This is a genomic window from Oerskovia jenensis, from assembly GCF_016907235.1.
In the GTDB taxonomy this organism is placed as follows: Bacteria; Actinomycetota; Actinomycetes; order Actinomycetales; family Cellulomonadaceae; genus Oerskovia; species Oerskovia jenensis.
In genome coordinates this window covers 3,029,024-3,142,451 of the sequence record NZ_JAFBBO010000001.1, presented here as the reverse complement: position 1 = coordinate 3,142,451, position 113,428 = coordinate 3,029,024, and the positions used below count along the sequence as shown (strand labels likewise).

Annotated in this window: 105 protein-coding genes, 3 tRNA genes, 1 other RNA gene, 2 pseudogenes and 1 riboswitch (2 of these 112 cut by a window edge); of the genes and pseudogenes, 51 read left to right on the top strand and 60 right to left on the bottom strand. The window is 72.6% G+C overall.

Features of this window, described 5'->3' with window-relative positions:
• Positions 1–193 carry the 3' portion of an alpha/beta fold hydrolase gene (locus tag JOD49_RS14190; protein WP_205307742.1) on the top strand. The gene continues 740 nt to the left of window position 1, outside the view, so 193 of the gene's 933 nt are visible here — the last part of the coding sequence; the start codon falls outside the window, past its left edge; it ends in the stop codon at positions 191–193.
• A gap of 42 nt (positions 194–235) precedes the next feature.
• Here the strand turns inward: JOD49_RS14190 and nth are convergent, their stop codons facing one another.
• Complete coding sequence (gene nth, locus JOD49_RS14185; protein ID WP_307822553.1) at positions 236–967, bottom strand: endonuclease III; 732 nt, start codon at positions 965–967, stop codon at positions 236–238.
• A 195-nt stretch (positions 968–1,162) separates the two neighbouring features.
• On the opposite strand from nth, the gene JOD49_RS14180 reads away from it, so the two are divergent.
• The gene (locus JOD49_RS14180; RefSeq protein ID WP_030143997.1) at positions 1,163–1,840 is read left to right on the top strand and encodes a Crp/Fnr family transcriptional regulator; all 678 of its coding nucleotides are present in this window, start codon (positions 1,163–1,165) and stop codon (positions 1,838–1,840) included.
• Positions 1,841–1,918: 78 nt separating this feature from the next.
• On the opposite strand, the gene JOD49_RS14175 is transcribed toward JOD49_RS14180, so the two are convergent.
• Positions 1,919–2,416: a RidA family protein gene (locus tag JOD49_RS14175; protein WP_205307740.1), complete on the bottom strand. Its 498-nt coding sequence runs from the start codon at positions 2,414–2,416 to the stop codon at positions 1,919–1,921.
• Positions 2,416–2,580: a Sp36 family protein gene (gene sp36 / locus JOD49_RS14170; protein ID WP_021481786.1), complete on the bottom strand. Its 165-nt coding sequence runs from the start codon at positions 2,578–2,580 to the stop codon at positions 2,416–2,418. The genes JOD49_RS14175 and sp36 overlap by 1 nt, the downstream gene beginning before the upstream one ends.
• A gap of 142 nt (positions 2,581–2,722) precedes the next feature.
• Here sp36 and JOD49_RS14165 point away from each other — a divergent pair, with 142 nt between their 5' ends.
• The 4 genes from JOD49_RS14165 (at position 2,723) to JOD49_RS14150 (ending at position 7,621) form a co-directional block, all read left to right on the top strand.
• Complete coding sequence (locus JOD49_RS14165) at positions 2,723–5,038, top strand: transglycosylase domain-containing protein (protein ID WP_205307739.1); 2,316 nt, start codon at positions 2,723–2,725, stop codon at positions 5,036–5,038.
• A gap of 11 nt (positions 5,039–5,049) precedes the next feature.
• Positions 5,050–5,994, top strand: a complete 945-nt coding sequence (locus tag JOD49_RS14160) for a metallophosphoesterase (protein ID WP_205307738.1) — start codon at positions 5,050–5,052, stop codon at positions 5,992–5,994.
• A 123-nt stretch (positions 5,995–6,117) separates the two neighbouring features.
• Positions 6,118–6,194, top strand: a tRNA-Pro gene (locus JOD49_RS14155).
• Positions 6,195–6,382: 188 nt separating this feature from the next.
• The gene (locus tag JOD49_RS14150) at positions 6,383–7,621 is read left to right on the top strand and encodes an NAD(P)/FAD-dependent oxidoreductase (protein ID WP_205307737.1); all 1,239 of its coding nucleotides are present in this window, start codon (positions 6,383–6,385) and stop codon (positions 7,619–7,621) included.
• 72 nt (positions 7,622–7,693) lie between these two features.
• Here JOD49_RS14150 and JOD49_RS14145 read toward each other — a convergent pair whose 3' ends face one another.
• From JOD49_RS14145 to JOD49_RS14130, 4 genes and pseudogenes are all read right to left on the bottom strand, one after another.
• Positions 7,694–8,875 (bottom strand): bifunctional 2-methylcitrate synthase/citrate synthase, encoded by a 1,182-nt coding sequence (locus JOD49_RS14145; protein WP_205307736.1) that lies wholly within the window; start codon positions 8,873–8,875, stop codon positions 7,694–7,696.
• Between the two features lie 102 nt (positions 8,876–8,977).
• Entirely contained in the window at positions 8,978–9,883 is a 906-nt protein-coding gene (gene prpB, locus JOD49_RS14140; RefSeq protein WP_205307735.1) for a methylisocitrate lyase, read from the bottom strand.
• Between the two features lie 251 nt (positions 9,884–10,134).
• Positions 10,135–11,649: pseudogene (locus JOD49_RS14135) on the bottom strand (MmgE/PrpD family protein); the annotation flags it as partial.
• A gap of 125 nt (positions 11,650–11,774) precedes the next feature.
• Positions 11,775–12,485 carry a GntR family transcriptional regulator gene (locus JOD49_RS14130; protein ID WP_205307734.1) on the bottom strand — a complete coding sequence of 237 codons (711 nt, stop codon included), beginning with the start codon at positions 12,483–12,485 and terminating at the stop codon, positions 11,775–11,777.
• A gap of 227 nt (positions 12,486–12,712) precedes the next feature.
• Here JOD49_RS14130 and JOD49_RS14125 point away from each other — a divergent pair, with 227 nt between their 5' ends.
• Genes JOD49_RS14125 through JOD49_RS14105 form a run of 5 tightly spaced genes read left to right on the top strand, consistent with a single transcriptional unit; the run spans position 12,713 to position 17,729 of the window.
• Positions 12,713–13,243, top strand: coding sequence for a hypothetical protein (locus JOD49_RS14125; protein WP_205307733.1), 531 nt, complete (start codon positions 12,713–12,715; stop codon positions 13,241–13,243).
• A 5-nt stretch (positions 13,244–13,248) separates the two neighbouring features.
• The gene (locus JOD49_RS14120; protein ID WP_205307732.1) at positions 13,249–14,388 is read left to right on the top strand and encodes a DUF4331 family protein; all 1,140 of its coding nucleotides are present in this window, start codon (positions 13,249–13,251) and stop codon (positions 14,386–14,388) included.
• A 2-nt stretch (positions 14,389–14,390) separates the two neighbouring features.
• Positions 14,391–15,761, top strand: coding sequence for a Dyp-type peroxidase (locus tag JOD49_RS14115; RefSeq protein ID WP_205307731.1), 1,371 nt, complete (start codon positions 14,391–14,393; stop codon positions 15,759–15,761).
• Positions 15,758–16,624 (top strand): enoyl-CoA hydratase/isomerase family protein, encoded by an 867-nt coding sequence (locus tag JOD49_RS14110; RefSeq protein WP_205307730.1) that lies wholly within the window; start codon positions 15,758–15,760, stop codon positions 16,622–16,624. Before JOD49_RS14115 ends, JOD49_RS14110 begins: the two co-directional genes overlap by 4 nt.
• Positions 16,625–16,649: 25 nt before the next feature.
• Entirely contained in the window at positions 16,650–17,729 is a 1,080-nt protein-coding gene (locus JOD49_RS14105; RefSeq protein WP_205307729.1) for a sulfite oxidase, read from the top strand.
• 45 nt (positions 17,730–17,774) lie between these two features.
• Here JOD49_RS14105 and JOD49_RS14100 read toward each other — a convergent pair whose 3' ends face one another.
• From JOD49_RS14100 to JOD49_RS14085, 4 genes are all read right to left on the bottom strand, one after another.
• Positions 17,775–18,479: a DUF2625 family protein gene (locus tag JOD49_RS14100; protein WP_205307728.1), complete on the bottom strand. Its 705-nt coding sequence runs from the start codon at positions 18,477–18,479 to the stop codon at positions 17,775–17,777.
• 157 nt (positions 18,480–18,636) lie between these two features.
• Positions 18,637–19,509, bottom strand: a complete 873-nt coding sequence (locus JOD49_RS14095) for a formate/nitrite transporter family protein (RefSeq protein WP_205307727.1) — start codon at positions 19,507–19,509, stop codon at positions 18,637–18,639.
• A gap of 80 nt (positions 19,510–19,589) precedes the next feature.
• Positions 19,590–21,761, bottom strand: coding sequence for a LamG-like jellyroll fold domain-containing protein (locus JOD49_RS14090; protein ID WP_205307726.1), 2,172 nt, complete (start codon positions 21,759–21,761; stop codon positions 19,590–19,592).
• Positions 21,762–21,947: 186 nt separating this feature from the next.
• Positions 21,948–23,975 (bottom strand): cytochrome c biogenesis protein DipZ, encoded by a 2,028-nt coding sequence (locus JOD49_RS14085; RefSeq protein WP_205307725.1) that lies wholly within the window; start codon positions 23,973–23,975, stop codon positions 21,948–21,950.
• 139 nt (positions 23,976–24,114) lie between these two features.
• On the opposite strand from JOD49_RS14085, the gene JOD49_RS14080 reads away from it, so the two are divergent.
• Entirely contained in the window at positions 24,115–24,789 is a 675-nt protein-coding gene (locus tag JOD49_RS14080) for a fasciclin domain-containing protein (RefSeq protein ID WP_205307724.1), read from the top strand.
• Positions 24,790–24,977: 188 nt separating this feature from the next.
• On the opposite strand, the gene JOD49_RS14075 is transcribed toward JOD49_RS14080, so the two are convergent.
• The 3 genes from JOD49_RS14075 to sigK all read right to left on the bottom strand — a co-directional run bounded on the left by JOD49_RS14075 (position 24,978) and on the right by sigK (position 28,060).
• Entirely contained in the window at positions 24,978–26,465 is a 1,488-nt protein-coding gene (locus JOD49_RS14075) for a hypothetical protein (protein ID WP_205307723.1), read from the bottom strand.
• A 193-nt stretch (positions 26,466–26,658) separates the two neighbouring features.
• Positions 26,659–27,492, bottom strand: a complete 834-nt coding sequence (locus JOD49_RS14070) for an anti-sigma factor (RefSeq protein WP_205307722.1) — start codon at positions 27,490–27,492, stop codon at positions 26,659–26,661.
• Positions 27,485–28,060: an ECF RNA polymerase sigma factor SigK gene (gene sigK, locus JOD49_RS14065; protein WP_205307721.1), complete on the bottom strand. Its 576-nt coding sequence runs from the start codon at positions 28,058–28,060 to the stop codon at positions 27,485–27,487. Before sigK ends, JOD49_RS14070 begins: the two co-directional genes overlap by 8 nt.
• A gap of 155 nt (positions 28,061–28,215) precedes the next feature.
• On the opposite strand from sigK, the gene JOD49_RS20580 reads away from it, so the two are divergent.
• Positions 28,216–29,631: a DUF4232 domain-containing protein gene (locus JOD49_RS20580; RefSeq protein ID WP_205307720.1), complete on the top strand. Its 1,416-nt coding sequence runs from the start codon at positions 28,216–28,218 to the stop codon at positions 29,629–29,631.
• A gap of 69 nt (positions 29,632–29,700) precedes the next feature.
• Here the strand turns inward: JOD49_RS20580 and JOD49_RS14055 are convergent, their stop codons facing one another.
• A complete protein-coding gene (locus JOD49_RS14055) occupies positions 29,701–30,801 on the bottom strand; it encodes a 3-deoxy-7-phosphoheptulonate synthase (protein WP_205309001.1) in 1,101 nt (366 codons plus the stop codon).
• 464 nt (positions 30,802–31,265) lie between these two features.
• Here JOD49_RS14055 and JOD49_RS14050 point away from each other — a divergent pair, with 464 nt between their 5' ends.
• The gene (locus JOD49_RS14050) at positions 31,266–31,763 is read left to right on the top strand and encodes an NUDIX hydrolase (RefSeq protein WP_205307719.1); all 498 of its coding nucleotides are present in this window, start codon (positions 31,266–31,268) and stop codon (positions 31,761–31,763) included.
• A 7-nt stretch (positions 31,764–31,770) separates the two neighbouring features.
• Here JOD49_RS14050 and JOD49_RS14045 read toward each other — a convergent pair whose 3' ends face one another.
• The 10 genes from JOD49_RS14045 to JOD49_RS14000 form a co-directional block, all read right to left on the bottom strand.
• Positions 31,771–32,634 carry an ABC transporter permease gene (locus JOD49_RS14045; protein ID WP_205307718.1) on the bottom strand — a complete coding sequence of 288 codons (864 nt, stop codon included), beginning with the start codon at positions 32,632–32,634 and terminating at the stop codon, positions 31,771–31,773.
• The gene (locus JOD49_RS14040) at positions 32,631–33,683 is read right to left on the bottom strand and encodes an ABC transporter ATP-binding protein (RefSeq protein ID WP_205307717.1); all 1,053 of its coding nucleotides are present in this window, start codon (positions 33,681–33,683) and stop codon (positions 32,631–32,633) included. The genes JOD49_RS14045 and JOD49_RS14040 overlap by 4 nt, the downstream gene beginning before the upstream one ends.
• Before the next feature lie 167 nt (positions 33,684–33,850).
• Complete coding sequence (locus JOD49_RS14035) at positions 33,851–34,648, bottom strand: hypothetical protein (RefSeq protein ID WP_205307716.1); 798 nt, start codon at positions 34,646–34,648, stop codon at positions 33,851–33,853.
• Positions 34,645–35,550 (bottom strand): ATP-binding cassette domain-containing protein, encoded by a 906-nt coding sequence (locus JOD49_RS14030; protein WP_205307715.1) that lies wholly within the window; start codon positions 35,548–35,550, stop codon positions 34,645–34,647. Before JOD49_RS14030 ends, JOD49_RS14035 begins: the two co-directional genes overlap by 4 nt.
• Positions 35,547–35,933, bottom strand: a complete 387-nt coding sequence (locus JOD49_RS14025) for a GntR family transcriptional regulator (RefSeq protein WP_205307714.1) — start codon at positions 35,931–35,933, stop codon at positions 35,547–35,549. Before JOD49_RS14025 ends, JOD49_RS14030 begins: the two co-directional genes overlap by 4 nt.
• Before the next feature lie 273 nt (positions 35,934–36,206).
• Positions 36,207–37,286: an aspartate-semialdehyde dehydrogenase gene (locus JOD49_RS14020; RefSeq protein WP_205307713.1), complete on the bottom strand. Its 1,080-nt coding sequence runs from the start codon at positions 37,284–37,286 to the stop codon at positions 36,207–36,209.
• 14 nt (positions 37,287–37,300) lie between these two features.
• Positions 37,301–38,620, bottom strand: a complete 1,320-nt coding sequence (locus JOD49_RS14015; RefSeq protein ID WP_205307712.1) for an aspartate kinase — start codon at positions 38,618–38,620, stop codon at positions 37,301–37,303.
• A gap of 244 nt (positions 38,621–38,864) precedes the next feature.
• Positions 38,865–39,230 carry a hypothetical protein gene (locus tag JOD49_RS14010; RefSeq protein ID WP_205307711.1) on the bottom strand — a complete coding sequence of 122 codons (366 nt, stop codon included), beginning with the start codon at positions 39,228–39,230 and terminating at the stop codon, positions 38,865–38,867.
• A gap of 182 nt (positions 39,231–39,412) precedes the next feature.
• Positions 39,413–40,261 carry an HAD family hydrolase gene (locus JOD49_RS14005; protein ID WP_307822551.1) on the bottom strand — a complete coding sequence of 283 codons (849 nt, stop codon included), beginning with the start codon at positions 40,259–40,261 and terminating at the stop codon, positions 39,413–39,415.
• The gene (locus JOD49_RS14000; RefSeq protein ID WP_205308999.1) at positions 40,258–41,055 is read right to left on the bottom strand and encodes a TSUP family transporter; all 798 of its coding nucleotides are present in this window, start codon (positions 41,053–41,055) and stop codon (positions 40,258–40,260) included. The genes JOD49_RS14005 and JOD49_RS14000 overlap by 4 nt, the downstream gene beginning before the upstream one ends.
• A gap of 462 nt (positions 41,056–41,517) precedes the next feature.
• Here JOD49_RS14000 and JOD49_RS13995 point away from each other — a divergent pair.
• Both JOD49_RS13995 and JOD49_RS13990 read left to right on the top strand, forming a co-directional pair.
• Positions 41,518–42,360, top strand: a pseudogene (locus tag JOD49_RS13995) (ABC transporter ATP-binding protein); the annotation flags it as partial.
• Positions 42,357–43,499, top strand: coding sequence for an ABC transporter permease (locus JOD49_RS13990; RefSeq protein WP_205307709.1), 1,143 nt, complete (start codon positions 42,357–42,359; stop codon positions 43,497–43,499). The pseudogene JOD49_RS13995 and the gene JOD49_RS13990, both read left to right, overlap by 4 nt.
• A gap of 69 nt (positions 43,500–43,568) precedes the next feature.
• Here JOD49_RS13990 and JOD49_RS13985 read toward each other — a convergent pair whose 3' ends face one another.
• The 9 genes from JOD49_RS13985 to ffs form a co-directional block, all read right to left on the bottom strand.
• Positions 43,569–44,102, bottom strand: a complete 534-nt coding sequence (locus JOD49_RS13985) for a hypothetical protein (protein ID WP_205307708.1) — start codon at positions 44,100–44,102, stop codon at positions 43,569–43,571.
• Between the two features lie 59 nt (positions 44,103–44,161).
• A complete protein-coding gene (locus JOD49_RS13980) occupies positions 44,162–44,737 on the bottom strand; it encodes a DUF5063 domain-containing protein (protein ID WP_205307707.1) in 576 nt (191 codons plus the stop codon).
• On the bottom strand, positions 44,730–45,329 hold the full coding sequence (gene recR, locus JOD49_RS13975; protein ID WP_205307706.1) for a recombination mediator RecR: 600 nt from the start codon (positions 45,327–45,329) through the stop codon (positions 44,730–44,732). The genes JOD49_RS13980 and recR overlap by 8 nt, the downstream gene beginning before the upstream one ends.
• Before the next feature lie 77 nt (positions 45,330–45,406).
• Positions 45,407–45,808: a VOC family protein gene (locus JOD49_RS13970; RefSeq protein ID WP_205307705.1), complete on the bottom strand. Its 402-nt coding sequence runs from the start codon at positions 45,806–45,808 to the stop codon at positions 45,407–45,409.
• 1 nt (position 45,809) lies between these two features.
• Complete coding sequence (locus JOD49_RS13965) at positions 45,810–48,668, bottom strand: DNA polymerase III subunit gamma and tau (RefSeq protein ID WP_205307704.1); 2,859 nt, start codon at positions 48,666–48,668, stop codon at positions 45,810–45,812.
• A 136-nt stretch (positions 48,669–48,804) separates the two neighbouring features.
• Positions 48,805–49,467: a methionine ABC transporter permease gene (locus JOD49_RS13960; protein WP_205307703.1), complete on the bottom strand. Its 663-nt coding sequence runs from the start codon at positions 49,465–49,467 to the stop codon at positions 48,805–48,807.
• A complete protein-coding gene (locus JOD49_RS13955) occupies positions 49,464–50,726 on the bottom strand; it encodes a methionine ABC transporter ATP-binding protein (RefSeq protein WP_307822550.1) in 1,263 nt (420 codons plus the stop codon). Before JOD49_RS13955 ends, JOD49_RS13960 begins: the two co-directional genes overlap by 4 nt.
• A 191-nt stretch (positions 50,727–50,917) precedes the next feature.
• Positions 50,918–51,814 carry a MetQ/NlpA family ABC transporter substrate-binding protein gene (locus tag JOD49_RS13950; protein WP_205307702.1) on the bottom strand — a complete coding sequence of 299 codons (897 nt, stop codon included), beginning with the start codon at positions 51,812–51,814 and terminating at the stop codon, positions 50,918–50,920.
• 613 nt (positions 51,815–52,427) lie between these two features.
• Positions 52,428–52,524, bottom strand: an RNA gene (ffs, locus tag JOD49_RS13945) — signal recognition particle sRNA small type.
• A 196-nt stretch (positions 52,525–52,720) separates the two neighbouring features.
• On the opposite strand from ffs, the gene JOD49_RS13940 reads away from it, so the two are divergent.
• Positions 52,721–52,806: transfer RNA gene (locus JOD49_RS13940), tRNA-Ser, on the top strand.
• 130 nt (positions 52,807–52,936) lie between these two features.
• Here JOD49_RS13940 and JOD49_RS13935 read toward each other — a convergent pair.
• Positions 52,937–53,407: a hypothetical protein gene (locus JOD49_RS13935; protein ID WP_205307701.1), complete on the bottom strand. Its 471-nt coding sequence runs from the start codon at positions 53,405–53,407 to the stop codon at positions 52,937–52,939.
• A 180-nt stretch (positions 53,408–53,587) separates the two neighbouring features.
• On the opposite strand from JOD49_RS13935, the gene JOD49_RS13930 reads away from it, so the two are divergent.
• Positions 53,588–54,130 carry a GNAT family N-acetyltransferase gene (locus tag JOD49_RS13930; RefSeq protein ID WP_307822549.1) on the top strand — a complete coding sequence of 181 codons (543 nt, stop codon included), beginning with the start codon at positions 53,588–53,590 and terminating at the stop codon, positions 54,128–54,130.
• A gap of 31 nt (positions 54,131–54,161) precedes the next feature.
• On the opposite strand, the gene JOD49_RS13925 is transcribed toward JOD49_RS13930, so the two are convergent.
• Complete coding sequence (locus tag JOD49_RS13925) at positions 54,162–54,350, bottom strand: PspC domain-containing protein (protein ID WP_205307699.1); 189 nt, start codon at positions 54,348–54,350, stop codon at positions 54,162–54,164.
• Positions 54,351–54,538: 188 nt separating this feature from the next.
• Between JOD49_RS13925 and JOD49_RS13920 the strand changes: the two genes are divergently transcribed.
• The 6 genes from JOD49_RS13920 to JOD49_RS13895 all read left to right on the top strand — a co-directional run bounded on the left by JOD49_RS13920 (position 54,539) and on the right by JOD49_RS13895 (position 59,865).
• Entirely contained in the window at positions 54,539–55,243 is a 705-nt protein-coding gene (locus JOD49_RS13920) for a TetR/AcrR family transcriptional regulator (RefSeq protein WP_205307698.1), read from the top strand.
• 126 nt (positions 55,244–55,369) lie between these two features.
• Positions 55,370–56,341 carry an ABC transporter ATP-binding protein gene (locus JOD49_RS13915; protein WP_205307697.1) on the top strand — a complete coding sequence of 324 codons (972 nt, stop codon included), beginning with the start codon at positions 55,370–55,372 and terminating at the stop codon, positions 56,339–56,341.
• Complete coding sequence (locus JOD49_RS13910) at positions 56,338–58,008, top strand: ABC transporter permease (RefSeq protein WP_205307696.1); 1,671 nt, start codon at positions 56,338–56,340, stop codon at positions 58,006–58,008. Before JOD49_RS13915 ends, JOD49_RS13910 begins: the two co-directional genes overlap by 4 nt.
• Before the next feature lie 116 nt (positions 58,009–58,124).
• Positions 58,125–58,436 carry a type II toxin-antitoxin system VapB family antitoxin gene (locus JOD49_RS13905; protein ID WP_205307695.1) on the top strand — a complete coding sequence of 104 codons (312 nt, stop codon included), beginning with the start codon at positions 58,125–58,127 and terminating at the stop codon, positions 58,434–58,436.
• Positions 58,437–58,445: 9 nt separating this feature from the next.
• Complete coding sequence (locus tag JOD49_RS20255; protein ID WP_205307694.1) at positions 58,446–59,150, top strand: LytR C-terminal domain-containing protein; 705 nt, start codon at positions 58,446–58,448, stop codon at positions 59,148–59,150.
• Positions 59,151–59,256: 106 nt separating this feature from the next.
• Positions 59,257–59,865 (top strand): GNAT family N-acetyltransferase, encoded by a 609-nt coding sequence (locus JOD49_RS13895; RefSeq protein ID WP_205307693.1) that lies wholly within the window; start codon positions 59,257–59,259, stop codon positions 59,863–59,865.
• A 124-nt stretch (positions 59,866–59,989) separates the two neighbouring features.
• Here the strand turns inward: JOD49_RS13895 and JOD49_RS13890 are convergent, their stop codons facing one another.
• The 3 genes from JOD49_RS13890 to JOD49_RS13880 all read right to left on the bottom strand — a co-directional run bounded on the left by JOD49_RS13890 (position 59,990) and on the right by JOD49_RS13880 (position 63,110).
• Complete coding sequence (locus JOD49_RS13890) at positions 59,990–61,303, bottom strand: uracil-xanthine permease family protein (protein WP_205307692.1); 1,314 nt, start codon at positions 61,301–61,303, stop codon at positions 59,990–59,992.
• Between the two features lie 217 nt (positions 61,304–61,520).
• Complete coding sequence (locus JOD49_RS13885; RefSeq protein ID WP_205308997.1) at positions 61,521–62,444, bottom strand: LLM class F420-dependent oxidoreductase; 924 nt, start codon at positions 62,442–62,444, stop codon at positions 61,521–61,523.
• A 75-nt stretch (positions 62,445–62,519) separates the two neighbouring features.
• Positions 62,520–63,110, bottom strand: a complete 591-nt coding sequence (locus JOD49_RS13880; protein WP_205307691.1) for a hypothetical protein — start codon at positions 63,108–63,110, stop codon at positions 62,520–62,522.
• Between the two features lie 104 nt (positions 63,111–63,214).
• Between JOD49_RS13880 and JOD49_RS13875 the strand changes: the two genes are divergently transcribed.
• Entirely contained in the window at positions 63,215–64,102 is an 888-nt protein-coding gene (locus JOD49_RS13875) for an LLM class flavin-dependent oxidoreductase (RefSeq protein ID WP_205307690.1), read from the top strand.
• A gap of 151 nt (positions 64,103–64,253) precedes the next feature.
• Here the strand turns inward: JOD49_RS13875 and JOD49_RS13870 are convergent, their stop codons facing one another.
• Positions 64,254–66,215 carry an ABC transporter ATP-binding protein gene (locus JOD49_RS13870; protein ID WP_307822548.1) on the bottom strand — a complete coding sequence of 654 codons (1,962 nt, stop codon included), beginning with the start codon at positions 66,213–66,215 and terminating at the stop codon, positions 64,254–64,256.
• A 55-nt stretch (positions 66,216–66,270) separates the two neighbouring features.
• On the opposite strand from JOD49_RS13870, the gene JOD49_RS13865 reads away from it, so the two are divergent.
• The 3 genes from JOD49_RS13865 (at position 66,271) to JOD49_RS13855 (ending at position 67,603) form a co-directional block, all read left to right on the top strand.
• Positions 66,271–66,954 carry a TetR/AcrR family transcriptional regulator gene (locus JOD49_RS13865; RefSeq protein ID WP_205307689.1) on the top strand — a complete coding sequence of 228 codons (684 nt, stop codon included), beginning with the start codon at positions 66,271–66,273 and terminating at the stop codon, positions 66,952–66,954.
• Entirely contained in the window at positions 66,951–67,139 is a 189-nt protein-coding gene (locus tag JOD49_RS13860) for a hypothetical protein (protein WP_205307688.1), read from the top strand. The genes JOD49_RS13865 and JOD49_RS13860 overlap by 4 nt, the downstream gene beginning before the upstream one ends.
• 191 nt (positions 67,140–67,330) lie before the next feature.
• A complete protein-coding gene (locus tag JOD49_RS13855) occupies positions 67,331–67,603 on the top strand; it encodes a hypothetical protein (RefSeq protein WP_205307687.1) in 273 nt (90 codons plus the stop codon).
• A gap of 66 nt (positions 67,604–67,669) precedes the next feature.
• Here the strand turns inward: JOD49_RS13855 and JOD49_RS13850 are convergent, their stop codons facing one another.
• The gene (locus tag JOD49_RS13850) at positions 67,670–70,303 is read right to left on the bottom strand and encodes a polynucleotide kinase-phosphatase (protein WP_205307686.1); all 2,634 of its coding nucleotides are present in this window, start codon (positions 70,301–70,303) and stop codon (positions 67,670–67,672) included.
• A complete protein-coding gene (locus JOD49_RS13845) occupies positions 70,300–71,868 on the bottom strand; it encodes a 3' terminal RNA ribose 2'-O-methyltransferase Hen1 (protein ID WP_205307685.1) in 1,569 nt (522 codons plus the stop codon). The genes JOD49_RS13850 and JOD49_RS13845 overlap by 4 nt, the downstream gene beginning before the upstream one ends.
• A gap of 114 nt (positions 71,869–71,982) precedes the next feature.
• Here JOD49_RS13845 and JOD49_RS13840 point away from each other — a divergent pair, with 114 nt between their 5' ends.
• From JOD49_RS13840 to JOD49_RS13815, 6 genes are all read left to right on the top strand, one after another.
• Positions 71,983–72,333 (top strand): hypothetical protein, encoded by a 351-nt coding sequence (locus JOD49_RS13840; RefSeq protein ID WP_205307684.1) that lies wholly within the window; start codon positions 71,983–71,985, stop codon positions 72,331–72,333.
• A 111-nt stretch (positions 72,334–72,444) separates the two neighbouring features.
• The gene (locus JOD49_RS13835) at positions 72,445–73,176 is read left to right on the top strand and encodes a class I SAM-dependent methyltransferase (RefSeq protein ID WP_205307683.1); all 732 of its coding nucleotides are present in this window, start codon (positions 72,445–72,447) and stop codon (positions 73,174–73,176) included.
• Between the two features lie 91 nt (positions 73,177–73,267).
• A complete protein-coding gene (locus JOD49_RS13830; RefSeq protein WP_205307682.1) occupies positions 73,268–73,573 on the top strand; it encodes a hypothetical protein in 306 nt (101 codons plus the stop codon).
• Positions 73,574–73,654: 81 nt separating this feature from the next.
• Complete coding sequence (locus JOD49_RS13825) at positions 73,655–74,206, top strand: GNAT family N-acetyltransferase (RefSeq protein ID WP_205307681.1); 552 nt, start codon at positions 73,655–73,657, stop codon at positions 74,204–74,206.
• A gap of 39 nt (positions 74,207–74,245) precedes the next feature.
• Complete coding sequence (locus JOD49_RS13820; RefSeq protein ID WP_205307680.1) at positions 74,246–74,893, top strand: DUF1684 domain-containing protein; 648 nt, start codon at positions 74,246–74,248, stop codon at positions 74,891–74,893.
• 65 nt (positions 74,894–74,958) lie between these two features.
• Entirely contained in the window at positions 74,959–75,564 is a 606-nt protein-coding gene (locus JOD49_RS13815; RefSeq protein ID WP_205307679.1) for a hypothetical protein, read from the top strand.
• Between the two features lie 47 nt (positions 75,565–75,611).
• Here JOD49_RS13815 and JOD49_RS13810 read toward each other — a convergent pair whose 3' ends face one another.
• The gene (locus JOD49_RS13810; protein WP_205307678.1) at positions 75,612–76,205 is read right to left on the bottom strand and encodes a hypothetical protein; all 594 of its coding nucleotides are present in this window, start codon (positions 76,203–76,205) and stop codon (positions 75,612–75,614) included.
• A gap of 168 nt (positions 76,206–76,373) precedes the next feature.
• Here JOD49_RS13810 and JOD49_RS13805 point away from each other — a divergent pair, with 168 nt between their 5' ends.
• From JOD49_RS13805 to JOD49_RS13795, 3 genes are all read left to right on the top strand, one after another.
• A complete protein-coding gene (locus JOD49_RS13805) occupies positions 76,374–77,153 on the top strand; it encodes a TetR/AcrR family transcriptional regulator (RefSeq protein ID WP_205307677.1) in 780 nt (259 codons plus the stop codon).
• 118 nt (positions 77,154–77,271) lie between these two features.
• Positions 77,272–77,397: riboswitch (FMN riboswitch) on the top strand.
• A 163-nt stretch (positions 77,398–77,560) separates the two neighbouring features.
• Positions 77,561–78,280, top strand: a complete 720-nt coding sequence (pnuC, locus tag JOD49_RS13800) for a nicotinamide riboside transporter PnuC (RefSeq protein ID WP_205307676.1) — start codon at positions 77,561–77,563, stop codon at positions 78,278–78,280.
• A 161-nt stretch (positions 78,281–78,441) separates the two neighbouring features.
• Positions 78,442–78,864: a VOC family protein gene (locus JOD49_RS13795; RefSeq protein ID WP_191789674.1), complete on the top strand. Its 423-nt coding sequence runs from the start codon at positions 78,442–78,444 to the stop codon at positions 78,862–78,864.
• Positions 78,865–78,871: 7 nt separating this feature from the next.
• Here the strand turns inward: JOD49_RS13795 and JOD49_RS20800 are convergent, their stop codons facing one another.
• The 3 genes from JOD49_RS20800 to JOD49_RS13780 are packed head-to-tail and all read right to left on the bottom strand — an operon-like array spanning position 78,872 to position 80,939.
• A complete protein-coding gene (locus JOD49_RS20800; protein ID WP_307822547.1) occupies positions 78,872–79,408 on the bottom strand; it encodes a methylated-DNA--[protein]-cysteine S-methyltransferase in 537 nt (178 codons plus the stop codon).
• Positions 79,405–79,878, bottom strand: coding sequence for a flavin reductase family protein (locus tag JOD49_RS13785; protein ID WP_205307675.1), 474 nt, complete (start codon positions 79,876–79,878; stop codon positions 79,405–79,407). The genes JOD49_RS20800 and JOD49_RS13785 overlap by 4 nt, the downstream gene beginning before the upstream one ends.
• Before the next feature lie 32 nt (positions 79,879–79,910).
• Complete coding sequence (locus tag JOD49_RS13780) at positions 79,911–80,939, bottom strand: TIGR03571 family LLM class oxidoreductase (RefSeq protein ID WP_239526405.1); 1,029 nt, start codon at positions 80,937–80,939, stop codon at positions 79,911–79,913.
• Positions 80,940–81,019: 80 nt separating this feature from the next.
• On the opposite strand from JOD49_RS13780, the gene JOD49_RS13775 reads away from it, so the two are divergent.
• The 4 genes from JOD49_RS13775 to JOD49_RS13760 all read left to right on the top strand — a co-directional run bounded on the left by JOD49_RS13775 (position 81,020) and on the right by JOD49_RS13760 (position 85,916).
• Positions 81,020–81,634 (top strand): TetR/AcrR family transcriptional regulator, encoded by a 615-nt coding sequence (locus JOD49_RS13775; RefSeq protein WP_205307673.1) that lies wholly within the window; start codon positions 81,020–81,022, stop codon positions 81,632–81,634.
• An 89-nt stretch (positions 81,635–81,723) separates the two neighbouring features.
• Positions 81,724–82,968 (top strand): acyl-CoA dehydrogenase family protein, encoded by a 1,245-nt coding sequence (locus JOD49_RS13770; protein WP_205308994.1) that lies wholly within the window; start codon positions 81,724–81,726, stop codon positions 82,966–82,968.
• Between the two features lie 155 nt (positions 82,969–83,123).
• Positions 83,124–84,314, top strand: coding sequence for an acetyl-CoA C-acyltransferase (locus JOD49_RS13765; RefSeq protein WP_205307672.1), 1,191 nt, complete (start codon positions 83,124–83,126; stop codon positions 84,312–84,314).
• 165 nt (positions 84,315–84,479) lie between these two features.
• Positions 84,480–85,916, top strand: coding sequence for a hypothetical protein (locus tag JOD49_RS13760; RefSeq protein WP_307822546.1), 1,437 nt, complete (start codon positions 84,480–84,482; stop codon positions 85,914–85,916).
• A 21-nt stretch (positions 85,917–85,937) separates the two neighbouring features.
• On the opposite strand, the gene JOD49_RS13755 is transcribed toward JOD49_RS13760, so the two are convergent.
• Entirely contained in the window at positions 85,938–86,702 is a 765-nt protein-coding gene (locus tag JOD49_RS13755; protein ID WP_307822545.1) for a response regulator, read from the bottom strand.
• Positions 86,699–87,556: a sensor histidine kinase gene (locus JOD49_RS13750; RefSeq protein ID WP_205307671.1), complete on the bottom strand. Its 858-nt coding sequence runs from the start codon at positions 87,554–87,556 to the stop codon at positions 86,699–86,701. Before JOD49_RS13750 ends, JOD49_RS13755 begins: the two co-directional genes overlap by 4 nt.
• Before the next feature lie 131 nt (positions 87,557–87,687).
• Here JOD49_RS13750 and JOD49_RS13745 point away from each other — a divergent pair, with 131 nt between their 5' ends.
• From JOD49_RS13745 to aztD, 4 genes are all read left to right on the top strand, one after another.
• Positions 87,688–88,401, top strand: coding sequence for an ABC transporter ATP-binding protein (locus JOD49_RS13745; RefSeq protein WP_205307670.1), 714 nt, complete (start codon positions 87,688–87,690; stop codon positions 88,399–88,401).
• Positions 88,398–89,186: an ABC transporter permease gene (locus JOD49_RS13740; RefSeq protein WP_205307669.1), complete on the top strand. Its 789-nt coding sequence runs from the start codon at positions 88,398–88,400 to the stop codon at positions 89,184–89,186. Before JOD49_RS13745 ends, JOD49_RS13740 begins: the two co-directional genes overlap by 4 nt.
• Positions 89,187–89,206: 20 nt before the next feature.
• Positions 89,207–89,932, top strand: a complete 726-nt coding sequence (locus tag JOD49_RS13735; protein WP_205307668.1) for a hypothetical protein — start codon at positions 89,207–89,209, stop codon at positions 89,930–89,932.
• Positions 89,933–90,107: 175 nt separating this feature from the next.
• Positions 90,108–91,382, top strand: a complete 1,275-nt coding sequence (aztD, locus tag JOD49_RS13730) for a zinc metallochaperone AztD (protein ID WP_205307667.1) — start codon at positions 90,108–90,110, stop codon at positions 91,380–91,382.
• Positions 91,383–91,486: 104 nt separating this feature from the next.
• Here the strand turns inward: aztD and JOD49_RS13725 are convergent, their stop codons facing one another.
• The 5 genes from JOD49_RS13725 to JOD49_RS13705 form a co-directional block, all read right to left on the bottom strand.
• A complete protein-coding gene (locus JOD49_RS13725) occupies positions 91,487–91,954 on the bottom strand; it encodes an NUDIX hydrolase (protein WP_307822544.1) in 468 nt (155 codons plus the stop codon).
• A 3-nt stretch (positions 91,955–91,957) separates the two neighbouring features.
• Positions 91,958–92,926 carry a polysaccharide deacetylase family protein gene (locus tag JOD49_RS13720; RefSeq protein WP_205307666.1) on the bottom strand — a complete coding sequence of 323 codons (969 nt, stop codon included), beginning with the start codon at positions 92,924–92,926 and terminating at the stop codon, positions 91,958–91,960.
• Between the two features lie 330 nt (positions 92,927–93,256).
• Positions 93,257–94,153 (bottom strand): signal peptidase I, encoded by an 897-nt coding sequence (lepB, locus tag JOD49_RS13715; protein WP_307822543.1) that lies wholly within the window; start codon positions 94,151–94,153, stop codon positions 93,257–93,259.
• 144 nt (positions 94,154–94,297) lie between these two features.
• The gene (locus tag JOD49_RS13710; RefSeq protein ID WP_205307665.1) at positions 94,298–95,596 is read right to left on the bottom strand and encodes an AAA family ATPase; all 1,299 of its coding nucleotides are present in this window, start codon (positions 95,594–95,596) and stop codon (positions 94,298–94,300) included.
• Between the two features lie 272 nt (positions 95,597–95,868).
• Positions 95,869–95,955, bottom strand: a tRNA-Ser gene (locus JOD49_RS13705).
• Between the two features lie 238 nt (positions 95,956–96,193).
• On the opposite strand from JOD49_RS13705, the gene JOD49_RS13700 reads away from it, so the two are divergent.
• From JOD49_RS13700 to JOD49_RS13690, 3 genes are read left to right on the top strand one after another with little or no spacing between them, the layout of a single operon-like run.
• The gene (locus tag JOD49_RS13700; RefSeq protein WP_205307664.1) at positions 96,194–96,838 is read left to right on the top strand and encodes a DUF4956 domain-containing protein; all 645 of its coding nucleotides are present in this window, start codon (positions 96,194–96,196) and stop codon (positions 96,836–96,838) included.
• The gene (locus JOD49_RS13695) at positions 96,835–97,692 is read left to right on the top strand and encodes a polyphosphate polymerase domain-containing protein (RefSeq protein WP_307822542.1); all 858 of its coding nucleotides are present in this window, start codon (positions 96,835–96,837) and stop codon (positions 97,690–97,692) included. Before JOD49_RS13700 ends, JOD49_RS13695 begins: the two co-directional genes overlap by 4 nt.
• The gene (locus JOD49_RS13690; protein WP_205307663.1) at positions 97,692–99,809 is read left to right on the top strand and encodes a carbohydrate-binding domain-containing protein; all 2,118 of its coding nucleotides are present in this window, start codon (positions 97,692–97,694) and stop codon (positions 99,807–99,809) included. The genes JOD49_RS13695 and JOD49_RS13690 overlap by 1 nt, the downstream gene beginning before the upstream one ends.
• A 99-nt stretch (positions 99,810–99,908) precedes the next feature.
• Here the strand turns inward: JOD49_RS13690 and JOD49_RS13685 are convergent, their stop codons facing one another.
• Positions 99,909–101,609 (bottom strand): glycosyl hydrolase family 18 protein, encoded by a 1,701-nt coding sequence (locus JOD49_RS13685; protein WP_205307662.1) that lies wholly within the window; start codon positions 101,607–101,609, stop codon positions 99,909–99,911.
• Positions 101,610–101,910: 301 nt separating this feature from the next.
• Here JOD49_RS13685 and JOD49_RS13680 point away from each other — a divergent pair, with 301 nt between their 5' ends.
• Positions 101,911–102,762, top strand: coding sequence for an NAD-dependent protein deacetylase (locus JOD49_RS13680; RefSeq protein WP_307822541.1), 852 nt, complete (start codon positions 101,911–101,913; stop codon positions 102,760–102,762).
• A gap of 30 nt (positions 102,763–102,792) precedes the next feature.
• Here JOD49_RS13680 and JOD49_RS13675 read toward each other — a convergent pair whose 3' ends face one another.
• Together JOD49_RS13675 and JOD49_RS13670 are read right to left on the bottom strand one after the other, a co-directional pair.
• Positions 102,793–103,638, bottom strand: a complete 846-nt coding sequence (locus tag JOD49_RS13675; protein WP_307822540.1) for an EamA family transporter — start codon at positions 103,636–103,638, stop codon at positions 102,793–102,795.
• Positions 103,635–105,857: an alpha-galactosidase gene (locus tag JOD49_RS13670; protein WP_205307661.1), complete on the bottom strand. Its 2,223-nt coding sequence runs from the start codon at positions 105,855–105,857 to the stop codon at positions 103,635–103,637. Before JOD49_RS13670 ends, JOD49_RS13675 begins: the two co-directional genes overlap by 4 nt.
• Before the next feature lie 93 nt (positions 105,858–105,950).
• Here JOD49_RS13670 and JOD49_RS13665 point away from each other — a divergent pair, with 93 nt between their 5' ends.
• Complete coding sequence (locus tag JOD49_RS13665; RefSeq protein WP_205307660.1) at positions 105,951–107,003, top strand: LacI family DNA-binding transcriptional regulator; 1,053 nt, start codon at positions 105,951–105,953, stop codon at positions 107,001–107,003.
• A gap of 14 nt (positions 107,004–107,017) precedes the next feature.
• Here JOD49_RS13665 and JOD49_RS13660 read toward each other — a convergent pair whose 3' ends face one another.
• From JOD49_RS13660 to JOD49_RS13645, 4 genes are all read right to left on the bottom strand, one after another.
• Positions 107,018–108,796: a glycoside hydrolase family 35 protein gene (locus JOD49_RS13660; RefSeq protein ID WP_205307659.1), complete on the bottom strand. Its 1,779-nt coding sequence runs from the start codon at positions 108,794–108,796 to the stop codon at positions 107,018–107,020.
• 78 nt (positions 108,797–108,874) lie between these two features.
• The gene (locus JOD49_RS13655) at positions 108,875–110,203 is read right to left on the bottom strand and encodes an extracellular solute-binding protein (protein ID WP_205307658.1); all 1,329 of its coding nucleotides are present in this window, start codon (positions 110,201–110,203) and stop codon (positions 108,875–108,877) included.
• 53 nt (positions 110,204–110,256) lie between these two features.
• The gene (locus JOD49_RS13650) at positions 110,257–111,201 is read right to left on the bottom strand and encodes a carbohydrate ABC transporter permease (RefSeq protein ID WP_205307657.1); all 945 of its coding nucleotides are present in this window, start codon (positions 111,199–111,201) and stop codon (positions 110,257–110,259) included.
• On the bottom strand, positions 111,198–112,214 hold the full coding sequence (locus JOD49_RS13645; protein WP_372441308.1) for a carbohydrate ABC transporter permease: 1,017 nt from the start codon (positions 112,212–112,214) through the stop codon (positions 111,198–111,200). The genes JOD49_RS13650 and JOD49_RS13645 overlap by 4 nt, the downstream gene beginning before the upstream one ends.
• 259 nt (positions 112,215–112,473) lie before the next feature.
• Here JOD49_RS13645 and JOD49_RS13640 point away from each other — a divergent pair, with 259 nt between their 5' ends.
• Positions 112,474–113,428, top strand: partial view of a DUF5054 domain-containing protein gene (locus JOD49_RS13640; RefSeq protein ID WP_205307656.1) — the 5' portion only. It continues 1,127 nt past the right edge of the window; 955 of the gene's 2,082 nt are visible here — the first part of the coding sequence; the start codon lies at positions 112,474–112,476; its stop codon lies beyond the right edge, outside the window.

Here is a 113,428-nt window from a genome sequence, read left to right as displayed (position 1 = left end):
GATCCCGACGCTCCAGGTCCACGGCGGCGCCGACGCGTTCCTGCGTCGCGAGCTCACCGACGCGGACTCGGCGGCCGTCTCGCGCTCGTTGCGCTTCGAGGTCCTCGACGGGGTGGGCCACTTCCTCCCCGAGGAGGCGCCCGACGACGTCACGCGCCTCCTGCTGGACTGGTTGCCCACCACGAAGGGCTGAGCGGGCACCGGCGGCGGTCCTCCGTCGAGGTGGCCCCGCGCGTCAGTCCGTCTTGACCATGCCCGCAGCGACCGCCGGGTCCGTCTCGCCGACCCCGAACGACGGGCACAGGTGCGCGATGGTGCAGGCGCCGCACGCGGGCTTGCGCGCGAAGCAGACCCGGCGACCGTGGAAGATCAGGCGGTGCGAGAGCAGGGTCCACTCGCGCTTCTCGATGAGCTCCCCGACCTCCGTCTCGACCTTGACCGGGTCCTCCTCGGTGGTCCATCCGAGCCGGCGCACGAGGCGTCCGACGTGGGTGTCGACCGTCAGGCCGGGGACGCCGAACGCGTCCCCCAGGACGACGTTCGCCGTCTTGCGACCGACGCCCGGCAGTGTCACCAGGTCGTCGAGCCTGCGGGGGACCTCGCCGCCGTAGCGCTCGACGAGCGCCTGCCCGATCCCGATCACCGACTGCGCCTTGGCCCGGAAGAAGCCCGTGGGCCGCAGGATGTCCTCGAGGTCCTCGCGGTCCGCGGCCGCGTAGGCCGCAGCGTCCGGGTAGCGGGCGAAGAGCTCCGGAGTGGTCAGGTTGACGCGCTTGTCCGTGGTCTGCGCCGACAGAACCGTCGCGATCAACAGCTCGAGCGGCGTGGTGAAGTCCAGCTCGCAGCGCGCGTCCGGGTAGGTCAGCGCCAGCTCACGGTTGGTGCGCCGCGCCCGCCGGACCAGGGCGAGGCGTGACTCGACGTGCGGGGCTGGTGCAGGACTCGAGGTACCGCCCGAAGTGGTCACGTCCGGCAGCCTACTCGGCCCCACCCACACACCTCTCCCACGCAATCCTTGCAGGGCGAGCAGAACCCGTGGCGGCCCGAGTTGCGCGCATGAGGCAGACTTGTGGGAGGAATCACGAGTACCGGTTCGCTCGAACTCCGCCGATGCAGACGGGCTCATGCCGGGAAAGCCCGCTCAACACTCGAAGGACATCGCGTGGACGACGACGTAGTGCTCTCCGCCCCCCTCTTCGCCACCATGGACCGCGAAGAGACCCGGACGCTGTTCGACTCGATGCAGCAGATCGAGCTCACCCGTGGAGACGTGCTCTTCCGCGAGGGTGAGCCCGGCGACAGGCTGTACGTGATCGCGCAGGGCAAGATCAAGCTCGGCCGCCGCTCGAACGACGGCCGCGAGAACCTCCTGTCCATCCTCGGACCGGGTGAGATGTTCGGCGAGCTCTCGCTCTTCGACCCGGGGCCCCGCACGGCCACGGCCAGCTCGGTGTCCGACGCCCTGCTCTACGAGCTGCGGCACGAGCAGCTCATCGAGTGGATCGAGAAGCACCCCAGCGTCGCGAAGCACCTGCTCAACGCGTTGGCCCGCCGCCTGCGGCGGACCAACGAGACGCTCGCGGACCTCGTGTTCTCGGACGTCCCCGGCCGCGTCGCCAAGGCGCTCCTCGACCTGTCGACCCGCTTCGGCGAGGAGACCGACGAGGGCGTGCGCGTCGCGCACGACCTCACGCAGGAGGAGCTCGCCCAGCTCGTCGGCGCCTCGCGCGAGACGGTCAACAAGGCCCTCGCCGACTTCGCCACCCGCGGGTGGGTCCGGCGCGAGGGCCGCGCGGTCGTGCTGCTCGACGTGGACCGGCTCGAACGCCGCGCGCGCTGAGCGCGCCCCACTGATCGGACAGAGGCCGGTCGCGCGACCTGAGGTCGCGCGACCGGCCTCTCTGCGTCGTCGGGGCGGTCAGGCCGCTCGGGCGTCCGACGGTTCGCCGAGCTCGACGACGAGCTCCACCTCGACCGGGGCGTCGAGCGGGAGCACCGCGACGCCCACCGCGCTGCGTGCGTGGACGCCCGCCTCGCCGAAGATCTCGCCCAGGACCGTGCTGGCGCCGTTGATCACGGCCGGCTGACCCGTGAACGACGGGTCGCTCGCCACGAACCCGACGACCTTGACGATCCGGGAGACCTGGTCGAGGTCCCCCACGATCGCCTTGACGGCAGCGAGCGCGTTGAGCGCGCACGTCCGGGCGTACCCGGCCGCGTCGCTCGGCGCGACGAGGCCCTCGCCGTCCCCGACCTTGCCGGTCGCCGGCAGGGACCCGGCCTCGAACGGGAGCTGGCCCGAGGTGTACACGTACCGGCCCGTGCGCACCGCGGGGACGTACGCGGCGACGGGCGCCGCGACGTCGGGCAGGGTGATGCCCAGCTCGGCGAGCCGGGCGTCGACGACCCCGGGCACTACTTCTCGCCGGTCGGGCGCTTGAGGTAGGCCACGAGACCGTTCCCGTCCGGGCCCGTGACGACCTGGACGAGCTCCCAGCCGTCCGAGCCCCACTGGTCGAGGACTGCCTTGGTGTTGTGGATGATGAGGGGGATGGTCGCGTACTCCCAGGTGGTTGCCATGCGCCGAGCGTAGTCGCCAACCGACCCGCGCACAGGTCGCGCGGGCTCCCCAGACCGGCCCTCGAACGCTCACAGAACCCGCACACCGGCAGGGGGTGGAATCCCCGGAGGAGCGGGGGCGGCCTCCCGTAGGCTTGCGCCTATGGCTTCCCCTGCGCGTCCCCGTCGACAAGTCAACGCCTATCAGCTCATCGCCCTGCTGCTGGCGTTCGTCCTGGTCTCCGGCGTCGGCGGCGTGCTCGGCGCGGGCCTGCTGATCCCCCTCGCGGCGGGGGCCAGCCAGGCCACCGACAGCAGCGTCCAGATCTTCGAAGAGCTGCCCGACGAGCTCGAGCCAGGCCCCCTGGCGGAGCAGTCGCGCGTCTACGCGAACGACGGGACCACCCTGCTCGCGACCTTCTACCAGGAGAACCGCATCGTGGTCCCCCTGGGCGAGGTCTCGGACCACATGAAGAACGCCGTGGTCGCGACCGAGGACAAGCGCTTCTACGAGCACGGCGGGATCGACCCCGAGGGCACCCTGCGCGCTGCGTTCAACAACGCCTCGGGCGGCGCGAAGCAGGGCGGTTCCAGCCTGACGCAGCAGTACGTCAAGAACGTGCTCATCGAACAGGCCGTGCGCGCCGAGGACCCGATCGCCGTCGAGGCGGTCAAGGAGAGCAGCATCGAGCGCAAGGCCCGCGAGGCCAAGCTCGCGATCTCGCTCGAGCAGCGCATGACCAAGGACGAGATCCTCGAGGGATACCTCAACATCGCGCAGTTCGGCATCCGCGTCTACGGTGTCGAGACCGCCGCACGCCACTACTTCAACACGCACGCCGCCGACCTGAGCGTGGTCCAGGCCGCGACCATCGCCGGCGTGACGAACGCCCCGAGCGCGTACGACCCGGTCTCCAACCCGGTCGCCTCCGAGAAGCGGCGCAACCTCGTGCTCGGTCGCATGCTCGAGCAGGGGTACATCACGCAGCAGGAGCACGACGAGGCCGTCGCGACCCCCCTGTCCGCGACCCTCAACGTCCAGCCCGTGTCCGTGGGCTGCCAGGCCGCGAACGGCGCGGCCTTCTTCTGCGACTACGTCACCAAGGTCATCACCTCGAACCCGATCTTCGGCGAGACGCCCAAGGACCGCCAGGGCCTGCTCTACCGCGGTGGCCTCGACATCACCACGACGCTCGACCCCCGGATGCAGACCGCCGCCGAGACCGAGGTCACCTCGGCGATCCCCGCCTCCGACCCCAGCGGCATCGAGAACGCCCTCGTGACCGTCGAGCCCGGCACGGGCAAGATCCTCGCGATGGCCCAGAACCGGCCCTACGACGCATCGCTCGAGGCCGCCCCCGGGACCACGGCCCAGAACTACAGCGCGGACCAGGCGCACGGCTCGTCCCGCGGCTTCTCCCCCGGCTCGACGTGGAAGCCCTTCCTGCTCGCCGAGTGGCTGCGGGCCGGGCACACGCTCAACGAGTCGGTCAACGCGAACCGGCGCGAGTGGAACGTCGGGCGCGACTTCACGTCGTCGTGCACCAAGCTCAACGTCGGCGAGAAGTGGAACCCCAACAACTCCGACGGTCAGGGCAAGGGCAGCATGACGGCCTTGGCCGCGACGACCAACTCGGTCAACACCGCGTACGCCGACATGGCGAGCAAGCTCGACCTCTGCTCGGTGGCCAGCACCGCGAAGTCCGTCGGGTTCGCCCCCTCGCTCACGAAGGACAAGGGCGAGGTGGAGGTCCGCCCCTCCATGATCATCGGTACCCAGAACTCCTCGCCGCTGCAGATGGCGGCGGCGTTCGCGACCTTCGCGAGCGGCGGCACCTACTGCGAGCCCATCGCCATCACGCGCATCGTCGACCCGACCGGCAAGGAGCTCGAGGTGCCGTCGGCCAACTGCAACCCGGCCGCCCTCGACCCGGCGGTGGCGAACACCGTGACCTACGCCCTCAAGAACGTCATGACGGATGGATCGGGCAAGAGGTCGCAGCTCGAGGGACGCGAGAGCGCCGGGAAGACGGGCACCGCACAGCTCAACACCCACAACTGGTTCGTCGGCTACACGCCCCAGCTCGCGACGGCGGTCTGGATCGGGAACGCCGAGTCGGACGTCCAGATGCGCAGCAACGGCCGTGGCCGGTTCACCATCAACGGCGTGAGCAGGCAGTGGTGGTTCGGCTCCGACCTCGCGGCCCCCATGTGGAAGAACTACATGACCACGGCCCTCGAGGGCATGCCCGTGGCCACCTTCCCCGAGCCCGACCCCAAGATGCTCGGCCAGGTCCAGGCTCCCCCGACCAGCACTCCGACGACCCCGCCCGGCGGCAGCGGCGACGGCAACAACGGCGGCGGCAACGGTGGTGGCAACGGCGAGAACGGCGGCGGCAACGGCGGTGGGCCCGGCAACGGGAACGGCAACGGGAACGGCGGCGGCGAGACCGGCACGCCCGGCGGGGAGCAGGACTGACCGGGGCCCGCGTGCACCCCGCACTCGTCGGCGTCGGCGCCCTCGCCGCCGCCGGAGCGGGGGCGCTCGCCTACGCCCACCTCGAGACCAAGCTCTTCACGCTGCGTGAGGTCACCGTCCCGGTGCTCCCTCGCGGAGCGGCGGACGTGCGCGTCCTGCACTTCTCGGACCTGCATCTGACGCCCACGCAGGAGCGCAAGATCGAGTGGATCCGGTCCCTCGCCGCACTGCGCCCCGACCTCGTGGTCGACACGGGCGACAACCTGGCGCACCGGGACTCGCTGGAGCCGCTCCTGTACGCCCTCGAGCCGCTCCTGAGCAGCGCCCCCGGGGCGTTCGTCATGGGGTCCAACGACTACTTCGCCCCCTCGCCCAAGAACCCGGCCCGGTACCTGCTGCCCGACGCCCGGATCGCCCGCGCGGCCCTCCCGCCGAGGCTGCCGGCGGACAAGCTGGCTGCGGCGTTCAGCGCCGCGGGGTGGATCGACCTCACCAACCGACGAGACGCGATCGACGTCGCAGGAGTGCACATCGATCTCGTGGGCGTCGACGACCCGCACCTGGACCGGGACGTCTTCCCTGCCGCACCCGAGCGGGCGGCGGCGGGCGCCGAGACGGACGCCTCGCCGTCGGGCCTGCGGATGGGGGTGGTGCACGCGCCCTACACGCGTGTGCTCGACCAGATGCACGACGACGGCGCCGACGTGATCCTCGCCGGCCACACGCACGGCGGGCAGCTCTGCGTCCCGTTCTACGGGGCGCTCGTGACCAACTGCGACCTGGACCGCGGGCGGGCCAAGGGCCTGCACGGATGGCCGGGAGCGCGTCCGGACACCCCGGGCGGCGAGGGCTCGACGTGGCTCAACGTCTCGGCCGGGGCGGGCACCTCGCCCTACGCCCCGTTCCGGTTCGCGTGCCGCCCGGAGGCGACGATCGTGACCCTCACGGCACCGTGAGCACGCGCTGAGGGGCCGGTTTCGTCGCAGGGGCAAACGTCGGCTATTCTAGGCAGGCTCCAGCGCGCAGGTTTGGCGGGACCTCTCGAGGACCCTCCGCAGATCCGGCGCAACGAGAGCAATCGGGGTGTGGCGCAGCTTGGTAGCGCGCGTCGTTCGGGACGACGAGGTCGCAGGTTCGAATCCTGTCACCCCGACCAGCACGAAGGCCCGGAGTCCACTGGACTCCGGGCCTTCGTCGTTCCCCCTCGGGCACCGCACCATCGCGGGGAGGGGCCCCCGCACCGAGGACGACCGTGCGCACCGTCGAGAGTGACCGCCCTATGCGGGTCCTCCCTTCCGGTGTCACGATGAGGGTCCTGCACCCCCAGCGTCGGAGGTCGTCGTCATGGCCGAGGAGCCGATCGTCATCGTCGGAGGAGGTCTCGCGGCCGCGAAGGCCGCCGAGTCCCTGCGGACCGAGGGGTACGACGGTGAGCTCGTGGTCGTCTCGAGCGAGCCGCACCGGCCTTACGAACGGCCACCGCTGTCCAAGGACTACCTGCGGGGCGAGGCCGAGCGCGACGTCCTGTTCCCCCTGCCCGAGGAGTGGTACGCCGATCATCACGTGGATCTGCGGACCGCGACGCGGGCCGCGGCGATCGACGTCGCCGGCCACGCCCTGACCCTGATCGACGGCAGCGTCCTGCCCTACACGCGGCTGCTCCTCGCGACCGGCTCGACGCCGCGCTCGTTCGCGGTGCCCGGCGCCGACCTCCAGGGCGTGCACTACCTGCGCACGATCGAGCACGCCGACCTGCTCGCCGCGACGCTCGAGGCCTCGGCCCGCGAGGGGGCGGGGCGGCTCGCGGTCGTGGGCGACGGCTGGATCGGGATGGAGGTCGCGGCGTCCGCACGGAGCCTCGGGCTGGACGTGACGGTCGTCGGGCGCGGCGTCCACCCCCTCGGGCGGGTGCTGGGCCCCCTGCTGGGCGAGATGTACGGCAAGGTCCACGCCGACCACGACGTGCACCTGCACCGCAACGCGCAGGTCGTGGGCATCACGGGCAGCGAGGGGCGGGTCACGGGTCTCGACGTCGCCGACGGGACGCACGTGGCCGCCGACGTCGTCGTGGTCGGTGTGGGCGTGACGCCCAACGTCGGCTTCGCGGAGGCCGCGGGGATCGACCTGCGCGACGCCCGCCTGGGCGGTGGGCTGGCCGTGGACGCGACGCTCGCGACCTCGGCACCCGATGTCTGGGCGGCAGGCGACATCGCGAGCGTTCCCTCGCCGCGCTACGGTCGCCCGCTGCGGGTCGAGCACTGGGCCGTGGCCCTGGAGACCGGGCCGCACGCGGCGCGCGCCATGCTGGGCTCGCGCGAGCCCTACGACAAGCTGCCCTACTTCTTCTCCGACCAGTACGACGTGGGCATGGAGTACCTGGGGTTCGTCGAGGACCCGGCACGGACCGAGGTCGTCGTGAGCGGGTCCCTCGAGAGCCACGAGCTCGTCGCGTTCTGGGTGTCGGAGGACCGGGTGCAGGCGGGCATGACGGTCAACACCTGGGAGCAGATGGAACGGGTCGAGGAGATCGTCCGGTCCGCCGGGCCGGTCGACCGGGACGCCCTGGAGGCGTTCCGGGGCTGACCGGGGCTGACCGGGCCGCGCCTGACCGGCCCGGCAGGGCCCGGGACCGGCCCGGCCGGCCACGCTCCGCCCCTACGGCACCTCGCGCTGCGCCTGCCCCACGTACTGGCTGAGGGGGCGGATGAGGGCGTTCGCGGACCGCTGCTCGACGACGTGCGCGGTCCAGCCCACGACGCGCGCCGCGACGAACAGGGGCGTGAACGTCGGGGTGTCGAAGCCCATGAGGTGGTAGGCGGGGCCGGTCGGGTAGTCGAGGTTCGGCAGGATGCCCTTGCGCTCGGTCATGGCCGCTTCGAGCGCGTCGTACAGGTCGTCGAGCGCGGTCGCCTCGTCGGTCCCGAGGTGCGCGACGAGGTCGTCGAGCGTCTTCTTCATGGTCGGGACGCGCGAGTCGCCGTGCTTGTAGACGCGGTGGCCGAAGCCCATGATCTTGCGCTTGTCGACCAGCGCCTCGTCGAGCCAGGCCGCTGCCCGGTCGGCCGTCCCGATCTCCGCGAAGGTCGCCATGACGGCCTCGTTCGCGCCGCCGTGCAGAGCCCCCTTGAGGGCGCCGATCGCGCCCGTGACGGCCGAGTGCAGGTCGGACAGCGTCGAGGTGATGACGCGGGCCGTGAACGTCGAGGCGTTGAACGAGTGCTCGGCGTACAGGATCATCGAGACCTCGAAGGCCCGCACGACGCACTCGTCGGGCACCTCGCCGAAGGTCATGTGGAGGAAGTTCTCGGCGTAGCCCAGGTCCTCGTCGGGGTCGACGATCTGCTGACCACGGCGTCGGCGCTGGTCGAGGGCGACCACGGCGGGCAGCATGGCCCACAGCCGCAGGGCCTTGGCATGCTCCGCCTCGGGCGACGAGTCCTCGGCCGTGGGGTCGTGCGCGCCGATGACCGAGACCGCGGTGCGGCACACGTCCATGGGATGGCAGGTCGTGGGGAGCTCGAGGATCGCGTTGCGCACGGCGCCGGGCAGCGCGCGGTGGGCACGCTCGACCGCGGTCTGCTCGGCGAGCTGCTCGGGGGTCGGCAGCTCGCCGTGCCACAGGAGGTAGGCGACCTCCTCGAAGCTCTTGCGCGCGGCGAGCTCCTGCACGGGGTAGCCCCGGTAGAGCAGCGAGTTCGTGTCCGGGTTGACCTTGGAGACCGACGTCGTGTCGACGACGACGCCCGCGAGGCCCTTGCGGATCTCGGGCGCGGGGGCCGGGGTCGCGGCTCCCGAGGTGGTCGCGGGCGTCCCGACGCTGGGGGTGCTGGTGGTCATGTGCTCACTCCTTCGTGATGCGGGGTCGTGCTTGCTGCAGTACCGGGTTGTCAGAACCAGCGAGGGCTGGGGCCCTCGCTGGTTCTGACAACCCCGGTCGTCCTACGGCCGGTACGTGAAGATCTCGGTGTCGAACTGGTTGTAGCCGGCGTAGTCCACCAGCTCGTACAGCCGCGCGCGCGTCTGCATCTCGCCGACCACCCCGTCCTGCGTACCGGTCTCCCGGATCACGTCCAGCGTGCGCTCCGCGGCCCCCATCGCGCTACGCAGGAGGGTCACGGGATAGATGACGATCTGCACGCCGACGTCCGCGAGCGCCTCTCGCGTGAACAGCTCGGACTTGCCGAACTCGGTCATGTTGGCGAGCACGGGCACGTCGACCGCAGCGGCCACGGCCTCGAACTCGGCGAGGTCGCGCATGGCCTCGGGGAAGATCGCGTCGGCGCCCGCGTCGACGAGCGCCTTCGCACGGTCGATCGCGGTCGCCAGCCCCGCAGCGCCGTCGAGGCTCGCCCGGACGTCGGTGCGCGCCATGACGAGGAAGTTCGGGTCGCGCCGGGCGTCGACCGCGGCGCGGATGCGCTTGGTCGCGGTCTCGAGGTCGACGGTCGCCTTGCCGTCGAGGTGGCCGCACCGCTTGGGGTTGACCTGGTCCTCGATGTGGCAGCCCGCGACGCCCGCGTCCTCGAGCGTCTGGACGGTGCGCGCGACGTTCATGGGCTCGCCGAAGCCCGTGTCTGCGTCGACGATCGCGGGCAGGTTCGTCATGCGCGCGATCTGCCCCGCGCGGGTCGCGACCTCGGTGAGGGTCGTGAGCCCGATGTCCGGCAGCCCGAGGTCCGCCGAGATCACGGCCCCCGAGACGTACACGCCGTCGAAGCCCTTGTCCTCGATCAGGCGCGCAGAGAGCGGGTTGAACGCACCGGGGAGCTGGAGCAGCTCGCCGGCCGCGAGCCGGGCGCGCAGCGCGGCACGCTTGTCCGACGGCGTCACGTGCGAGTACAGCATCAGTTGCCTCCTGCGGGGGTCGGGTCGGCGGGACCAGCGGACCCGGCGGGTCCGGTCGCGCCCGGTGCGTCGTCGGCGCCGGGGACGTCGCGCATGGTCCAGCCTGCGGAGCCCTCCCCCGGGCCCGTGCCGGAAGGCGCCCCGGCGTCCGGCCTGCCAGGGCTCGCACCACCCGGGGTGCCGGCAGGGTCGGGGTGAGCGGCGCCGTCGGGCTCGCTGCCTGCCTCGTCCTGAGCAGGGCGGCCCAGCTCGAAGATGCCCGTGGGCACCGGGACCGTGTCCAGCAGCCCGGGCCGCGCGACGATCGAGAGCTCGCGCACCTCGGCGGGCGTGAGCGACGGGAGGCGCTGCGCGAGGTCGAGGAAGCGCTCGATCTCGGCGGGTTCGAGCACGCCGTCCGCGAGCAGCCGGAACTTGGCCACGTACTGCGCACGGGCGAAGGGGCGCGCGCCGAGCGGGTGCGCGTCGGCGACCGCGATCTCACGGACGATGCGCCCGCCGTCGGCCAGCTCGATCTCGACGCGACCGCCGAACGCCTTCTCGGCAGGGTCGACCGAGTGGTAGCGGCGCGTCCACCCGGGGTCCTCGGCCGTGGTGACCTTGCCCCACAGCGCGACCGTGTCGGGGCGGCCCGCACGTTCGGGCGTGTAGGAGTCGACGTGGTGCCACCCGCCGTCCTGGAGCGCGACCGCGAAGATGTACGGGATGGAGTGGTCGAGCGTCTCGCGCGAGGCCGTCGGGTCGTACTTCTGCGGGTCGTTCGCGCCCGACCCGATCACGTAGTGCGTGTGGTGGCTCGTGTGGATCACGATGCTCGCGATGTTGTCGGGATCGACGAGCCAGGGGTGCTCGGCGTGCAGCGCGCGCGCCAGGTCGATGAGCGCCTGCGACTGGTACTCCGCCGAGTGCTCCTTGGTGTACGTGTCGAGGATCGCGGTCTTGGGCTCGCCCGGCGACGGCAGCACGACGTCGTAGCGTCCCTCGGGGCCGTCGAGCAGCCACGCGATCACGCCGTCCTCGCCCTCGTAGATCGGCTCGGGCGAGGTCTGCCCGCGCATCGCGCGGTCCACGGCCTCGACCGCGACCTTGCCCGCGAGGGCGGGCGCGTACGCCTTCCACGTGGAGATCTGCCCCTTGCGGGACTGCCGCGTCGCGGTCGTGGTGTGCAGGGCCTGGCCGATCGCCTGGAAGATCGTCGTGGTGTCGAGCCCGAGCAGGGTCCCGATCCCGGCCGCGGCCGACGGGCCCAGGTGCGCGACGTGGTCGATCTTGTGCGCGTGCAGGCTGATGGCCCGGACCAGGTCCACCTGGATCTCGTAGCCCGTCGCGATGCCGCGTACGAGCGCCGCGCCGTCGCAGCCGGCGTGCTGGGCGACCGCGAGGATCGGCGGGATGTTGTCCCCGGGGTGCGAGTACTCGGCCGCGAGGAACGTGTCGTGGTAGTCGAGCTCGCGGACCGCGACGCCGTTGGCCCAGGCGGCCCACTCGGGGCTCGTGCGGGTCGCGAGCGGGGTCCCGAAGACCGTCGCCCCGGGCTCGTACGGGTGCGCGAGGGCCTGCCCCCGCGCCGCGACGGCCGGGGCTCGCGTGAGGCTCGCGGCCGCGACGGCCGCGTTGTCGATCACGCGGTTGACGATCATGTCGACGACCTCGCCCGGCACCTCGACCGGGTCGGTCGCGAGCTCGGCGAGCTTCCAGGCGAGCTGGTCGGTGCGGGCGAGGTTCTCCGCGGAGCGGTGGGTCCGCAGGTGGTGGGTCGTGGGCATCGGTGCCTCCGGTGGTCGGGTGCGGTACGTCGGGGGTGCGTCGGGGTGCTTCGGGTCCGACGGCGTCGCGTGGGCCGAGCGGGCCGGTTGCGGTCGGTGGGGGCCGGGTGAGGTGCGCAGCGTCGTCAGCCGTGCGGCGGGCGCTCCTGCTCGCCGAGTGCCTTGGCGGCCATGGCGCCGCTGCGTTCGATGTGCTCGCGCATGGCGCGCTCGGCCGCGTCCGGGTCTCCGCTCGCGATGGCGGACGCGACCTCACGGTGCTCGTCGACGTGGTCGGTCGTCCCGACGCGCTCGCGCGCGGACAGCGAACGGTAGCGGTCGACGTGACCGCGGATCTGGCGCAGCAGCTCGGAGCACCACCGGTTGTCGGCGAGGGCCTCGATCTCGCCGTGGAACTGGGCGCCGATGCGCAGCACCTCGTCCTCGTGGTCGCGCACGGCGTCCATGAGGTCGACGAGGCGGGAGAGCCGAGCGACGTCGGCAGGCCGTGCACGTTCGCACGCGTCCCGGGCGAGCAGTCCTTCGAGGCGCGCCCGGACGTCGTACACGCGGTGCAGGTCGGTGACCGCGAGGGGCGCGACGCGCACTCCCCCGGTCGGCTGCTCGACCACGAGGGCCTCGGCCTGGAGGAGTCTGAGGGCTTCGCGGACGGGGGTGCGGCTCACGCCCAGCTGGGCCGAGAGGACGGGTTCGGTGAGCCGGGCGTCGGCCGAGAGGGTGCCGTCGATGATGCGCTGGCGCAGGAGGTCGTAGACCGCGCGAGCCCCGGACTGGCGGCGGACGGCCGCAAGGGGTTCGTCGCGGGGCGGGGACGACGTCGTCGGGGCGCTGACCATGCGACCATCGTGCCACACGGTCTGCGTACTTGTATACAACTTGTGGCACCCGCCGGGCGACGCAGCCCGAGCGCGCACGAGATCCCCACGGCTGATGCCGCCGTGAACCCGCTCCACACCGCGTCGCCGGCGCCCGCGCGCCCCAGGTCGCCTCACCCCATCTGCGTGATGTGGACCCCAGGAAGTCGTGGGACGCTGAAGAAGTCTCAGCGAAGGAGGATCTCGAGGTGACCGCAACCACTGGCCGCAGCGTCGGACCCACGAGTGAGTTCAGCCTGTTCTTCCACGTCAGGCCCGGCCAGAGCGAGCCGCTCCGGGCAGCGCTCGAGGACCTGCAACAGACCCCGGGGTATCGTCCCGGCGACTACGGCATGGCGATCACGACGATTCACGAGGCACGATTCGTGCTCTTCGACGACGACACGCGGCTCGCCTTCATCACGAGCTTCGACGGTCCCTGGGACGCCTACATGGACGACTTCTTCAACTCCGGCCCGACGCTCGCGCTCTTCGACCTCATCTTCAGGCACACCGAGGGTTACGACGGCCTGCCGGACCTCGCCACCGAGAAGGCGTTCGTCCTCGGGGCGCAGGAGCGTGCCGCCGCCTACGCACGCAACTACCCCGGCACGGTGAAGGAGATCCTGAAGGCGCAGCGCGTGAACGCGGCCTTCCAGAAGGTGCTCGATCACCCCGACGCCGCGGCCGCCCTGCAGCATCCGGCGCTCCAGCCGCTCCTCGACGAGGCCGGAGACTGACACCGGTGTCGGATCACATCTCCGGCCCGCGGGCGTTGGCCAACTCGATCGCCGACATCACCGACGTCTTCGCGTTCCCGAGCCCCGACCGGCCGCAGCACCTCGTTCTCGTGATGAACACCCTGCCGTTCGCCAAGATCTCCGACGCCCTCTCCGAAGGCCTGATCTACCGGTTCCGGGTGCGGCCCCTCACGGCAGCTGCGCCCGGCGACCACGCCCCGTTCTCCGCCGGCCCGGAGCACGGCGCCGAGGAGTTCGTGTTCGACTGCGTCTTCTCTCCGCCGACCAGCGCCGACGGCCAGCCGTTCGAGCAGGAGGGCACCTGCACCACCCCCTCCGGCGAGACCGTGTCGTTCCGCGTCAACGACGAGGACGGCGGTTCCGCGCACGGCGTGCGGGTCTTCGCCGGTGCGCGCTGGGACCCGTTCATCCTCGATGCCCCCGCGGCCCTGAAGACCGTCGCGATCGGCGAGCTCGCCTTCGCGGATCGCGGCTCGATCTACATGGACGGCAAGAACGTCCTGGGACTGGTCGTCGAGATCGACCCTGCGCTGCTGGGCGGCGCCACGTTGGTCGGCGTCGTCGCCGAGACACTGACGCGCGGCGTCTTCAACGTCCGGATCGAGCGCGTCGGGCGACCCGAGGTGAAGAACCTGATGCTCGGGCCGATGCAGTTCGATCGGATCAACCAGGACCTCGAGATCCGCGACCTCTACAACATGGAGGACGCGTTCCACATCCAGCACGGCTACGAGGGCGCCTACCGGGCGCGGCTCGACGCCAACCTCGCGTTCTGGGACAGCCTCGACGGCAAGACCGACTGGCCGACGGTCGACGGCGTCCATCCGCTGACCGAGCTCGTGCTTGCGGACTACCTGGTCGTCGATCTCTCCAAGCCCTACCAGGAGAAGGGTTCGTTCCTCGAGATCGAGCTCGCCTCCCGCAGGGGACGAGCCCACGCGACCTGCGGGGGGCGCACGATCAACGACGACGTGATGGACGTGTTCTTCACGACGCTGATCAACGCCGGCAACGGACCGATCATCCGCGACGGGGTGGACGGCTCGTCCCGGCCGGCCTCGCAGACCTTCCCGTACCTCTCGGCTCCCAACCCCCGTCCGCCAGAGAAGCCGGAGCACCACTGAGCATGGCTGAGACGGGGAGCGTCAGGCTCGAGCTCGATGACATCCAGAGTGGCGCCCTGCACGAGCGCCCCTCCCCCTATGTCGGCGCCTACCTGATGCTGCGCATCGACGACCGCGCCGACGGCCGTGAGCTCGTCCGGCGGCTGACAGCCCTCGTGAGCTCGGGGACGCAGTCGCTCGATCCCGCCCACGACGCCTGGTTCACCGTCGCGTTCACCTACCACGGGCTGAAGGCGCTCGGAGTTCCTCAGGACTCCCTCGACAGCTTCACGCCGGAGTTCCGGGAAGGGATGGCCGCGCGGGCGGAGCACCTGGGAGACGTCGGCGAGAGCAGTCCTGAGAACTGGGAGAAGCCGCTCGGCACTCCCGACGTCCACATCGCCATCGCGGTCCTCTCCCCCGACGTCGCCCGTCTCGAGGCCGTCACCGAGAAGGCTCGCCTCGCCCACCAGGAGCTGGCGGGCATCTCGGTCGTCTGGCGACAGGACTGCTACCAGCTCCCGACCGGGCGCACCTCGTTCGGCTTCAAGGACGGCATCGGCCAGCCGTCCGTCGAGGGCAGCGGCAGGGCGCCGTCGAACCCGCTCGAACCGCCGCTCAAGGCCGGCGAGATCATCCTCGGCTACCCCGACGAGACCGGCGCGCTGCCGCCGATGCCGAGCCCCGACATCCTGGGCCGCAACGGCACCTACGTCGTCTTCCGGAAGCTGCACACCAAGGTGGCGGCCTACCGCCAGTACCTCCGCGCGCGAGCGGCGAACCGTGAAGAGGAGGCGCTGCTCGGCGCGAAGATGGTCGGACGCTGGCAGAGCGGAGCCCCGCTGGCCGTGACGCCCGACGTCGACGACTCCGAGCTCGGCAGCGATCCGCAGCGGAACAACGCCTACCTCTACGGCGACGACCCTCGTGGCTTCAAGTGCCCGGTCGGCGCCCACGCACGCCGCGCCAACCCCCGCGACGCGCTGGCCGGCGACGGCAGCACGGACGTGCGCCTGCACCGCATGATCCGGCGCGGTACGAGCTACGGCCCGATGCTCCCCGACGGCGAGCTCGAGGACGACGGAGCGGACCGCGGCATCATCTTCGTGTTCGCCGGCGCCCACATCAAGCGGCAGTTCGAGTTCGTCAAGACCCAGTGGCTCAACGACGGGATCTTCATCGGTGCCCCTGGCGAGGCGGACCCGATCGTCGGCTCCCCCCACCACACGAACACCTTCACGATCCCCCGGCGACCGATCCGACGCCGCCTGCAGGAGCTTCCGCCGTTCGTGATCACGCGTGGGGGCGAGTACTGCTTCGCCCCGAGCCTCTCGGCCATGCGTTGGCTGGCGGAGCTTGCGCCGTCCGTCTCGACCGAGGAGAGCACGCCATGAGCACGACCCCCGAGGGCACCGACCGCTGGAAGGCGCTCGATTTCGCCCCGCCGGACGCAGACGCCCCCGAACCCGAGTCCTCCGTCCTCGTCGAGTACCAGCACGACGACCAGATCGCCGTGGTCACGCTCAACCGGCCGCACGCCGACAACGCGATCACGACCGAGATGGGTGCTCGACTGACCGAGATCGTCGAGACGATCGCCGTGCGCACCGCCGTACGCGTCGTCGTGCTCACGGGTGCCGGTAGGCGCGCGTTCTCCGTCGGCAGCGACCTCCGACAGCGCAGGAGCATGACGAAGGAGGACTGGCTTCGCCAGCGCCAGGCCTTCGATCGAACGCTGTACACCGTGCGGCAGCTGCGCAAGCCGCTCTTCGCCGCCGTGAACGGCATCGCCTATGGCGGCGGGTGCGAGCTCGCCCAGAGCTGCGACTTCATCATCGCCTCCGAGAACGCCACGTTCGGGCAGCCGGAGGCGATGCTCGGCCTCTCGGCCGGTGGCGGTTCCCCGGTGTTCCTGCCACGCCTGCTCGGACCGGGCAGAGCATTGCAGATGCTCATGACCGGCGACCCGATCTCCGCGGCCGAAGCCCACCGGCTCGGCATGGTCAACGAGGTCCACGACCAGGACGACCTGGCGGCCGCGGCCGCTCGGATCGCGGAGAAGATCGCCGGCAACTCCCCGACGGCGGTCCAGGCCGTCAAGCGGGCCGTACAGCTCGGTGAGGGGCAGCCCGTGGAGCAGGCCGTCGCCATCATGATGGAGGCGCACTGGCGCTCGGCCGTGCACCCCGACCGCATCGAGGGCATCGGAGCCTTCAACGAGGGCCGGGACCCGGTCTTCCGCGACGCCGACTACTGAACCCGGCCTACGAGGAGGCAGAGCCATGACGATTCCGGACGAGGTCATCCGTGCGCGCGCCGCGCTGCAGATGATCAACCCAGCCCCGTACAACGCGGAGGCGCCGCCCGCAGCGCTCACCGAGGAGATCACCCCGACCGAGCTCCACTACGTGCGCAGCAACTTCCCGCTGCCCGAGCACGACGGCACGCTCGAGATCGGCGGCGCGGTGGAGCACCCGCTGACCCTCACGCTCGAGGACCTCCGTGCCTTCCCTGCGCACGAACGCGCGGTCACGCTCGAGTGCGCCGGCAACGGACGCCTCGAGATGCGTCCGCTGCCCACCGGTGAGCCATGGGGCGACTACGCCGTCTCGACCGCCCGCTGGAAGGGCGCTCTGCTGCACGAGGTGCTGGCACAGGCGCGGCCGCACGTCGACGGCGTCGACGTGCGGTTCGAGGGCGCCGATCACGGCGCGTACCACCTGGCCGCGGTGCTCGCCGAGACGGACACCGAGGACATGCACTTCGTCCGCTCCCTGCCGCTGGACCACGTCGCCGATCCGGCTTCCGAGATCCTCATCGCGTACGAGATGAACGGCAAGCCCCTCGGCCAGGACCACGGTGCGCCGTTCCGGATCGTCGTGCCGCACTGGTACGCCGTGGCGTCGGTCAAGTGGCTCCAGCGCATCGACGTCTTGACCGAGCCGTACGTCGGCGAGTTCCAGACGGGGCACTACATCTACGAGTGGGCCGATCGGGCCCCGGAGCCCGTCGACCTCATGCGCGTCAGGGCGCGCGTCACCGCTCCCGCTGCTGGCTCGACCGTGCCCGCGGGCACCGTCGAGGTGCGCGGGAAGGCCTGGTCGGGGACCGGCCCCGTCGCACGTGTCGACGTGAGCCTCACGGGTGCCGGCGAGTGGCGCGAGGCCCACCTCGCTCCGCCGACGGGCCCGTACCACTGGCAGGAGTGGTCGTTCGACTGGGAGGACGCCGCAGTCGGGCGCCACACGCTCCGCGTGAGGGCGACCGATGCAGCGGGGAACGTGCAACCGGACGTGCCACCGTGGAACCGGCTCGGCTACGGCAACAACGCCATCGAGGTCGTCTACGTCGACGTGGTCTGACCAGGCCGCGCGACGTGCCTGCCGCAACGGTGGCGTCCACTGCCGTCAGCGAAAGCCGGGGTCCGTCTCTCCCTCGGTTGCCGCGTCGGCGAAGGGAGTCATCCGTTCTCCCAGCTCCTGGTGCCAAGCGGCGAGGCCGTCGAGCGGGACCGGGCTGCGCTTGGTCGATCCGCGCCCCTGGTCCGACCACAACGGCGGGTAGACGCTGAGACCCTGGCTTGGCGGGAGCGCTTCCAGGTCGTCGACCCAACCTGGCCAGCGCAGGTCGGCCACGTACTCGGCCAGCCCGCCGCTCACGGCCCACTCCGCGAAGGCCCCGAGCCCGAAGCCCAGAACGTGCCACTCGAGCGTGTCGGGCGCGAAGTAGTGCACATCCCCGAGCGGGCCGGGCAGGCCGCCACCGTTGACCGCGAACGTCCCGCCGAGCACGTCGAACGCGACGACGAGCCTCTGCGGCGCGACGCTTCCCTCGGCCGGGTCGCCGAGCCCGTTGATCGTGGCGAGGTCCGGGAGCCCGTACGCGCCCCCGCCGAGAAGTCGGAGCCACCCGTGGTCGACCAGCACGCCGCCCGTGTGGAGCGCAAGGGCTCCCAGGGTCGAGCGTGTCGTGATCTGGAGGCGGTAGAGGACCTCGGGGGCCCACTCAGGAGGGGCAAGGACCTCGACACCCGGCCGTTGGAACATCCGGGCGAGCGTTGGCCAGGCAGGTTCGGCGACCTGCGTGAGATCCGCGACCGTCTTGATGCCCATGATCGGGGATCATGCCACGTCGAGCAGTGAATTCCGACACTTCCCGGCGGATCCGTTACCTGATCCGCCCCATGTGTGCATCTTTTCCCGACTTTCCCGGCGTGCAAACCCCGGAATTCCGCCGAAAACCACCCGCGGGACGGTCCGACTGGCGAGACTAGCGCTCGGCGTTCCCGGCTGGAGCGACCACTGCTCCGACGTCCATCCGGCGCGCGGCCCCATCGTCGACGGCCGCCTCGACGCCGTGGGTCCCGGCGCGCTGCCGCCCCGAGACCACCGCGTAGCCCAGCCCCACCACGACCGCTCCGCCCACCAGGTTGCCCAGCCCGACGAACAGCAGGTTGCGCCCGAACTCGCCCCACGTGGTCAGGGCCTCGGGGCTGAAGAGGCCGATGCTGAACGTCGTCATGTTCGCGACGACGTGCTCGAACCCCGAGGAGATGAACGCGAAGATCGCCCAGAAGATGATGATCGCCTTGCCCGCCTCCGAGCGCAGGCGTCCGCACGCCCAGATCGCGGCGCACACCAGGATGTTGCACAGGACGCCGCGGAAGAAGAGCTGGCTGCCCGTCTCGTGGCCCTTGCCCGCGAGCATCGACGCGATCATCTCGCCCGCGGCCGCGTTGGTGTGCAGGATGCCGGACTGCACGACCATCCAGCCGAACAGCATGGAGCCGAGCAGGTTCCCGCCGAAGCAGAAGAGCAACGTCCCGACGGCGGAGCGCACCGGGATCGTCCGGGTCACCGCTCCCTGGGTCAGGATCATCATGGCGGACGTGCTGAGCTCGGCCCCCGCGAACACGACGAGCGTCAGGGCGACCGCGAAGACCCCGCCCGCCACGAGCCGTTCCGCAGGCGCCCCGGCCGCGAGGAAGGGTCCGGCCGTGGTGACCATGAGGACGACGCCGACGCCGATGTACGCGCCCGCGAGCATCGCGGCCACGAGGTACCGCCACGGGTGCCGGGTGCCCGCCACCTTGGTGCGAGCCGCACGGGACTGCTCGGTCAGGTTCTCGGAGAGGCTCAGCACCCTCTCATGATGCCCCCCTTCCATCTAAGCGATGGAAGGGGGGTCGTCAGGTGGAACGCGGGGTCTCAGCCCGTGCCCCGTCAGGACCCCGAGCAGGCACGCACGAGGTCTGAGCCGGTCGGTACGCCTTCCTTCACCTGAGCCTGGTCGAGCGTGCCGACGAAGCCGTCCACCACGGCGCCGTCACGCTGACCGGCGCCGAGCCGCAGGCTCCCGGTGGCGGACCAGGTCGCGTCGAACGGCACCGTGGCCGCGAGCGTCGGCTCGCCGAACGCGGGGTTGTCGGCCGTCCCCACCTCGCAGACGTACAGGCTCACCGTGCCCGCCGTGGCGTCGTGCACGCCCACGACGTGGGACCAGCTGCCCGCCTGGACCGGCGACTGCGCCCGCGCCGTCGCGCTCGTGGCACCGGCCTGGTCGGCACCGGCCATCGAGAAGGCCCAGCACGTCCCGGACGGCGTCTGGCAGTCGGCGCCCTGCTGCAGGCCGAGCGTGAAGCCGCTCACGACAGTGCCGTCCTGGCTCACCGCGACGGCCGTCCTGTCCGCGACGTCGGGCCGCAGGAACGCGGACACCCAGAAGGATCCGTCGGTCGCGACGACTGGGCCGGCGGACGTGGCCGCGTCGGTGGGCGCGTCGAAGCGCAGCCCGTGGTCGCTCGGGTCGCCCCCGAACTCCGAGAAGATGCCCCCCGTCCAGAGGTCCTCCCCCGAGAGCGCGAGGTCGTTCCCGCGGCCGGAGCCGTCGGCCGTCACGAGCCCGCTGCCCTCGTCGAGGCGCCATGCGCCGATGACCGAGCCCGCGGGCGCCGCGCCCACCGTGAACCGGTAGGTCCGCACCGGGCTCGTGGCCCCCGCGGCGTCCACCGACTGGACCATCAGGAAGTGCGAACCCGCCGTGGACGGAGTGAAGCTCACCTGCTCGCCCGGCGCGGCGGCGCGGTGCATCCCGTCGGAGTCGAACGAGTACCGGTACGACACGACCCCGCTCGACCCGCCGTCCCCGAAGACGAACGCCCCGGCGAGCCCGACGCGACCCGAGACGGTGTCCTCGCGGTACACCGCGGGCATCCCCTCGACGGGCGTGACCGTGGGGGCGACCGTCGGCGGGACGAGGTCGACCAGCAGCTCGCAGGACACGGGGGCGCTCGGACGACCCGCGACGTCGACCGCCGTGACGCTCCACGAGTACGCCTGGCCGTCGGCCAGCAGACCGCCGGGCACGGTGAGCGAGTGCGTGGAGCCGCTCGGCATCGGGAGCCCCACCGGGGACTCCCAGACGAGAGCGCCGTCGGCGAGGCCGTGCACCGCGAAGCGCGCGCTCGTGCTCGTCCCGTCGGGGTCGCTGACCTGCGCCCTCAGCTGCGGGGTCGCCGACCTGACCGTGGGCCGCTCGGCCCCTGTCACGCACTGCGTGTCGGGCGCGGTCGTCCAGGCCGCGTCCACCTGCGGAGCACGGTCGATCACGATCGACAGCGTCGCGTCGGCGCTGAAGCGTGCCGTCCCGCACGTGGTGCACTTCTCGTCGACCGCAGCCAGGCCCAGCCCGACCGTCGTCCGCCCCTCGGCCACGACGGCGCGCACCGCGGTCGTGACGTCGAACCGCTTCCAGCGCTCGCCCGCGCAGACGAGCTCGGGGGAGCCGAGCGGGCGCCCGAGGAGCGCACCCCAACGGTGCGCCGAACCCGACCACGACGTCCGGCGGTCGACGGCGGGCGCGACGTACGCACCCACCGCCCCGGCCCCGCACTTCGACGACCGGGTGCTGTAGGCCGAGAAGGTCGCCGAGACGACGTCGGCCTCGCCGAGACCGTCCAGAGCGCTGAGCCCTCCGAACTCCCAGGCGATGCGCTGGGTGTCCTTGCGCGCACAGGCCGGTCGTTCCTCCGTGGTGCACGGGCCCACGCGGCGGTCGCCCGTGAACCCGTACCCCGCCGCGCTGTGCTTCTTGCCCGCGCGGATCACGGTCCACTCGGTCGGCGCGCCGGACGCGGCGATCGAGCGCTCCAGGCGGAAGGTCCCGTCCGGAGCCGCGAACAACGCGTCCGTCGCCGTGCGGGCGTCGAGGACCTCGACGTCCTGGCCGCAGGTCGCGGCGAGCGCCGCGGCCACGGCCTCACCGGCCACCGCGACACGACACTCGTCGACCGCGGCCGACGCGGGCGCGGGTGCGGCCGACGCGTGCGGAGCCATCAGCAGCACGAGGGTTGTCGCCAGTCCGGCGACCGCTCGGGCGCTCCGGGAAAGTCTCATACCAGGATTCCTCTTCACCACCAGGGCGCACCTGCGGGTGCGCGACGCTACCTACACCCCCATTGGGCAGGCCCCAGCACAGCTCACAGCGAACTCTCAGCCGGTCGTGGTGACAGGAGAGTACACCCGTTCCACAACTGGCGGTCCACCGCATTCTCGGGCGCCGCGTGGCCCTCCGGGCACGGCCTACCCGAACGTGAACGTGAAGACCTGCATCCCCGCGGGCACCTCGAGCTCGACCGTTCCCTCGCTCGGCCCCTCCCCCTCCAGCACGGGGTAGAGGGTCGGGTTCCCCGAGACGTCGATCTCGCGCCGTTCGACGACCGTCCCCGCCTCGTCCCGGACCGTGGCGGTCACCGTGCCCTCGCCGCCCAGGACGCTGAACACGTCGGTGCCGCGGTACGCCAGGCGCACGCGGGCGTCGTCGGACACCGCGGTGGCACCCTGGAAGTCGACGTCCCACGTCCCTCCGAGCGAGAACGTGTCGGGCGCCTGGTCCTCGGTCAGCGTGAACGCCTGCTCACCCGCGGCGTAGCGCGGCTCGCCCGCGTAGTTGCCGACCTTGCCCACCGAGAGGTACGTCTCGGGGGTCGTCGACCCGTCGGGCGTCCCGTCCTCGACCGACGTCGCGCCGGGCAGGCTCACGCCCGGGTTCGCGTCCGCGAGGAGCTCGCGGATCAGCCCCTCGGTGTCCTCGTAGCCACCCTCGCCGAACCGGATGTGCCGCACGGTCCCCTCCGCGTCGATCAGGTACTGCGCGGGCCAGTAGCGGTTCCGGTACGCGGTCCACGTCGCGTAGGAGTTGTCCTGCGCGACCGGGTACGTCACGCCCAGGTCCTCGGCCCCCGCGACGACGTTGCGCGTCTCGCGCTCGAACGCGAACTCGGGCGTGTGCACCCCGATGACCTCGAAGCCCTCGCCCACGTCCTTGTACTGCTCGTACCAGGCGTCGACGTGCGGGATCGCGCGCTGGCAGTTGATGCAGGAGTAGGCCCAGAAGTCGACCAGGACCACCTTGCCGCGCAGGTCGTCGAGCACGAGCGGCTGGTCGCCTGGTGTGTTGAACCAGGTGTCGATCCCCCGCAGCGCGGGCGCCGGACCGCAGTCCTCGAGCTCGGAGGCGCCGTTCGAGCAGTTCGACAGCTCACGGTTCTCGTCGGTCACGATCCCGCCGAGGTCGAGCGCCTCGCGCACCGTCCCGGACGCGTCGACGCGCTCCTGGAGGCTGCCCGTGTAGTCGGGCAGCGCGCGCTGGAGGTACGCGGGCAGGTTGAACGCGAGCCCGACGGCGAGCGCGATCATGACCACGCCGCCTGCCACGCGGATGCCCCGGGTGTGACGCTGGAACGCCTTGACCCGCTCGGCCACGCGACGTCCCGCGAGCGCGAAGACCAGCAGCGGGATCGCGGCCCCGACCGCGAACGACACCGTGAGCGCGACCGTCTCCGGCCCGATGTTCCCCGTCGCGCCCGCGACCGTGATGGCCGCGAGGACCGGCCCCGCGCACGGCACGTACAGGACACCGAGGCCCAGGCCCAGCACGAACGCCCCGCGGTCCTGGCTGCGCGCCCCGCGACGTGAACCCAGCGCCGCGATCTTCTGGAACGGCCGCTCGAGCACCTCTTCGAACCGGGGCACGATCATGCCCACCCCGATGACCGCGAGCAGCGTCAGCCCCACCCAGCGCAACAGGTCCTGCGGCAGGCCGAGCGCCCCGAGGAGCAACGAGCCGAGCAGCGTGAAGACGCTGAAGCTCACGACGAGCCCGGCGATCACGAGGTAGGGCCGCCACGAGCGGCGTGCGCCCCGGCTGCCGTCGCCGTCGTGCCCCGTCCCCGCCCGACGGCGCCGCTCACCGCCCGCGGACGGCGTCCCGTCCTGGGTGGACGGGTCGGACGTGGCACCCGGCGCCGCGTCGCCGGACGGGCGGACCGCCGTGACGACCTGGCCGCGCGCACCGACCTGGACCGCGCCGGGGACGCCGGCGAACAGCGAGGCCGTCGGGGTGCCCGACCCGGCCCCCGCCGAGGGCGACGGGTCCGCGGTGGACGCTGCGCCGTCGGGCACGGGGACGGGCGAGGGCGCAGCGGCCACGGTGCCGCGGGCGCCCTGCACGCCGCCCGCGAAGAAGATCACGGGGAGCATCGGGAGGATGCACGGCGAGATGCCGGTGATGAGGCCACCGATCAGGCCGATGAGCACGAGGGTTTCCATGGCCGGGGTTCGGCGCGACGGCCCCGGCGGATGGGTCGCGGATCTCCTCGGACGTCCGACCCATCCACGCCGCCCCCCGCTCCGAACCTCCTGCGAGACGTCCCGCACCTGACGGGGCGACGACAACGAGGAGAGACCGATGAACGTTCGAACCCGTTCGTACGCCGTGGCCGGCGTCGCCGCCCTGGCGATCCTGGGCCTGACCGCCTGCAGCTCCGACTCGGACTCCGGCTCCGGGAGCGACTCGTCGAGCGCGTCGGAGATGACGACGCCTTCCGACGACATGTCGCAGGAGGCCATGACCCCCGAGGTCGACCCCGCGGCGAACCTCGTCGGCCCCGGCTGTGCGGCCTACGCCGAGCAGGTCCCCGACGGCGCAGGCTCCGTGACCGGCATGTCGACCGACCCGGTCGCCGTCGCCGCCTCCAACAACCCGCTGCTCACGACCCTCACCGCCGCGGTGAGCGGGCAGCTCAACCCCGACGTGAACCTGGTCGACACGCTCAACGGCGGCGAGTTCACGGTGTTCGCGCCGGTCGACGACGCGTTCGCCAAGATCGACCCGGCGACCATCGAGAGCCTCAAGACCGACTCCGACACGCTGACCAAGATCCTCACGTACCACGTGGTGCCCGGCCAGCTCACCCCGGACCAGGTCGTCGGTGAGCACGAGACCGTCGAGGGCGGGACCGTGACCGTCACGGGCTCGGGCGACGACCTCATGGTCAACGACGCCACGGTGATCTGCGGTGGCGTCATGACGCAGAACGCCACGGTCTACCTCGTCGACACGGTCCTCATGCCGACCATGTGACCACCGACGCCGGCCGCCGCGGTTGTCCCCGTGCCGCGGCGGTCGGCCCTCAGCGGTCTGCGGGCCGACCACGGGGACGACGAGCGAGGAGCCGGCTGCACCGGACGGGATGCCCGGGCGGCCGGCTCCTCTCGTGCGCTGCCCCGGCCGTCACGGCCGGGGCGGCACACCTCTCGGCGCGGTGAGGCTCAGGAGTGCGCCCGACGACGCGCCCAGACGATGCCCGCCCCGCCACCGACGAGCAGCACGGCCAGGAAGGCGGCCGCACCGGCCGTGGCCCCGGTCGCTGCGAGCGACGGCCCGCCCGGCGCCGTCGCACTCACCGGGGTCGCCGGGGTCGCCGGACCGTCGAGGGGACCGGTCGCGGCGAGGATGCGGGGGTTCGCGCACGACGCCGTCGCCGCGGGATAGCTCACGGTCGTCGAGTAGCCCGGGTTGACCTCGAACAGGACCTCGACACCCGCACGCGTCCACGCGTAGTTGCCGTCGGTCTCGGTGTACGAGCCGTCCGCCTGACGCTCCCAGCCCGGCCAGGCGCGGGGCTCGCCCGCGGAGGCGCCCGGCCACAGGAGCCTGCCGTCGAGCGGCAGACCCTCGACCGTGTAGTCCTCGCCGTCGCCCGGGTGCAGGAACGTGATGCTCAGGGGACGGTCGCTGTCCGCGACGTAGCCCTCGGGCAGGAAGACCTCGTAGCCGAGGTAGGGCGTGTCGGCCTCGCAGACCGCGCCGATCTCGCCCGGGGTCAGGGCGCAGTCGGCGGCGTCCTGGTCGATCGTGAACGTCGCGGACGTGCCGTCCGCGGCGAGCGCGTACCCCTCGGTCGCGGTGAGCGCGTACCCGGCGGCCGGGCGCGCGACGATCGTGTCGCCCACGTGCTCGTAGGTGATCTCCGCGGTGCTCTGCGGGGCGTCGACCGTGCGTCCGGCCGGCGTGCACACGTCACCGACGGTCGGCGCGACCGGGGACACGGGCTTCGCCGGCGTCTCGGGCGCGGGCTTCGACGGGCGCGGCGGGTTCGGCTCCTCGTCGCACGCCGGCACCGTGATCAGGTCGCCGAGGTCGTGGTGCTTCGAGTCGATCAGCGCACCCCCCAGGGCCGACGTCGGCGGGGTGATGGTCCCGGGCCAGACGAACGTGCCGTTCTGCCTGACCCTGTCCTGCTGGACGGCCCAGCCGTCACCGCAGACCTCGGTGGGCAGGTCGGTCGGGAAGGTCGTGTACCACTCGGTCCCCGGCTTGTGGTGGACGAGCGTCTGCGGCCCGGAGTTGCCCCAGGACGCTGGCTTCGTGGGGTCGTTCTTCTTGTAGACGTAGAGGCCGGTCTCCTTGTCGGGCTTCGAGGTGCCGGCGCACGCATCGGTCGTGCCGTCGTCGCTGAAGTCGAACCGCTTGCCGTCCGAGGCCTTGACGGCGAGCTCCCAGGAGTGACCGACCGAGGTGTCGGGGAACGCGTAGGAGGTCGACCAGGAACGCTTGAAGGACTCGTCCTTCACGACCTTTCCGTCGACCTTCACGACGACCGAGTTGGCACCGTCGGAGTACTGGGTGAGCTTGACCTCGAGGCCGGTGCAGGTCGCGGTGACGCGGGGGGTGTGGGCGGAGGCGGGGGCCGCGGTGGCGACCAGTCCGCCGAGTGCGAGCAGCGCGGCAGCGCCGCTCGCCAAGAGCTTCTTCACGGGTGGTGGATTCCTTCCGGGGTGATGTCGGAGCGCCTTCGCACGACGACACAAGGTGGGAACGTGTCGTATTGCATCACCAATACCCAGAGTTTTACAAACCCTGGCGTATATCCGGGATCGGACCAAGGAATTACCCGAGAGCGGGTATTTCTGAGCCCTTTACGGGTCGATTTCTATCCGAGGTCGAGTATCAGGTCTCGAGCACGACCAGCGGGTCGCTCGTGGGCTGCGGAGAACCCCCAGCAGGCTCGAGCGTCACCGCGACGCCGGCGCTCCCCGCCGCCTCGACGAGCAGCGCGGCCGACCCGTCGTGAGCGTCGAAGACTCCGGCCGAGACCATCTCCTCGCCCTCGACGAGCCAGAGCTGGTAGTCCTCGGCCGACCCCGCCCTCGGCAGGTCCGTGACCGAGAACAGCACGCGGTCCCCCGAGACGAGCGCGCTCGCGTCGCCACCCCCGACCATCTCCCCCCGGACGATCTCCGCAGCCGGGTCGGCCAGCATCGAGGCGACCGCGTCGGCCTGGGTCTGGAGCCGGACCTGCTCCTGACGAGCCTGGACCGCGAGCGTCGTCGGGACCGCGACGGCCACGACCGCCGCGGCGGCTGCCGCGACGACGGCCCAGCGTCGGCGGCGCGTCGACCGGGGGCGCACTCCCCCGCCAGAGCCCGAGCCTGCCGGGGGCGTCGTCCCCGCGGCACCCTCGCTGCCCCACGGCGCCGCGACCTGCGGCACCGTGGCCAGGCTGCCCAGCACCCGCTCACGCAGGGCGGCAGGCGGGTCCGCGTCCACCGTGAACGCCGCGACCACCGCGCGGTGCTCGTCGAGCTCACGGCGCGCGTCCGGGTCGGCAGCGAGCAACCGCTCCACGGCACGCCGGTCCAGGTCGTCGACCGCGTCGAGCGCGTAGGCCGCCAGCAGGTCGCGCGGACCGTCGGACCCGCCCGGGCCGTCTGGCGCGCCCGGGCCGTCTGGCGTACCCGGGCCCTGGGCGCCGGGCATCGGCCGTCCGGTCTCGTCAGCCACGGTTCACCCCCAGGCAGTCCCGCAGGCGCACGAGGCCGTCACGGATCCTCGACTTCACGGTCGGTACGGCCGCCCCCAGCTCCACGGCCACCTCCCGGTACGTCAGCCCACCGAAGTACGCCCGCACGACGGCGTCGCGCTGGGTCCCGGTCAGGCTCCCCAGGCACTGCCGCACCGCGGCCGACTCGAGCAGCTGCTCGACCTCCTCCGCCACGACGTCGTGCCCGCCCCCGGCGAACCTGCCGTCGACGTCCTTCTGGTCCCGGACCCGGCGCGACTGCTCGGACCGCACCCGGTCCACCGCCCGTCGTCGGGCCATCGTGACCACCCACGTACGAGCCGAACCCCTGGAGGCGTCGAAGCGCACCGCTGTCTGCCACACCTCGATCATCACCTCCTGGGTCACCTCCGCCGCATGGTCGTTGTCGCGCAGCACCGCGAGCGCCGTGCCGAAGACGGCCGGGGCCAACGCGTCGTACACCGGCGCGAACGCGTCCGGGTCACCCCCGGCGCACGCGGCGAGCGCGGCATCGAGAGCATCGGGCTCGCTCGTCCTCACAGGTGGCACCCGCCCAGTCTGCCCCAGGGCTGCCGACGCGGCGCACCGGCGGACCACCCGCGGTGCGTGGCCTCCCGCGACGACCGAGGCACCTGTGGTTCGTCGCCGACGGGCCCGCGGATGGGTCCGGCCGGGCGCCACCCGGGAACCGCTACCCTCGCGGGGTGACCGAGACCCACCGAAGCCCCCGGATCCAGCCCGTCTACCTGCTGGTGGCCGGACTCTTCGTCGTGCTGGTCGCCCTCGCCGTCTGGGCCGTGGGCCGTCCCGGCAACGCCGCCACCACCCCCGTCCCGCTCTCCGACACCGAGGCCGTCGCCGCGCTCGAGAAGAAGGTCGGGGAGCTTGACGGCGTCGAGTCGGTCGAGATCGAGAAGACCGAGACGGACGAGCCCGGATTCGACGTCCCCGTCCTGCGGCTCGTCATGACGGTCGACCTCGAGAGCCTCACCGGCCCCCAGGCCTCGCAGGACACCGCGGACGAGGCGCGCGCCGCTCTCCTCGAGGCGGGGATCCGAGGCTTCCACGAGACCTGGGTCGTCGACGAGGTCCCCGGCACCGGCTCGACGCTGCGCGTCGGGATGGACGGCACCGGGATGTACTCGGTCGCGGCCGGCGTCGGGTTCCTCGACGCCGGGGCCACCTCGGTCCTCGCCGACGCGACGACCACGGCAGTGACCGTGCGCACCCCCGAGGACCTCCTGACGATCGCCGAGGCCACCCAGGGCCTCGGGCACGGGATCGTCTCCCTCTCGACCGACGACTCCCGTGCCCGGTACTTCGGCGGCCACTACCTCACGCCCCCGCCCCTGCCGGCCGTCGCCCTGCTCACCGAGGCCGCCGCGCGCGACGAGGTCACCGAGGTCTCGTACGAGGCCGGCCCGGCGATCGAGGACGGCTCCGTGGGAGACGACGACGCCCCTCTCCTGACGGTCCGCGTCGACGGGGACCCCGCACCCACGGCTGCCTGGCTGCGCGCCTCGGGCCAGGCCGAGCTCCTCGGACGCCCGATCCAGTTCGTGGTCGACGGCGAGGGGACGTCGGAGACGGGCTGGGTGAGCGACCTCGAACCGGCCGGACCCGACCCGGCTCTCGCGGGACAGGACGCCGCGGACGCGGCCGCAGCGGCCGCGGACGGGATCCCTGCCTGCACCGGCCCGGACCTCACCCCGGAGCTCGTCGGGTTCGACGCCGCCATGGGGTCACGCTTCGCGATCCTCCGTGCGACGAACGGCTCGGGCGCACCGTGCGCTGTCGACGGTCGCCCCGAGCTGAGCTTCCTGCGCGCCTCGGGCACGGAACCCGAGGTCACGCTCGAGCCGTACCTGGACGGCGGCAGCTCCGTCCGGCTCGTCGTCCCCCCCGGGCAGGCCGTCGAGTCCCTGGTCCGGTGGGGCGCGATGTCCACGGCCAACGACCCGGACGTGACCACGAGCTTCCTCGTCAAGACCGTGGTCGGCGCCGACGCCGTCCGTCTGCCCGTGACCTCCCACCTGGGCGGAGAGGGCGGCGTCGACATCCTCGGCGGGGCGACCGTGGAGGTCGGCTCCTGGACCACCCCGAGCAGCACGACCCCCTGACCCCGTCCCAGGACGACGACGGCCGCTCTCCCCGTGGGGAGGGCGGCCGTCGTCCTGGAACGAGAGGGCTCAGAGCGCCCGGCGCGCCCGCACCGACTCGGCGAGCTCGCCGAGGAGCTCGGCCGTCGTGTCCCAGTCGATGCACTTGTCCGTCACGGACTGCCCGTACACGAGCCCGCTCGGAGCCGGCGCCTGGGCACCCGCCACGAGGAAGCTCTCCATCATGAGGCCCGTGATACCGGCCTCGCCCTCGGCGATGCGGGCCGCGACCTCGCGCACGACCTCGGCCTGGCGCACGTGGTCCTTGCCCGAGTTGCCGTGGCTCGCGTCGATGACCAGGCCGTGCTCGACGGCCCCGCCCAGGCCCGAGGCGGCGGCCACGCGCAGGGCGGACGCGACGTCGTCGGGGCTGTAGTTGGGGCCGCTGCGGCCACCGCGCAGGATGATGTGGCAGTCCGGGTTGCCCGCGGTCTCCACTGCGGCCGCGCGGCCCGCGCCGTCCGTGCCGAAGAACGTGTGCTCGCTCGCGGCGGTGATGCAGCCGTCGACCGCGATCTGGATGTCGCCGTCGGTCGCGTTCTTGAAGCCGACCGGCATCGACAGGCCCGACGCGAGCTGGCGGTGCACCTGGCTCTCGACGTTGCGCGCGCCGATCGCCCCCCACGACACCGCGTCCGCGATGTACTGCGGGCTCGTGGGCTCGAGGAACTCGGTCGCCGCGGGGACACCCGCGTCGAGGACGCCCAGCAGGACCTCGCGCGCGAGGTGCAGGCCGCGGTTGACGTCGTGCGTGCCGTCGAGGTCGGGGTCGTTGATGAGGCCCTTCCAGCCGACCGTCGTGCGCGGCTTCTCGAAGTACACGCGCATGACGATCGCGAGGTCCTCGGACAGGTCCTTCGCGACGGCCGCGAGGCGGTGCGCGTAGTCGAGCGCGGCCTCGGGGTCGTGGACCGAGCACGGCCCGACGATGACGAGCAGACGGTCGTCCTCTCCCGCCAGGACGTCGCGGATCTCGCGGCGCGACTGGGTGACCAGGTCGCCACGAGCCGTGCCGAGCGGCAGCTCCGCGAGCATGTCGACGGGGGCGGGCAGAGGGTCGAGGGCGCGGATGCGCAGGTCGCTCGTGGGCGCCTGCAGCTCGTACTCGGGGTGGGAGGTCACGCGTTCCATGGTGTCACCTGCACCGGCGGGTGACGTGGTCGTCTCGTGGTGACGTTCGTCGGTCTCCGGCGAGGCGGCGGTCGCGGTCGTGGCGGTCATGCGAGGGCTCCTGATCTGAAGGTGACTCAGACGGAGCCGCGCGGCCTGCTCTGTGTCCGGAGTCGGCCCGTCTGAATGACGAAGGGCCCGGACGCGGTCTGCGTCCAAGGCCCTGTGCTGGCTCCGGGGGAAGGTTGGTCAGGCGAACGCCCGCTCGGCCCCTCCAGGAGCCAGCGTAAAGCGCCGATACCAACGAACCGTGTTCACCCGACGACCGTAGCACAGGGGTTTCGGGGCTCCGGCGGGCCGTCTCACTCCCCGGGCGGTCGACACGTCGTGCTCGTGCCAGGACCAGCGACGTGTCAGAACCAGCGAGGACCCGAGGTCTCGCTGGTTCTGACACTCGCGCGGAGCGCAGGTCTACGCTCGAACCCATGCCGATCCCCGAGTTCGTCGCTGCCCTCCGGTCCCACGTCGGGACCGACCTCCTGTGGATGCCGGGGGTGTCGGGGGTCGTGATCGACGACGACGGCCGCCTCCTCCTGGGGCAGCGCGCCGACACCGGGCAGTGGGCGATCGTCAGCGGCATCCTCGAGCCGGGCGAGGACCCGGCCGTGGGCCTCGCCCGCGAGATCCTGGAGGAGACCGGCGTCGCGGTCCACGTCGACGCCCTGACCGGGGTCACCGTGACGCCACCCGTCGAGTACCCGAACGGTGACCGGTCGCAGTACCTCGACCTGTGCTTCCTGTGCCGCCCGGTCTCCCCCGCCGCCGCGGCCGAGGCCCACGTCGCGGACGACGAGTCGCTCGCCGTCGCATGGTTCTCGCCCGACGACCTGCCCGCCGACCTCGCCGCGTCGACGAGCGAGCGCCTCGGCCACACGCTGGGCTACCTCGCGGACCCGGCCGCGGGCCCGCACTTCGTCCGGTAGCCCTGCGTCACGACCAGCGGAACAGCCTCGCCGCGAGCGGCAGCAGCACCACGGTCCACACCGCCATGACCACGAGCTGCGACACCGGGACGCCCGTCCCGAACCAGCCCGTCGTCATGGCCTGCGTCGCCGCGCCGAGCGGCGTGTAGCCGGCGACGGTCTGCACGACCTCGGGCATGACCGGCCCGGGCGTCCACATGCCCGCGAGGAACAGCATCGGGAAGTACAGCGTCATCCCGACCGCCGACGCGGTGCTCGCCTTCCCGGCGCGCGACGCGATGAGCATCCCGATCGAGAACATCGACAGGATCCCCAGCAGGAAGCTCGCCAGGACGATCGCGAGGTTCGTGGGGCCCGCGAGGTCGAACACCACGCTCCCCACGACCACCGCGAGCAGCGCCGCGGCGCAGACCATCACCAGGTTGATGAAAAGGTGCGCCCCGATGAGCCCCTGCGGCTTCATGGGGGTCGTCGAGAGCCTGCGCAGCACGCCCTTCTCGCGGAACGTCGCGAAGTACACGGGCAGGGTCGTGAGCGCGACCGTCGCGACCGCGGTCGCGAGCGCCACGGGCACGTAGACCGCGACCGCCGTCAGCCCCTCCCACGGCGGCGGCGCGTCGGTGATGACGTCCCGCATGCCGGGGAACGCGAAGCCCACGCCCACGAGCAGGACCGTCGGGAAGAAGAGCGCGAAGAAGACCGTCCCCGGGTCGCGGAGCAGCAGGCGGGCCTCGGTCAGGGTCAGGGTGCGCAGGCCGTGCCAGCCGGTGCCTGCGATCCTGCGGCGTCGGGGTGTCGGGGACGACCTGGCCGACCGGCTCACCGGTGTCGTCGGCGCGGGGGCGTGGGGTCGCGTGGACTGCGTGTTCATCGCACTACTCCTTCGGTGTCGGACCGGTCGCCGGTCGATGCGGGGGCCGTCGCCCCCGTGTGGTCGTACGTCCTGCCCGTGACGTGCACGAACACGTCCTCGAGCGATCGGGTCATGGTCCGGACGTCGGGCACGACGTCGCGCTCCGCGAGGGCCAGCACGACGGCGGGCAGCACCCGCCGCGACCCGGTCACCTCGATCTCGCGGCCCGCGCGCGCCACGGCCCGGACGTCCGCGAGGCCGCCGAGGACCTCGAGCACGCCGGGCTCCTCGTGGGGCTCGACCCGCAGCCGCAGCACGCGCGTGGAGTCGACCGACTCGATGAGCTCGGCCGGGGACCCGGCCGCGACGACGACGCCCTGGTCGATGACGACGAGGCGGTCGCACAGGCGCTCGGCCTCGTCCATGAAGTGCGTCACGAGCAGGATCGTCACGCCCCGGTCCCGCACGCGTTCGACGAGCTCCCACGTCGCGCGGCGGGCCTGCGGGTCGAGCCCCGTGGTCAGCTCGTCGAGGATCGCGACCTGCGGGTTCCCGACGAGCGCGAGCGCGATCGAGAGCCGCTGCTTCTGCCCGCCCGAGAGCTTCGCGAACTGCCGGTCGCGGTGCGGGGCGAGGTCCAGCAGGTCCATGAGCTCGGCCGTGTCGGCCGGGTCCTCGTAGAACGAGGCGTAGAGCCGCAGCGCCTCGGCCACGGTCATGCGCTCGTTGAGCTCGGCCTCCTGGAGCTGGACGCCCAGGAGCTCGCGCACCGAGGCCGGGTCCGACTGCGGGTCCCGGCCGAGGATCCGGACGGTCCCGGAGTCGGCCTGCCGCAGCCCGGCGAGGCACTCGACCGTGGTCGTCTTGCCGGCCCCGTTGGGGCCGAGGATGCCGAAGATCTCCCCCGGCCCGACGGCGAAGCTCACGTCGCGCACGGCGACGGTGCTCCCGTACGCCTTGCGCAGGGCGACGACCTCGATGGCCGGTGCGGCGCCGTCGGGCACGGTGCGTGCCGAGAGCGACGGCGCCGTGGACGGTGGTGGCGGGGTGGGGTGTGCGGTGGTCATGGTGACCTCCTCGAGGGTGTGCTCGTCCGCCGGGCGGCGCACCGGTGACCGGGCGCCGTCCGCTGGACGGGATGAACGTTCGTGGTGGGTGCGCCGGCCCCGGGAGGGGACGCGCCGCGCTAAGGCGTCGGGGACGCCAGGGCTGTCAGACGGTTGTCAGAGGACCGTCAGGTCGTGACGGGAGCGATGGCCACCGACCGCGTGACCAGGTGGAACGCGAAAGCCGCAGCGGCAAGGCTCAGCAGGCCGCCCACCACCGCGGTGAGCACCTGGGCGTCGGCCAGCCCGACGGCCTGGGCGAACGGCTTGCCGAAGTACCCGCTCTGGAACGCGAGCTCGACGAGGACCAGGGGCACCAGGAACACCGGGATGGCGAAGGTCCCGCGCCACACTCCGTAGCCGTAGTACCCCATGCCGATCGCCGCGCCCGAGAGCCAGTACACGCTGCAGAAGAAGAGCTGCACCAGGAACGCGGTGCCGACCTGGCCGCCGTCGGCGTAGAGCTGGGCCCGGTCGAGCTCGGGCGACCAGCCCTGTGCCCGGAAGACGAGCCACTCCACGTAGCCGAGCACTGCCGCGACGATCGCGAACGTGAGCCCGAGGAACACGGCCGTGACCCAGGTCGAACGGATGAACGACCGTCGGGTGCCGCCCGCCGCGACGTGCACCGCGATCATGGCGAGGGGGGTGATGATGCCCATGACGAACAGGAAGAACTTCGCCGACCCGCTCACGACACCGTCGATCACGCTGCCGTCGAGGATGTCCGTGCGGACCTCGACGTAGCCGATGATGCCCGCGATGACCAGCACGATCGCCCAGAACCACACGCCGATCTGCCACGTCCCCGCGCACATCGACCAGACTGCCGTGCGCAGCGAGCGCTTCTCGGCCGTGCGACGTACCGCGGCACGCTGCACGTCCCTGTCGGTGAGGGCCGTGGGGCCCACCAGGTTCTCGGTCATGACCGCTCCTCCCGGGTCAGGTGCACGAACAGGTCCTGCAGCGGCACCGCGCCGAGCTCGAGGCCCGCCTCGGTCGCCGCGGTGCGCTCGGCGTCGTCGAGCGTGCCGAAGAGCGTGACCTGGGCGGTGCCGCCCAGGCGCTGGCGGGCCAGGACACGACGACCGTCGACGAACTGCTCGACCGCGGCAGCGGCCCCCGTGAGGCTCACTCCCCTGCCGCGGACCGACTCGACGCTCTCCGCGAGGAGCACACGCCCCTTGTCCACGATCACGACGTCCTCGAAGATCCGCTCGACCTCGTCGATCAGGTGGCTCGACAGGACGATCGTGCGCGGGTGCTCGGTGTAGTCCTCGACGAGCGCGTCGTAGAACGCGTACCGGCTGGGCGCGTCCATCCCGAGGTACACCTCGTCGAAGATCGTCAGCGGTGCGCGCGACGCGAGCCCGATGACCGCGCCGAGCGCCGAGCGCTTGCCGCGCGAGAGGCTCTCGGGGGGCTTGCGCAGGTCGATCTCGAACTGGTCGACCAGGCCGGCCGCGAGGTCGGCGTCCCAGTGCTCGCGCAGCTCCGCGTAGTAGCCCAGGGTGTCCTTGACCTTGGTCGCGGCGATCGTGTCGCCGCTCTCGCGGACGAGCTGCGTGCCGGCCATGGTCCACGCGTTCTCGAACGGGTCCTCGCCGTCGACCAGCACGGTCCCGGCATCGGGGCGGCGCATGGCCGCGACGAGCGAGAGGGCGGTGGTCTTGCCCGCGCCGTTGCGGCCGAGCAGGCCCGTGATGGTGCCGGGGCGGACCTGGAGGCTCAGGCCGTCGAGCGCGGGGTGCTTCTCGTCCTTGCCGAAGCTCAGGGTCACGTCCCGGAGCTCGACGCCGAACGGCTCGGGGCGGGTGGGGGCGGTCATGAGGTCTCTCCCGTCGGGGTGGTGCTGTCGAGGGTGCGACCGAGGACGTGGTCCACGATCTCGGCGGGCGTGATGCCCAGCAGGTCGGCCTGCACCAGGGCGGGTCGCAGGACCTCGGCGAAGTAGCGGTCGCGGTGCTCGGCGAGCAGCTTCTCGCGTGCGCCGGTCGCGACGAACATGCCGACCCCACGGCGCTTGTAGAGGACGCCCTCGTCGACCAGCCCGGCGAACGCCTTGGCGGCCGTCGCGGGGTTGATGCGGAAGGTCGTCGCGTACTGGGTCGTGGACATGACGGGCTCCTCCTCGGCGAGGTCGCCGCTCAGGATGTCGTTGCGGATCTGCTGAGCGATCTGCAGGTAGATGGGTTCAGGTCCGTCGAACATGGGTCCCATCCTCTCGTCGCTCGCACGTTCTGTGGTTCATTACATGAGTAATGAACCATAGAACCAGCCGGTAGCGCAAGGCCTTCCTCGCCGAGAAGTGAGTTGTGGCCCCTGATCCGACCGGATCAGGGGCCACAACTCACTTCTCGGGGACGGCGGACAGCACGACGGCGCCCGCTCACCGGAAGGTGAGGGGCGCCGTCGGGCACTGCGATGCGTCGTCCGTGTCAGAACCAGCGTGACCTCGAGGTCACGCTGGTTCTGACAACCGGGTCACGCGGGAGCCGAAGCCTTGCTCGCGAGGTCCGCCGCGACGAGCTCCGCGACCTGCACCGCGTTGAGCGCGGCACCCTTGCGGAGGTTGTCGTTCGACACGAACAGCACCAGGCCGCGACCGCCCGGCACGCTCTGGTCGGTACGGATGCGGCCCACGAACGACGGGTCGGCACCTGCGGCCTCGAGCGGGTTCGGGACGTCCGAGAGCTCGACGCCCGGAGCTGCCGCGAGCAGCTCGCGCGCACGGTCCGGCGAGATGGCCTGCCCGAACTCGGCGTGGATCGCGAGCGAGTGCCCCGTGAACACCGGGACGCGCACGCACGTGCCCGCGACCAGCAGGTCCGGGAGACCGAGGATCTTGCGCGACTCGTTGCGGAGCTTCTTCTCCTCGTCGGTCTCCTCCTCGCCGTCGTCCACGATCGAGCCGGCGAGCGGCACCACGTTGAACGCGATGTTGCGCGGGAACTTGTCCGGCGCGGGGAACGAGACCGCGCTGCCCGAGTGCACCAGACCCGTGAGGTCCTGCTCGGCGCCCGCGACCGCCTGGTCGCGCAGCTCGGCCGCGCCGGCCAGCCCCGCGCCCGAGACCGCCTGGTACGTCGCCACGATCAGGCGCTCCAGACCGGCCTCGTCCGCGAGCGGCTTGAGGACCGGCATCGCGGCCATGGTGGTGCAGTTCGGGTTCGCGATGATGCCCTTGCGCGCCTCGTGGATCGCCTCCGGGTTGACCTCCGAGACGACCAGCGGGACGTCCGGGTCCATGCGCCACGCGGACGAGTTGTCGATCACGACGACGCCCGCCGCGGCGTACCGCTCGGCCTGCGCCTTCGAGGTCGCACCGCCCGCGGAGAAGAGCGCGATGTCGAGGCCCGACACGTCGGCCGTGGCCGCGTCCTCGACGACGACGTCCTCACCCTTCCACGGCAGCGTGCTGCCCGCGGAGCGCGCCGAGGCGAAGTAGCGGATCTGCGCGACCGGGAAGTCGCGCTCCGCGAGCAGACGACGCATGACGGCGCCGACCTGACCGGTCGCACCGACGACGCCGACGACGAGGCCTGCAGAGTTCTGGTTGCTCATGGTTCTCTCCTCGCTCAACGGCCGGTGCCGGCGTAGACGACTGCTTCGCTCTCGCCGTCCAGCTCGAACGCGGTGTGGATGGCCCGCACCGCGTCGTCGAGGCTGTCGGCACGGGTCACGACCGAGATACGGATCTCCGACGTCGAGATCATCTCGATGTTGATGCCCGCGTCGCGCAGCGCACCGAAGAGCTGCGCCGAGACGCCCGGGCTCGACTTCATGCCCGCCCCGATGAGCGAGACCTTGCCGATCTGGTCGTCGTACTGGAGCGACGCGAAACCGATCTCCTCGCGCACGGCGTCCAGGGCCGTGGTCGCGAGCGCGCCGTCGTCCATGGGCAGCGTGAACGAGATGTCCGTCAGGCCCGTGGCCGCGACCGACACGTTCTGCACGATCATGTCGATGTTCGCGCCCGCGCCGGCCACGACCTCGAAGATGCGTGCGGCCGTGCCCGGCACGTCCGGGACGCCGACGACGGTGATCTTGGCCTCGCTGCGGTCGTGCGCGACGCCGGAGATGATCGGAGCTTCCATGATGACCTCTGCCTCGTTGCCGGCCGGGGAGCCGGGAGCCTGCTGGGGGACGTTCGGCACCGAGCGCGCGTCGTTCGACACGATCGTCCCGGCCTTCGTCGAGAACGACGAACGGACGTGGATGGGCACGCCGTAGCGGCGCGCGTACTCGACGCAGCGCAGCACCAGGACCTTGGCCCCGCTCGCCGCCATGTCGAGCATCTCCTCGTAGGAGATGTGGTCGATCTTGCGGGCCGTCGGCACGATGCGCGGGTCCGCGGTGAACACGCCGTCGACGTCGGTGTAGATCTCGCACACGTCGGCGCTCAGGCCCGCCGCGAGCGCCACGGCCGTGGTGTCCGAGCCGCCGCGGCCGAGAGTCGTGACGTCGTTGGTGCTCTGCGTGACGCCCTGGAACCCGGCGACGATCGCGACCGAGCCCTTCTCGACGGTCTCGCGGATGCGGTGCGGGACGACGTCGACGATGTGCGCCTTGCCGTGCACGGCGTCCGTGATCACGCCGGCCTGCTGGCCCGTGAACGACTTGGCCTTGACGCCGAGGTTGTTGATCGCCATCGCCAGGAGCGACATCGAGATGCGCTCGCCTGCCGTGAGCAGGATGTCCATCTCGCGCTGGGGAGGGAGGGGGGTGACCTGCCGGGCGAGGTCGATGAGCTCGTCCGTCGTGTCACCCATGGCCGAGACCACGACGACCACGTCGTGTCCGGCCCGCTTGGTCTCTGCGATGCGCTTCGCCACCCGCTTGATGCTCTCCGCATCAGCTACCGACGAGCCACCATATTTCTGCACGACAAGTGCCACTTGCTGCTCCGTTACGTCGCCGGCCTCCGTCTCTCTCAACGGCCCGCCGGGTGTTTTACGAGTCGGTCGATGATAGCCCGCAGCCCGGGTGCGCCGGGAGGGTGCTCAGGATGCGGCCGGGGTCGACCGCTGACCAGCGCCGACGCCGTGCTCGGCGGGTGCCGAGAACGGGGTTCGGGCCGTTTCCGGGCCGTTGGCGGCCTCCATCCCGTTCTCGGCGGCGGGTGGGCAGCCGGGCAGCCGGTCAGGGGTGCGGGTTGGTCAGCACCAGGTAGGTGTACAGCCCGAGCGCCGTGCACGCCAGCACCGTCAGGACGAGGCCCCGCCGCTGCGGCCGGGCGACGAGGATCCCGAGCGCGGCAGGCACGGTGACGAGCACGACGAAGTCCGCGAACGCCTCGGTGGCAGGCGTCGGATCGCCGAAGCAGGCACGGTCCGCCTCGACGCCCGGACCCGTCTCGCAGAAGTAGCCGTAGCCGTCGATCCCGCGGTCGTAGGTGATCATGGCGGGGAGCGCCACCAGGCCATATCCCACGACAGCGACGAGCACCCCGACGAGAAGGCGCCACCGCGAACGAGGCCGACCGTGCAGGTCGCGCAGGTCGTGCACGAGGTCGCTGTCACGGTCCCTCGCACCCGGCTGCCGCACCTGCGACCGCCCGCGAGACGGGTGCTCGCGCACGAAACGCGTCTCGCCGTCAGGTGCGTAGCCACCCGTCTCGGACCGGACCACCCGTCTCGGCCCCGGCCGACCTCCACCGTCCGGTCCGGCCGCCCCCGGCCCGTGCGCCGTCACGCCCCCACCCGCAGGACCAGCTCGGCCAGCCCGGCCAGAGACGTGATGCGCGCGGGCTCGTCGTGCGGCCCCTGCCCAGTGCGGTCCAGGTGCACGGCCTGGAGCCCGGCCTCCCTGGCCGCGACGACGTCGAGGTCGTACCGGTCCCCGACGTGCAGCGCGTGACGCGGGTCCACTCCCAGGGCGGCGCAGACCAGCAGATAGCTCTGCGGGTCCGGCTTGGCCACACCCAGCCCCTCGGCCGTGAAGACGGGCCCCAGGCGACCCACGAGTCCCACGGCGCGGAGCTTGGCGTGCTGCTGCTCGTCGGTCCCGTTGGTCAGGACGGCCAGCCGCACGGGCAGGTCCTGGAGCACCGCGAGCATCGGCTCCACGTCGTCGAACGCGGTCCACGACGCCGCGTAGTGGGCGGCGTAGCCGGCGAACACCTCGTCGAGCTCGGCCTCGCCCCCCAGGTCGACGCTCGTGTCGAGGCCCGCGAGCGGCAGGACGTCGCGCAGGCGCCGCCGACGCTGCTCCGCGAAGCTGATCTCGCGCGAGCGCCACGCCGAGAAGTGCTTCTCCTCGGCCACGAACCACGCCGTGACCAGGTCGTCGGTCGCCTCGACCCCCAGGCTCGGCAGCCAGGCCGCGAGCGCCGCCCGCGCGGACCCGTCGTGGTCGAGGAGCGTCCCGTCGAGGTCGAGGACGACCGCCGTCACGGGCGAGACGGGTGGCTGCGCACGAGACGGGTCGTCCGGGCGGTCGCGCAACCACCCGTCCGGGACCGCACCACCCTTCTCGGCTGGTCGGACGACCCCCTCCGCACCGGCCCCGCCAGGCTCCCCCTCCTCGCGCACGCTCACTCCCCCAGGCTCGTGACGACGTCGTACCCCAGCTTGCAGATGAGCGCGCCCACCACGACCACGAACACGACCCGCACGAACCCGCTGCCCTTGGCCACGGCCATGCGCGCCCCGATGTACGCGCCCAGCAGGTTCGCGGCCCCGATCGCGAGCCCCAGCCCCCACAGCACCGCGCCGTACGGGACGAAGAAGATGAGCGCCCCGGCGTTCGTCGCGAAGTTCGCGATCTTCGCGAGCGCCGAGGCGGGCAGGAACGCGTACCCCAGGATGCTCACGAGCGAGATGACGAAGAACGTCCCCGTCCCAGGGCCGAGCAGCCCGTCGTAGAACCCGATCACGAGCCCGATCCCCGCCGCGGCCCACCGGTGCCCGTTGCCCTCCCAGCGCAGGTTCGTCGTGTGGCCGAGCTTGGGCTTGGCGATCGTGTACGCCGCCACGGCGATCAGGACCACCAGGATGATCGGCTTGAACAGCTCGGCGGGGATCTTGGACGCGAGCGCGGCCCCACCGACCGCCCCCACGAGCGCCGCGATCGCCATGGGTCCGGCGGTCCGCAGGTCCGGCCCCACGCGCCGGTAGTAGGTGGTGGCGCTCACGGACGTACCCATGATGCTCGCGAGCTTGTTGGTCGCGAGCGCCTGGACCGGGCTGATCCCGGGGACGAGCAGCAGCGCGGGGAGCTGGACGAGCCCTCCTCCGCCGACCACGGCGTCGATCCAGCCCGCGGTCAGGCCCGCGAGGACCAGCAGGGCGATCGTCAGGAGGTCGAGCTCGAGCCCGCCCGAGCCGGGCAGCACGATCCCGTCGCCGGCAGCGAGAGGCGCGTGCGCCACGAGAGGAAGAGCCGCGGCGAGGTCCCAGGTCACACGGCAGTCTCGCACGACGGCGCGGAGGTCACTCAGGAGACGCACGAGCCGCCAGGACGTCACCCGGCCGGGCTGCACCGCATCGGGGCGCACCCCGCTACGCTCGGCGCCATGACGAGCACAGGGGCTCCCCAGGGGGATCCAGCAGAGCACCGACCACCACCCGGACAGGCAGACCCGCCCGCGACGCCTCCCGCACCACGCCCCTCCCCGGACGCGTCCGCGCCGGACGGACGCGACGCCGTCGGGCCGGAGGTGCCCGTCGCACCCGAGGCGCCCCCGGCACCCGGCCCGCACCACGCGCCCGACGACGCCGTCACCTCGGGCGGGATCGTCGCCCAGGGCGTGCGGCGCGCGTTCGGGGCGGTGCGCGCGGTCGACGGCGTGGACCTCGTGGCGCGCCCCGGCCGGGTGACGGCGCTGGTCGGACCCAACGGGTCGGGCAAGACGACGCTCCTGCTCGTCCTCGCGGGGCTCCTCACCCCGGACACGGGCAGCGTGCGCGTCGCGGGCTTCGACCCGGTCACGCAGAGCTTCGCGGCCCGTGCCTGCACGGGATGGATGCCCGACGCGTTCGGCACGTGGGACTCCCTCACGGCCCGGGAGGTGCTCACGACGTTCGCGGCGGCCTACCGTCTGCCTCCCGCCGCGGGGGCTGCCCGCGCAGCCGAGCTGCTGGCCCTGGTGCACCTCGAGGAGTACGCCGACCGCCCGGCGAGCGTCCTGTCCCGCGGGCAGAAGCAGCGCCTGGGGCTTGCGCGCGCACTGGTCCACGATCCCGACGTCCTGCTGCTCGACGAGCCCGCGAGCGGCCTCGACCCGCGTTCGCGCGTCGACCTGCGGGTGCTCGTGCGCGAGCTGGCCGCGCGCGGCAAGACGGTCCTCATCTCGAGCCACGTCCTGACCGAGCTCGACGAGATGGCCGACGACGCCGTGTTCCTCTCGCGCGGGCGCACGGTCGCCTCCGAGACCGTGGGCGAGGCCGCGACGACGCGTCGCACGTGGCGCGTGCGCGCACTCGACCCGTTCGCGCTGCACGCCTGGCTCGTCGGGGCGGGGGTCGTGTTCGGCACCGAGCCCGACGGCGCCGCGCTCGTCGACCTCGACAGCGACGTCTCGGCTGCGGCCCTCCTGCGCGACGCGGTCGTCGCCGGTGTCCCCGTGGTCGCGAGCGCCCCCGCCGGGGGCATCCTCGAACAGGCCTACCTCGCCCTCGAGGAGGAGCGTCGATGAGCACCCTGCAACAGTCCCTCACGCCCGCCGAGACCGGTCCGACGACACCGGCGGGGCCACCGGGGAGCCGTGGCGACTGGGCCCTGTCGTGGCACGGGGTCAAGACCGTCGCGACGCTCGAGCTGCGTCAGCGCGTGCGCTCGACCCGGTGGAAGATCGCGCTCGTCGTGTGGTTCGTGATCGTCGGGGGGATCACGCTCCTGACCTCGGGCGCACTGACGGCTTGGTCACCCGACGCCGGCGACGTCGAGCTCGGCCCCGTCATCTTCGGCGCCGTGGTCTTCTTCGTCCTGTTCCTCGGGCTCCTCGTGGCGCCGACCCTCAGCGCCTCGGCCATCAACGGGGACCGGAACGCCGGGACCCTCGCGACGCTCCAGGTGACGCTGCTGACCGCGGCGGAGATCGTCGTCGGGAAGCTCGTCGCGGCGTGGAGCGCGGCGCTCGCGTTCCTCGTCGTGAGCATCCCGTTCGTCGCATGGGCGCTCGTGGCCGGCGGCGTCTCGTTCCTGGCGCTCGTCACGACGATCCTGCTCCTCGCGGTGCTCCTCGCCGTGGTCTGTGCGATCGGTCTCGGGTTCTCGGCGCTCACGACCAAGACGTCGGGTTCCGCGGTGCTGACCTACCTCACGGTCGCGGGGCTTACGGTCGTGAGCCTGATCCTGTTCGGGCTCACGACCCCGCTGGTCACCCAGGAGAGCAGGATCCAGGTCTGGACCGTGCCCTCCGACCACGACTGGGAGTCCACCGACCTGCCCGAGTGCGTCTGGGAGACGGTGACCGTCCCGCAGACCCACACCGAGAGGACCTGGTGGCTCCTCGCGGTCAACCCGTTCGTGATCGTCGCCGACGCGGCCCCCGAGCCCACGCACGCGGACGACGGCGACCCGTACTACTCGGCGTCCGACCCGCTGTCGCTGATCCGCGCAGGCGTCCGCGCCGCCCGGACGGGACCCGCTCCCGAGCAGGACTGGTGCGGTGGGGGCGCGAGCCCGGTCGACGCACCGGAGCCCGACGACTCCGCCGTCTGGCCGTGGGGCCTCGGCGCGAACCTGCTCCTCGGCGCCGGTGGCGTGGTCCTGGCGGTGCGCCGGCTGCGGGTGCCGTCCGCGAAGCTGCCACGCGGGACGCGCGTGGCCTGAGCGGACTCGTCGCGGGGCGGGCGCGACCGACGGGTCGCGCCCGCCCCGGGATCTCTAGGCCGGCGAGCCCTAGGCCGGCGGACCGTACGTCGCGCGGGCGTGATCGTTGATCGACGGCCCGTCGACGCCGGGCTCGACGGGCATCCAGGCGCAGCCGACCTCCATGGTCAGGAACTCCACGAGACCGTCGCGGTCACCGGTGGCGACGTGCCCGAGCACCAGCTCGCGGGAGTGTCCGCCGAAGTCGGGACGGCCTTCCTCACCCTCGGCTGTCGCGGCCGCGAACGCCTCCGGGGTGGGCGCCGCGAGCACGAGGGGCTCCGGGGGTGCTTCGGGTCCCGTCCAGGACTCGACGTGGTCGAGCACGGCCCGGCAGGTCTCGAGCTCGACGACCGAGTCCTGCGCGAACGCCAGGCGCGACTCCTCGGGCACCTGGTCGAACTCGTCCGACATCAGGTCGAGGGTCTCGACGACGGCCTCCCGCGAGAGCCCGTCGAACACCGCGTGGTCCGCGGTGATCGGCTCCCGTGACGAGCACGCGCTCGTCACGGCCACCACGAGCAGGACACCGGCCAGGGTCGCGACGCGCGCACGTGCTGTCATGGCGCACGACCCTAGCGACCCCGAGCCTCGGTTCGCTCCCCCGCCGTGGCCGGCAGACCTCAGGCGTGCAGCGCGTCGTACTCCGCCTCGGCGGCGACGTCGTCCTCGACGTCGAGACGCAGGTGCGCGAGCACGAGCTGCAGGACGCGCAGCGCGCTCGCGGCGCGCTCGCCCCACAGCGACAGGTAGGAGAACTGCCACCACCACAGGGCCTCGAGCTCCTGGCCCGAGTCGTAGTGCTGGAGCCCCTTGGCCAGGGCCTCGGCGATGCACGCGATGTCTCCCGAGACCGACGCCTGCCCGACGACCGCGCCCAGCACGGGATCCTCGATCTCCGGGTAGTCGTCGAGGCCGTCGAGCAACCGGGCCAGGCCCTCGCGCAACGGGTCGAGGTCCGTCTCGGGCCCGGCGTCGGGCTCGAAGCGCTGGTCCGGGACGACGTCCATCATGGCGCCGAGCCGCGCGCCCGCGGCCAGCAGGTCCGAGGTCGCGAGGAGCAGCAGCGGGATGGCAGCCTGCGGGGCGGCGCCCGAGGCGACCTCCGCGGTCGTCGTGAGGAAGGTGCGCGCCTGCGCGGACACCGAGGCCGCGACGGACCGAAGGTCCGACCCCACGGCCTCTTCGGTCTCAACCACTGACGACCCTCCGTCCTTCGAACGCCCTCCCGAGCGTCACCTCGTCGGCGTACTCCAAGTCTCCACCCACGGGCAGCCCGGACGCCAGGCGGGACACGCGCAGCCCCATGGGCGCGAGCATCCGCGTGAGGTAGGTGGCCGTGGCCTCGCCCTCCACGTTGGGATCCATCGCGAGGATGACCTCCTGGACCGCGCCGTCGGCGAGCCGGGTCAGGAGCTCGCGGATGCGCAGGTCGTCGGGGCCGACGTTGTCGATGGGGTTGATGGCCCCACCGAGCACGTGGTACTTGCCGCGGAACTCCCGCGTGCGCTCGATCGCGACGACGTCCTTGGGTTCCTCGACGACGCAGATCACCTCGACCGAGCGCCGGGGGTCGCGGCAGATGCGGCACTGCTCGGACTCCGCGACGTTGCCGCAGATCTCGCAGAACCGGACGCGCAGCTTGACCTCGGTGAGCGCGTCGGCGAGCCGCCGCACGTCCGCGGCGTCGGCCGCGAGGAGGTGGAACGCGATGCGTTGGGCACTCTTGGGGCCGACCCCGGGGAGTCGGCCGAGCTCGTCGATCAGGTCCTGGACCGCGCCTTCATACACGCCCCCAGCCTACGTGGCGGCGGCGACCCCGCGGTCCGCAGCGCGCGGGTGACGCGGGCCGCGTGTCGGCCGTCGTGTCAGTCCTCGTCCGCCACGATCTCCACCTCGAAGCCGTCCTCGTTCTCGAGGTAGGCCGCGTAGTGGTCGGGGCCGCCCGCGTACGGGTGGGCGTCGGCGAACATGAGGCTCCACCCGTGCGCGGACGCGCGCGCCACCAGGTCGTCGACCTCGTCGCGCCGACCACCCGAGAACGCCAGGTGGTTGACCCCTGGGCGCAGGCGGTCGTGCCCCTTGCCGTGGACGGCGGGGCTCGCCTCGAGCACGATGTACGTCGCTCCCCGCAGCCAGCTCTGACCCGTGGCCCACGTCTGGAAGCGGGTGTAGCCGAGCTCGTCGAGGAGCCACGCCCAGGTGCTCTCGGCGGCGTCGAGGTCCTCGACCCACAGCTCGACGTGGTGGAGCTCGCCGCGCGGGCTCATGTCAGAGCCCGGTGTCGATGGTCTCGTCGATCACGACGCCGCCCAGGATCTGCGCCACGAGCGGGGCACCGACCAGTCCCGACGACGCCAGGTCCGGGTCGTCGTCGGACGGCGAGTCGTCGTCCATCGAGACCGAGACGCGCGCCGACGACTGCCGGGCCTTCTGCTCGGCGGCCTGCCGTTCGAGCGTCTGGCGGCGCGACTCGCGCACGCCGGGCGCGGGCCCGGTGGGGACGGCGGGCGTGGCGGCGCTGGGCGCTGATTGCGCTGAGGGCGTTGAGGGCACGGTCGGGCGGGCCACGGGCCGGCTGCCCGACGGCGCCGCTCGGCGCACGTCCGCAGGCGGCGGTTCGTAGCCCTCGTCGAGGTCGGCCGGGGGCTCGGTCACGGGCAGGCCCGCGAGCCAGGCCTCGTCGGCCGCGTTGACGACCGGCTCGACCTCGGGCTCTGCGGGCCGCGGGGCGGGTCGCTCCTGCACGGCGACGTTGCTGCGCTGCGGGGACGCGGTGGTGTCGGCCCCCGCAGGACTGGTCCCGCCCGGGCCGACCGTCCCGTGGGGAGCGTCAGAGGGGTTCGCGGCCGTCGGTGCCGAGACGACGCCGACGCGTTCCGTGGACGTGTGCGGAGCGTGCGCGTCCGAGGCTGGTCCGCCCTGGGCGGGCGCAGCCGGGCCTGCACCGGTCGGTGTGCCACCGGCCGGTTGTCCGCCGCCTGTCGGCTCGTCGCGGCGCGGCGCGGGGGGCGCGGCTGGTGCGGGGGCGCTCGGGCCCGCGCTGCCGCCCTCGTCGAGGCGGGCCTCGACACGGACCTGGAAGCCGAGCGTCTGGTAGACGGCCTCCTGGACGGCCCCCGTGTGGCGCGACGTGGAGAAGGTCCGTGCGAGAGCGGGCGTCTGGAACGCGAGGTACAGGGTGTCCGGTGTGAGCTCCCCGACCTGGGCGTTGCCGCTCACGAGCGACCAGGTGACACGGCTCGAGCTGAGGGTCTGGAGGACCTCGGGCCAGCGGCGGCGCAGCACGTCGGTGCTGAGCGCGTCCGTGTCGCTCGCCGCGGGGGCCGGCGCCTGAGCGGCTGCGGGCGCAGGTGCGGGTGCAGGTGCGGGCTCGACCCGAGCGTCCTCGGGCGCTGGGACGGATCCGAGGGGCATGGTGACGCCCGTGTCCGGGCCGTCGTCCTCGACCGGGGTGACCGTCGAGGTGTCGGCGGCGGCGGCCGGAGCCGCGGTGGGCGCGTCGGTCCCTGGCTCGGCCGCCGCGGGCTCGACCGTGCTGACGGGCACCACGACGGGCCGGTCGTCGCTCTCCCCCGGCGCGCCGGAGGGCGCCGCCTCGGTGGTGGCGTCGCTCCCACCGGGAGCGGAGGTCACAGCGGGAACGGAGGTCACAGCGGGCGCAGCAGCAGTCGGCACAGCGGGCGCAGCAGCACTCGGCACAGCGGGCGCAGCAGCACTCGGGACAGCGGGCGCAGCGGCCTCAGGCGACGCCTCTGCCGGACGAGCAGCCGCCGGAGCGGCCGCTTCTCCCGCCTTGCGTGCCTGGAGCGCCGCGCGGGCGGCGGCGGCGCCGCTCAGCCCATGGACGGGGGCGACGGGCGTGTCCTGCTCGGCCTGTGCGGCGCGAGGTGCTGCGACGAGCCCCTCGGGGCCGCCGGGCCGTGGTGCGGTCGCGACGGGCACGAGGCCGCCGGTGCCCAGCCCGCCTCGCTCCAGCCGGTCGATGCGGGCCGCGAGCCCTGCGGCGCCGTCGTCCACGCCGGGGAGCAGGAGGCGCGCGCACAGGAGCTCGAGGTGCAGGCGCGGCGAGGTGGCGCCGCTCATCTCGGTGAGTGCCGCGTTGACGAGGTCCGCCGCGCGCGACAGCTCGGCCGCACCCAGGCTCTGCGCCTGGGACTTCATGCGCTCGAGCTGGTCGGACGGGACGTCGCGCAGCACCGCGTCCGCGGCACCGCCCGAGACCGAGATGACGATGAGGTCCCGGAGGCGTTCGAGGAGGTCCTCGACGAAGCGGCGCGGCTCGTGCCCCGTGGTGATGATCTGCTCGACGACCCGGAAGATGCTCGCGCCGTCGCGGGCCGCGAGGGCCTCCACGACGTCGTCGAGCAGCGAGGCGTGCGTGAAGCCGAGCAGGTCCACGGCGCGCTCGTAGTCGACGTTCCCGGCCTCGGCGCCGGCGATGAGCTGGTCCATGACGGACAGCGAGTCACGCACCGAGCCCCCGCCCGAGCGGACCACGAGCGGCACGACACCGGTGCCGATCGTCACGCCCTCCGCGGCGCAGAGCTGCTCGAGGTACGGGCCCAGGACGTCCGGCGGGACGAGGCGGAAGGGGTAGTGGTGCGTGCGCGAGCGGATGGTCCCGATGACCTTGTCCGGCTCGGTCGTCGCGAAGATGAACTTCACGTGCGGCGGGGGTTCCTCGACGAGCTTGAGGAGCGCGTTGAAGCCCTGCGGCGTGACCATGTGGGCCTCGTCGAGGATGAAGATCTTGTACCGGTCGCGGGCGGGCGCGAAGGTCGCGCGCTCCCGGAGCTCGCGGGCGTCGTCGACACCGTTGTGCGAGGCCGCGTCGATCTCGATGACGTCGAGGCTGCCCGAGCCACCGCGTGCGAGCTCGACGCACGACGAGCACTCCCCGCAGGGGGTGTCGATGGGCGTCTCCTCGGTGTTGCGCGCACAGTTCAGGGTGCGCGCGAGGATGCGCGCCGAGGTCGTCTTGCCGCAGCCACGAGGGCCCGAGAAGAGGTAGGCGTGGTTCACGCGTCCGCTGCGCAGTGCCTGCCGCAGCGGTCCGGTGACGTGGTCCTGCCCGATGACCTCGGCGAAGGTCTCTGGCCGGTAGCGGCGGTACAGGGCGGTGCTCACCCCGGCAACTCTAGACGGCGAGGCTGACAGCCCGCACAGCGGGTCCCCGGGCGTGCTGCCCGGGGACCCGCCGCGCGTGCCTCGGTGACCCGCCGCGCGTGCCTCGGCCCTCCGTCGGTGCGACGGAGACGGCGCCTCAGCGCCGCAGGACCTTGCGCGCGAGCCAGTTGCCGAAGAACTGGACGACCTGCACGATCACGATGATGACGAGGACGGTCACGGCCGTCACGGCCCAGTTGTAGCGCTGGTAGCCGTACCGGATCGCGAAGTCTCCCAGGCCGCCGCCGCCGATGTAGCCGGCCATCGCCGACATGTCGATCACGGCCACGAAGATGAACGTGTAGCCCAGGATGAGCGGAGCGAGGGCCTCGGGGATGAGGACCGTCCGGATGATCCGCCACGGCGAGGCGCCCATGGCGCGCGCGGCCTCGACCACGCCCGGGTCGATGCTCACGAGGTTCTGCTCGACGATGCGCGAGGTCCCGAACGCCGTCATGACCGACAGCGGGAGGATGAACGCCTCGGTGCCGATCGTCGTCCCGACGACCGCGAGCGTCACGGGGTAGATCATCGTCAGGAAGATGATGAACGGGATGGGCCGCACGATGTTGACGAGCACGTTGAGGACGTTGAACACCACGCTGTTGGCCAGCAGGTTGCCCTTGCGCGTGCAGTAGAGCGCGAGCCCCAGGACCAGGCCGCCGAGCCCGCCCGCGAGGAGCGCGATCGAGACCATGTAGAGGGTCTCGCCCAGCGAGGACAGCAGGATCGGCCACAGGGTGGACCAGTCGCGGTTCATCGCTTCCCTCCGAACGCGCCGGGTGCGCCGCCGAAGTCACCGGGCTGGGTGCCCTGGGTGCCGCCGGGGCCTCCCGTCCCGGGCCATCTCTCGCTCTGCCAGGCGTCGCGCGGGTCGGGTTCGTCGGCACGGCCCGACGGCGGAGCCCCGGTCGCGTCGTCGGCCTCGCGCGACTCGTCGCTCGCCCCGGCCACGACGCGCGGGTCGTCGCGAGGAGCGAGTGCGGTCCCGAGGTCGACGACGTCGGTCGTGCGCGAGAGCTCGTCGAGGAAGGCCGCGATGGTCGTGTCGTCGCCCACGAGCTCGAGCGTGAGCGACCCGAAGGGCCGCTCCCCGATCTCGGAGATCCCACCGAACACCACGGAGCCGTCGAGCCTGTGCTCGCGCAGGAGCCGGGTCAGGCTCGCGCCCGAGGTCCCGTCCTCGTGGACCCCGACGGTCACGAGGCGTCCGGGGTGCCGACGGCGCAGGCGTTCGAGGGCGTCGGGGCCGGGCCGGTCGCGCAGGGCCGTCCCGACGAACTTCTTGGTCGCGGTGGCCTGCGGCGAGGAGAACACGTCGTAGACCTCGCCGACCTCGACGACCTTGCCGTGCTCCATGACCGCGACCCGGTGGCAGGTCGAGCGCACGACGTCCATCTCGTGCGTGATGACGACGATCGTCACGCCGAGCTCGGCGTTGACGCGGCGCAGCAGCGCGAGCACGTCCCGCGTGGTCTCGGGGTCCAGGGCGCTCGTGGCCTCGTCGGCGAGCAGGAGCTTGGGCGACGTGGCGAGCGCTCGCGCGATGCCCACGCGCTGCTTCTGCCCGCCCGAGAGCTGCGACGGGTAGGCCGTGGCCTTGTCGGACAGGCCGACGAACTCCAGGAGCTCGGCGACGCGCGCCTCGCGCCGGGGCTTGTCCCAGCCCGCGACCTTGAGCGCGTAGGCCACGTTCCCGGCGACGGTCCGCGAGGTCAGCAGGTTGAACTGCTGGAAGATCATGCCGATGCTCGCGCGCACGGGCCGCAGCTCACGCTCCCGCAAGGCGCTCACCTCGTCCCCGTCGACCACGACGGTCCCCGACGTGACGGGTTCGAGCGCGTTGATGAGCCGGACGAGAGTGCTCTTGCCCGCGCCCGAGTAGCCGATGACGCCGAAGATCTCACCGGCCTTGATGTCCAGGGTGACGCCGTCGACGGCCGTCACGGCGGACGACCCGGTCCCGAAGACCTTCGTCACGTCGCGGAAGCGGACCATCGTGTCCGAGGTGGTGCTCACGGAGGAACCTCTCGTGCGGGGTGCGGCGGCCGGGCTCCTCGTGAGAGCCGCGCGGCCGCGCGTCGTGTGCGGGGGACGACAGGCGTGTACGGACAGTCCAACACGCGGGTGGTGCGTGGGCGAGGGCACGCCGGTGCCCGACGGCGTCAGGTGACTGACGCCGTCGGGCACCGGTGGCTCGTGCCGAGGGCTCAGCCCTGGGCGCGGTAGTTCTCCTCGATCCCCGCGAGGATCTCCTGGAGGTCGGCCGCGGAGTTGTCCTTGATGACCGCGGTGCCGCCCGAGGCCTTCTTCTCGGCGGCGACGACCTCTTCGTTCTGCGAGAGGGCGGCGATCTTCAGGAGCGTCTCGTCGTCCTTGTCCGCGGCGCGGGCGACCCACACGTTGATGTAGGGCTCGGAGGCCGACGAGTCGGGGTCGTCCTGGAACAGGGCGTCCTCGGGCTTGAGGCCGGCGTCCTCGAGGAAGTCGTTGTTGATGATCGCGCCGTCGACGGACTGGAGCGAGATCGCGGTCTGCGCGGCGTCGACCGGGGTGACCTTGACCTTGGAGGACGGGAGCACGTCGGCCTCGGTCGACAGCGAGCTGCCGCCGTCCTTGAGCTCGATGAGCTTGGACTCCTGGAGCACGAGCAGGGCGCGGGCGAGGTTGGTCGCGTCGTTGGGGACCGCGATCTCGCCGCCCGCGGGGATGTCCTCGAGCGCCGTGTGCTTGGACGAGTAGAGCGCGAGCGGGTAGACCGCGGTCGCGCCGATGGGCTGGAGGTCGTCGCCGGCCTCGACGTTGTAGCCCGCGAGGAACTGCAGGTGCTGGAACTGGTTGAGGTCGATCTGGTCCTGCGCGAGCGCCGGGTTGGCCTGCTGGTAGTCGCCGAAGTCGACGATCTCGATGTTCAGGCCCTCTTCCTTGGCGACCTTCTCGAACACGGCCCACTTGTCGTCGGCCGCGCCGACCACGCCGATCTTCACGACGTCGTCCGCCGAGGCACCGCCCGAGGCGCCGCTGTCGGAGGGCGTCGTGGCGCACGCCCCGAGCGTCAGGGCGGCGGTGGCCGCGAGGGCGGCGAGGGTCAGGTTCTTGCGGAGCATGGTCTGTCCTTCCGGTGACGGGCGCCGGCGGTTGTCGCGGGGCGTCCGTGGGGGACGTCACGGTGGTGACGGGGTGGGAGGTGGAACGTCCTCCCGCCCGACGACGGAGCGCGCGTCATGAGACACGTCACCGGTGGTCGGTGGTTCAGGAGGGGATGAGGCGGGGCGCTGCGGCGCGGGCTCCGGTCGTCTCCGGGCTGCGCTCGCGGGGCGCGTGGTGCGGTGCTGGGGTCAGGTCAGCGCTGACAGCACATTCGACCGGCGCCACGCAGGACGGAGCGACACGACATTCGGCAGCAGGCGGCTGCGCGGTGCGTCGTGAGCTCGGTGCTCGTGGGGCGGGTCATGGCTCCATGATGCGCACGCTCGACGCCTCAAAACCACTGGCCCGGTCGATATTCCAGATGTTGGACGGAATTTCGTCCGCATCATGGTCAGCGTCGGGCGATACGAGCGGTTTTGTCACGGTATCGCCAAGGCGCTTGTGGCGCAGGACACAGTTCCCGGGCCCGGGCGTCGTGAGGGCGAGGAAGGCCGCCGGCACGACGCGCGCACGGCGCGAGCGACGCCGTCGGGCGCTCGACACCTCCGCGCCGGGACAGGCGCCCGGACATGAAAGGACCCCCCGTGCACCCACCAGAGCCCACCTGCCCTTGCTGCCTTCCGGCCCTGGGGGAGTTCAGTGAGATAGCGCCGCACGAGGGGTCTGGACCCAGCCTAGCCCAGGAGGGCCGGTGGTCCGAAACCGGCCCCCGGGCACACGCGGGACGCCCCCCGTACGGGCGGGCCGCGAGAGCACAGGCGGCTCCTCGGGCGACGTCGCGGCGGGCCGATTCGGTCGCAGGCCCGGCGTCCGGTATTCTCGACACGCTGCCTGACGCCCCGCGTGGGTCGACGCTGCAGCACGGAGGATTCGCCTAGTGGCCTATGGCGCACGCTTGGAAAGCGTGTTGGGTTAAAAGCCCTCGGGGGTTCGAATCCCCCATCCTCCGCAGACCGAAGGGTCCGCAGCCTGCGCTGCGGACCCTTCGTCGTTCGTGGACACGGGTGACCGGGGTGCGGGGGGCCAGGCCCTAGAGTCGCCACCGGGTCTCCGCGTCACCGCACCGCCCGGTCGAGGCGTCAGCCCACCGAGTCGAGCAGCCGCCCTGCCATCGCGATCAGGTCGTCGCGCGGGACACCGTCGCCGATGAGCCGCACCGTGCCCACCGGAGACGCGTCGATCGAGACGACCGACCGGTCCTGCCCCGCGGGGTCGGAGGCCACGGTGACCGTCTCCTCGCCCGAGAGCTCGGGGACGGCCTCGTCGGGCCAGTCGTCCCCGAGGCTGGGGACCGACACGCCTGCGTGCACCGCGTGGACGTACAGACCTGGTCCCTCCTCGCCGGGCTGACCCTGGACGTAGATCGAGCTCTTCGACTCCGAGAGGTCGAGGTCGACGGTCTCGACGTAGTGGAAGCCGTCCGGGAGGATCGCCGGGTCGAGGTCACCGGCCGCGGCCAGCAGGAGTGCGCCCGCCCTCGTCGATCCGTCGAACGGCGGGAGCGGCGTCGCGGGGGCTGCGGCAGCGGGGGTCTGGTCCGCGGTGGCCATGGGCGAGGCGTCGGAAGCACATCCTGCGAGTGTCACGGCGACGACGCAGAGACAGAGGGGCAGCAGGACGATTCGGGTGGGGTGGGAGCGCACCCTCGGATGGTGCCACGCCTGACCCGCGCTGGACAAAAGCCTCGGGCAACCGTTCGGTCAGGGTGCATTCGGGGCATACTGACGAACGTGTCCAGCGCCGACGACCCCCTCAGCACGCCGTCGGGCGCCTCGACGACCTGGCACGTCGCGGAGCACCCCGTCGACGCACAGGAGTCCCAGGCGATCCTGTTCCGGTACTACACCGAGGTCAGCGACCGGTTCTTCGGCCACCCCACTCCACGGGACGACCTCCTGTCGGGTTTCGCGGCCCAGGACTCCACGGGGCTGGCGGCTCCCGGCGGTTCGTTCCACCTCGCCTGGGCGGACGGCCGCGACGGCCCGGTGGCCGTGGGGTGCGCGGGGGTCGCGATCGCCCCTCGCGCCCCGGAACCGACCGCAGAGCTCAGACGTGTCTTCGTCACCCCGGCGTTCCGCGGACGCGGCGTCGCCGGGGCACTCCTCGACGCGGCCGAGTCGGCGGCGCGACGCCTGGGCGCCGTGGTGGTGCGGCTCGACACCCGGCACGATCTCGTCGAGGCGCTGGCCCTCTACGCGCGGCGCGGGTACGTGGACGTCCCGGCGTTCAACGAGGACCGGTACGCGCAGAGGTGGTTGGCCCTGCGGCTCTGACGACGCCCGGCCGCGCAGCGGCGACCTCCGGTCACTCCGGGTCGCGGGGCAGGACGATCCACAGCACGACGTAGGCCAGGATCTGCGGTCCGGGCAGGATGCACGAGGCGACCGCGAGGACGCGGACGAGCGTGGGGCTGATGTCGAAGCGTCGGGCGAGGCCCGCGCAGACGCCGGCGATGACGGCGCCGCGGCGCGGTCTGGCGAGGATGTGGCTCATGCCTCGACGGTACGCCGGGGCTCCGTGCGCGCACATCGGGGACTCCCCTGGTTCGTCCCTGAGCCGCGACCCGCCCACGGGGGGAGGCCGTCGTCCTCGCGACGGACTCCCGGCGTCCCTCGAACCTCGACGCCGTCGTGACGCGCACCCTCTTGTGCTCGTCTGAACAACTGTTTAGCGTGTTGAACATGCGTTCAGTCACGCGCGACGAGAGTCCCGACGCCCCGGACCTCACGGGGCGCGCACGCATCCGCGACGCCGCCCTGCTCCGCTTCGCGTCCCAGGGCTTCCGGGTGCCGGTCCGCACGATCGCCGCCGACGCCGGTGTCAGCCCCGGGCTCGTCATCCACCACTTCGGGTCCAAGGAAGGACTGCGCCGCGCGTGCGACGAGCACGTCCTGGTCCTCGTCCGCGAGAACAAGCGCACCGTCCTGGGCGACGAGCACGGCTCGCGGGGCAGCCCCCTCGACGTCCTGGCCCAGCTCTCGTCGGTCGAGGAGTACGGCCCGGTGCTCGGCTACGTGCTGCGCAGCCTCCAGGAGGGTGGCGACCTCGCCCGCTCGTTCGTCGCGAGCATGGTCGACGACGCCGTGGCCTACCTCGCGGACGGCGTCGCCGCCGGGACCATCAGGCCCTCTCTCGACGAGACCGCGCGAGCCCGCTACCTCGTCACGCAGTCCCTCGGGACGATCCTCCTCGACCTCACGCTGAACCCGCCCATCGACCCGGGCGACACCGGGTCGATCGTCCGCGGGTACGTCGACCGGCACGGCCTGCCGTCGATCGAGCTCTTCACCGACGGCTTCCTCACCGACCGCACGCTCCTCGACGCCTACCTCCGGTACGCCGAGCCGCCGCCCGGCGAGCGCGCCGCGGCATCGCCCGCCCCGTAGCCCTGGCCGACCCGCGCGGTCCGCAGCCCGCACACCCCGGGCGAGCGACGCCGTCGGGCACCCTCCCGACGCTCCCTCCCGACGGCGCCGCTCCCCTCCCGTCCCTCCCTCACCCGACGAGGAACCATGACCGCGACCGCACGCACGGCCCCCGCCCCCCGCGGACCCGCCGTCGAGATCCACGACCTGCACAAGTCCTTCGGCACGACCCGGGCGCTCGACGGGCTCGACCTGACGGTCCGCGCCGGGGAGGTCGCGGGCTTCCTCGGGCCCAACGGCGCCGGGAAGTCCACGACCCTCCGCGTGCTCCTCGGCCTGCTGCGCCCCGACTCGGGCACCGCGACGCTGCTGGGCGGCGACCCGTTCCGCGACGCCGTCTCGCTGCACCGACGCCTCGCCTACGTCCCGGGCGACGTCACGCTCTGGCCACAGCTCTCGGGCGGCGAGACGATCGACCTGCTGCTGCGCCTGCGCGGCGCGGCCGTCGACGAACGGCGCAAGGCGCGCATGCTCGAACGCTTCGAGCTCGACCCGACCAAGAAGACCGGGACCTACTCCAAGGGGAACCGGCAGAAGGTCGCGCTCGTCGCCGCGCTGAGCGCCGACGCCGAGCTGCTCGTGCTCGACGAACCCACGTCGGGCCTCGACCCGATCATGGAGGCCGTGTTCCAGGACTGCGTGCGCGAGGCCACGGCCCGCGGCACGTCGGTCCTCCTGTCGAGCCACATCCTCGCCGAGGTCGAGGCCCTGTGCGACACCGTGACGATCATCCGGAGCGGCCGGGCCGTGCAGTCCGGGACGCTGGCCGAGCTGCGGCACCTGACCCGGTCGAAGGTCGTCGTGACCGTCGGGGGCGGCGCCGCAGGGACACCGGGCGCGACGGACGCGCTCGCGGCCACCGCCGGGGTCCACGACCTCGTGGTCGACGGCTCGCACGTGACCTTCCACGTCGACGACGACGCGCTGCCCCAGGTCACGCGCGCGCTCGCGGACCTCGAACCCCACGGCCTGACGATCGAGCCCCCCTCGCTCGAAGAGCTGTTCCTGCGCCAGTACGGCGACGAGCTCGCCCTGCTCGACGGCGAGGCGCTGCGATGACCGCGCTCACCTCCGCCGACCCGGCCGCCGTCGCGCCGCGGCGCACGGACGCTCCTCCCCTGTCGTTGCGAGGAGCGCTCGCGGGCACGGGAGCGCTCGTGCGCCTCGCGCTGCGCCGCGACCGCATCGTCCTGCCCGTGTACGTCGTCGTGGTGCTGCTCATGGTCGCGGTCACGTACTCGTCGGTCGCCACGGTCTACGGGACGCAGGCCGAGCGCGACGAGCTCGCCGCGAGCATGGGCACCAACAGCGCGTTCCTCGCGCTGCTCGGGCCGCTCGAGCACACGCAGTCCGTCGCCTCGACCGCCGCCTGGCGCGTGGGTCTGTTCATGATCCTGGTGCTCGGCGTCCTGGCGGTCCTCACGGTCGTGCGCCACACGCGCAAGGAGGAGGAGACCGGCAGGCTCGAGCTCGTGCGCGCGGCCCGCGTGGGGTCGCTCGCCCCGCTCGCGACGGGGGTCCTCGTCGCGGCCGGGATGTCCGTGGTCACCGGCGCGCTCATGGCCGCGATGTACGTGGCGCAAGGAGCCGACGGCGCCTCGTCCGTCGCGTTCGGTCTGCAGTTCGCGGCGCTCGGCCTGGCCGCGACCGGGATCGGGGCCGTGTGCGCGCAGGTCGCGACCTCGTCGCGGACCGCCAGCACGATCGGCGTGCTGCTGCTCGTCGCGGGGTACGCGCTGCGCGGCGTCGCCGACATCGAGCCCTCCGCCGACTGGCTGCACTGGGTCTCCCCCGTGGGCTGGGCCCAGGAGATCGACCCGTTCGGCGCGGACGCGTGGGGGCCCGCGCTGCTGTGCCTCGCACTGTTCGTCGTGGGCGTGGTGGTCGCGGCCCGGCTCTCGCTCGGGCGCGACCTCGGGGCCGGGCTCGTCCAGCCGCGCCCCGGGCCCGCCGGGTCGGCCTCGCTCACGAGCCCGCTCGCGCTCGCGACCCGGCTCCAGGTCCCCGGCGTCGTGTCGTGGACCCTGGGCGTCGGGGCGTACTGCCTGCTCGTCGGGTTCCTCCTCGACTCGGTCGACGACATCGCCGGGTCCTCGCCGCAGATGCAGCAGGTCGTCGAACGGCTCGGCGGTGCCGGTGCGCTCGCCCAGGTGTTCCAGGTCGCGATCATGGGCTTCGTCGGGATCGCCGCGGCGGCCTTCGCCGTGACGCTCGTGACCCGCGTGCACGCCGAGGAGACCTCGGGACGGGCCGAGCTCGTGCTCGCGACGGGGACGTCCCGGACGCGGTACCTGACGGCCTCCGTGGTCCTGCTGGTCGTCGGCGTCGTCGCGGTGCCGCTGTGGGCCGGGCTCATGATGGGCCTGGGGCACGCGCTCGTGTCCGGCGCGTGGGGCAGCGCGTTCGCGGACGCCGTCGGGGCGGGGCTCGTGCAGGTCCCGGCCGCCCTGGTCGTCGCAGGGCTCGTCCTGGTGCTGTACGCGTGGTGGCCGCGCCTCGTCGCCCTGGGATGGGGGGTCGTCACGGTCTTCCTGGTCGTCGGGCAGCTCGGCGAGCTGTTCGGTCTGCCGCAGTGGGCACGCGACCTGTCGCCGTTCACGCACGTGCCGCAGGTCCCGCTCGACCCCTTCTCGGCCGGCCCCCTGCTCGCCCTGGCCGGGATCGCCGCGGCCCTCGTCGCCGTCGCCTACCTCGGGTTCCGGCGCCGGGACCTGGGAGGGGCCTGACGGGTCCGGGAATCCTGACCGGGTCGGGCGGGCCGGATGTGCAAGGGCTGTGGAGTTGTGGGGCGCCCGGCGAGATCCGCGCCGTCGCGCCGAAGGCTCCCCCTAGACTGGCCCGCATGATCTTCAAGGCCGTCGGTGACGGGCGCCCGTACCCGGATCACGGGTTGGTCACGCCCAAGGACTGGTCGAGCGTCCCTCCCCGTCAGGTGCGGCTCGACGAGCTCGTGACGACCAAGCGGACCTTGAATCTCGACAACCTGCTCTCGGAGGACTCGACGTTCTATGGTGACCTGTTCGCGCACGTCGTGGAGTACCAAGGGGTCCTCTACCTCGAGGACGGCCTGCACCGAGCGGTCCGTGCTGCCCTGCAGCAGCGAGCCATCCTCCACGCCCGTGTGCTCATGCTCAACGCCCCCGGGGTCGGGTAGGTTTCTGGCGTGACCACGCAGCCCGGCTCCGACCCCTCTCGAACCGTCCGACGACGGCGCATCCACGAGCGACAGGCCGTGGTCTTCGGGCTGCTCGTCGCCTTCCTGGCGATCACCGGCATCGGTGCCCTGGCGGTCTACACGGGCGCGGTCGAGCCTCCGTTCGACCGCCAGTTCAGCTCACCCAAGGTCGACGACGTCATCGCCGACACCAAGACCCCCTGCCTCGCGGAAGGCACCCTGCCCGTGCCCTACGGCGACGTGCAGGTCCGGATCTTCAACGCCACGGGCAAGGGCGGCCTGGGCGCCGCCAACGAACAGGTCCTGCGGAGCCGTGGCTTCACCATCGCCCTGGTCGGCAATCTCCAGACCCCCGCCGGGAAGGGCACGACCCAGCACAGCACCCAGATCTCGTTCGGTGCGGCCGGCGTCGCGCAGGCGTACACGCTCGCGGCGCACTACAAGGACCCGGTCCTCGTGCTCGACAACCGTGCCGACGCGACCGTCGACCTCGTGCTGGGCAAGAACTTCGTGAACCTCGTCGACGAGGAGCTCGTGGAGATCGACCCCGCGGTGCCGCTGTCGAGCCAGGCGAAGTGCGTCGGGATCGAGACCATCACGCCGCGGGAGGCCTACGTCCCGCCGGTGCCGCCGGCCGAGGAGGCACCGGCAGAAGAGGTGCCCGCCGAGGGAGAGCAGCCCGTCGGAGGCTGACTCGTTCGCGGTACCCACGACCGCAGCACTGGCCCCGAGGGGGGTTCGCGGCTACTGTCTGGGCGCGGTGTCTCCTCCTCCCTGCTCTCGAACGGTCCGGCTCACGATGGTCTCCCTCCCGATCCGCCCTGCTCGCACCACCGATCCCCGCGAGGTCGACCGTCTGTACGACATCTGCCTGCGGACGGGTGCCGACGGCGCCGACGCCACGGAGAGGTACGCCGACCCCCGCCTGCTCGGTGAGATCTACCTCGGGGCGTACCTGGCGTTCGAGCCGGACCTCGCGTTCGTGGTCGACGACGGGTCGGGCGCGCTCGGGTACGTCGTGGGCACCGGGGACACCGCGGCGTTCGAGGAGCGCTGCGAGCGTGACTGGTGGCCGCCCCTGCGGGCCCGCTACCCGCTGGACGCGTTCCCCACGGACTCCGAGGACGCTTGCCTCGTGCGGAGCATCCACTCCCCCTCGACCACGGACCGCCCGGTGCTCGACCTCTTCCCCGCGCACCTCCATGTGGACCTGCTGCCCGCGGCCCAGGGCGGTGGCAACGGGCGACGTCTGCTCGAGACGCTCTTCGACGCGCTCCGGGAGCGCGGTGTCCAGGGCGTCCACCTGGGGGTCTCGGAGACGAACACGTCGGCGATCGGCTTCTACGAGCACCTCGGTCTCGAACGCGTCTCGACCGACGAGGGCTACGTCCTGGGCCTCAAGCTCTAGACCCGCCGGGTCCCCGGGTCCCCGGGTGCCCGGGTGCCCGGGTGCCCGGGTGCCCGGGTGCCCGGGTGCCCGGACGCGAGGTCGGTCAGAGGACGTCTGACCGACCTCGCGTCCGGCAGCAGGGTCAGCGCTCCGACATCTCCGAGCCACCCGGCACCGACGCCGGGCTCGCGGGCTCCTGCGACGTCCCGCGCCACCGGGCGATGTTGCGCATGACGTGGTAGATCACGAGCGCCGACGCCGTGCCGAGCGCGATGCCCTCGAAAGTCACGTCGCCGATGACCCAGGTGAAGTTCGCGATGCCGACGATCAGCGGGACGGCTGCGGTGGTCAGGTTGACCGGGTCGGAGAAGTCGACCTTGTTCTGCACCCAGATGCGCGCACCGAGGATGCCGATCATGCCGTAGAGCATGGTCGTCGCCCCACCCAGGACCCCCGCGGGGATGGTCGCGATGAGCGCCCCGAACTTGGGCGACATGCTCAGCAGCAGGGCCGTGGCGCCGGCGACCCAGTAGGCCGCGGTCGAGTAGACGCGCGTGGCCGCCATGACGCCGATGTTCTCGGCGTACGTCGTGGTGCCCGAGCCGCCGCCGATGCCCGCGAACGTCGTCGCGAGGCCGTCGGCGAAGAGCGCGCGGCCCGTGAGGTCGTCGAGGTTCTTGCCCGTCATGGCCGCGACGGACTTCACGTGGCCGACGTTCTCCGCGACGAGCACGAGCACGACCGGGACGAACAGGCCGAGCACCGCGACGTCGAACGTGGGGGTCACGAACTCGGGCAGCCCGAACCAGGCGGCCTTGGCGACGGGCGCGAAGTCGACCTCGCTGCGGATCGCCGCGACGACGTAGCCGATGATGACGCCGAGCAGGATCGCGAGGCGCCCGACGATGCCCTTGAACAGCACCGTGATGAGGATGATCGAGGCCAGGGTGATGACGGCCGTGACGGGGAACAGCTGGAAGTTGTTCCATGCCGCGGGCGCCAGGTTGAGGCCGATGAGCGCGACGATCGTGCCGGTCACGATGGGCGGCATCGTGAGGTCGATCCAGCGCGGACCCGCGAAGTGCACCACGACGCCGATGAGGGCGAGCACGACTCCGGTCACCAGGATCCCGCCGACGGCGACCGACTGCCCCCCGGAGGCGGTCGCCGCGGTGATGGGAGCGATGAACGCGAAGCTCGACCCGAGGTAGCTGGGGAGCCGGTTGCGCGTGATGAGCAGGAACCCGATGGTCCCGATCGCCGAGAAGAACAGGGTCGTCGCGGGCGAGAAGCCGGTCAGGAGCGGGACGAGGAACGTCGCCCCGAACATCGCGACGACGTGCTGCATACCGATCCCGATCGTGCGGGGCCAGCTCAGGCGCTCGTCGGTGCTGACCACGGCGCCGGGTTCGACGCGCTTCCCGTCTCCGTGGATCTTCCAGCCGAGTGCTGCCATGGGGGGCTCCGTTCGTGAAGTTTTGGTGAAGTGCCGAAGGGAAGGGTACTGCCGCTCGCGAACCCTTCGTTACCGACCGGTACGACGTGGACAGCCCCGTCCCACGGCCCCGCGCCCCGCTCGCCCCCGCACCAGGGCCCCACACCCCAGGACGCCCGACGGCGGAGCGCACCCTCGGGGAAGAAGGTGCGCTCCGCCGTCGGGCGGGAAGGGGAGGTCAGCTCAGCTGCGGCTTGACCTCGCGCGCGACGAGCTCGAGGTGGTCGAGGTCCGCGAGGTCCAGGACCTGCAGGTAGAAGCGCGTCGCCCCCTGCTCGCTCGCAGCCGCGAGCTTGTCCGCGGCCTCCGCGGGTGTGCCCGCGATGCCGTTGACCCGCAGCTCCTCGGGGTCGCGGCCGATCGCCTCGGCGCGACGCCGGAACTCGGCCTCGTCCTTGCCCACGCACACCACGAACGCGGCCGAGTAGATCAGGTCGTCGGGGTCGCGGCCCGCGTCCTGGCACACCACGCGCACGTTCTCGATGCGGTCACCCAGCACGCCCGGGTCGGGGAACGCGACGTTGAACTCGGTCGCGTAGCGCGCCGCGAGCGCCGGGGTGCGACGCGGTCCGTGCCCACCCACGATGACCGGCACGCGGGACTGCGCGGGCTTGGGCAGCGCCGGGGAGTCCGTGAGCGTGTAGTGCTCGCCTGCGAAGTCGAACCGCTCCCCCACGGGCGTCTCCCACAGGCCGGTGATCACCGCGAGCTGCTCCTCGAGGATCCCGAACCGCTTGGCCGGGAAGGGGATGCCGTACGCGGAGTGCTCCTGGGGGAACCAGCCCGCCCCCAGCCCCAGCTCGACACGGCCGCCCGACATCTGGTCGACCTGTGCGACCTGGATCGCGAGCACGCCCGGGTGCCGGAACGTCGCCGAGGACACGAGCGTGCCCAGGCGGATGCGGCTCGTCTCGCGGGCGAGGCCCGCGAGCGTGGTCCAGGCGTCGGTCGGCCCGGGCAGCCCGTCACCGTCACCCATGACGAGGTAGTGGTCCGAGCGGAAGAACGCGTCGTAGCCGAGCTCTTCCGTCGCTCGTGCGACCGCGAGGATGTCGTCGTAGGTGGCGCCCTGCTGGGGCTCGGTGAAGATGCGGAGGTCGATCGTCATGGCCTCCACCTTGCCACGTCGCTCGACGTGCTGTGGTCGCGCTCCCGCCGGACCTCGCCCGCTCCTCGCTCAGCCCTCGTGCGCGGCACGCACGGTCACCGAGCGGCCCGCCGGGGCCGTGACCACGAGGTTCCCGTCGAGACCCAGGACGAGGCGGAACCCGCCGAGAACGAGGTCGTCACCCGGGTCCACCTCCGTCCCCGGGCCCTCGCCCGACACCTCGACCCCTGTCGGGCCGGCCGCGACGGATCCCGGCTCGACCCCACCCGGGCCACCGACGAGGTCGAGGTACTCCTGCACGTCCCCCGTGGCGTCGGCGAGCTTGACGGGCCAGCTCTCGCCGGGCTCCCAGGCCGCGCCCGGTCGCAGGCGCTGCCCGATCATCCCCACGAGGACGGGTTCGTCGACCGTCTCGAAGCGCACGTGCCCGCCCTCGTCGACCTGGAGCCCCGTGATGCGCTGGACGTCGACGACCTCGTTGCCCGCCGCGGCGATCAGGACGTCCGCGGCGTCCAGGAGCTCCTGGGCGTCGTCGGAGTCGGCGAACGCCTCGGGGTTGTCGACCTCGGGCACGGGCCACTCGCCCCGGACCACCGCGAGCTGATCGGCGCGCGAGCCGGTGCGCGGGAAGCGATGGGACACGTTGACGACGACTGCCATGGGGACCTCCGGTGGTACGTGGACGGGACTGCGACCAGCACACCACACGTCGGCGGTCCGGTTCGAGCCGGGCTGCGCGGGCCCCGGGCACGTAGGGTCGGACCATGCGACTGAGCACCGTGATCCTGCCGATCTACCGCTGGTCCGAGGGGCGCGACGTCTGGCGCCGCGCGGAGGACCTGGGCTTCCACGCGGCGTACACGTACGACCACCTGTCGTGGCGGAACTTCCGTGACGGCCCGTGGTTCGGTGCGCTGCCCACGCTCGCGGCGGCGGCCGGGGTCACCGAGCGGATCCGGCTCGGGACACTCGTGACGTCACCGAACTTCCGGGAGCCCGTGACGCTCGCCAAGGACCTCATGACGCTCGACGACCTGTCGGGCGGTCGCATCACCCTCGGGCTCGGTGCCGGGACGACGGGCTTCGACGCCACGGTCCTGGGCGGCGAGGGCTGGTCGGCGCGCGAGCGGGCGGACCGCCTGCGGGACTTCACGGTGCTGCTCGACCGTCTCCTGACCGAGCCTGCCGTGACGCACGACGAGGGGCACTACCGCGCGCACGAGGCCCGGACGATCCCGGGGCCCGTCCAGGAGCCGCGGGTCCCGTTCGCGATCGCCGCGACCGGCCCCCGTGGCCTGCGGCTGGCGGTGCGGTACGGGCAGGCGTGGGTCACGACGGGCGACGCGTCGGTCGGCGAGGAGGGGACGCCCGCCGCGTCGCACGCCGCGGTCGGGGCGCAGGTCACGAGGCTCGAGACCGCGTGCGAGGAGGCGGGCCGCGACCCGGGGAGCGTCGAGCGCATCCTCCTGACGGGCTTCACGCCGGACCGGCCGCTCGACTCGGTCGACGCGTTCGTCGAGACCGCCGCCGCCTACCGTGCGCAGGGGATCACGGAGATCGTCCTGCACTGGCCCATCGCCGACTCGCAGTTCGCGGCCGACCAGGCGACGTTCGAGAAGATCGCGACCGAGGGGCTCGCGCAGCTCGGCTGAGCGGCGTCCGCCCCCGAGGCCCCCGCGGTACCCGCCCCCACGTCCACGTCCACGTCCACGTCCACGTCCACGTCCACCGAGATGCTGCTCGTCGTCGCCCGGACGAGCCGTCGACCGCCAACCAGCAGCATCTCGCGGGATGTACCCGGGCTCAGCGCACCTCGGCCGCCGCGGGCTCCTGGCGGCCCGTCTCGCGATCGGCCTCCTCGCCCGCCCGCGTCTCGGTCGAGATGCGCAGCGCGGCCACGAGGTCGCGGTACAGCTCGTCCGCCGCGAGGAGCTCGGCGTGCGTGCCACGCGCCCGGACGCGGCCGTCCTCCATGACGAGGATCTGGTCGGCATCGATCACGGTCGAGAGCCGGTGCGCGATCGTCACGACGGCGCGGTCGCGCGACAGGTCCTCGATCACGGCGTGGACCGCGGCCTCGGTGAGCCCGTCGACCTGCGCGGTGGCCTCGTCGAGCAGCAGGACCTCGGGCGCGTGCAGGACCGCGCGGGCGAGGGCGACGCGCTGGCGTTCGCCCCCCGAGACCGTGGTCCCGACGAGCGACGTGTCGAGCCCGTCGGCGAGCGAGCGCACCTTGGCGTCGAGCCGCACCTTGGCGAGCGCGTCCCACATGGCGTCCTCGGACGCGTCGGGGTCGGAGAGCTGGAGGTTCTCGCGGATCGTGCCGGGCACGACGGGCGTCTCCTGCTCGACGTACGCGATGCGCGAGCGCACCTCGTCGAACGTGTAGTCCGCGTAGGGCCGACCGTCGAGCAGCAGGGTCCCGGACTCGGGCTGGAGGAAGCGCAGGAGGAGCGAGAAGGTCGTGGTCTTGCCCGCACCGGACGGCCCGACGATCGCGACCTGCCCTCGTCGCGGCACCTCGAACGTGAGGTCACGCACGACGGGCTCACCGCCGGGCAGGTAGCGCGCGGTCACGTCCTGGAACGCGAGCACGGGCGGCTCGCCCTGCGCGTCGACCGGGCGAGCGGCACGCGCGGGGTGAGCGGCGCCGTCGGGCAGGGAGGTCCCCACGCCCGACGACGGCGCGCGGCTCCCGTCCGCACCGCGCCCGGGTGCGTCCACGCCCGGGGCGACGGCACGCTCGGGCTCCTCGATCTCGATGGCCTCGACCTCGCGGATGCGGCCCGCGGCCGCGATGCCCGCCTGGAGCTCGGTGACGTTCTGCGTGAGGGTCGTGACGGGGTCGACGATCTGGAACGCGTAGAGCAGGAACGCGACGAGGCTCGAGACCGCGAGGAGGCCCTGGTCGACGCGCCACGCGCCGAGCGCGAGGATCACGATGATCGCGAGCTGGATGCCTCCGCCCGCGATGGTCCACGCGACGGCGCCGGTGCGCACGGCCTTGAGGTTGTGGCGCGCGGAGTCCTGGGCGTCGGCCACGACGCGGTCGATCTGGCGCTCCTCGGCGCGGCTCGCCTTGATGGTCCGCAGGGCCCGGAGCCCGCCCTCGAGGACACCACCGAGCCGGCCGAGCGACTCCTGCGCCTGCTCCTGGGCCTTGGCGATCCGCGGCATGAGCAGGCCGACGAGGATGCCGATGACGACGATCGCGGCGAGCGTGGTCCCGAGCAGCACCATGTCGAGAACGGCCATGAGGACGACCGTGCCGACCAGGCTCACGACGCCGTTGACGAGGCTCACGATGCTCGACGACGCCGCCTCGCGCAGCAGGACCGTGTCCGAGGTGACGCGCGTGACGAGCTCTCCCGTGGGGCGCGACCCGAGCGCCCCGACCTTGGCCCGGAAGAAGCGGCGCACCATCGAGGTGCGGGCGTCGAGCACGACGCGCTCGGCGAGCGCGCCCAGCAGGATCCACTGCCACATGCCCAGCACGAGGCCCACGACGAGCAGACCGACCAGCAGGCTCACGGCCGGGACGAGCGAGGCGCCGGTGCCCAGGGTGTCGAGCACGGCCTTGGTGACCATGGGGGTCGCGAGGCTCGCGGCCGTCGTCCCGAGGCCCAGCGCGAGCCCGACCGCGAGCGTCCTGCGGTGGGGGGTGACGAACGTCCAGAGGATCTTGAGGCGCGGGAGCAGCGGCCCCTTGGGCTCCGTGGGCGGTGTCTGCGCGGGGTCGGTGTCGGCCATGTTCCAGTGGAACACGGGTGTCCCATTTTAGACAAGAGCCGTCCCATCGAGTGACGGCTACGCTGAGCACGTGACAGCAAGCGACACCGACGCCGCACCGGGCGAGACGACCGTCGGCATCCCGCCCGACGCTCCCGCCACGGGCGCGCGCGCCCGGACGCGGCGCGCGATCCTCGACGCCGCGGTCTCGGTGTTCAGCTCGAACCAGACGGCGTCCCTCGGCGAGGTCGCCCAGGCCGCCCAGGTCGGCCGCAGCACGCTGCACCGCTACTTCCCCGAACGTGCCGACCTCATGCGCGCCGTCGGCGCCGAGGCCCTCGACCGCACGCGCGCCGCGATCCGCGCCGCGCGCCTCGACGACGGCAGCCCCGCGACCGCCCTGCGCCGCCTCGTGGTCGAGTACTTCGACCTCGGCCCCTGGTACATGCTGCTGTTCGCCGACCCGCTCCTCGCCGACGACGAGGCGTTCTGGCAGGAGAGCGACACCGCCGAGGCCCCCGTGCGCGACCTGTTCGAGCGCGGGCAGCGGGACGGCGTGTTCGACCCGACCCTCACGGTCTCGTGGGACCAGCGCACCCTGTGGTGGACCCTGTTCAACGCGTGGTCGGTCGTGACCGAGGACTGCACCTCGCGCAGCGACGCGCTGCGCATGGCGGTCCGCAGCATCGAGGGCGTCGTGCTCACTCCCTCCGCCCAGCCCCCCGCTTCACCCCCTGCCGCACCGGGCCCCACCGAGAAGTCGAGGACCACATGAAGAACGTCCGCTGGGCGAGCCTGCTGACCGTGCTCGGGTGCGTCGTCGTGGGGCTCGTGAGCCTGTTCTCGCTGCTCAGAGGCCGCACGTGGGCGTGGTTCCCGCTGCTGGTGGCCGTCGCGGTGGGCTTCCGCGAGATCCGCTACCTCCAGCGGATCGATCACCAGCGCAACGCCCCGCGCTGACCCCGGAGCCCCGGCTCAGGGGCGTCCCGGAAGGGATGTCCCCCATCCGACGGGCGCCCGTCATCCTCCGGGGGGACGAGGCCCCCGCCGAGGATGGGTCGGAGGGCCGATGTGCCCGCACCCCCGCCCCGCAGAGACTGGTGGTACGCCCCGCGACAGCGAGGGCGGCCAACTTTCCTGGGGAGGAAGCCATGACCACGCAGGTCACGACCTCGACGCCGATCCGCGTCGCACTCCGCGGCCACGACACGACGGCCCGCCGCGCGCGCTCGTCGGCTCGCCCCGCGGGTTCCTCCCCCACGTCACGGCCCGACGGCGGAGCGCCCAGCCCGCAGGAACGTCGCGCCGGTGCGTCGTCCGACCCGTCCGACCGCGCGAACGGCTGGCTCGTCGCCGGCTCGGTCCTCGTGGCTATCGCCCTGTTCTCGGCGCTCGCGCTGAGCTCGTTCTCGACGCTGGGCTGACTCCGGCTCCCCGCGCACCTGTCAGAACGAGCGTGACCTGGAGGTCACGCTCGTTCTGACACGTCGCTAGAGCCGCGGGTCGACCGGCTCCGACTCGAGCGCGAGGACCGCGAAGACGGCCTCGTGCACGCGCCACAGCGGCTCACCCGCGACCACGCGCTCGACCGCCTCGAGCCCCAGCGCGTACTCGCGCAACGCGAGCGACTGCTTGCGCCCCAGCGAACGGACGCGCAACCGATCCAGGTGCTGCTCCTGGGTGTACTCGGGGCCGTAGATGATCCGCAGGTACTCGCGTCCGCGGACCTTGAGCCCCGGCTGCACGATCCCCTTGGGGCCGCGCACCAGGTTCGCGAGCGGCTTGACGACCATGCCCTCCCCGCCTGCCCCGGTCATCTCCTCCCACCAGCGGACACCCTCGGCACGCGATGCGTCGTCCGCGAGGTCGACCACGAGGCGTCGCGTCGTGCGGAAGAGCACGGGGTCGGCCTCGACCAGCCGGTCGGCGATCCCCAGGTGCCACAGGTGGTCGCGGGTCGCGTAGGTCGCGCCGGTCGGCTCTCCCCCCACGCCCGACCCGCTCGCGAGCACCTGGAACGGCGCGAGCTGCACGCCGTCGAGCCCGTCGACGGGCCAGCGGTAGCGCCGGTACGCCTGCGTGTACCGCTCGGTGTCCTCGGCGCGCGAAGCCGTGCGCGCCCGCAGCTCCCCGACGTCGACGCCGCGGGCCACTGCCGCGTCGAGGGCCGCGAGCGCCGCGGGCATGACGGCCCGGGCCGCGGCCCCGACGCTCGCGTACTGGTCGCGGATGAGCTGGTCGGCCTTCGCGGACCAGGGCAGGATCTCGGCGTCGAGCAGGACCCAGTCGGCACCCAGCTCGTCCCACACCCCGGCCCCGTCGAGGGCCTTCGCGACGTGCTCGAGGAGAGCCTCCGCCGTCGGGCCGGAGAACAGCGGGCGGCCCGTGCGCGTGTGCGCGACCCCGCGACCGCCCGGCTGCACGTCGACACCGAAGCGCCGGGCCGGCGCCCCGTACGCCTCGCGACACACGAGCAGCACGGCACGCGAGCCCATGTGCTTCTCCTCGCACACGACCTGCCCGACGGCGTCGCTCGCGTACGCCGCGAACGCGTCCTCGGGGTGCTCCAGGTAGCCGGGGCGCTGGGACGTCGCGACGGGGCTCATGGTCGGCGGCAGGTAGAGCAGCGCGCGCGGGTCGGTCGCGAACCTGCTCATGACCTCCAGGGCCCCGGCGGCGTTCTCCTCGGGGATCGTGATGCGGCCCCGCGTGCCCGTGACGACCGAGCGCCGGCCGAGCACGTCGGTCACGTCGAGGACGTCGGGATCGCGCTGCGGGCGAGCGGCCCCCTCGACGTCCTCCGAGCCCTCTGCCGGCAGGAACGGACGCGCGGGCTCGTAGTAGACCTCGGCCGCGGGTACCGACACGAGCTCCTTCTCCGGGTACCGCAACGCGGAGAGCTTCCCACCGAACACGCACCCCGTGTCGAGGCACATCGTGTTGTTGACCCACTCGGCCTCGGGCGTGGGCGTGTGCCCGTAGAGCACCATGGCCCGGCCGCGGTACTCGTTCGCCCACGGGTAGCGCACGGGCAGCCCGAACTCGTCGGTCTCCCCCGTCGTGTCCCCGTAGAGCGCGAAGCTGCGCACCCGGCCCGACGCGCGCCCGTGGTACGACTCCTTGAGCCCCGCGTGAGCGACCACGAGCCGCCCGCCGTCGAGCACGAGGTGCGAGACCAGGTCGCGGCAGAACGTCTCGACGGCCTGGCGGAACTCCTCGGGCTCCTCGGCGAGCTGCGCGAGCGTCGTCTCCAGCCCGTGGCTGACGGTCACGTTGCGCCCCGAGAGCGCGCGCACGAGCTTGTGCTCGTGGTTGCCCGGGACGGCGAGCGCGTGCCCCGCCCGGACCATGCCCATCACGAGGCGCAGGACGCCCGGCGAGTCGGGCCCGCGGTCGACGAGGTCGCCCAGGAACAGCGCGCGGCGTCCCTCGGGGTGCACGGCGTCGACCGGGCGGCCGGCGTCGTCGCGCTCGATCACGTAGCCGAGCTCGCCGAGCAGGGTCTCGAGCTCGGCGCGGCAGCCGTGCACGTCGCCGATCGCGTCGAACGGACCGGTCTGGTCGCGCAGGTCGTTGAGCAGCGGTTCGCGCGAGATCGTGGCGTGCTCGATCTCGTCGACGCCGCGCAGCACGTGGACCTTGCGGAAGCCCTCGCGGCTCAGCGCCTTGAGCGACGACCGCAGCGCCTGGCGCTGACGCCTCACGACGTGGTCGCCGAAGTCACGGTCCGGGCGGGACCGGTTGCGCTCGACCGCGACGGACTCGGGCACGTCGAGCACGATCGCGACGGGCAGGACGTCGTGCGCCCGCGCGAGCGCGACGAGGTTCTTGCGCGCCGCGGACTGCACGTTGGTCGCGTCGACGACCGTCAGGTGCCCGGCCTCCAGGCGCTTGCTCACGATCGTCTCGAGCACCTCGAACGCCGCGGCAGTGGCCGACTGGTCGTTGACGTCCCCCGAGACGAGCCCCCGGCAGAAGTCCGAGGAGACGGCCTCGAAGGGGCCGAAGCGCTCGCGCGCGAACGTGGACTTCCCGGACCCGGACACCCCGACGAGCACCACGAGCGAGAGCTCGGGGACGCTCAGGACGCGGGGCTCCCCGCTGATCACGTGCTGCTCGGTCATGCCCGTGCCTCCGCCCGGTCGGTCGCGTCGTCGTTGTCAGAACCAGCGTGGCCTCTGGTGCTCGCTCGTTCTGACACCTCGGGCGACCTCAGCGTGAACAGCGCCATCTGCGTCGGTGCGCCCAACGCGCGCGGCCCCTCGTCCTGCGGCCCGACGTCGCGGAACGTCACGCCGTACCCGCGGCGGTGCGCGACGCCGTCGGCCCAGGTCTGGAACTCGGCCCGGCTCCACTCGAAGCGGTGGTCCGTGTGCCGGTGCCCGTGCTCCTCCAGGGACGGGTACAACGCGTTGTACTCGACGTTGGGCGTCGTGACGACGACCGTCCCCGGCCTCGCCTCGGCGAACACGACCCGTTCGAGCGCACCCAGGCGCGGCGGGTCGACGTGCTCGATCACCTCCATGAGGACCGCGGCGTCGAAGCCCGCGATCCGCTCGTCCCGGTACGTGAGCGAGGACTGCACGAGCCGCACGCGCTCGCGCTCGGCGTCGCTCGCGTCCTCCAGGCGCAGCCGGGTCGCGGCCTTCTCGAGCTCGCGCGCGGCGACGTCGGTGCCCAGCACGCGCGTGAAGCGGCGGTCCGCGGCGAGCAGCCGCAGCAGGGCGCCCTCGCCGCACCCGAGGTCGACGACGCTGCGTGCCCCGACCTCGTGCAGCGCCGCGAGCACGGCCTCGGCACGCTGCCGGGCGAGCGTGGGCGCCGTGGTCCCGACGGCGTCGCTCCCCCCGGTGGGGACGTCGCCCTCGGCGGGGGTCCCCAGGGCCTCGGCGTCGGCGGGCAGCGGGCCCCCGTCGAGCGTCACGAGCCGGTCGGTCGCGTCCTCGACGTACCGGCCCTGGTGCGCGAGGTAGCGGCGCATGATCTGGTCGCGCTCGGGGTGCGCGGCGAGCCATCCCTCGCCCGCGCGCAGCAGCTTGTCGACCTCGTCGCCCGTGACCCAGTAGTGCTTGGCGTCGTCGAGCACGGGCAGCAGGACGTACAGGTGGTGCAGGGCGTCGGCGAGGCGGACCGTGCCGGTCAGGCGCAGGTCGACGTAGCGCGAGTCCCCCCACTCGGGCACGGTCGGGTCGAGCGGTTCGGGCGTCGCCTCCACCGTCCAGCCCAGTGGCTCGAACAGGCGCTCGGCGAGCCGCGCACCGCCACGGCAGGGCAGCGCGGGGACGTGGATCTCGAGCGGGACCGGGCCGTCCGCGAGCGCCTGCCGCGCGTCGCAGCGCCCCGTCATCGCGGTGCGGAACACAGCCCCGAGCGCGACCGCGAGCATCGAGGACGCGGCGTAGGGGCGGTCGTTGACGTACTGGGCCAGGGAGAAGGCGTCGCGCCCGCCGAACCGCTTGTTGCGCACGATGCCCACAGGGTCGACCTCGAGCAGCAGCGCGACCGTGCAGCGCGCGGCGTCGGCCTCGGGGTAGAAGACGTGCGCGGTGCCGACGGGCAGCTCGAACGACTGGGCCCGCGCAGGGTGTTTGTGCAGCAGGTACCCGAGGTCGGTCGCGTCCGTCATCGCCGGCATGGGCAGGGCGGTCCCGGCCGGCGCGCCGGCGGTCGTCGTGAGGGTGACCAGCATGCTCTGCATGCTCCCACGAGAGCGCAACCGATTTACGCTGGTGGGACTCCTCGTGGTGCCGGCGCGCGCGGGCGCCGGCGCGCACCACGCCCGCGACCGGACGGAGCGCCCGCCATGGTCACCGCCGCACCGCACGAACCTCCCGACTCCCAGGGACCGCAGGGGCCGGACGCCGACGAGTTCGCCGGGCGCCTGCTCGCGTCGGCGCTGGGCGCGATCGACGTCTTCTCGGTGTACGTCGGGGACCGGCTGGGCTGGTACCGGTCGCTCGCGGACGACGGTCCGGCGACATCGGCCGAGCTCGCAGCCCGGACGGGCACGCACGAGCGCTACGCGCGGGAATGGCTGGAGGGCCAGGCGGTCGCGGGGATCCTCACCGTCGCTCCCGGTCACGCGCCCTCGGCCGAGCCCACGCCCCAGCCGGACCGCTCCCCGCAGGGCGACGCTCCGCCGTCGGGCCCTTGAGCGACGAGCGGCGCAGAGCGGCGCTACACCCTGCCTCCCGGCCCGGCCGAGGTCCTGACCGACGAGCACAGCCTCGCCTACCTGGGTCCGCTGCCCCGGCTGTTCGCAGCCGTGGGGCGCACGCTCGACGAGCTGCTCGACGCGTACCGCGACGGCGGCGGGGTCTCGTGGGGGCGGCTGGGCGCGGACGCGCGCGAGGCGCAGGCCGACCTCAACCGGCCGTGGTTCGAGCACGAGCTCGCGAGGGCGCTCGGCCGCGTCCCGGACCTGCACGCGATCCTGTCCCGACCGGGTGCCCGGGTCGCGGACGTCGGTTGCGGGGCGGGGTGGTCGACGGTCGCCCTCGCGCTCGCCTACCCGCAGGCCCGGTTCGACGGGTACGACCTCGACGCCCCGTCGGTCGAGATGGCTCGCGCGAACGCCGAGGCCGCGGGCGTCACGGACCGGGTGACGTTCCGCGTCGCCGATGCCGCGCACCTGCCCCCGGACGTCCCGCTCGACGCGGCCTTCGCGTTCGAGTGCACGCACGACATGCCTCGCCCGGTCGAGGTCCTGTCGGCGGTCCGGCGGGCCGCCCTCCCCGACGGCGCGGTGGTCGTCATGGACGAGGCCGTCGCCCAGGAGTTCACCGCGCCGGGCGACGACGTCGAGCGGCTCATGTACGGGTTCAGCCAGTTCGTGTGCCTGCCGGACGGACTGTCGTCCTCGCCGTCGGTCGGCACGGGCACCGTCATGCGGCCCGCGACGCTCGAGAGGTACGCGCTCGACGCCGGGTTCGAACGCGTCGAGGTCCTGCCCATCGAGGGGTTCGGCTTCTTCCGGTTCTACCGGCTGCACCACTGAGCGCCGCTGCCGGGCAGGGACTCGGCCCGGCACCCGCGCGCCCTATGCTGTGCGCGCGGCCCCACCCCGGGGGCCCGGGGGGGGGAAGCCCATGGCCCGGAAGCCACGCCCAGAGCCTGACGAACCAGCGACACCGGGACTGTGGTCGTTCGTCCTGAGCACCCTGCTGGCCGCGCTGACCATCGTCGCGATGGTCGTGGCGCTCTTCCTCGACCTGCCCGACGCGGTGGTCTTCACGTTCCTGGGGCTGTTCCTCCTCGGGCTCCTGGCCGCGATGGTCCTCGACGTCGTCGAGGCGGTCCGGCACCGCGCAGGTACGTGGGGCGTGCTGTGGGCCGGGGTGAGCGCGCCGTTCCGGTACACGTTCGGGTGGCTGCGGCTCCTGCCGAACATCTAGGCCGCGGCCTCCGAGAGCACGCCCCCTGGCCCTGGCGCAGGCTCGGCGCTCGTCCGCTCGGGCTCCGAGTATGTTCGTTCCGTGACCACAGCACCCGACCTCTTCGAGCTGCGTCCTGGGCTCCAGGACGACGTCGAGCAGTGCCTGGGGGTGTGGATCGAGGCGAGTGCCGCCCGCGACGGACGCCGAGTCGAGGGCGTCGCGGCTCGCGCCCGCGGGAAGTTCGACCGGGGCGTCGCGTGGACGGTCGCGACGGACGGCGTGGGCGACGTCGTCGGGTTCGCCGTGGGGACGGGGCCGGGCAGCGGCCTGGCGAGCGACCCACCCGGGGCCGCGGTGCTCGGCATGCTCGCGGTCGATCCCCGCGCCCAGGGGTCGGGTCTCGGCCGCCGGCTTCTCCGGGACGTCACCGGACTGCTCGCTCGACAGGGCTACTCTCGCGCCGTGCTCCACGTCCTGACGGACAACGTCGGCGCGGTCAGCCTCTACGAGCGGCACGGCTGGGTTCCTTGGGGAGAGCCGGTCGAGCACGCCCTGCTACGACGCGACTCGCAGACCTACGTGCGTGACCTGACGCGAGCGGACCACCACGACGAGGCGGACGCCTCGACCCCGACCGGCCTCCGCGCCTGACGAGGTGCCGGTGGACGTCCCGGCTGGCACCCTGGCCAGATGATCACCGAGCTGCACGTCGTCGACTGGCGCCGCCGCGTCCAGCACCTGTACGCGCACGTCCGCGACCTGGCCGTCGAGGACCCCGCGGCCGCGCACGAGTACTGGGTCGCGTCGCGCGACGACCTGCTCGCCGAGCACCCGGCGTCGCCCATCCTGCCTGCGGACCGCCCCGCCTTCACCGGGGTCCCGGTCGGCCCGTACGACGCGGCGCTGCGCTTCGAGGTGCCGCTCGTGCCCGATCCCGCGCGCGGAACCCCCGACGCCGCCCGCCTCGACGTCCCCACGGGCACCGACGGCGTGGTGCCGTTCGAGCGTGTCGGGCGCCTCGACCTCCCCGGCCTGGGGTCGCTCGACGTGTGGGCGCTGCGCTCGTACGGCGGCGGGCTGTTCGTGCCGGTCAAGGACCGCTCGCCCGCGACGTACGGCGGCGGCCGGTACCTGCTGGACACGATCAAGGGCGCGGACCTGGGCTCCGCGTCGTCCCGTCCCGCGCCCGACGGCGACACGCCCCTGGTCGTCGACCTCAACTTCGCGTACAACCCGTCGTGCGCGTACGACCCCGCCTGGGCGTGCCCGCTCGCCCCGCCGGGAAACACGCTCGCGGTCGAGCTGGCGTGCGGGGAGCTGGTGCGGGCCAAGGGCTAGCCGCCCACCCGTCTGCTCGACGGGTCACGCACACCCACGGCGCGACCTGTGGAAAGGTCCTCGTCGTGACCAGTGCCCCGGACGAGCGTCCGACCCGTGTCCCCTTCCTCGACCGTGCGGGGATCGACGCCCTGATCGACACCGGTGTCCGCGTCCCCGCACCGGACGCCGTGTGGATCTCGGGCGATGCACGGGTCTCCCCCGGCGCGCTGCTCCACCCGACCGTCGTGATCGAGTGCGACGGTTCGTCGCAGGTCGTGGTCGGCCGGGGCGCGGTCCTGCACCCGGGGACCCGGATCAGCGCGACGACCGGCGCCTCGGTCCGGGTCGGGGCCCGCACGACGCTCGGCCCGGGCGGCTGCACCCTCGTGGCCGACGGCGAGGACCTGCACCTCGGGGCGGACGGCCGGTACCGCATGGCCCTGATCATCGGCCCCGGCTCCTTCGGCGACGGCTGCCAGGTCCTCGGACCGGTCGAGGCTCGCGCCTGCACCCTGGAGGGCGGCGAGCCGGGCGACTCCCCCGACGTGGCCGCGCGTGGCGCACTGCTCAAAGGGGCCGGCCGCGCGGCGGGCATCACGCTGCGCCGCGGTCAGGTCGTCAACGGTGCGGGCGACTTCCGCCGCGCACCGGTCGAGGAGCAGACGGCGTACCACCCTGCCGTCCCCTAGGTCCGGGACCTCGGCCCGCCGCCCCGTCGCCCCGTGGCCCGTCGTCGTCAGTGGAGCAGCGTCTTCAACCCGATGATGAGCAGGCCGAACGCCCCGGCGACCACGGTCTCCACGGTCAGCGCCCAGCCGCGGACGCCCGCCCGGTGCGCCGCGAGGTGACCGACCACCCCCAGCATCAGCACGGTGAACCACAGCGCGATCAACGCGGAGTCCGTGACCCCGAGCCCGAACACCCTGCCCACCAGGAAGACCGCGAGCGCCGGCACCCCGCCGATCAGCACCCACACCTCTTCCGACGACGCGAGCCTCAGCCGCTCGGCGATGGTGTGGTCGGAGTCGCGGAAGCGGCCACCGATCGCGGACACGTACACGTGCGCGGCCCAGTACCCGACGAGCACGCCCGCGACCGCGAGGATCACGAAGTCGCTCGACGCGTCGTGCGTGCTCGCGACCGCGAGCATGAACCCGGACACCACGGCTCCGTAGAGGAAGTCCGCGGGGCCACCGCGCGCGAACCGGTCGCTCAGGGCGTCCCGCTGGGCGTGGTGGTCGACGCTCTTCCACGAGCGCGCCGCGCTGTCATCGCCCTCGACGTGTCCCTCGCCGGGACCGCCCGTCCCGGCCTCGTCGCCGTCCGTCATCCGCGTCACCTTCCGGTCGCGTCGGCCTGCCGCCGCCTCTCTCGTCACTGTAGCGACGCCGTCGGGCCCACCGCGCGGCGACCGCCCGGCGACCACCTGACGAGCACAGCGCGCCCACCGGCCCTCGCCGCCCCTCCCCGTCCGCGCGTGCGGTGTAGCGTCCCGTCCATGAGTGCCGCACGAAGCAACACGCACGCGCAGGCGGTGGACGCGGCGATCGAGCTGTTCACCCGCAAGGGCTACGAGCAGACGACCGTCGAGGACATCGCCGACGCCGCACAGATCAGCCGGGCCACGTTCTTCCGCCGCTTCCGCTCCAAGGAGGACGTGGTCTTCGCGGACCACGAGCTGCTCCTGGACGCGGTCGTGGTCCTGCTCGGCGAGACCCGTCCCGCGGCACGCGGCGTGACCCCCGAGGAGCTCGAGAACGTCGACCCGTACGTCGAGGTGTGCAGGGCGGCGCGGCTCGTGTTCGACCACCACGTGGGCCAGCGCGAGACGTCGGTCGCGCGCCACCGTCTGCTGCAGGACGTGCCCGCGCTGCGCGACCGCGAGCTCGTGACGACGCACCGCTACGAGCGCGCGTTCACGTCCTACCTGCGCGACTCGCTGCCCGCCGACACCCGCAACTCGACCGCGTCGGTCGCGTTCGCGGCGTCGGTCGTCGCGGTGCACAACGCGATCCTGCGCCGCTGGCTGCGCGACCCCGACCAGGACCTGCGCCCCGAGCTCGAGGAGGCGTTCGCGGACCTGCGCCGCGCGGCCCGCAACCCCGCCGGCCCGACGACGGAGCCCGCCCCCGCGGCCACGTCGCCCGCCCGGGGCTCGGGGGACGGCGTCGCACGGACCGGTGACGCGCCCGCCCGGCGCGTGGTCGTGACCGTGCTCGACGCGGATGCCGACCCCGACGAGGTCGCCCGCGCGGTCCGCGACGCGTTGGGTGCGTGATTCGGCAGCGACTCGCCGGGCGTGTCGCTGCCGGATCACGCACTCAGCAACGCACTGACGGGCCCCGGGAATGCACCGGTAGCATCGGCGGTTGCAGGAGACAGCAAGCAGTACGCACGAACGTGCTCCGGGGTCGGTGCAATTCCGAGCCGGCGGTGACAGTCCGCGACCCGCGCCCACGCGCGGTTGACCTGGTGGAACTCCAGGACCGACGGTGAAAGTCCGGATGGGAGGAAGCACGTGCGGCACGGCCTTCCCGGCCGGGGCACGACGAGTCGTCGAGCCCTGAGACCACCGGGACGGGCCTGGCCGTGGTGAGCGACGCCGTCGGGCAGCCCAGGAACGGGCACCGACCCCGCCGCCCGCCCTCACCCCGGAGCCGACGTGCCCAGGACGAGGGAACATCGATGGACCTGATCCACGCGCTCTTCGACGCGCAGCTCACGATCGGCGGCCAGCACCTGCTGTGGCGGGAGATCGTGGGCAACGGGTTCGGCCTGGCCTCCGCGCTCGGCGGCATGCGCCGCAAGATCTGGGCGTGGCCCGTGGGGATCGTCGGCAACCTCCTGCTGCTCACGGTGTTCCTGGGCGCGGTGTTCGCGACGCCCAACCCCGTGAACCTGCTCGGTCAGGCCGGGCGCCAGGTCATGTTCGTCGTCGTGTCGGTCTACGGGTGGGTGCAGTGGCGCCGGACGCGCGACCGTCTCGGGGAGGCGGACGCCGACAGCCACGGCGTGGCCGTCGAGCCACGCTGGGCCTCGTGGCGCCAGCGCGCCTTCCTCGTCGTCGCGCTCGTGGCCGGGACCGCGCTGCTGACCCCGATCTTCCGTGCCCTCGAGTCCTACGAGCCCGTCTGGGCCGACGCGTGGATCTTCATGGGCTCGCTGCTCGCGACGTACGGCATGGCCAAGGGCTGGGTCGAGTTCTGGCTGATCTGGGTCGCGGTCGACATCGTGGGAGTGCCGCTGCTGATCGACGCCGGCTTCTACGCGTCGGCGTTCATGTACGTGTTCTACGGGGCGTTCACGCTCGTGGGCTTCTTCGTGTGGTGGCGCATCGACCGGCGCTCCAAGGCCCTGCTCCTCGCGGGCACCTCCCCCGCTGCGACTCCCCACGGGCAGGTCTGACGTCACCTCTTGCGTCCCGGTGGACCGGGCGGATACTCGAAGGTGCGCCCTGCTCGCGCGGGGCGCACCACTTCCGGCCAGGTTCCGACCCCTGGCCGGGCGCACCCGGGACGACGCGGCGATGCCGACCATGTGGACGACGTGACGGAGAAGGCGACACCATGACGACACGACTCAACCCCTACCTGAACTTCCGCGACGACGCCCGGGCGGCGATCGAGTTCTACCGCGACGTGTTCGGGGGCGAGCTGACGATCAGCACGTTCGCGGACTTCCAGGCGGCCGACGACCCGGCCGACGCCGACAAGGTCATGCACTCCCAGCTCGAGGCGCCGAACGGCCTGGTCCTCATGGCCGCCGACACCCCGAGCTCGATGGAGTACTCGCCAGGCGGCGGCGTCGCGATCTCGCTGAGCGGCGAGCAGGCCGACGACGCCGAGCTCCGCGGCTACTGGGCCAAGCTGTCGTCGAGCGGGACCGTGACCGTGCCGCTCGAGGTCGCGCCGTGGGGCGACGCGTTCGGCATGTGCGACGACCGGTTCGGCGTGAGCTGGCTCGTCAACATCGCGGCCGCGCAGGGCTGAGGACGCGTCACGCCGGCGCCGCCTCGGCTCGGCCCGACTCGAAGTCGCGCAACCACGTCTTGGCCTCCAGCCCCCACGTGAAGCCGCCCAGGCTCCCGTCAGCCCGCTGCACGCGGTGGCACGGGACGAACAGACTCACGAGGTTCGCGGCGCACGCCCTCGCGGCGAGCCGCGGCGCCGCGGGGAGCAGCGCCCCGTAGGTGGTCGTGGTCCCTGCTGGGACCGCCCGGAGCGTGCGCCACACCTCCTGCATGCGCGCCGTCCCGGGCTGGCGCACCACGACCGCGTCGAGCGCGCCGAGGTCCCCCGCGAAGAAGGCCGTCGCGGCCGTCGCGGCCGCGCTCGGCGTCTCGCGCGCTCGGGCGCGGACAGGTGGCGTGCCGAGGGCGCGTGCGACGCCCGCCAGGTCGACGGCGAACCCCGCCACCAGGAGCACCTCGCCCTCGGTCACGAGCCACAGCGGGCCGATCGGCGTCTCGATGCGCTCGGACGTCACGGTCCCGGCGGGCGGCGCACCCGCGAGGCTCGTCCCCGCAGGGCTCACCGCCGCACGACCGTCCCGTAGGCGCGGTCGAGGTGGACGAGCGGCAGGGCGTCCGGCCGTCCGTCGACCCCGACCACCCGACCGACCACGATCAGGTGGTCGGCGACGTCGAACCTCTCGACGACCTGGCAGTCGAGGGTCGCGACGACGGCCCCCAGCCCCGGGGTCCCCGTGCCCGGCAGGGGGTACCAGTCGACGTCGTCGAACGCCTCGGTCCCGCCCGACCGGGCGAACCGGTCCGCGAGTCCGTGCTGGTCGTGCGCGAGCACGTTGACCGCGAACGCCTCGCGGCTGCGCAGGATCTCGCGCGTCCGGGACCGGTGGTCGAGCGAGACGAGGACGGTCGGCGGATCGAGCGCGACCGAGAGGACCGCGCTCGCGGTCATGCCGTGGGGCCCGTCCGCGGTGGCGGTCGTGATGACCGTGACGCCCGTGGGGAACCGGCGCATCGCGCCGTGGAACGAGGTCACGTCGGCGGCTGGGAGCCGGGTCGCCGGGCCGGTCACCACGCGGGGGCCTCGGGCGCCGGTCCGAGGAGCGCAGGGAAGTGCGGGGCGACCTCCTCGACGATCTGCTGCACGGTCTCCGACGCGGGGCGCACGCCGTGCTGGACCCCGAGCGCGCCGTGGTTCACGCCCGCGTCCTGCCACCGTTGCAAGAGGTCGAGCAGCCCGTCGGTCCCGGTGCGGAGCACGAATCCGCCTCGCAGCGCGGTGGGGCGGGCGCGGCGGTCCTCCACGAGATCGAGCCACTCGTTGGTCGCGACCGGTCGGAACGCCCCGCCCGGCACGAGCTCTCGCCAGGCGGCGATCTTGCGCCCGAGCGCGGCCGTGCCGTCCTGCGTGACGGTCGCCCCGGGGTAGACGAGCCAGCCGTCGGCGTTGTCCGCGATCCACTGCGGCGTCTGCTGCGACGAGCCCGTGACCACGAGCGGGACCCGGCGGACGACGGGCTTGGGGAGCAGGTCGACGCTGCCGTCGAGATGCCCCAGGTCGCCCGTGAGGGTCGGGCTCGTGGACTCGGTCAGGGCCCGGAACCACTCGACGGCCTCGCGGTAGCGCTTGCCCCGGGTCGCGTGGTCGAGCCCGTACGCCGGGAACTCCTGCCCTCGGTCTCCCGAGGCGGCCCCGAGCACGAGCCGTCCGCCGCTGAGGTGGTCGATCGAGGTGGCCTGCTTGGCCAGGTCGATCGGGTGGCGCAGCGAGAAGACCGCGCTGCCCGCGGCGAGCGAGAGCCTGCTGGTCCGGGCGGCGAGCCAGGCGAGATAGGTCCACGGGTCGTACACCTGCCCGACGTCGCCGAAGCCCGGCACGTTCAGCGGGACGTCCCGGACCCACAGCGCGGCGAGGTCGGAGTCGTCGGCCCGCCGGACGACCTCGCCCTGTCCGGCCATGCCCCGCATGTCCCCGGCGTAGGGCCAGAGGGGGAGGAACAGCCCGACGGTCAGCCGTCCCGGGGCGAACATCCGGGCGAACCCCGGGTGCTCCTGGGTCAGCGGGTTCAGGTCGGTGCCAGGTCCTGGGTGCTGCATCACGCCTCCACTAGATCGATCGTTCTAGTGGACCGTAGCAGACGCTAGAACGATCGTTCCAACCCGGGTATCCTGGGGACATGAGCAGCCCCGACGGCACCCCGGACCCCGGCTCCCCCGCCTCCGACACCCGCACCCGCCTGGTCGCCACGACCGCGACCCTGCTCCAGCGCCAGGGGTACGAGGCCACGAGCATCAAGCGCATCACGACCGACGCGGGGGCCACGTTCGGCTCGCTCTACCACTTCTTCCCGGGCGGCAAGGAGGAGCTCGCCGCCGAGGCCCTGCGCTTCGGCGCCGACGACTTCGCCGGGCTGCTCCGCCGGGGGCTCGCGAGCTCCGAGGACCCGGCCGAGGCGGTCGCGAGCTGCGCGCTCCTGCTCGCCGACACCCTGCGGGAGTCGGACTGGACCGACGGCTGCCCCGTCGCGGCGACCGCGCTCGAGCTCATCGGCCGCTCCCCGCTCCTCCAGCGAGCCTCGGACGACGCGCTGCGCGACTGGCGCTCGCTCATCGCGGACAAGCTCCGCGCGGGCGGTGTCGCGACCCAGGCGGCCGACGCGTTGGCCTGCACGGTGCTCTCGACGCTCGAGGGCGCCGAGCTGCTGAGCCGGGTCTCGGGCGACGACGAGCCGCTACGGCTCGCAGCCCAGCACCTGCCGGTCCTCGTGGACGCCGCACGACGAGGCGCTTGATACCCCGTCTCTTGACCTGAGACGCAATATCACGCACCATGGGAGCATCGCCCGACACCGACGTCCGGCCCGAGCCCGGGAGCACACCCATGACGATCGAGAACCCCGTCCGCCGCAACGTGACCGAGCCGGCCTACGACCTCTCGCAGCCCCTCGACATCGACTACGCCGACGCGTTCTCGGACGCGACCCCCGCCGACCGCGAGCTGCAGCAGCGGGTCCGCACGTTCGTCCAGGACGAGGTCCTGCCCGTGATCGACGGGTACTGGGAGCGCGCCGAGGTCCCGTTCGGCCTGGCCAAGCGCATGGGCGAGCTCGACTTCCTGCGCGACGGCGTCGACGTCCCCGGCTCCCCCGCGATCAGCCTCATGGGTGCCGGTCTCGCCGAGATGGAGATGTCGCGCGGCGACGGCTCGGTCGCGACGATCTGCGGCGTCCAGGGCGGTCTCGCGCTGCGCTCGATCCAGCTCCTCGGCTCGGACGAGCAGAAGGAGCAGTGGCTCGGCCCGCTCGCGCGCGGCGAGAAGCTCGGCGCGTTCGCGCTGACCGAGCCCACGCACGGCTCCGACTCGGTCTCGCTCGAGACCACGGCCCGCCGCGAGACCCGCGACGGCGTCGAGGGCTACGTGATCGACGGCGAGAAGAAGTGGATCGGCTTCGGGTCCTGCGGCGACATCACCGTGCTGTGGGCGCGTCTGGTCGGCGACGACGGCGACAACCAGGTCCACGGCTTCCTCGTCCCCCAGGACACCCCGGGGTACGCGGCCACGACCATCGAGGGCAAGGTCTCGCTGCGCGCGATCTGGCAGGCCCACATCGTCCTGACCGACGTGTTCGTCCCGGCCTCGGCCATGCTCCCGGGCGGACGGTCGTTCAAGGACACCGGCCGCGTGCTCCAGGCGACGCGCCTCGGGGTGGCGTGGTCCGCCGTCGGGCATGCGACCGCCTGCTACGAGACGGCCGTCGCCTACGCGAAGCAGCGCGTCCAGTTCGGGCGCCCGCTCGCCGCGAACCAGATGGTCCAGGAGCGCCTGACCCGCATGCTCTCGACCCTGACCCAGATGCAGCTCCTCGTCGCGCAGATGACGCGCCTCGACGAGGCGGGCACGCTGAGCGGCCCGCAGGCGTCGATCGCCAAGTACACGTGCACGCGCGGCGCCCGCGAGATCGCGGCGAGCGCGCGCGACATGCTCGGCGGCAACGGCATCCTGCTCGCGAACCGCGTCGCGCGGCACTTCGCGGACGTCGAGGCCCTGCACACCTACGAGGGCACCGAGAGCGTCCAGGCCCTCATCGTGGGCCGCGACATCACGGGCGTCTCGGCGTTCGCCTAGCCCCTCACCGGCGGCGCTCCCCCGTACCCGGAGCGCCGCACCTCCCGCCTGCGGCCCCCCGGCCGCTCGCCCACCGTCCACCCGGCGCCGTACCGGACCTCCTCGTTCACCTGACAAGCACGGCGCCGGGTCCCCCTTCTCCCACGGAGCACCTCATGAGCAACGACGCCCACGTCCCCGTCCTCCTGCACGGCGCACGCACGCCGTTCACGCGCTTCCAGGGCGCGCTCGCGTCGCTGTCCGCGAACGAGCTGGGCGCGCACGCGATCCGCGGCGCGCTCGACGCGGCCGGGATCGAGGCGGCCGACGTCGACGCCGTGATCATGGGCCAGGTCATCCAGGCGGGCGGCGGTCAGGGCCCGGCCCGCCAGGCCGCGATCGCGGCCGGGATCGGCTGGGACGTGCCGACCGTCACGATCAACAAGCTGTGCCTGTCGGGACTGACCGCGATCATCGACGCGGCACGCCTGATCCGCACGGGCGAGGCGTCGGTCGTGGTCGCTGGCGGCCAGGAGTCCATGACGAACGCGCCGCACCTCGTGCTGGGCTCGCGCAAGGGCTTCGCGTTCGGTGACGTGACCATGGCGGACTCGCTCACGCACGACGGCCTGCGCGACCCGTTCGACGGCCGGATCATGGGCGAGGCCACCGACCGCGGCTGCGCGACGCGCGGCATCGGCCGCCCCGAGCAGGACGAGTACGCGGCCCGTTCGCACGCCCTCGCGGCCGCGGCCCGCGCCGAGGGACGGCTGGCCGAGGAGATCGCGCCCGTCACGGTGCCGCAGCGCAAGGGCGAACCCGTCGTCGTGGCCGAGGACGAGGGCATCCGCCCCGGCACCACGGTCGAGGCGCTCGCCGGGCTGCGCCCCGCGTTCGTCAAGGACGGCACCATCACGGCGGGCTCGTCGTCCCCGCTGTCCGACGGCGCCGCGGCCGTCGTGGTCGTCAGCAAGGCCTTCGCGGTCTCGCGCGGCCTCACCTGGCTCGCTGAGATCGGGTCCGCCGGGCAGGTCGCGGGCCCCGACAACTCGCTGCACTCCCAGCCCGCCCGCGCGATCACCCATGCGCTCGAGCGCGAGGGCATGAAGGCCGACGAGCTCGACCTCGTCGAGATCAACGAGGCCTTCGCGGCCGTCGCGCTCCAGTCGGTCGAGGACCTGGGGATCGACCCCGCGGTCGTCAACGCCGACGGCGGCGCGATCGCCCTGGGCCACCCCGTCGGCGCCTCGGGCGCCCGCCTGGCCCTGCACCTGGCCCTCGCCCTCCAGCGCCGCGGAGGCGGCGTGGGCGCCGCCGCGCTGTGCGGCGGCGGCGGCCAGGGGGACGCGCTGATCCTGCGCGCCTGAGTCGTCCCTCCTCGCGCCGCGCGGTGCTGCCTCACCGCGCGGCCCAGCGGTCCGCCCGGGCCTCCTCTCCGCCCGGGCGGGCCGCTTCTTCCTGCCCGACGGCGCCGCCGTCCACGGTGCGCCCCTCGCCCGACGCGCGTGGCGCCGTCGTGCGACGATGAGCCGGTGCCCGAGACCACCGCCGCCCGGACCACCTCGACCGGTCGCCGGTTCCTCGCCTGGGCCCTGCGCTCCCCCTGGGCCCTGGTCTGCGGCTTCGTGCTCGTGCACGCCTGGCTGGTCGTCGACGGCCTGACCTGGGGACACCGGATCTCGGGCGACGTGCAGCTCTACTGGTACTGGGCCCGCGCGGGCTGGGACCGCGGGATCTGGCCCGTGCTCGACTACGACTGGGTGTACCCCGTGGGCGCGCTGCTGCCGGTCTCGGCCCCCGCCTTCGTCGGCACGTCGTTCGAGGCGTACTACGCGCAGTTCCTGACCCTGGTCGTCGTGCTCGACGCGGTCGCGCTCTGGTTCCTCGCCCGGCTGCCCGGTCGGGGCCGCATCGCCGCCTGGTGGTGGCTGCTGTTCCTCGTGGCTCTCGGGCCCATCTTCCTGGGGCGTCTCGACGGGGTGGCCGCGGCCCTGCTCGTCGTCGCGATCGCGGTCGCGGTGCGTCGGCCGGCGGTCGCGACCGCGATCGCGACGTTCGGCGCCTGGGTCAAGATCGCCCCCGGGGCCGTGGTCGTCGCGCTCCTGACGACGACGAAGCGACCGTGGCGCAGCGTGGTCCTGCCCGGCGCTGCCGTGAGCGCCGGGGTCGTCGCGCTCGCCCTCGCGGGCGGTGCGGGGTCGCGCGTCCTCGGGGTGTTCGGCACGCAGGACGCCCGCGGCCTGCAGTCCGAGTCCGTGTTCGCGACCCCGTTCAGCGTCCTGCGGCTCGTCGACCCGCAGTGGCGGGTCTGGATGAACCCCGACATCCGCACGCTGGAGATCCTCGGCCCGGGCACCCGCGCCACGGGTCGGCTCCTCGACCTGCTGCTGCCCCTGGCGGTCCTCGCGATCGCCGCGATCTCGTGGTGGGCCGTCCGCCGCCGACCCGAGGTCCGCACCGACGTCTTCCTCCTCACGGTGACGGCCCTGCTCCTGAGCCTCATCGTGTTCAACAAGGTGGGGTCGCCGCAGTTCGTCGCGTGGATCGGACCGCCGGTCGCCGTCGCGATCGCGCTCGCGGGTCCTGGTGCACGGTCGGTCTGGTCCCCGCCCGCGCTCGCCGTCCTGGGGACGGCGGTGCTGACACAGGTGCTCTACCCGATCGCGTACTGGGAGTTCATGATCGGCACGCCGTGGATCGTCCTGCTCGCGGCCGTCCGCAACGTCGCGCTCGTGGTGCTCTTCGTGGGGGCCGTGGTCCAGCTCGTCCGGCTCGGACGTGGGGCGTCGGCGAGCGCCGCGTCGACGGACGGGTTGCACGACGCGCAGGCGACGCGTGGGACGCACGAGGTGCACGGCACGCACGGCTCGCACGGCACGCACCGCGGCGACGCTCTCGCGACGGAGGCCGCGACCGAGGCCGAGGCTCCGACCGCACGGCAGGATCCCGAACCGACGACGAGCGCCTGAGCGGGATCTCACGGCCGGACGTCACGCGAGCCGGGGACCACGTCCTGCCGTGGCCGACCGGTCGGTGCCGACCAGGCCGTGCTCGAACGCCGCGATGACGAGCTGGGCACGGTCGCGAGCCACGAGCTTGGCGAGCAGGTTGCCGATGTGGGTCTTGACCGTCCCCATGGAGATCGTCAGCCGCTGCGCGATCTCCTGGTTGGACAGCCCGCGTCCCACGAGCGCGAGCACCTCGACCTCGCGGCTCGTGAGGACCTGAGGTGCCACGGGTTCACGCCTCGTCCCGTTCTCGAGGTAGTGCGCGACGATCCGGGTGAGGATGGCCGGGGCGAACAGCGACTCGCCCTCGTGCGTACGCCGTACGGCGTCGACGAGGCTCGCGGGCTCGGCGTCCTTGAGCAGGAAGCCGCTCGCCCCCGCGCGCAGGGCGCCGTGGACGTACTCGTCGAGCTCGAACATGCTGAGCACGAGCACGCGCGTCCCGGCGAGGTCCGGGTCCGCCACGATCGCGCGCGTCGCGTCGATGCCGTCACCACCGGGCATGCGGACGTCCATGAGGACCACGTCGGGCCGGGTCCGGCGGGCGACCTCCACCGCCGCCTCGCCCGAGCCCGCCTCGCCCACCACCGCCAGATCGTCCGCGCCGTCGACCACGAGCCGCAGGCTGTGGCGGATCAGCGGCTGGTCGTCGACGACGAGCACCCGCACCGGTGCCTGCGCTCTCGTGCCTCCCGAGCCCGGGACGGGAACCGGCTCGGGAACCTGCTCGGGGACCGACGTCGTCACGACCGCCCTCCGTCCGGCAGGGCGACGCTCACGCGAAACCCCTGTCCGCACGGGCCGGCGACGAGGGACCCGCCGAGCGTCGCGACCCGTTCGCGCAGGCCCGCGAGCCCCACGCCCGCCCCCGGGTGCGGCGCCCACCCGGCGACCGGCCCCTCGTCCTCGACGACCAGCCGCAGCCCCGCGGCGTCGCGGCCGAGGACGACCCGGGCCCGGGTCGGGCCTGCGTGCCGCAGGACGTTCGCGAGAGATTCGCGGACGACCGCGCACACGCCGAGCGCCGTCCCGGCAGGCACCGCGAGGTCCTCGGCGTCGAGCGTGACGGCCAGGCCCCCGGTCCGGGCGGCCTCGACGATGCGCGGCAGGTCGTCGAGCGTCTCGGCGGGACGCAGCGGGGCGTCGTCCCCCGGGCTGCGCAGCACGCCGAGCATCCTGCGCAGCTCCGTGGTCGCGTCCCGGCCCGCGCGCTCGATGTCGGCGAGAGCACGCGACCGCTCGGCGTCGCCGTCCGGCCCCGAGACGGTCCGCGCCGACGCGGCGCGCACCGTGATCAGCCCCAGGCCGTGCGAGGCGAGGTCGTGCAGGTCGCGCGCGATGCGCAGCCGCTCGGCCTGCGCGGCCCGCTCGGCGGCCCAGCCCGTCAGGTCCTCCTCGTACGCGCGGCGCTCGCGCCGGGAGCGGACCAGGGCCCACGCCAGCACGCCCGCCGTCACCGCGGTCGCGACCAGCAGGACGACGAGGGCCGTCACGGGGCGGTCGACGCCGAGGGTCGCGAGGCCGATCACGAGGGCGCCCACGAGGCCACCGGCGATCGGCCACGCGCGAGATCGCAGCACGGGTCGGGCGGTCGTCTCCACCCACCGGAGTCTAGGGACCCGGCACGGCCTGCACATCGGACCACGGTCCGAGGGACCGGGGTCGGACGCCGAGCCGCAGGTCCGGCCTCCGGCCCGATGCCCTGCGCGCCCCCGGCGGCTGGACTGTGGGCATGTTGAAGATCGAGCACCTCGTCAAACGCCACGGCCCCCGCACCGTCCTCGACCACGTCGGCTTCGAGGCCCGCCCCGGCCGGGTGACCGCGTTCCTCGGGCCGAACGGCGCGGGCAAGTCCTCCACCCTGCGCATCCTCCTCGGCCTGGACCGCGCCGACGAGGGGCGCGCCCTCGTCGGGGGCCGGCCCTACCGGTCGCTGGACGACCCGCTGCGCACCCTCGGGTCGATGCTCGACGGCTCCGGGGCGCACCGCTCCCGCACGGCCCGCAACCACCTCTCGTGGGTCGCGCGCAGCAACGGGATCTCGCAGCGGCGCGTGGACGCCGTGCTCGACCAGGTCGGGCTCACGGCGTCGGCACGGACCCGGGTGGGGCGCTACTCCCTGGGCATGGGCCAACGCCTGGGGCTCGCGTGCGCGCTGCTGGGCGAGCCCGAGGCCCTGGTGCTCGACGAGCCCGTCAACGGTCTCGACCCCGAGGGGATCCGGTGGATCCGCGGTCTGCTCCGCGCCCACGCGGACGCGGGCGGCACGGTCCTGCTGTCGAGCCACTTCATGGGCGAGGTGGCCGACATCGCCGACGACCTGGTGATCATCGCCCGCGGCCGGGTCGTCGCGGACGGCACGCTCGACGAGGTCACCCGCCGCTACGACACCCTCGAGGACGCGTTCTTCGCGCTCACGAGCGACGGCCGGGAGTCGGTTCGATGAGGGCGTGGCACGTGTTCGCCGCCGAGCTCCACAAGGCCGTGACCCTGCCCGCGGTGTGGGTCGGGGCGGCGGTCGCCGTCCTCGGCACGGCCGCCCTGACCCTGCTCAACTCGGTCGGTGTCCGCGACGCGCTCGTCGCCGGGCGCCCCGAGGACGCGGGGTACGGTTCGGCGTTCGACACCGCGTTCGCCTCCATGCCGATCGGGACCGTGGGTGCGGTCGTGATCGGGGTGGTCGCGATGAGCAGCGAGTTCACCGCGAACAGCCCGGACGCCGGAGGCGGGCGGCAGATCGGCACGACGCTCGTCGCCGTCCCGCGGCGCGTCGGCGCGCTGCTCGCGAAGGCGGCTGTGGTCGTCCTGCTCGTCCTCGCGACGGCGGCGGTGGCGATCCCGGCGAGCGTCGCTCTCGCCGAGACGATCATCGGCGAGGCCGCGACCTCGACGGTCGCGGTCGACGAGGCCGTCGGGCGGTGCCTCGGCGCCGCGCTCTACTGGACCCTGACGGCGCTCCTGGCCCTGTCCGTCACGGTCTTCACGCGCAGCGGGGTCGTCCCGCTCCTGGTGCTGGTGGTCAACAGCTCGCTGGTGTCGGTGTCGCTCCTGCTCACGAACCTCACACCGCTCGCGCACTGGCTCCCGGACATGGCCGGCCGCAGGCTCTTCGGGGACGTCGACACGGTCACCGGCGGGCTGGCCGCCGTGCCCGGCGCCCTCGTCATGACCGGGTGGGCCGTGGCGCTGCTCGTGGTCGCGACCGCCGTGTTCTCGCGGCGGGACGCGTGAGGGCCGCGGCCGGGCGGACCGTGGGACTGCCGTCCGTCGTCGCGGCGGAGCTCGACAAGCTCCGGACGCTGCCCGTCACGGTCCTCGCGGTGGCCGGGACCGCCGTGGTCGGCGCCCTGATCGCCGCCGCACAGGCGGCCGCGGCCGCCGACCACGACCTCCCTGTCGGCGCGGTCGACGTCACGCTCCGGACGGTGCCGTTCGTCGTGGCGGGTCTCGTGCTGGTCGGGGTGCTCGCGGTCTCCCAGGAGCACGCCGGTCGTCAGGTCGCCACGACCCTGGCCGCGGTGCCGCGGCGGGGCCTGCTCGTCGTGGGCAAGACCATCGCGGCGACGGGGGTGGTCGCGCTCACCGCGACCGTGACGCTCGGCGCGTGCCTGGCCGCGGCCGCGGTCACGCAGCGTCTCCTCGACGCGTCCGTCGTGACGGACGGCGCGGGAGCGGGCCCGCTGCTGGGGGCAGTGGCCTACCTGGTCCTGATCGGGGTGCTCGCTCACGCGGTCGCGTTGGTCGCTCGTCACCTCGTGCCCTCGTTGGTCGGCGTCCTCGCGCTGGTCCTCGTCGTGTCCCCGCTGCTGGCGGGTGCGACCGAGCTGGCCCGCTGGTTGCCCGACCGTGCCGCGACGGCCTGGTTCGACGCGGGTCCGAGCACGCTCGAGGGCCCGACGGCGACGATCGTCGCGCTCGCCTGGGTGGTCGTGGTCGGCGGGGCCGGGTCGTGGCGGTTCGTCGCACGCGACGCCTAGGCGGGAGGAGGGCAGGTGCGCCGGGCACGGTCCCGCCGGCGCACCTGCCCTCCTCCGGAACGATAATGATAGTGGTTCTCATTCTCTGCTACGGTGGGCGAGGTCCGCCGCTCCTGCGACGGAACCCACCCACCTACCGGAAGGACGGTGGGACCCGTCCGGGTCCCGTGACGCCATGACCAGCACCAGACACCGCAGCCTCGCCCTGGGGATCGCCCTCGCCCTGCCCGCCGTCGTCCTCGCCGGCTGCGCCACGGGCGAGGCCGGCCCGGCCGCCTCCGACGCCACCGAGCACGACCACGAGCACGACGAGCACGAGGAGGGCGGCCACGGGACCGAGGCCGCGACCGACACCCCGCGCATCGCCCTGACCTACGACGGGGGCGTCGTCGTCCTCGACGGCACGAGCCTCGAACAGGTCGCCGACCTGCCCGTCGACGGCTTCACGCGCCTCAACCCCGCGGGGGACGAGCGCCACGTGATCGTCTCCGCGGGCGACGCGTTCCGCGTCCTCGACCTCGGTACGTGGGGCGAGCCGCACGGCAACCACTCGCACTTCTACACGTCCGACCCGGCCTTCACGACGGTCGAGTTCGCCGCGAACCACCCCGGGCACGTGGTCCGCCACGCGGGCCGCACGGTCCTGTTCAACGACGGCTCGGGGCTCGTCGAGTCGTTCGACCCCCACGACCTCGCCGACGGCACGCCGAAGACCACCACGTACACGACCCCGTCGCCGCACCACGGCGTCGCGGTCGAGCTCGAGAACGGGAACCTGCTGGTCACCGACGGCACCGAGGACGCCCGGTCGAGCGTCGTCGTCCTCGACAGCGCGCGCCACGAGATCGCGCGCACCGACGCCTGCCCGGGAGTGCACGGCGAGGCCGTCGCGTCCGACGAGGCCGTGGTCGTGGGCTGCCAGGACGGCGTGGTCGTCTACGCAGGCGGCGAGCTGACCAAGATCGCGTCGGCCGACGCCTACGGCCGCATCGGCAACCAGGCCGGGTCCGAGGAGTCCCCGGTCGTCCTGGGCGACTACAAGACCGACCCCGACGCCGAGCTCGAACGCCCCACCCGCGTCTCGCTCGTGGACACCGTGTCCCAGCAGATCACCCTGGTCGAGACGGGCGCGAGCTACTCGTTCCGCTCGCTCGGCCGCGGCCCGCACGGTGAGGCCCTGGTCCTCGGGACCGACGGGGAGCTACGCGTCATCGACCCCGCCACGGGCGCGATCACCCGCACCATCGCCGTGACGGGCGCCTGGACCGAGCCCGACGACTGGCAGGCCCCGCGACCCACGCTCTTCGTGCTCGACCACACCGCGTACGTCACCGACCCCGCGACGAAGGCCGTGCACGCGGTCGACGTCGAGTCGGGCGAGGTCTACGCGAGCACCACGCTCGACGTCGTCCCCAACGAGCTGACGGGCGTCACGGGCCTCCCGGAGTAGGCCCCGCCCTCCCGGGCCCTCCCTGCCCGACGGCGCCGCGCGCCCCGGGCGACACCTCCCGACAGAGAGGTGGTCGCCCGGGGCGCGCTCCGTCGTCGGGCACGTCAGGGCTCTATGAGCGCCTCCTCGAGGCGGTCCAGCAGGGCCACCTGACCCGCGACCACCAGGTCGCGCGCCCGCGCGAGCGGCACCCACTCCACGCGGTCCAGCTCCGGGAACCTCGCCCGGCGCCCCGAGCGCGGCGGCCACTCCATCTCGAACGTGTTGCTCACCGCGGTGCTCACGTCGAAGTCGGCCCGGCGCGCCCACGCCCGGACCGTCTTGCCCCCGCGCTGCCGGATCTCGCCCAGGTCGACCTCGGGGCCGTCGGGCGGCGACGATCCCAGCTCCTCGGTGAACTCGCGCACCGCAGCGTCGTGCGGGTCCTCGTCGGCCGCGTGCTCGCCCTTGGGGATCGTCCACGCACGCTCGTCCTTGCGTGCCCACAACGGCCCGCCCATGTGGCCGAGCAACGCCTCGAACGCGCCGTCGTCCGCGACCCGGTAGAGCAGGAGCCCCGCGCTCGTGACCACGGCTCAGTACACCGCCGGGCGCGCCTGGAGCTCGGCGAGCACCGCCGGGTCCTGCAGGTTCATCCAGGCGATGACGTCCTGGTACGTCGCACAGATGGTCTCCGGCTTGCCGCACGTCTCGAGCATGAACTCCTTCGCGGCAGGGTTGAACGCGTTGCCGCTCCACTGGTTGAAGTGGTTCGCCACGAGCACCGGCGCCCGGTTGCCGGTGAACGCCGCCGAGTACATGTGGCGGTACGTCTCCAGGACCGCGGCCTGGATCTCCGGGGCCCGCTCGGGCTGGTTCTTCGCCTTGTTGAACTTGTACCAGAAGTTGTAGTCCATGGCCATGACGCTGCCCAGCGTCGGGGAGCTCGTCGTCTGCATGCGGAACTCCCACACGCCGTACTCCTGCTTGGGCCACGCGATGCCGCTGCCCGGGATCGACGAGTCGTAGGTCAGCCCGTGCGCGGCCCACGCCGGGGCGATCTGGTCCCAGTTCCCCTCGAGGCACGGCGTCCGGCCACCCTTGACCTCGGACGCCGGGATCGCGAGCGGCGGTGTGCCCTGCAGGCCGTCGATCTCCTGCCATCCGTTCCAGAACCCGAAGAACTGGTCGAGCTCGCTGTTCCAGTCGGCCGTCGACCACGACGCCCCGCCCGGCGGGTTGTCCGCGCAGAAGTGACCGTTGTAGTGCGTCCCGATCTCGTGCCCCTCCATCCACGCCGCGTTGAGGTCGCCCACGAGCGTCGTCACGGTGGCGGCATCACCGCCGAAGCTCACCGACGCCTTGCCCGTCGGGTGCCCCGGCCCCGTATAGGCGTCGCGGTGGTCGTCCGTGAGGAGGTAGATGCCCGTGAGGAACCCCGTGAACCGCGCGTTCACCTGCGCCGCGGCCTCACGGAACTCGGTCCAGCGGTCGTGCCACCCGGCGCCGTCGAACGAGAAGATGACGAACTGCGGAGGCGCCTGCCCCGGGGCGAGCTTCGTCATCGGCACGTTCGACGCGGCACGCGTCGGGGTGGGGGTCGGGGTGGGCGTCGGGCTGGGTGGGGGCGTGGGGCTCTCCGACGACGAGTCTGTCGCGGAGGGACGCTCCGGCGTCGGGCCAGGGTCCGGCGCGGGCGACCCCGTGCATCCCGCGACCACCGCCAGCGCACCCACCACGGCCACCGCACCGAGCGCCGCGCGACGCAGTCCTCCGACAGGTCGGTCCGAGATCCACGACACGAGCAGTCCTTCCACGAGCGGCCAGTGCCCCCACGCTAGAGGAGGTGAAGCCGGAGCGCCCGGGCGGCGTGGTCGTCGTGCGGGCGCCTCCGCTCAGGGCTCCGGGACGTCCTCGAAGACGCTGCCCGGGTTGCGCATCAACGCGGCCCGGTCGAGCGGCCACACCTTCGCGACCGCGGTGCCCACGACGTTGTCCATGGGCACGAAACCCTTCCCCTTCTTGTCGGTGTTGTAGCGCGAGTCGCCCGAGTTCTGGCGGTTGTCGCCCAGGACGAACAGGTACCCCTCCGGGACCGTCACGTCGAACGGGATCTCGCTCGGGGCCGAGCCCGGCTTGATGTACGTCTCGTCGATCGGCACACCGTTGACCGAGACCCGACCCTGCGCGTCGCAACACGTCACGTGGTCGCCCGGCAGGCCGATGACCCGCTTGATGAGGTGCTCGTTCGCGTCCACCGGACGGATGCCGATGAACGTCAGGAACGTCTCCCCCGCCTTGACCAGCCCCGTCGACTCGTTCTGCGGCTGGCTCGCGAGCCAGCCGCCCGGGTCCTTGAAGACCACGACGTCGCCGCGGTGCACGTCGAGGAACCGCGGGACCAGGCGCGAGGCCAGGACCCGGTCGTCCTTGATGAGCGTGTCCTCCATCGACTCGCTGGGGATGACGAACGGCTGGACCAGGAACGTCTTGATGAGGAACGAGATGATCAGCGCGGCGACGACGATGATGCCGACCTCGCGCGCGAAAGACCAGCGGCTCCTGGTGGGGGCAGGGGTGTCGTCGGTGTCCGGGGCTGGGGTGGCCGGGGTTGCTGGGTCGCTCGGTTCGGCCGGGGCAGCCCGGTCGCCGGACGTCGCCCCGCCCCGCGCGTCCTCGCCGGGGGCCGGCGCGGGACGCGCAGGGAAGACCGAGTCGACGTCGGGGGCTGCGGCGAACGCACCGGACGGTCTCGGCTGGTCGTCTGCGCTGTCTGCGTCGTTCGAGGTCACGGAGACACTCTTCCACCGATGGGCCGAACCGGCCGGTTCATCTCGGGCGGACCGGACATGTCGCGGTGGCGCGAGGGCACCCGGCGACGCCTGGGTGCACGTGATTGGCTCCCGGCACGACGCCGCCGGCGTCCGACGGCGCTGTCAGAGGTACTGACCGACGTCCGCCTGAGGCTTCCACCGTCCCGACGTGGCGACGTCCCGCAGAGCCCGCTCGTCGAACGACGTCCCCAGCTCGAGCACGGCCCGACGCGCGACCTCCCGCAGGTCCGAACCCATGCACCCCTCGAGGAGACGCGCGGTCGCGCCGAGATCGAGGTCCAGCCCCAACGGATCGAGGTACCGCTCCAGGATCGCGACCCGCTCCGCGACTCCCGGCCGGGGTAGCGTGAGGATCGTGTCGAAGCGTGCGGTGCGCTGAGCCGCCGGGTCGATCGCTCCGGGGTCGTTGGTCGTCGCGATGGTGAAGACGTCGGAGAGCTGCTTGATCCCGTCGAGCGCCCCGAGGAAGTCCGCGAGCGCCTCGGGGTTCGACCCCTTCTTCCGGTGGCCGATGATGAGGTCCACGTCCTCGAGGATGACGACCAGCGGGCCGAACGTCTCGCCCTCGTCGTACACGTCGCGGATCGCGCTGCGCATCGTGGCCGCGTCCGCGAAGATCACGGTGAACTCGCCCTGGAGCTCGGACGCCAGGACGCGCGCGAGGTGCGTCTTGCCGACGCCGGGAGGCCCGGCGAGGAGCATCCCCCGGGTCGTCCCCAGCCCCAGGCTCCGCATGAGATCGCGTTTGGACGTGGCGGCGTCGACGAAGACGTCGACCTCGCGCCAGAGCGACTCCGGCAGGACCAGGGTCGAGCGGTCGACGGGCTCGGCCGCCGAGACCGACAGAAGGAGCATGTGCTCGGCGAAGGTGGCCTCGAGGACCCGCGAGCGGTAGGGGTTGAGCTCACCCTTGGCGAGCGCCAACAGCTCATGCATGACGTCCTGGGCGTGCGGCCGGTCCTCGGTGCGGGAGTAGACCTTGAGCTCGCGCGCGTAGGACGCGTTGTCGATCGCGAGGCAGAGCGGCACCTGCGCGAGCGAGCCCGGCGGGAAGAACGCGACGAGCCGCGCGGGCACCATGTGCTCCGCGACGGTCCCGATCTGGAGCGGCGCCCACGTCGGCGGCTCCCCGTCGCCCGGACCTCCGACCTCCGTGACGCCGTGCCGCTGCATCCGGTCGCCGAGCACGTGTCCGAGGACGGCGATCCCGGTCATGGACGCGACGTGGTCGACCGCCACGAGCCCGGACTGCGGGACTCCGAGGCGTCGTGCCGCCCACGCCTTCTGGCTCGCCGTCTCCGACTCACCGGCACCCAGAAGGAGCCCGAGGGTGCGCAGCACCTCGAGCGTCGTCTCCCCGGCATCTCCGAGGATCCGCTCGTACTCGTCGTAGTCGTGCATCAGGTCTCCCGCGGTGACTGTGGCGGGACGCTCCCGGCCGGCCCATCCTGCCGGACGAGCGCTCGGGTCGTCGTCGGTTTTTGCGGGCGTCGGGGCCGGCCTCGCCCCGAAACCCCTGGTGGGCGGCGAGTGGTGGTCTTGAGAGAGCGTCAACAATTGTTGGCGACCCCCGAAACAACGCCCCCGCCTCTACCTCGGCCCGCCCCAAGCACTCGATGCGCTATCGGGAACGACGAAGGGCCCCGACCACTGGTCGGGACCCTTCGTGCTTGCGGTAGCGGTGAGATTCGAACTCACGGTGGACTTTCACCCACACACGCTTTCGAGGCGTGCTCCTTAGGCCACTCGGACACGCTACCCAGCCGGGAAGTCCCGGCTGCAGAAGGATACCCGCTCGCGGCGCCTGGACCGAATCGGGCACCCCGCACGCCTGCCGGCACCCGTGGGAGGCCGCCGTCGGACGCCCGGGGCGAGCCCCGCCGTCGGGCACCCGACGCACCCCGAACTCACATCCTCACCTACCCCGTGTCATAGCGACCTCACAGGTTCGGGCGGCTCCATGGAGGAGTTCACTTCCCCGTCACCTGGAGGTCACCCGTGACCCAGCCCCCACAGCTCGCGCTGTACCTCGTCGACCTGGTCGCCGTGCTCGTCCTGACGTTCGGCCTCTACTTCCCGCGTCATCGGCGCCGCGACCTGGTCGTGGCCTACCTGGGCGTGAACGTGGGCGTGCTGGCGGTCGCGGCGACGCTCGCGAGCAGCACGGTCGGCGCGGGCCTGGGCCTGGGCCTCTTCGGCGTCCTGTCGATCATCCGGCTGCGGTCGACCGAGCTCAGCCAGCACGAGGTCGCGTACTACTTCGCGGCCCTCGCCCTGGGCCTCCTAGGGGGCCTCGGCGCGACCGCGGGCTGGCTCGGCGTCGCGGGCAGCGCCCTGATCCTGGTGGTCATGGCGGTCGCGGACCACCCGCGGCTGCTGCGGCGCCACCGCAGTCAGGTCGTCCTGCTCGACCGCGCGCTCCCCGACGAGGCCGGCCTCGTCGCCTACCTCGAACAGCTCCTCGGGGCGCACGTGCACTCGGCGTCGGTCCAGCGCCTCGACCTGGTGAACGACACGACCCTGGTCGACGTCCGCTTCGAGGTCGCCCCGGGCGGCGGCGTCGCGGCGAGCAGCGGGGTCGACGTCGCCGCGGCCCTCGCGGCCCCGACCGGGCCTGCAGCCCGCACGGGGGTGACGGCGTGACCACGCTCCTGCCCGACGGCGCCGCGCCCGACACTCTCGCCGCACCTGCCGCGGGGTTCTCCCCCGTGTCGCTCGACGAGCTCGTGGCCTCGGCGTCGCTCCAGACCCGGATCGACCGCAAGTACGTCCTGCGGCGCGCGGAGGCACGGGCGGTCCTGGCCGACCTGGCCGAGCGCGAGCCGGGCGTGCGGGTGCTCGACGTCGACGGCCGTCGGGAGTTCTCGTACGAGTCGGTGTACTTCGACACCCCGGACCTGACGAGCTTCCACCTGGCCGCGCACCGCCGTCGGCGGCGGTTCAAGGTCCGTACCCGGACCTACCTGGACTCGGGCGAGGCGTGGCTCGAGGTCAAGACGCGCGCCGCGCGCGGCTCGACCGTCAAGGACCGCGTGGAGCACGACCTCGCGGGCCGCTGCGAGCTGGGCGAGGGCCGACGCTTCGTGTCGGCGACGCTCGACGGCGCCGCGATCCCCGAGGCGGCCGACCTGCCGCTCGCGGCGGGCCTCGTGACCAGGTACCGGCGCTCGACGCTGCTCCTTCCCGGGACGAGACCCGGTGCGCCTGCGGCTCGCGCGACGCTCGACACGGGCCTGACGTGGCTGCTCGACGAGGGCACGCCCGCGGGCCGGTTCGCGGCGGTCCCCGACCTCGTGGTCGTCGAGACCAAGACCGGGTCGACGCCGTCGTGCCTCGACCACCTGCTCTGGCGCAGCGGACACCGGCCGCAGCGCATCTCCAAGTACGGCACGGGTCTGGCGGTCCTGCGCCCCGACCTGCCGAGCACCCCGTGGCGACGTGTCGTCCGCCGCTGGGTCGAACCCTCCCTGACCACCACTCCCGACAGGAGCACCTGATGCGACTCCGCAGACCCACCACCGTCACGACCGCTGTCCTGACCGCCACGCTCACGGCCGCCGCGCTCGTCGGCTGCTCGGCGGACACCGGCACGAGCACCACCACGAGCGACGCCGCCTCCGCCACCACGGCCTCGGCCGCGGTCGCGGGCCTGACCCCCGAGGAGGCCATGGCCGCGAACGCCGACCCGCACTCCTCGGGTGCGGACGACGAGGACCTCTCGTGGGACGAGTCCGAGGAGGTCGGGATCTCGCTCGACGGCGACTCGGCCCGGGCGGACGGTGACGGCGCGACCGTCGACGGCTCGACCGTCACGATCACCCAGGCCGGGACCTACCGCGTCACGGGGGACCTGACCGACGGGCGGCTCGTCGTGGCGTCGTCGGGCGACGGCGTGGTGCGCCTCGTGCTCGACGGCGCGAGCGTCACGTCCTCGACGACCTCGGCGCTCGTCGTCGAGGACGCCGCGACCGCGGTCGTGGTCCTGGCCGACGGCTCGACGAATCACCTGGAGGCCACCGGTGCTGCTGTGGACGCCGATGCGGACGGCAGCACCGACGAGCCCGACGCAGCCCTGTTCTCCTCGGCCGACCTCACGATCGGCGGCACCGGGTCGCTCGACGTGGTCAGCGCCGCGACCGACGGGATCGCGAGCAAGGACGGCCTGGTGATCGCGGGCGGCACCCTCACGGTCGACGCGGGCGACGACGGCCTCCGCGGCAAGGACTACCTCGTCGTGACCGACGACGCGTCGGTCACCGTGACCGCGGCGGCCGACGGCCTCAAGTCCACGAACGCCGACGACGAGACCATGGGCTACGTCGCGGTCCTCGGCGGGACGGTCGACGTCACCTCGGGCGACGACGGCATCCAGGCCGAGACCGACGCGATCGTCGCGGACGCGACCGTGAAGATCACCGCGGCAGGCGGGCCCGGCACGGAGGTCGCCGACGACGCCTCGGCCAAGGGCATCAAGGGCGACGTCGGGGTCGTGGTCGGCGGCAGCGCGACCGTGGACGTCTCCGCCGCGGACGACGGCCTGCACTCGAACGGCGCCGTGTCGGTCTCCGGTGGCAATCTCTCGCTCGCCTCGGGCGACGACGGCGTCCACGCCGACGGCGACCTCACGATCACGGGCGGCACCCTCACCGTCTCGGAGTCGGTCGAGGGCCTCGAAGGGGCCACGATCACGCTCGCGGGCGGTGACGTCGACATCACCGCGTCCGACGACGGCGTGAACGCCGCGGGCGGGACGAGCACCGACACCACGGGCACCGGCACCGCGCAGGAGGGCCCCGCACCGCAGGACGGCCAGGCGCCGGACGACTTCACTCCCCCGGCGGACGGCGAGCGCCCCACCCTGCCCGACGGCACGGTCCCCGGCGACGGCACGGCCGGCGCTCCCCCGGCCAGGCCCGACGGCGAGATGCCGTCCGGCGAGATGCCCGACGGCGCAGCTCCCGGCGGGCAGGCGGGCGGCCAGGGCGGCGGCGCACCGGGCGGCGAGGCGGCGGGCGACTACTCGCTCACGATCTCGGGCGGCACCCTCGTGGTCGACGCGGGCGGCGACGGCCTGGACAGCAACGGCACGCTCGAGATCACGGGCGGGACCACCGTGGTCCAGGGGCCGACGAACGCCGGGAACGGCGCGCTCGACGTCAACGGCACGTTCACGATCTCAGGAGGCACGCTGCTCGCGGCGGGCAGCTCGGGCATGGCCGTGGCCCCCGACACCGACTCGTCGCAGGGCTGGGTCGCCGCGAACCTCGACCAGAGCGCCGTGGCCGGGACCGTCGTCCACGTGCTCGCCGAGGACGGCACGACCCTCGTGTCCTACGAGGTCACCAAGGACACGCAGAACGTCGTCTACTCGTCGCCCGAGATCGAGACGGGCGCCACCTACGTCTTCCGGACCGGCGGGACGCTCGGTACCCCGGACGACACGGGGCTCTCGTCGGACGGCACCAGCGACGGCGCGACGCAGGCGGCGACAGCCGTCGCGGGCGAGTTCGCGGGCGGCGGCATGGGCGGCATGGGCGGCGGTCGCAGGCCCGGCACCGACGGCTCGACCGGCTCGAGCGACACCTCGGGCGGGACGGCCACGAGCGGCGCGTGACGCCGTCGGGCCCCTGACGACGAACGCGCCAGGGGCGCCGCACCCGACGGTGCAGCGCCCCTGGCCGTCCCGGACCGACCCGGGACGGTCACGCAGGTCTCAGGCCGAGCAGGGCCGACCCGCGTCCCACGCACCCCAGACGTTGCTCCCGGGCACCTCGCCACGGGTCCACCACTGAGCGGTGTGGTTCACGCCCGCACGCGAGACGACCGCGCCGCCCGAGTACGTGGCCTCGAGCGAGAACGCCGGGGCACACTTGACGACCTCGACCACGGGGGCCGTGCCGCACGGGCCGATCTTCTGCCACGGGCTGCCCGAGGTCGCGGCGGGAGCCGTGCCACGCGTCCACCACTTGGCCTTGTACTCGTTGCCCTCGTGCGAGATCACGTCGCCCGACGTGTAGACGCCCGAGCCGTACCAGGGGGCGGCGCACTGCGCGCCGACCTGCGGGCCGGGGGTCGACGCGCGCAGCGTCGCACCGAGGGTCGAGCCGAGCTCGTTCTTGTAGTCGCCCGTGAGGTCCCACCACATGGCGCCGCCGTAGCCCTGGACCGCCAGCCACTCGGCCTTCGCGTTCACGGACGCCTTGTCGTCGTAGCTCCACCACTGGTCGCCGTCGTAGCGCCACGAGGCGCCGATCGTCGGGTCGAAGTACGCCTTGCCGACAGTGCGCAGCTCGGCGTACGTCTTGGTCCCGATGTAGCCGGCTGCGGGCTTCCACCCGGCACTGCCGTCCGCGACGCCGTACCAGCCGTGGCCGTAGGCCGCGAGGCCCGCGTTGAGCTGCTGCGGGTCCGCGCCCGCGTTGACGTACATGCCCATGGCGCCGTCGAGGCCCAGGCCCCAGTTCTCGGTGCCGTCCGGGTGCAGGTTCCCCTGGTGCCCCGTCTTGTTGGGGACCCAGCCGCCGTGGAAGTCGTAGCCCTGGACGTTGAGGAAGTCGACGACCGCGAAGAGCCGCGGGTCGAGCCATCCGCCCTGGCCGGCGTTCCAGCCACCCGCGGGGGCGAAGCCGGTGAGCAGGTAGTCCTGACCGCTCTGAGCGCCCAGCGCGTCGAGCGAGGTGCGGAACTCCTCCATGAGGAGCAGGAAGTTCTCCTTGTCCTCGGGGCGCGCGTTCGCGGTCTCGCCACCGGTGACGGGCCACTCCCAGTCGATGTCGATGCCGTCGAAGATGCCGGCGGCCGCGCCCGGCCCACCCTTGTCACCGATCTGCGGCAGGTTGCCCTTGATGTAGATGTCGAGGCACGAGTTCACGAGCTTCGTGCGCCCCTCGGCCGTGGACGCGGCCTCGGAGAAGTTGTCCGACCAGGTCCAGCCGCCCAGCGACACGAGGATCTTGGTGTCGGGGCTGACGGCCTTGAGCTTGCGGAGCTGGTTGAAGTTGCCCGCGAGCGCCTGGCCGGCCTTGTCGGCCTTGCCGTCGACGGACTGGTTCGCGGGCACGAGGCGCAGGAAGTCGTTCTGCGCGTCGCCCTCGCCGGGCACCTGGTTGATGTCGCACACGAGGTCGGTCGTGACGTTGCCGAACGCGTAGTTGAGGTGGGTCAGGTCCTTGATCGCCCCGGTCGACACGAGGTTCGCGACGTGGAAGTCGCGAGTGATCGGGCCGTCGGCCATGAAGTAGCCGACGCTGCGGTAGCCGTTGATGTCGTCAGGGCCTGCGGACGACGAGGTGGTGGCGGGCTTGGCGGTAGGGGCGGCGGCCTGGGTTGCCGGTGCCACCACGACGGAAGCGGCGAGCACCGCGGCTGCGGCGATCGCCACCGGCGCGAGCCGGCGTCTGGGTGTGTCTTGCATGTGAGGGCCTCGTTGCTCTCCTCCGGGCACGCCCGGAACTTTGTTCGGACGCCTCGCACAGTAGACCCGAAAGGAACCTTTGCCAAGGGTCTTAACCAATACGAGGGCGTGTTGGGCCGAACGCCCCGATTTGCCCCCTGGACGGGCGTCCTACTCGGCGCATTTCCTCGGTTTGTCGTGTGCCCGATCCCACGTCGCGCGAGCCTCCCCGCGCCGCCTCCCACCTCACCTCCTGCCCGGGGCGCCGCACCTCACACCGTTCCTTGTGGAAGCCCTCCCGAGGCCGTCGTACGCTCGGATCGTGCCCCCGCAGATCCCCGCGACCCCAGCAACCAGCCCCACCATCGACGACGTCGTCCACCTGCTGCGCGGCAAGCGGCTCACCGCGCTGACGGGTGCCGGCATCTCGACCGACTCGGGCATCCCCGACTACCGCGGGCCCGACTCCCCGCCCCGCAACCCCATGACCTACCAGCAGTTCGTCGGGGACGAGGCGTTCCGCCGCCACTACTGGGCCCGCAACCACGTGGGCTGGCAGCGCGTACACCGCACGCACCCCAACGCCGGCCACAAGGCGCTGGTCCGGCTCGAGGAGCGCGGCGTCCTCGAAGGGATCATCACGCAGAACGTCGACCTGCTCCACGAGGACGCGGGCTCGCGCAACGTCATCGACCTGCACGGTCGCTACGACCGCGTGATCTGCCTGTCCTGCGCGCGCGTCATCTCGCGCGAGCACCTGGCCGACCGGCTCACCGAGCTCAACCCGCACTTCCTGGAGAGCATCGGCGACCTCGACGACGTCGAGACCGCGCCCGACGCGGACGCCGTGATCGAGTCGACCTCGCACTTCGTGCCCGCCGCGTGCGAGTTCTGCGGCGGCGTGCTCAAGCCGGAGATCGTGTACTTCGGCGAGAACGTCCCGCGCGAGCGGGTCGAGCGGGCCTTCGCCATGGTGGACGCGGCCGACGCCCTGCTCGTCGCCGGCTCGTCGTTGACCGTCCTGAGCGGGCTCCGGTTCGTCAAGCACGCCGTGAAGACCGACAAGCCCGTCGTGATCGTCAACCGCGGTGCGACCCGGGGAGACCCGCTGGCCACGATCAAGCTCGAAGCAGGGGTCTCCGAGACGCTCGAGGAGCTCGCGGACAGGCTCTGACGCCGCCGGCGGACGAGGGCGTCCGAGCCCTCACGCCCCGAGGCGGATCGCCACGATCCCCGCCACGGCGCAGATCGTCGCCGTGACGCGCCGCACGCTCAACGGTTCGCGGAACACGAGATAGCCGATCGCACCTGCGGCGAGGACGCCTGTCTCACGCAGCGCCGAGACGACCGCGAGCGGCGCGACCGACTGCGCCCAGACGACGATCGTGTAGGCCACGAGCGAGAGGACGCCACCGAGCGCACCCATCGGGGCGTGCGCGCGCAGTCCCCGGGCGAACTCGCGCTTGTCCCGTGCCAGCACCAGGCAGACGACGGGGATCGAGACCCCCTGGAGCAGGAACAGCCACGCCGCATAGCTGAGCGGCTCCCCCGAGAGGCGCACCCCGACGCCGTCGAGCACCGAGTACGCCGTGATGGTGACGCCGACCACGACCGAGATGAGCGTGCCCGCCGTGCTCGCACGCCCCTTCGGCGCCCAGGCCAGCGTGAGCAGCGCCAGCGCGACCACCGCGACGCCCCCGAGCTGCGCCGCCGTCATCCGCTCCCCGAGGAACAGCGTCGAGACGAGGGTGACGCCGAGCACGGCGATACCGCGGGTGAGGGGGTACGCGCTGCCGAAGTCCGACGTCGCGTACGCCGCCGTGAGCAGCAGGAGGTAGAGCGTCTGGACGGCGGCCGACACCAGCAGGTAGGGCCACGCGGACGACCCGGGGAGCGGCAGGACCAGGCAGCCGATCCCCCCGACGACGAGATACACCAGCGCGATGAGCGTCGAGGAGACCAGCCGCGCAGGGATGGCCTTGGCGATCGCGTTCCACGTACCGTGCAGCAGCGCGGCACCGAGGACCACGAGGACGACGGACCCGGTCACCCTGCCGACCCAGGCGTGTCTCCGTCACCGGTGGCGTCGGCGACGCGCCGCGCGCGGAGCAGGACGGCCTGCTCGGGCCGGAGCGCGGGCATGACCACGCCGGCCGTGGCGAGGACCGCCCCGCTCAGCGTGACCGCCCCGCCCGCCCACCACGGCGCCGGGTCGGCACCGTCGGGGAGGCCGCCGACGAGGACGGGCTCGACGCGGTAGGTCCCGCCACGCTCGAGCCCGGGGAGCCGGACACGTCCCGGGCTCGCCACCGCGGCACGCGTGAGGGACACGTACGAGTACACCGCCTCCGACCCGTCCGGGGCCACGACGCCGTGGAGGGTGAGCGAGGTGTCCGGGTGGTCGAGGCGCACCACCTCACCACCGTGCAGCAGCGCACGGTGCTCCTTGTAGAAGGCGATCCACCCGGCGAGCTCGGCACGCTCCGTGGCGCTCGCCGCTCGCAGGTCCCACTCCACGCCGAGATGCCCGAACAGGGCGGTGATCGCGCGGAACGACAATGACTGGACCCTCCCGGTCGTGTGCGAGGCGCCCGACGCTACGTGCGCCCCGATCATCTCGGGCGGCACGAGCTGACCCGTCCACCGGTTGATCTGCTGGCGCTCGAGGGGGTCGTTGTCGTCGGACGCCCAGATGCGGTCGGTGCGTTCGAGGACACCGAGGTCGACCCGGCCGCCCCCCGAGGAGCACGACTCGATCTCGAGACCCGGGTAGCGCGACCTCAGCTCGTCGACGAGCCGGTAGAAGGCGAGCGTCTGCTCGTGCACGCCAGGGCGGCCGTCGGGCCCCGATCCCGCGTCGACCAGGTCGCGGTTGTGGTCCCACTTGATGTACGCGATGTCGTACTCGTCGAGGATCGCGCACAGGGCGTCACGGACGTGGGCGTAGCACTCGGGGATCCCGAGGTCGAGGACCTGCTGGTGGCGTGACTCGACGGGCAGGCGGCCGCCCGTCGCCATGATCCACTCCGGGTGCGCGCGTGCGAGCTCGGAGTCGACGTTGATCATCTCGGGCTCGAACCACAGCCCGAACTGCAGGCCCAGCCCTCGCACGTGGTCGACGAGCGGGTGCAGCCCCTCGGGCCAGACGTCCGGCGAGACGAACCAGTCGCCCAGACCGGCGCGGTCGTTGCGCCGGCCTCCGAACCAGCCGTCGTCGAGCACGAATCGTTCGACGCCGAGCTCTGCCGCGTGATCGGCGAGGTCTCGCAGGGTGTCGACGTCGTGGTCGAAGTAGACGGCCTCCCACACGTTGAGCGTGACCGGGCGGGGCGACGTCGGGTGCTGCGGACGCGCGCGCAGGTGCCGGTGCGTGCGCCGCGCCGCGTCGTCCAGCCCGGCCCCGTAGATGCCGTAGACCCAAGGGCTCGTGTACCGCTCCCCGCGGGCGAGGCGCACCTCGCCGGGCAGCAGCAGCTCGCCCCCACCGATCAGCTGTTCGCCGCTCAGGACCCGCTCGACCTGGTGGACGTGGTTGCCGGACCACCCGGTGTGCACCCCCCAGACCTCACCGTGTCCGAAGCCGAACCCGGGCGTGCCGACCGAGAGCACGGTCGCCGCGTCGAGCCCGGTACGGCCGCGTCGACCTTCTCGGCGATGGGTCCCGACCGTCACGGTGCTGCGTTGCGGTGCACGTTCGCCGCCCCACCGACCGGCCAGGTCGAGGATCTCGCTCGCCACGGGCGGGGTGGGCATGCTGAGCAGGACCTGGTCGAGCTGGTAGGGGCTGTCCCCCGTGTTCTCGACCCCGGCGCGCAGGCGCACGATCCCCGCCGCCGACAGCTCGACGGTGAGGGTCAGTGCCAGCTCGGCGGCGTCGTCGACGGCGTTCACGACGAGCGCGCCGCTCCCCTGCTCGACGAGACGAGGGGCCGTCGGTGCGAGCAGCTCGCGCCCGTCGAGCAGCGCCGACGTCGTGCGCCAGAGCGGCGACCAGGCCGCGCCCGCCCGGGACCCGCTGACTCCTGGGGCGCCCATCCAACCGCGCGCGTGCTCCGGCAGGATCGCGATCTGCACCGGGACGTCGACCTCGCTCGCACCGACGGGCAGGACCGCGGTCTGCCGCAGCGCGTCGAAGCCCTCCTCGCCGAGCGGCCCCGGGTCTGCACCCCAGTGCACGATCGAGGGCAGGGAGTCGTCTGCGAGGTCCAGCGCGAGCATGACTCCACCGGAGCGCAGGATCAGGCCGAGGAGTGGTTGCTGGGTGGTCATCGGGGACCTTTCCGTAGGTGGGTGGTGCGGTCGGCGCCCGGCTCGCGACCGCACGGGACGGAGCGAGCGGGATCCGCTAGTGTTTGCGTCATCATGAGGCCCTCATCGAACACACCGTCCGGAGCCGACGCTCCTGCCCGGCCCCGCGCCTCGATCAACGACGTCGCGAAGCATGCCGGTGTCTCCGCGCAGACCGTCTCGCGCGTCGCGAACGGACAGATGAACGTCAGACCGGCGACCCGTGAACGGGTGCAGGCATCGATGCGGGCCCTCGGATACCGGCCCAACAGCGCGGCACGCAACCTGAAGTCGGGCCGGTTCCGCAGCATCGGGTTCGTCACCTTCAACCTCGCCACGCTCGGCACCGAGCGCACGCTCAACGCCATCGCCGAGGCCTCCGAGGCCGCCGGGTACACGACCACGCTGCTGCCGGTCAAGGATCCGACGCAGATTGACGTCGCCGGTGCCTTCAGCCGGCTCGAGGAGCAGGCCGTCGACGGCATCATCCTCGTGATGTCGGCCAAGATCGACTCGCTCGACGAGCTCAAGCTCACGGCCGGCCTGCCCCTGGTGATCGTCGACTCCGACGCCAACCTTCCCTACACGATCGTCGACACCGACCAGGAGCAGGGCGCCCAGATCGCGCTGCAGCACCTGCTCGACCTCGGGCACCGCGACATCGTGCACATCTCCGGCCCCTCGACCTCCTTCTCGGCCAAGCGCCGAGCCGCGGCCTACCGCCAGATCATGTTCGACGCCGGGCTCCCCGCCCACCCGGTCCTCGTCGGTGACTGGACCGCGAGCTCGGGGCTCGCGCGCACCCGCGAGCTCCTCGCCTCCGCACAGCCACCGACCGCGGTGTTCGCCGGCAACGACCAGATGGCGCTCGGCGCGATGCACGCGATCCACGAGCACGGCTGGAGCGTTCCTGCCGACGTCAGCGTGGTCGGCTTCGACGACACCGACGACGCGGCGTCGTACTGGCCGGCGCTGACCACCGTGCACCAGAACTTCGACGCCGTGGGCCGGCAGGCGACGAGGCTCCTGCTCTCGATCATCGACGGCGAACCGAGCGAGACGCAGAAGATCCTGATCCCGACCCGGCTCGTCGTCCGCGAGAGCACCGGCCCCGTGCGCCGCACCTAGCTCCGAGGAGACGGTCATGCCTCGGTCGGTCCCAGCTCGGGACGCGCGACGAGCTGCGCGGTGGCCGACGCGGCACCGATCGTCTCGAAGACGAGCACCTCGTTCTCCCCGGCCCTGGTCACGGGCGCAGGCACGTACGAGGTGCGCTGCGGACCCCGGCTCCAGTAGCGGCCCAGGTTGACGCCGTTCACCCAGAGGACGCCCTTCCCCCACCCTCGCAGGTCGAGGTGGAGGTCGGCGGCCTCGTCCAGCACGAACGAACCGCGGGCGAACGCGGGTCCGCAGACCGCCGGGCTCGGTGCCCCGACGACGGCGACGTCCCCTCCCTCGTCGGCACGCGACAGCGCGTCCCGGATCGGCTCGAGATCCTCCAGACGCACGCCCCCTGCGACCCAGGTGGTGATCTCCACGCCGTCGAGCGTGACCGGACCGATCAGGCCCTTCGCCTCGCCGAGCCGCGGCCCGTAGTTCACGCCGCCGAGATTCTCGACGAGGACCGTGAGCTCGCCGCTGGCACGGCTCGGCAGAGGCAGCATCCGCTCGTGGAGCTCGCGGTCGAGCGTCCCGACGAGCGCGCCGTCGAGGAAGACCTGGGCGCGGTCCCGCACCTCGGAGAACGTGAGGAGCCCCCCGTGCTCGACCGTCGTCGAGTAGCAGGTGAAACCCCGGGTCGAGCCGAGCTCGGTCGCGTCGGGAAGGTGGTCGAACGGCTGCGCGTCGATCACCGGGACCGACCGCAGCGGCACGCTCTGGTCGAACCGGACACCGAGCACCGGGGCATCGCGGCGGACCTCGGGACGCTCCTCCGGCACGGGCGCGTACCTCGCGATCACCTCGCGAAGACGCCAGTACTTCTCGGTCGGGGTGCCGTCCTCGGCGAGCGGTGCGTCGTAGTCGTACGAGGTCACGATGGGCCGGTAGGTGCCCTTGTCGTTGGCGCCGTTCGTGAACCCGAAGTTCGTGCCGCCGTGGAACATGTAGACGTTCACGGAGGCCCCCGCCGCGAGCATCTCGTCGAGCTCGCGCGCCGACTCCTGCGCGGACGACGTGTGGTGGATCTCGCCCCAGCTGTCGAACCAGCCGCACCAGAACTCCGAGCACATCAACGGCCCCGTCGGCTGGTGCCGACGCAGGGCGGCGAGGCGCTCGGTCGCCCGCGAACCGAACGAGGCGGTCCGGTGCAGCTCGTCGAGACTGCCGTTGGCGAGCATCTCGTCGCTCGGCTGGTCGACCGTGGTCAGCGGCACGTCGATCCCGAGGTCGCGGGTCATCGACGTCAGACGCCGCAGGTACTCCCGGTCGGCGCCGTAGGCGCCGTACTCGTTCTCGATCTGTACGAGCACGACCGGTCCGCCGTGCTGGATCTGGCGCGGCCGGACGATCGCGTAGACCTCTTCGAGGTACTCGGCGATGGCCTCGAGGTACGCCGGATCGCTCGAACGCAGCGTGATCGTCGGGTCGGCGACGAGCCACCCGGGGAGCCCGCCGTCGTGCCACTCGGCACAGATGTACGGTCCCGGACGCACGATGGCGCGCATGCCCTCGGCGTGCACGAGGTCGAGGAAGCGACCCAGGTCCAGCAGGCCGTCGGTCCGGAACTCACCTCGTACCGGAGCGTGCTCGTTCCACGGCACGTACGTCTCGATCGTGTTGAGTCCCATGAGACGCGCCTTGTGGATCCGGTCGCTCCACTGGTCCTGGTGGACGCGGAAGTAGTGCAGGGCCCCCGAGAGGATCCGGAAGGGCACGGCGTCGAGAAGGAAGTCGGTCTCGCCGACGGCGAAGCTGGGCATGCATCGTCCTGTAGGTCGTGGATGGACCGCGGGGCAGCCACCGTGACGGCGGCTGCCCCGCGGGTTGGTGCGAGGCTGCTACTCGTTGACGCTGAAGCCCTGCTCGTTGCCGAACGCGACGAGCGTGTCCTGCCACTCGAGGAGCGCCGCGTTCAGGTCGCCGTTCGATCCGAGCGCCTTGCCGACCGAGTCGCCGAAGACGTTGTTGGCGTACCCCTGGTACGGCAGGTACTGCCAGTCGGCGACGACCGAGGCCGCAGATGCTGCACCGACCTGGTTGGCGGGCTGGCCCGCGTACGGCTCGAACGGGTGGTCGAGGAACTCGGGGTCGGCGAGGTCCGCGACGGTCGACGGGAAGCCCGTCGAGTTCAGCAGCGCTCGCCCTTCGCCCTCGGCGAGGAACTTGAGGACGCCCGCTGCGGCCGCCTTGTTCGCACTCTGCTCGGTGACCGCGAGGCCGCTCCCACCGTTCTCCGCGGAGGCCGGCTCGCCGTCCCACGTCGGCATCGGGGCGACGCGCCACTTGCCCGCGGGACCGTAGTCGTCCATCCCGCTGATCATCCAGGAGCCCATGAGGAGCGTGCCCAGCTTGTCCTGGGTCAGCGCCTTGGACCACTCGTCCGACCAGGTCGAGAGGCCTGAGAGCTCTCCGGCGTTGAGCCGAGCACCCCAGAAGTCGGCGAACTTCTTCGTGCCGTCGTCCTGCAGGTCGATCGTGACGCTCTCGCCGTCGGTCCGGAACGGCTGCCCGCCCGACGCCCACATCATGCTGGTGAAGAAGCCCGCGTCGCCGCTGTTCGCGATGTAGGCCTCGGGGTCCGCGGCATGGATCGCCTGCGCTGCCGCCGCGAACTCGTCCCAGGTCGCCGGCGCCTCGGTCACGCCCGCCTTGTCGTACATGTCCTTGTTGTAGATCATGACCATCGGGCCGGAGTCCATGGGCAGCGCGACGAGCTTGTCCTGCACGTTCACCGCGTTCCACGTCGAGGCGGTGAACGCCTCCTGGTAGGTCTCGAGGCCGTAGCCGTTCAGGTCGGCGAGCGCCTTGCCGAGGGTCAGCTGCGGCAGGGTCTGGTACTCGACCGGCACGAGGTCGGGCGCACCCTTGCCCGCCTTGATCGCGTTCTGCAGCTTGGTGACCACGGCGTCCGGGTTCTCGAGCTTGACGACGTCGAACGTGACGTTCGGGTACTCCTTCGAGATGCCGTCCGCGATCACCTGCGTGTCGTCGGACCAGGTCCACCACGTGAGCGTGACGTCTTCCTTGAGCGCCGCGTCCGTGTCGGTCGAGCCGCTGTCGGTCCCGGCGGTCCCGCTGCCGCAGCCCGCGAGCACTCCGGCGAGCAGGGCACCGGTGCCGACGACGGCACCGAGGCGCGCCCACCGGCGAGTGGAGATTCTCTTCATCGAGGTAGTTCCTTTGCGGTTGGTGTTCGATCTCTGGTACCGGATGAACCGGACTACTTGACGCTCCCGGCGGTCAGCCCTGACTGCCAGTAGCGCTGCAGGTAGAGGAAGGCCGCCGAGATGGGGATGACGGTCAGCAGCGATCCCGTGATGACGAGGTGAGGGATGGCCTGGCCCCCGATGGAGCTCGACTGCGCCGACCACTGCGCCAGTCCGACCGGGAGCGGGTACCACTGCGCGTCGCTCAGCATGATGAGCGGCAGGAAGTAGTTGTTCCACGTCGCGACGACCGCGAACATGAGCACCGTGATCAGTGCCGGCGCGAGCTGCCGCAGCGCGATCACGAAGAAGATGCGGATCTCTCCGGCGCCGTCGAGGCGTGCCGCCTCGAGCAGCTCGTCGGGGATCGCGTCGCGGGCGTAGACCCAGACGAGGTAGAGGCCGAACGCGCTCACCATCGCCGGGATGATCACCGACCAGGGCGTGTTCGTCAGGCCGAGTCCGCTGAAGAGCAGGAACTGCGGGACCGCGAGCGCCGTGCCGGGGATGGCCATCGCGCCCAGGATGATCGCGAAGACCCACTTGCGGCCGGGGAACCTGTACTTCGCCAGCCCGTACCCCGCGAGGGTGGCGAGCAGGGTGGCTCCCCCGGCACCGACGACGACGTAGAACAGCGTGTTGGTGAGCCAGCGCAGGAAGATGCCGTCCTGGTACGTGAACGTGTCGGCGACGTTCTGGAAGAGCGAGAACTCGCCGCTGAACCAGAACGCGAAGGAGCCGTAGAGCGAGTCCATCGTCTTCGTCGAGTTCACCACGAGCCACCACAGCGGCACGAGGCAGTAGAGCATCATCAGCGTCATGAGGAGGCCGAGCAGGAGGGAGGGTCGCTTGTGTCGCGGCTTCGCCCTCGCGCCGCGCGCCGTGCCCCCCGGCAGGCGACCGCTCGCGAGACGGCTCGGCGTGCGGGCCAACCGGCGTCCGGTGCCGACGGCGCTCATGCCCCGGCCCCCTTCTTCTCGCCGCCGAGCTGGACGAGGTAGGCCACTACCATGGTGATGACTCCCGAGATGATGGCGATCGCTGCCGCGTAGTTGAACTGCGAGCCGGCGAACGACAGGTTGAAGGCATAGAGGTTCGGCGTGTAGTACGACGGGATCGAGTTCGGCGCGAGGGTCTGCAGGATCGACGGCTCGTTGAAGAGCTGGAAGCTGCCGATCACCGAGAAGACCGTGGCGATGACCAGCGCCCCCCGGATCGACGGGAGCTTGATCGAGAAGATCGTGCGGAACGTCCCGGCGCCGTCGATCTCGGCGGCCTCGTAGAGCTCCTGGGGCACCGACTTCAGCGCGGAGAAGAAGATGAGCATGTTGTAGCCCACGAACTCCCACGTCACGATGTTGCCGATCGAGACCAGGATCAGGTTCGATGCGAGCGGTGACGGCAGCTCCACCCCGAAGAAGTGGTTCAGGTCGGCGACGAGGCCGAACTGCGAGCCGTACATGTACCCCCAGATCATGACCGCGACGACCCCGGGGACGGCGTAGGGCAGGAAGATCGACAGCCGGTAGAACGGCACCCAGCGCAGGCGCGCGCTGTCGAGCGCGAGAGCCGCGAACAGAGCCAGCACGAGCATGATCGGGACCTGCACGAGGAGGAAGGTCGCGACCCTGGCCATGGCCCCCCAGAACTTCGGGTCGGCCAACGCCTGCGCGTAGTTCGCGACGCCGACGAAGGAGTTGCCGCCCATGAGCGTCTCGCGGAAGAGGCTGAGGTAGATCGCGTAGAACAGCGGCGCGAGGAAGACGAGCGCGAACACGAGCATGAACGGCCCGACGAACCACCAGCCCGCCCAGTCGCGGCGGATGCGGCGCCGAGGGGGCGATGCGGTTCCCGTCGCGGGGACACGCGCAGCGACCGCAGGCGCCCCGCCGGCCGACGGCTCGACCGCTGGGTGCTCGACAGCGCTGCGCGGCCTGCTGCCCGCCTCGTGAACTGATGACTTCTTCGACATTCGCGACCGCACTCCTTCGTGGGTGTTTGCGTTCCCAGCACGATATAAGCAACGATGATGTTTACGCAAACAGCCTGGAGCTACCGCGCGTCACGAAGGAGTAACGAATGCCGGCGACAGACCCTGAGGGCCCGGTCACGAGGGCGTGTCCGCAGACCCACGACCTGGGGCGCACGGCGACGCACCTCGCGCAGCGTGCGCGTCGGCGCCGAGCCCTCGACCGCACCCTCCCACCCGACACCGCCGTCCGGAGGCACTCATGATCACCACCGTCCATGTCGTCTTCAAGACGCACCTCGACCTGGGGTTCACCGACACCGCCGCGAACGTCACCGACCGGTACGTCCACGAGTACCTGCCGCGCGCCATCGCCCTGGCCGAGGAGCTCGAACGCCGGGGCGGCCCCGCTCGGTTCGTGTGGACCACAGGTTCCTGGTTGATCCACGAGGCGCTCCGCCTCGGCGACCCCACGGAACGCGCGGCCCTGGAACGAGCGATCCGAGCCGGTCGGGTGACCTGGCACGGGCTGCCGATGACCACCCACACCGAGCTCATGGACGCCGGCCTCGTCGAGCACGGCATCGGGATCGGCCGCTCGCTCGACGCGCGCTTCGGCCACCGGACGCGAGCGGCGAAGATGACGGACGTCCCGGGGCACACGATCGGGCTCGTGCCGTTCCTGGCCCGTGCGGGGCTCGACTTCCTGCACCTCGGCGTCAACGGCGCCTCGGCCGTGCCCGAGGTCCCCGAGTTCTTCGTCTGGCGCGCTCCCGACGGCAGCGAGGTGGTCGTCAACTACGCGCAGAGCTACGGGGCGACCGAGCTCGGCGTGGCCGTGGTGCCCGGGGGCACGCACGCCCTGCACCTCGCGCACACGGGAGACAACTTCGGTCCCCCGCCCGTCGACGAGGTCGAGGCGCTGTTCGCCGACCTCCAGGCCGCGCACCCAGGTGCTCGGGTGATCGCGTCGACGCTCGACACGTTCAGCCGGGAGGCGGTCGCCGCACGGTCCGGCCTGCCCGTGCTCGAGCAGGAGATCGGCGACTCCTGGATCCACGGCGTCGCGAGCGACCCGGTGCAGACCGCACGGTTGCGGGCGCTGCTGCGCCTGCGCACCGACTGGGTCGCCTCGGGCGCGCTCGTGCCCGGCACGGTCGAGTGCGACGCCTTCAGCGACGGTCTGCTGCTCGTGCCCGAGCACACGTGGGGCGAGG

Bases quoted from the DNA above. Each gene is read 5' to 3' on its own strand.
- sp36 (WP_021481786.1), bottom strand. From the start codon at position 2,580: ATGGCAACCACCTGGGAGTACGCGACCATCCCCCTCATCATCCACAAC.
- JOD49_RS14165 (WP_205307739.1), top strand. From the start codon at position 2,723: ATGGCTTCCCCTGCGCGTCCCCGTCGACAAGTCAACGCCTATCAGCTC.
- JOD49_RS14150 (WP_205307737.1), top strand. From the start codon at position 6,383: ATGGCCGAGGAGCCGATCGTCATCGTCGGAGGAGGTCTCGCGGCCGCG.
- JOD49_RS14145 (WP_205307736.1), bottom strand. From the start codon at position 8,875: ATGACCACCAGCACCCCCAGCGTCGGGACGCCCGCGACCACCTCGGGA.
- prpB (WP_205307735.1), bottom strand. From the start codon at position 9,883: ATGCTGTACTCGCACGTGACGCCGTCGGACAAGCGTGCCGCGCTGCGC.
- JOD49_RS14130 (WP_205307734.1), bottom strand. From the start codon at position 12,485: ATGGTCAGCGCCCCGACGACGTCGTCCCCGCCCCGCGACGAACCCCTT.
- JOD49_RS14115 (WP_205307731.1), top strand. From the start codon at position 14,391: ATGGCTGAGACGGGGAGCGTCAGGCTCGAGCTCGATGACATCCAGAGT.
- JOD49_RS14110 (WP_205307730.1), top strand. From the start codon at position 15,758: ATGAGCACGACCCCCGAGGGCACCGACCGCTGGAAGGCGCTCGATTTC.
- JOD49_RS14105 (WP_205307729.1), top strand. From the start codon at position 16,650: ATGACGATTCCGGACGAGGTCATCCGTGCGCGCGCCGCGCTGCAGATG.
- JOD49_RS14100 (WP_205307728.1), bottom strand. From the start codon at position 18,479: ATGGGCATCAAGACGGTCGCGGATCTCACGCAGGTCGCCGAACCTGCC.
- JOD49_RS14090 (WP_205307726.1), bottom strand. From the start codon at position 21,761: ATGAGACTTTCCCGGAGCGCCCGAGCGGTCGCCGGACTGGCGACAACC.
- JOD49_RS14085 (WP_205307725.1), bottom strand. From the start codon at position 23,975: ATGGAAACCCTCGTGCTCATCGGCCTGATCGGTGGCCTCATCACCGGC.
- JOD49_RS14080 (WP_205307724.1), top strand. From the start codon at position 24,115: ATGAACGTTCGAACCCGTTCGTACGCCGTGGCCGGCGTCGCCGCCCTG.
- JOD49_RS14055 (WP_205309001.1), bottom strand. From the start codon at position 30,801: ATGGAACGCGTGACCTCCCACCCCGAGTACGAGCTGCAGGCGCCCACG.
- JOD49_RS14050 (WP_205307719.1), top strand. From the start codon at position 31,266: ATGCCGATCCCCGAGTTCGTCGCTGCCCTCCGGTCCCACGTCGGGACC.
- JOD49_RS14045 (WP_205307718.1), bottom strand. From the start codon at position 32,634: ATGAACACGCAGTCCACGCGACCCCACGCCCCCGCGCCGACGACACCG.
- JOD49_RS14040 (WP_205307717.1), bottom strand. From the start codon at position 33,683: ATGACCACCGCACACCCCACCCCGCCACCACCGTCCACGGCGCCGTCG.
- JOD49_RS14035 (WP_205307716.1), bottom strand. From the start codon at position 34,648: ATGACCGAGAACCTGGTGGGCCCCACGGCCCTCACCGACAGGGACGTG.
- JOD49_RS14030 (WP_205307715.1), bottom strand. From the start codon at position 35,550: ATGACCGCCCCCACCCGCCCCGAGCCGTTCGGCGTCGAGCTCCGGGAC.
- JOD49_RS14025 (WP_205307714.1), bottom strand. From the start codon at position 35,933: ATGTTCGACGGACCTGAACCCATCTACCTGCAGATCGCTCAGCAGATC.
- JOD49_RS14020 (WP_205307713.1), bottom strand. From the start codon at position 37,286: ATGAGCAACCAGAACTCTGCAGGCCTCGTCGTCGGCGTCGTCGGTGCG.
- JOD49_RS13990 (WP_205307709.1), top strand. From the start codon at position 42,357: ATGAGCACCCTGCAACAGTCCCTCACGCCCGCCGAGACCGGTCCGACG.
- JOD49_RS13985 (WP_205307708.1), bottom strand. From the start codon at position 44,102: ATGACAGCACGTGCGCGCGTCGCGACCCTGGCCGGTGTCCTGCTCGTG.
- JOD49_RS13970 (WP_205307705.1), bottom strand. From the start codon at position 45,808: ATGAGCCCGCGCGGCGAGCTCCACCACGTCGAGCTGTGGGTCGAGGAC.
- JOD49_RS13960 (WP_205307703.1), bottom strand. From the start codon at position 49,467: ATGAACCGCGACTGGTCCACCCTGTGGCCGATCCTGCTGTCCTCGCTG.
- JOD49_RS13950 (WP_205307702.1), bottom strand. From the start codon at position 51,814: ATGCTCCGCAAGAACCTGACCCTCGCCGCCCTCGCGGCCACCGCCGCC.
- JOD49_RS13935 (WP_205307701.1), bottom strand. From the start codon at position 53,407: ATGGCCACCGCGGACCAGACCCCCGCTGCCGCAGCCCCCGCGACGCCG.
- JOD49_RS13925 (WP_205307699.1), bottom strand. From the start codon at position 54,350: ATGAGCCACATCCTCGCCAGACCGCGCCGCGGCGCCGTCATCGCCGGC.
- JOD49_RS13920 (WP_205307698.1), top strand. From the start codon at position 54,539: ATGCGTTCAGTCACGCGCGACGAGAGTCCCGACGCCCCGGACCTCACG.
- JOD49_RS13915 (WP_205307697.1), top strand. From the start codon at position 55,370: ATGACCGCGACCGCACGCACGGCCCCCGCCCCCCGCGGACCCGCCGTC.
- JOD49_RS13910 (WP_205307696.1), top strand. From the start codon at position 56,338: ATGACCGCGCTCACCTCCGCCGACCCGGCCGCCGTCGCGCCGCGGCGC.
- JOD49_RS13905 (WP_205307695.1), top strand. From the start codon at position 58,125: ATGATCTTCAAGGCCGTCGGTGACGGGCGCCCGTACCCGGATCACGGG.
- JOD49_RS13895 (WP_205307693.1), top strand. From the start codon at position 59,257: ATGGTCTCCCTCCCGATCCGCCCTGCTCGCACCACCGATCCCCGCGAG.
- JOD49_RS13890 (WP_205307692.1), bottom strand. From the start codon at position 61,303: ATGGCAGCACTCGGCTGGAAGATCCACGGAGACGGGAAGCGCGTCGAA.
- JOD49_RS13880 (WP_205307691.1), bottom strand. From the start codon at position 63,110: ATGGCAGTCGTCGTCAACGTGTCCCATCGCTTCCCGCGCACCGGCTCG.
- JOD49_RS13875 (WP_205307690.1), top strand. From the start codon at position 63,215: ATGCGACTGAGCACCGTGATCCTGCCGATCTACCGCTGGTCCGAGGGG.
- JOD49_RS13860 (WP_205307688.1), top strand. From the start codon at position 66,951: ATGAAGAACGTCCGCTGGGCGAGCCTGCTGACCGTGCTCGGGTGCGTC.
- JOD49_RS13855 (WP_205307687.1), top strand. From the start codon at position 67,331: ATGACCACGCAGGTCACGACCTCGACGCCGATCCGCGTCGCACTCCGC.
- JOD49_RS13850 (WP_205307686.1), bottom strand. From the start codon at position 70,303: ATGACCGAGCAGCACGTGATCAGCGGGGAGCCCCGCGTCCTGAGCGTC.
- JOD49_RS13845 (WP_205307685.1), bottom strand. From the start codon at position 71,868: ATGCTGGTCACCCTCACGACGACCGCCGGCGCGCCGGCCGGGACCGCC.
- JOD49_RS13840 (WP_205307684.1), top strand. From the start codon at position 71,983: ATGGTCACCGCCGCACCGCACGAACCTCCCGACTCCCAGGGACCGCAG.
- JOD49_RS13830 (WP_205307682.1), top strand. From the start codon at position 73,268: ATGGCCCGGAAGCCACGCCCAGAGCCTGACGAACCAGCGACACCGGGA.
- JOD49_RS13820 (WP_205307680.1), top strand. From the start codon at position 74,246: ATGATCACCGAGCTGCACGTCGTCGACTGGCGCCGCCGCGTCCAGCAC.
- JOD49_RS13810 (WP_205307678.1), bottom strand. From the start codon at position 76,205: ATGACGGACGGCGACGAGGCCGGGACGGGCGGTCCCGGCGAGGGACAC.
- JOD49_RS13805 (WP_205307677.1), top strand. From the start codon at position 76,374: ATGAGTGCCGCACGAAGCAACACGCACGCGCAGGCGGTGGACGCGGCG.
- pnuC (WP_205307676.1), top strand. From the start codon at position 77,561: ATGGACCTGATCCACGCGCTCTTCGACGCGCAGCTCACGATCGGCGGC.
- JOD49_RS13795 (WP_191789674.1), top strand. From the start codon at position 78,442: ATGACGACACGACTCAACCCCTACCTGAACTTCCGCGACGACGCCCGG.
- JOD49_RS13780 (WP_239526405.1), bottom strand. From the start codon at position 80,939: ATGCAGCACCCAGGACCTGGCACCGACCTGAACCCGCTGACCCAGGAG.
- JOD49_RS13775 (WP_205307673.1), top strand. From the start codon at position 81,020: ATGAGCAGCCCCGACGGCACCCCGGACCCCGGCTCCCCCGCCTCCGAC.
- JOD49_RS13770 (WP_205308994.1), top strand. From the start codon at position 81,724: ATGACGATCGAGAACCCCGTCCGCCGCAACGTGACCGAGCCGGCCTAC.
- JOD49_RS13765 (WP_205307672.1), top strand. From the start codon at position 83,124: ATGAGCAACGACGCCCACGTCCCCGTCCTCCTGCACGGCGCACGCACG.
- JOD49_RS13745 (WP_205307670.1), top strand. From the start codon at position 87,688: ATGTTGAAGATCGAGCACCTCGTCAAACGCCACGGCCCCCGCACCGTC.
- JOD49_RS13740 (WP_205307669.1), top strand. From the start codon at position 88,398: ATGAGGGCGTGGCACGTGTTCGCCGCCGAGCTCCACAAGGCCGTGACC.
- aztD (WP_205307667.1), top strand. From the start codon at position 90,108: ATGACCAGCACCAGACACCGCAGCCTCGCCCTGGGGATCGCCCTCGCC.
- JOD49_RS13720 (WP_205307666.1), bottom strand. From the start codon at position 92,926: ATGACGAAGCTCGCCCCGGGGCAGGCGCCTCCGCAGTTCGTCATCTTC.
- JOD49_RS13710 (WP_205307665.1), bottom strand. From the start codon at position 95,596: ATGCACGACTACGACGAGTACGAGCGGATCCTCGGAGATGCCGGGGAG.
- JOD49_RS13690 (WP_205307663.1), top strand. From the start codon at position 97,692: ATGCGACTCCGCAGACCCACCACCGTCACGACCGCTGTCCTGACCGCC.
- JOD49_RS13685 (WP_205307662.1), bottom strand. From the start codon at position 101,609: ATGCAAGACACACCCAGACGCCGGCTCGCGCCGGTGGCGATCGCCGCA.
- JOD49_RS13670 (WP_205307661.1), bottom strand. From the start codon at position 105,857: ATGACCACCCAGCAACCACTCCTCGGCCTGATCCTGCGCTCCGGTGGA.
- JOD49_RS13665 (WP_205307660.1), top strand. From the start codon at position 105,951: ATGAGGCCCTCATCGAACACACCGTCCGGAGCCGACGCTCCTGCCCGG.
- JOD49_RS13660 (WP_205307659.1), bottom strand. From the start codon at position 108,796: ATGCCCAGCTTCGCCGTCGGCGAGACCGACTTCCTTCTCGACGCCGTG.
- JOD49_RS13655 (WP_205307658.1), bottom strand. From the start codon at position 110,203: ATGAAGAGAATCTCCACTCGCCGGTGGGCGCGCCTCGGTGCCGTCGTC.
- JOD49_RS13650 (WP_205307657.1), bottom strand. From the start codon at position 111,201: ATGAGCGCCGTCGGCACCGGACGCCGGTTGGCCCGCACGCCGAGCCGT.
- JOD49_RS13645 (WP_372441308.1), bottom strand. From the start codon at position 112,214: ATGTCGAAGAAGTCATCAGTTCACGAGGCGGGCAGCAGGCCGCGCAGC.